Genomic DNA, 112,471 nt, shown 5'->3' on the forward strand with positions numbered 1-112,471 from the left:
CGACGAAGTACCGCAAGCGGCGCAATCCGGCGCCGAGCGGCTCCAGTTATGGGACTGAGAATGGCTGAACCTATTTCCACGTCGTCCGCGACGGTCGCGGCGCTCGGCGTCGCAACGCTGTCGCTGTTTCCCGGTGTCGACGCCAACGTCGTCATGGGCGCGTTCGCCGGCTCGCTGCTGTTCGTGATGACGGCCGCCGACCCGTCGATTCCGAAACGCATCGCGTTCTTCGTGATCTCGTTCGTCGCCGGGTGCCTCACGGCCGAGCTGTTCGCCGCCGCGCTCGACGCGGTGCTCCCGGCCCGCGTCGAGGTGCACGCCGGCATCGGCGCGCTGATCGCATCCGCGCTCGTCGTGAAACTGCTGCTGTGGCTGATCGCCCAGGCCGACGCGCCCGATCGGCTGCTGAACGTGTTCAAGGGGAGGGAAAAGTAATGCTCACGACCGTCTACGTGCTGCTGTGCGCGGCACTCGCGCTGCGCCTCGTGACCTTCCGCCGTGGCACGAGCGCCCACCGGCCGCTCGCGGCATGCCTGGCGTACACGATCGCGGTCGCCGCCGGCGCCGCGCCGATCCGCGCCGCGTTCGGCATGCTGCCGCCGGCGAATCTTGCCGACACGGTGCTGGTCGGCGTCCTGTGCCTCGCCGTGTACGGTGTTCGCGGCAACGTCGTCGAGCTGTTCCACCGTGGCAACCCGCGCGACTCCCTGATCGCGCGCGTGCTGCAATTCAAGGTATGGGGGCGCCATGTATAAGACCCTGCGCCTCGGCGACCGCGGCGCCGACGTCAGCTACCTGCAGCGCCAGCTCATCGCGGCCGGCGCGCGCCTCAACACCGACGCAATCTACGGCAGCGCAACCCGTAACGCCGTGGTGGCGTTCCAGGCCACGCACGGGCTGGTCGCAGACGGCATCGCCGGCCCGAAGACTTGGTCGACGCTCGCGGCCGGCCGGCGCGATCCGCGCCACCTCACCGACGCCGACCTGCAGCGCGCGGCTGATCGGCTGCAGGTCGATATCGCGGCCGTGCGTGCCGTCAATGAGGTGGAATCGAAAGGCGCCGGGTTCCTGCCTGACGGCCGGCCCGTGATCCTGTACGAGCGGCACATCATGTATCGCCAGCTCGCGGCGGCCGGCCTGGACGCGGACGCGCTGGCGGCGAAATATCCAGCCCTGGTCAACTCGAAGCCCGGCGGCTATGCCGGCGACGCGGCGGAACATGCGCGCCTGGCGAGCGCGTCGCAAATCTCGGCCGCATGCGCGCTCGAGGCGACGAGCTGGGGCGCGTTTCAAATCATGGGCTTCCACTGGAAGGCGCTCGGCTATCCAGACGTGTTCGCGTTCGTCGAGGCGATGAAGGTCAGCGAGGCCGAGCAGCTCGAGGCATTCGTCCGCTTCGTCCTGGCGGACAAGGTGATGCTCGCCGCATTGCGCGGTAAGAAGTGGGCGAAGTTCGCCGAGCTGTACAACGGCAAGGCTTACGCAGAGAACCTGTACGACGTGAAGCTCGAACGGGCCTTCGATCGCTACAGCCGGGCGGCCGCGTGACGACCGGCGCCCGTATCTTCGTCGCCGGCGCGATCGCGCTCGCCGTAGCTGCCGTCGTCATCGCGATCCAGCATGCGCGCCTGGTCGACTCCGGCCAGCGCGTCGACGGTCTCGCGCGCGACGTGCGCGATCGGACGGCCGAGCGCGACGCGGCACGCCGCGACGTGAAGGTCGTCACGCAGTACGTCGACCGTGTCCAGGTCGTCCGCGAGAAGGGCGACACCATCATCAAAGAGGTACCCGTTTATGTGGATCGCGAAGCTGATCGCGCCTGCGTTGTTCCTGTTGGGTTTGTGCGCGTGCACGACGGCGCCGCCGCCAACGTGCCAGTGGGCGATCCCGGAAGCGCTGATGCGGCCCCCTCGGGCGTTGCGCTCTCTGCCGTCGCCGCCACCGTCGCCGGCAACTACACCACCTGTCACGAAAACGCCGAGCAGTTGATCGCGCTGCAGGCGCGCGTGCGCGACCCTGAGGAACCGGCCCCATGAACAAGCCCGACAGCCTGCGCGCGGCGCTCACGGCGGCGCTACCCGAGTTCGCGCGCAATCCCGAACGGCTGCACATCTTCATCGAACACGGGTCGATCGCCGTCACCGCCGCGAAGTCGCTGTCGTTCGAGTACGCGTACACACTCGACATCGTTGTGACCAACTACACAGGCCATTCGGATCACCTGATGGTGCCGATCATCGCCTGGCTGAAGATCCACCAGCCCGAGCTACTGCTGAACCGCGACCTCTGCCGCGACGGGTTCAAGTTCCAGGCCGAGCTGCTCGACAACGACACGTCCGATGTCGAAATTCTGCTGAAGCTCACTGAGCGTGTCGGCGTAACCGAGAAGGCGGACGGTTACGAGATTCGCCACTTCGGCGAGCCGCCGATCGCGGGGACCTGATGGTCGACAGACTTTCCCGCGCCGAAGAATGGGCGTCCGGCCTGCTCGACCAGCTCACACCCGCGCAGCGCGCGGTCCTGGCAAAAGGGCTGGCCGTCGAGCTGCGCCGGCGCCATTCGCGGCGCATCGCCGAGGCCCGCAATCCGGACGGCAGCCGGTACGCGCCGCGCAAGCCGCAGGCTCGGCGCAAGAAGGGCCGCATCCGGCGCGCGATGTTCGCGAAGCTGCGCACCGCGCGCTTCCTCAAAACCGCATCGACCGCCGACGCGTCAGTGCTGCATTTCACGCGCCAGGTCGAACGCATCGCGCGCGTGCACCAGGAGGGTCTGCGCGATCGCGTCGAGCGCAACGGCCCGGTCGTCCAGTATCCGGTGCGCGAGCTGCTCGGCCTGGCCGATGCCGACGTCGACCGAATCGCAGACGTCGTTCTCGACTTCCTGTCGCGATAGCGCGACGCTCCGTCCGCTCGCCCTGGGTCACGGTTGTTAACCAGCCGTGTACAACCCTTTTCGCATGACCCTCTCCCGCGCGCGCGGCATCCTTGCCGCATGGATGATTTTGCTGACCTGAACCGCCGCATCGAGAGCCTGCTTCGCGAAGGCACCGTGATCGAAGTCGACCACGGCGGCCGCCGCGTACGTGTGGAATCCGGCGGCTTGCAAACCGACTGGATTCGCTGGCTCGCGCAGCGCACCGGCGACAGCATCGTGTGGGACCCGCCGTCGATCGGCGAGCCGGGGCTGCTCTTCTGCCCGTCCGGGGAACCGACGACGGCCCTCTTTCTGCCTGGCGTGTATTGCGACGGCCACGACTCGCCGAGTTCGAGCCCGACGCAACACGTGCGCGTCTACCGCGACGGCGCGCGCGTCGAGTACGACTTCGACGCGCACGCGCTCACCGCCACGCTTCCGGCCGGCGCCACTGTTCATGTCATCGCACCTGGCAGCGTCACGGTCGAAACCAAAACCGCAACCGTCAAGGCGAAATCCGTCACGCTCGACGCCGACGATACGACCGTAACGGGCTCGCTGCTCGTGAAGGGGCCGCTCACGTTCGAATCGGGCGCGACCGGTAAGAACGGCGGCGGCGCCGCCGGCAGCGGTGGCCGCGTGATTGAGATTCAGGGCAGCGCGCACTTCACCGGCACTGTGACCGCTGACGTCGATGTGAAGTCGCAGGGCGTCAGCCTCGTGGGTCATCCGCACCTGGCACAAGGCGAGTTCGCGCCGACCTCGAAACCGATCGCAGGTGGCGCATGAACGGCATGAACGCACGCACGGGCCGCGCGATCGCTGGCCAGGCCCACATCGAGCAGTCCGTAGCCGACATCCTGTTCACACCCCTCGGCACGCGCGCAATGCGCCGGGAGTACGGCTCGCTGCTGCCCGAGCTGATCGACGGCCCGGTCAATCCCCTGATGCGCATGCGCGTCATGGCGGCGTCCGTGATGGCGCTGGCCCGGTGGGAACCGCGTATCCAGGTCAACCAGGTGGATTTCGGCAGCACCGGCATTGACGGTGGCGCCGTGCTCGAGCTGCAAGGCGAGCGCACGGACGGCCCGCGCGCGGGCGCTGCCTTCTCCATGCGCCTGCCGGCGACGAACGGGCGAGGTGCTACATGAGAACGACGCCGATCGATCTGTCACAGCTCCCCGCACCGGACATCGTCGACGAACTCGACTACGAAACGATCCTGGCCGAGAAGAAAGCCCGCTTGGTCTCCCTGTACCCGAAGGACCAGCAGGACGAGATCGCGGCCACGCTCGAGCTCGAATCGGAGCCGATGGTGAAGCTGCTGCAGGAGGGCGCGTACGAAAAGATGCTGCTGCTCGCGCTCATGAACGAGAAGGCGCGTGGCATCCTGCTCGCGTACGCGAAGGGCAGCACGCTCGACCACATCGGCGCCCTCTTCGACGTCGACCGTCTGCTGATCTCGCCGGGCGATCCCGACCAGGGCATCGATCCTATCTACGAGGACGACGACAGCCTGCGCGAACGCATCCAGCTCGCGCCGCGCGGTTTCTCAGTCGCAGGCCCCGACGACGCGTACGTGTTCCATGCGCGTGCCGCAGACGGGCGCGTGAAGGCAGCGACCGCGTATAGCCCGTCGCCGTGCGTGATGATCGTCACGGTTCTGTCGCGCGAAGGCGACGGCACCGCGAGCCAGGAACTGATCGACATCGTCAGGAAGGCGCTCGAGAAGAAGCGGCCGCAGGCCGATGAAGTCATCGTGCAAAGCGCGAAGATCGTGCCGTACGCGATCCGCGCGACTCTGCGCTTCTTCAACGGCCCGGATCGCGCGGTCGCGCTCGCGGAAGCGCGGAAGAAAACGCAACTGTTCGCCGACTCGATGCACCGGCCGGGTTCCGAGGTCACGAAGGACGGCTTGTACGCGTCGATGCGCGTTGCCGGCGTCCAGAAGGTGCTGCTCGACACGCCGGCCGAAGGCGTGCCGATCGCCATCGACCAGGCGCCGTACTGCACGGGGATCGAGCTGACGGACGGTGGGGTGGCCGATGACTAAGCCAGCCGTCTCCCTGCTGCCGCCGAACGCGACCGTGCTCGAGCGGCGCCTGGCCGAAGCCAACGCGGACGTGCTGAACATCCCGGTCGAAATCGACACGCTGATGGACCCGGATCGAATCCCGCTGCGCTTCCTGCCGTGGCTCGCCTGGCACATGGGCGTCGATACCTGGCGCGATGAATGGCCCGAGCAGGTGAAGCGCGCACGCGTGAAATCCGCGATCCGGATCGCCCGCAAAAAGGGCACGGCCGACGCCGTGCGCGACGTGTGCGCGTCGTTCGGTGCGAACGTGGTGATGCGTGAGTGGTTCGAGAAAACGCCGCGAGGTGTGCCAGGCACGTTCGAGATCGTGATGACGGTAGGCGGGCGTGACGGCGTGCCCGCCACCGCGCAGTACGTCAACGACATCCGCGCCGAGGTCGATCGTGCGAAGCGCGGCACCGCCCACTACACCTTCACGCAGGGCTTCAGCATGCACGGCGCGATCGGCATTGCATGCGGCGTGCGCGCGGCCGTCTATCGCCGCCTCTCTCTCACGGACTAACGAACATGGCTGGAAACCTCATCTACATCACGGACGCCGGCCGCGCCGCACTGGTAGCGCCCGGCAACACCGGAACCACCGCACGCCAGGTCACGCAAATCGGCCTCGCCACGGCATCCTTCGCGTTCAAGCCGGACATGACCGCGATGCCGAGCGAATTGAAGCGCATCACCACCTTCGGCGGCGATACCGTTGCGAAGGACACGATTCACATCGTGATCCAGGACGACAGCGCGGACCAGTACAAGCTGTTCGGTTTCGGGCTGTACCTGGACAACGGCGTGCTGTTCGGCGTCTACGTGCAGAACGACCCGATCCTCGAAAAGGCGCCGGCCTCGATGCTGCTGTTGGCCGCGGATACCGTGTTCGCCTCGATCGACGTGACGAAGCTCGTGTTCGGCTCGACATCATTCCTCAATCCGCCGGCGACCACCGAGCGCCAGGGCGTTGTCGAGCTGGCGACGCAGGCCGAAGTCGACGCCGGTGCGGATAGCGTGCGCGCCGTGACGCCGAAGACCGCCGCCGCACGATATGCGCCGCTCGTACGCCCGCAGCTCACCGGCCCCGTCAGCATCACGTCGACGTCGACGGACCAAGACGCGCAACTCACCGTGGCGGCGGCCTCGGGCGCCCTCAATCGCGGGGCGAAGCTCCGTTTCCTCGGCACGTTCGCGGCCGGCACGGCGGACACCAATGCACGCTATGTCGCGTCGATCCGCGCAGGCTACGACGGCGGCACATGGGGCCGTGAGTACCTGGACTTCTGGATTAACCGCGCCGCGAACGATGCGAACAACGACACCAATCAGGTGCGCGCGTTGCGAATCACGTACGGCGGCCGTACCGTCGTCGGCAATCGCGAAGATGACGGAAAGACCGCGTTTCAGGTCGGCGGCGACGGCGCGTTCACGGGCGGCATTTCGTCGTCCGGGCTCGACGCCGGCGGCGCCAATATCCGGCTGCGGAATGGTCGCGATGTGCTGCTGCGCAATGACGGCTCGAACTTCTATGTGCTGCTGACCAACAACAGCGATGCTGGCGCATCGTGGAACGGGTATCGGCCGTTCACGATCAACGTCGTCACGGGCGCCGTAATGCTGGACGACACGGGGGCCGGGACGTACGTCGGCGGGCAATTGGCCGTCAAGGGCTTGCTCAACGTCAGCAATGGCCCGAATGAATCACGCATGCAGATCGGCCCGAGCGGCGGCTACTTCTTCGGGACCAGCAACGCTGCCGGGTTCTATCTCCCGTCCACGGGCGCGATGTTCGCATTCGATTTCGCGAAAAAGAATCTGACCGTCGTCGGCAACGAAGTGTGGAACGCGGGCAATTTGCCGAACCCGGCGCAAACGAGCGGCATCACGATGTCGGGGCAGATTCTGGCCGCCGAAGGCACCGTGACGCGACCCGGCTATTCATTCGTGAACGACGGCGCACCGGACACTGGCTTTTTCCACATCGCGGATGGCGTGTTTGCCGTTACGAACAACGGTCGGGAAACGATGCGCTTCCTCGCTAGCGAGCCGAACCGCGTCCTAGTTGGCACGACCGTCGATGACGGGCACATGTTCCAGATTGCCGGCAACGCGAGCACGCGCGGCCTGCATCGGTTCGGCGAGGGAAAGACGACCGCGTGGGCGAACAGCGGCAGTGAATGGGGCTTCTTCCGCTCGAACGGACACGTCTCGGTCGGTAGTGAAGGCCCGACCGGTACGCTGCAACTGTTCGCGGGAAATTCGGAGGCCGCGCGGTTTTATCCGGGTGGTCGGATGACGTTAGGCGGAACCGCCGACGACGGCTCGAACACGGCCCAGATAGCAGGGAGCGTGCGCGCCGGGAACTACTTCATCAACGATCAGAGCGTTGGCTCGTCGGGCCTTATCGGCATGTACAAGGGGGCCAACGGGCCGAACATCGGTTTCTACGGAAGCTCCACGATCGGCGCGGGCGCGCTCACGATCAGCGCGGGCGGGACGGAGCGAGCGCGGGTCACGGCAAACGGTAAGTTTGTCGTCGGCCAGACTGGCGACGACGGCAGCAGCGCATTGATTCAGTCGAACGGTCCGATCAAGGCGGCAAGTAGTGTTGGCGCATTGGTCGCATCCAATGGCAGCGGCGCAGGGCAAACGTCGATCATCCTGCGCCGCGAAGGCGGTGCAACGGACCAGAGGCAATGGGAGCTATTGCACGACGCCGGGGGCGGCTTTGGCATCCGCACTGTGAACGATGCTTACTCCGCTTCGCAGAACGTGCTCACCGTTTCGCGCAGTGCGGGCTACGCGGCGGGGAACATGTATCTGATGCCGAACGGCGGACGCGTGCTGATTGGTGGCGCGGCCGACGATGGTTCGATCCTCAACGCCGAAGGGCTCGTGCGCGGGCGTGGATACGCTGTGGACGGTGGGTCGTCGTGGGCGACCATCTATTTCAAGAACGGCACCAAGACGCGCTTCGCGATCGGCAAGACGGATACCGACGACTTCGCGATGACCGCGTGGGCCGACGACGGCACCACTCAGTCCAAGGTACTGGACATCGCTCGCGGCACCCAAGTTGTTTCGCTGGCAAAGCGCCCGAAATGGGCGGGCGGCCTGACCCCGTATGACACGGGCAACTTCGACCCGAACACGAAGGTCAACAAGTCGGGCGAAATGATGACCGGCGACCTCGGCATCAAACAGCCGAACAACACGGATGCACGCGGCCTTATCCTCGCACGCGCAGATGGCACCGGACAGGCTTGGCTTCACGGCACGATGAACGGCAACTATTCGGCATGGGCGACCATGAAACCGGATGGCAACTGGCAGTCGAATGTCATCGTTGTCTACAACGACGACAACCGCGTCCATTTCAACTCGAATATCCATGTCACGGCGCTTTCGCGCTTCTACAACCGCCCCACCCTGAACCGTGACGGTTGGCAGGCGGACATCGGCCTGCGCAATAACCGGCCCGGCTTCGACTCGTGGACGTACCTGCGCGCACGCGATAACGGCGGGATGGAAATCATCAACAGTGCATACAACGCAGTCACGTGGGCCGTCGACGACTGGGGAACGATGTTCATGCGCGGCCAGCAGATTCTCAATACAGATGGGAACCTATACCTCTCGTGGCGTGGCGTGTGGCTGTCCGATCAACTGGCCGCCATCGACAACGCACTCGGCAGTAAAGCCAACGCCGGCACCGGCGTCGTGCGCACGGATTTCTTCGAGATCGGGTACATCGACGTCAACACAGCAAACATCGAAGTCACCGCGCCCGACAACGCAGTTATCACGGGATTGGTTTCACAAGGCGGCACGCGGCGTATCTATGTCCGCTGCTCACGTTTGAGGATCTGAAAATGAATCGCTTTGAATGGACTCACGATTTGATGGTCCGCACGCTTGAAACGATGTATCCAGGCAAGAAACACGGACCCGACTTCATCGTCGGCGTGCCGGTCGGCCCGAATGGAAAGCAAGCGGGCAACCCGCTGATCATGCAATGGAAGGGCGCGGACCCCGAGCCGAAGTACGCCGACGTGTATGGCGCCTTCAAGGCACAGGAGCGGTCGATTCGAGAAGCGGATGCTCGTTCCTTGCGCGACGACATTTTGCGGAATACGGACCAGTTCGCGCATGCGCCCCCGGATGCACCCGACGCGGTCCGGGCGAAGGCGGAAGCCTGGATCGCGTATCGCGAAGCCCTGCGCGCACTCCCCGAACAGCCGGGATTCCCGTTCGATATCGACTGGCCGCAGTCCCCCGCTTAAACGACGTTACCAACCCCTTCTCCAAGGAAACTGAAATGGCAATCAAGAAAAGTGTTGTTCTCGCATCGACCGGCGCAACGGCCGGCTACCACGTAATCGGTAACGTCACGCTCGACGTGTTGGGCGGTACCACGGTTGCGTCGATCAACAGCTATGTGTCGGAAGAAACGTATAAGGCGGGCAAGCAGCCGCTGCAGCTGTCGTCGACCATTGCCGTCGAAGGCGTACCGGAAGAGAACGAGGGGGCGGTGCCGTACATTCACCGACGCCTCGTCGAAGCGAAACCGGATGACGAACAGCCGGCCGGCGATCGACCGACAACGACGTACAACGCGCTCGACCGCTACATGCTCGCGGGCGGCGAGATCGTCGCGTAAGGCGACATAGGAAGGAAAGGACGCGGCGACGTGCGCGATGCAGGAACATCGCGCACGCCCCGCACCAGCAGAGCAGACCTGCAGGATTGGCCAGGGCCGCGACACCTCTCGAGAGGCGCCGGCATCCTAGCACAGGCAGGAATCACCCCATGCAGGACATCCGATGCGGTAGCTGTAACCGCAAGCTCGGCGCCGGCGAATACGTCCGGCTCACCATCAAATGCCCGCGTTGCGGCGCAATGAATATTCTGAGGGCCGAGAGCCCCCTACCCGCAGGCCACCGAGCCTCCGATATAAGGGAATCGCCCCATGCAACACACCATTTCCGCTGATCTGATCAACCACGTGCACCAGGCCGACGCCTTGAGCATCATGCGTGCGCTGCCCGATGCCTGCGTCGACCTGGTCTTCACCGATCCGCCCTACTCGTCAGGCGGCACCACGAGCGCGTCGCGTAGCCAGGCGCCGTCGAGCAAATACATTCGAACGGACACAAAGACCGTCTACCCCGAGTTCCAGCACGACAGCAAAGACCAGCGCTCCTGGACGTTCTGGTGCATGACTTGGCTGGCGGAAGCCTACCGCGTCTGTCGCAACGAGGCGCACCTGGCTTGCTTTGTCGACTGGCGCCAGTTGCCGAGCCTGACCGATGCGATCCAGGCTGCCGGCTTCACCTGGCGCGGCGTCGCCGTGTGGGACAAGACTGGCGGGCGCACTCGACCGCGCGCTGGCGGGTTCTCGCAGCAGAGCGAGTTCCTGGTCTGGGCGACGAAGGGGGCCGTGCGCCGCGCCGACGTGTATCTGCCTGGCGTGTTCTCCGAACGCCTCGCGCATCCGAAGCGCCACATGACCGAGAAGCCCGCGCAGCTCGCGCGCGACGTCGTGCGTCTCGCGCCGGCGGGTGGCGTCGTCCTGGACCCGTTCGCCGGGTCCGGCACGTTCCTCGCCGCAGCGAAGGAGGCCCGCTTGAACTGGATCGGTTGCGAGCTCGAGCCGAGCTATCACCAGGTCGCGACCGCGCGCCTCGCCGAGCTGGACGTGCTGCCCGTCGCCGCGTAGCGACACCCTGCAGCGGCTTCGGTTGTGCCCTGCCGCTGTACAACCTCCCGCGCGTGATCTCCGCGCGCGCGGAAGGCAATCTTTCGGAAGGCTCACTTCCGGGAGAAAAGCTTGCCTTCTGATTACCACCACGGCGTACGCGTCATTGAAATCAATGACGGTACGCGCCCCATCCGCACGGTCAGCACAGCCGTGATCGGCCTGGTCAGTACCGGCGACGATGCCGACGCTGCCATGTTCCCCGAAAATCGCGCCGTCCTCATCACGGACGTGCGAGCCGCGATCGGCCGCGCTGGCACGAAGGGCACGCTCGCGCGTTCGCTCGACGCGATCGCTGCGCAGACCTCGCCGCTGATCGTCGCCGTGCGCGTGCCGACCGGCAAAGACGCGGATGCAACGACCAGCAACGTGATCGGCACGACGACTGCGGACGGCCAATACACCGGCATCAAGGCGCTGCTCGCGGCGCATACCCGGCTGGGCGTCAAACCGCGCGTGCTCGGCTGTCCGGGCCTCGACACTCTGCCCGTCGCGACCGAGCTGGCGACGGTCGCTCAACAGCTGCGCGGCTTCGCATACATCAACGCCTTCGGTGCGAAAACGAAAGAAGAGGCCGTCGCCTACCGCGCGAATTTCGGTCAGCGCGAGCTGATGACGATCTGGCCGGACTTCGTGAACTGGAACACCACGACCAACGCCGAGGACATCACCTGGGCGACGGCGCGGGCGCTCGGCATGCGCGCAAAGATCGACGAGGAGACGGGCTGGCACAAGACGATCTCCAACGTCGTCGTCAACGGCGTCACCGGCATCAGCCGCGACGTGTTCTGGGACCTGCAAGACCCGAACACCGACGCCGGCTACCTGAACAGCCACGACGTCACCACGATCGTAAACGCGAATGGTTACCGTCTGTGGGGATCGCGCACCTGTTCCGAGGACAAGCTGTGGGCGTTCGAGAACTACGTACGCAGCGCCCAGGTGATCGCCGACACGATGGCCGAAGCGCACCTGTGGGCGGTCGACCAGCCGATGAGCCGCACGCTGATCCGCGACATTGTCGACGGCGTGAATGCGAAGTTCCGCGCGTGGAAAACCGCCGGCTACCTGATCGACGGCGAGTGCTGGTTCGATCCGGCCGCCAACGAGAAGGATTCGCTCAAGGCCGGTCAGGGCTTCCTCGACTACGACTTCTGCCCGACCCCGCCGCTCGAGAACCTGACGTTCCGCCAGCGCATCACGGATCGCTACCTGCTCAAGTTCGCGGAAAGCATCGCCGTTTGACGGCCCGCCACTCACCATAGGAAAACGCAATGGCTCTGCCATCCAAACTCAAGAATTTCAACGTGTTCGAGGACGGCGTCTCGTTCGTCGGCGAAGTGCCCGAAGTCCAGTTGCCGAAGCTGTCGCGCAAGATGGAGGCGTATCGCGGGGGCGGCATGAACGCCGAGGTCGACATCGACCTCGGCATGGAGAAGCTCGAGCTGGGCCTCACGATGGGCGGCTTCATGAAGGAGATGTTCAAGACGTGGGGCACGTCGAAGATCGACGGCGTCTCCGTACGCTTCGCCGGCTCCTATCAACGCGACGACACCGAAGGAACCGACGCGGTCGAGGTGTACGTGCGCGGCCGCTACAAGGAAATCGACCCCGGTAAGGCCAAGGCCGGCGACAACGCCGACCAGACCGGCACCATGTCGCTGTCGTATTACCGCCTGGTCGTCAACGGCGAAACCCTGATCGAAATCGACATTCGCAACTTCGTCGAGATCGTCGGCGGCGTCGATCGACTCGCCCAGCAGCGCCGCGCGCTCGGCCTGTAACCGCCCTCCCCTTCACCTCTCTAAGGAATGACCATGTCCCTGAAACAAACCGACACGCTGCGCCTCGATACCCCGATCGCGCGCGGTGACCAAAAGATCGATGCTGTCACGCTGACCATGTCGGGTAGCGGCGCACTGCGCGGTGTCACGCTCACCGATGTCCTGCAGCTCGACGTCATCGCCCTGTCGAAGGTGCTCCCGCGCATCAGCAATCCGATGCTGACTGAGCAGGACGTGCTGCGCATGGACCCGGCCGACCTGGTCAAGCTCGGCACGGAGCTTGCCGGTTTTTTGGTACCGAACTCCGTGAAGCAGGACGCATCCCTCGATCCGTCGACGAAGTGATGGCCGACATCGCCCTCGTTTTCCACTGGACGCCTGACGTGATGAACGCCATGTCGCTGGAAGAACTGATGACCTGGCGCGAGCACGCGCGCGTCCGCTACGAACGGGGCGATGAATGAGTGACCGTTCCCTGCGCCTCGAGGTCGTCCTCAAGGCGCTCGACCAGGCGAGCCGGCCGATCCGCGAGATCGCCACCAAGAACCGCACGCTCGTGAAGGAGCTGCGGGACTCCCGCGCGCGGCTGAAGGAACTCAACGATACGCAGCGGCGCGTCGGCGAGTTCCGCGAGATGCGCACGGGGCTCGCCAACACCGCGACGAAGCTCGCGGACGCACAGAAGAAGGTCAAGGAACTCGCGACCTCGTTGCGAGCGTACGGGCCGCCGTCGCAACAGATGGTTGCCGAGCTGGCGAAGGCGCGGCAAGCCTCGTCGAAGCTCGGCGCCGCGTTCAAGAAGCAATCCGCCAGCATCGACGAGCTGCGCACGCGGCTGACTCGCGCCGGCGTCGACACGGGCAAGCTCTCCCAGCACGAGCGCACGCTGCGCACCGACATCGCCGCAACGACCGGCGCGATCGACGCCCAATCGCGCCGGCTCGACGCGCTGAACATCCGCCAGAAGCGCATCGCGGACGCGCGCGCCAAGATGGGCGCCGCGCGCAGCGCAGCGGCAGAAATGGCGATCGGCGGATATGCCGCGCGTGCGACGGGCTCGCACATCCTCAATGATCTGCGCGAGCCGCTCGCCGAGGCGAAGAAGGTGCAGAACGAGCGCGGCCGCATCCAAGGGCTCGGACTGGGCGACCATGCGACGCAGGATGCCGAGCGCTACGTGCGCGCGATGAAATCGCCGGGCGTGGCGATTGCCGAAAACATGACACTGATGCGCGACGCGATGTCCATCTTCGCGGACGAGCATCACGCGCAGATGGTGATGCCGACGCTTGCGAAGATGAAGTTCGCGAACGAGGCGATGTTCGGTGCCGGCCAGGGGCACGAGAACGAAGAAAAGTTCATGAACATGCTGAAGGTGATCGAGCTGCGCGGCGGCACGAAAAGCGAGGCAGCGTTCAAGGGCGAAGCGAACATGGTCCAGCAGGTGCTGACCGCCACGGGCGGCCGCGTCGGCGGCGACGAGTGGCGCAACTTCATCCAGACCGGCAAGGTCGCGGCGAAGCAGATGCGCCAGGACGCGTTCTACTACCAGATGGAACCGCTGATCCAGGAAATGGGCGGGCACGCGGCCGGCACTGGCGTGCAAGCCGCGTACAGCAACCTGATGCAGGGCAAGACGACGGTGCGTGCCGCGAAGCGCCTGGTCGAGCTGGGCCTGGTCGATAAGAAGTCGGTCGAATACAACACGATCGGCAACGTGAAGCGCATCAAGCCCGGCGCGTTGATCCAGGGCGACCTCTTCAACGCATCGCCGTTCGAGTGGTTGGAGAAAGTGCTGTTGCCGAAGCTGAAGGCCAAGGGCATCACGTCCGACGCGAAGATCCTGGAGGAATTCTCCACGATCATGACGAATGGCAACGGCGCGAACCTGTTCGCCACGATGTACATGCAGCGCGAGCAGATTCACAAGAATGAAAAGCTGAACCGTGGCGCGTACGGCATCGACAAGCTGCACGAGCTAGGGCAGAAGCAAACCGAAGGGAAGGAGCTGATCGCTCTCGAGAAGGTGCGCAACCTGCGCACCGTCATCGGCGAGCAGGTGCTGCCCGTGTACAACCGCGCGCTCGAGCTGACGACGAGCGTGCTCGAGCGGCTGCTCGGCTTCGCGAAGGAATACCCGAATTTCACTCGTGCGGTCGCGATCGGCGCGGCCGGCCTCGGCGTGCTGCTCGCCGTACTCGGCACGCTGACGATCGCGCTCGCGGGTATCCTCGGGCCACTGGCGATCGTGCGCTTCAGCATGTCGATGCTCGGCATCCAGGGCGGCGCCTTCGTCCGCGCGCTCGGCGCCAGCGCCGGCGCGCTGCGCGGCATTTCCCGCGCGGCGTCCGGCGCAGCCGCCAGTGTCACGTCCGCCGGCAAGGGCACGCAGTCTGCAGCCGGGCGCATCCGCACGGCACTGTCGAGCGCATGGCAGGCGTCGTCGCCTCGTGCTGCTGCGTCGTCGCTGCGCGCCTATATCGCGTCGCTCGCGCAGCGCGTGCCGGCCGCGTGCCGGGCCGCGATGGCGTCAATCAAGCAATGGGGCGTGTCGGCCGCGACCGCGATGAAGGATGGCGCCGGCGCCGCGCGGCAGTACACCGTCCAGGTGTGGCGCGCCGTCGCCGCGCAGGCGGCCGCGACACGCGCGGCTGCGGCGTCGCGCTGGACCGCAGCCCGGCAGTACGTCGGCCGGCGCGGTGCGGCCGGCGTTGCCGGCGACGCCGCGCGCGGCGGCTTCAACCTGGTCAAGGGCGGCACGATGGGCGCGATCAACGGCGTGCGCGCGGCGCTCGGCGGGCTCGCGCAGACGCTGCTGTTCGTCGGCCGCGCCGCGCTGATGAATCCGATCGGACTGGTGATCACCGGCATCGCGCTCGCCGCGCTCCTGGTCATCAAGTATTGGGAGCCGATCAAGGCGTTTTTCTCGGGTTTCTGGCAGGGGCTGACCGAGGGCCTGCGCCCGCTCGCCCCGATCTTCAGCAGCGTGCTCGCGACGCTCGGCGCGGCGTTCGCGCCTCTGAAGCCCGTGTTCGACTGGCTGGTCGGTGCCGTAAAGAGCGCGTGGGACTGGATCATGCGCCTGTTGGGGCCGGTCGACAGCAGCAAGAAGAGCCTCGACGCGGCGGCCAGCGCCGGCAAGGGGTTCGGCGCGTGGCTCGCGGATATCGTCGTTGTCGCGGCGCAGGCTGCTGCGCGCTTCGTCGACTTCGGCGCGAACCTGATGTCCGGCCTGGTCAATGGCATCAAAAGCGGCTTGGGCTCGGTGAAGGATGCGATCGAGTCGGCCGGTGGCAGCGTGATCGGGTGGTTCAAGGAAAAGCTCGGCATCCATTCGCCGAGCCGCGTGTTCGCCGCGCTCGGCGGCTTCACGATGGCGGGCCTCGAGCAGGGCCTGCGCGAGGGCCAGGACGGGCCGCTGTCGACCGTGCTCGAAGTCGGTAAGCGGATCGTTGCCGCCGGCGCTGGCATCGGCATCACGGGCGCGGCGATCGCCGGCGGCGCACCGCTCACGGTCGACAACCGCCCGCCGCTCACGGTCGCGTCGGCCGCTGCCCGCGCGCCTGTCGCGCCGGCGCCGATCACGATCCAGGTGTATGCGGCGCCCGGCATGGATGAACAGGCGCTCGCGCAAAAGGTGCTGCAGGTGATTCGCCAGGAACAGGCCACGCAGGCCGCGCGTGAGCGCTCGCGACTGCGCGATCGGGATTGAAGGAGAGGTTCGCATGATGATGGCGCTCGGGCTGTTCGTGTTCAGCCTGTCGACCCTGCCCTACCAGGAGCTGAAGCGCCGGCGCGGCTGGCGCTTCGCCAGCAACAACCGCGTCGGCAAAAAGCCCGCGCGGCAGTACGTCGGCGAGGACGACGAAACCATCAGCCTGTCCGGCGTGCTGCTGCCGGAGCTGACGGGCGGCGACATGTCACTCGCCGTCATTGAAGCGATGGCCGACCAGCACACCGCCTGGCCGCTGATCGAGGGCACCGGCCACATCTACGGCATGTTCACGATCGACAACATCGACACGACACGCACGCTGTTTTTCGACGACGGCACCGCGCGGCGCATCGAGTTCACCATTGCCCTGACGCGCAACGACGATCTCGACATGCTCGGCATCGTGACCGACGCCATCAAGGGGGCGATCTCGCTATGAACCTGTCGGACATCCCTGGCGCCGACCTGGTGCAGAAGGTCGTGATCGCCGACGATCGCGTACCGCGTGCGATCTACTCGATCACGCTCAACGGCAAGAACATCACGAAGAAGTTCGACGGCCGGCTGATCTCGCTGACGCTGCAGGACAACCGCGGCTTCGAAGCGGACCAGCTCGACATCAGCCTCGACGATTCTGACGGTGCCCTCGAGATCCCGAATCGCGGCGTCACGCTGAAGCTGGCGATCGGCTGGGCCGGCGCGGCGAACGGCCTGGTCGACAAGGGCGAATTCATGGTCGATGAGGTACGGCACACCGGCACGCCGGACGTGTTGACGATCCGCGCGCGCAGCGTCGATCTACGCGCGGGCCTGTCGATCAAGAAGGAGCGCTCCTGGCATCGGCAGACGGTCGGCGCAATCGTGCGCGCGATCGCCAGTCAGAACAAGGTCGAGGCGCGTATCAGCAAGGCGCTCGACGGGCAGCTCGTCGACCACATCGACCAGACGGCCGAGTCGGATGCCAATCTGCTGTCGCGCCTAGCGAAGATGTTTGACGCGATCGCCACCGTGAAGAACGGGCTGCTGCTCTTCATCAAGGCCGGCGAGGCAACCACGGCGAGCGGTAAGCCACTGCCGGCCGTCACGATCACGCGCGACGTCGGCGACCGTCACGAGTTCGGCGTCGCCGATCGGGACACGTATTCCGGCGTGCAGGCGTTCTACCTGAACACGCGCACCGCGAAGAAGCAGTCGACCACCGTGAAGCGGCGCCGGCGTCGCACGACGGCGAAGAAGAAGCCGATCGACAAGAGCGGCGACGTGTTGTTCGGCACGGCCGAGAACGTGAAGACGTTGCGGCACACGTACGCGAACAAGGCGAACGCGACGCGCGCGGCGAAAGCGGAATGGGAGAAGTTGCAGCGCGGCGTTGCAGAGTTCAGCATTGTGCTGGCGCTCGGCCGCCCCGAGCTGATGACCGAATTACCTGTAACCGTGCGCGGTTACAAACGTGTCATTGATGATTGCAACTGGATCATTGCGCGCGTTACACATTCGATTGATGGTAACGGCGGTTTTACATCGGACCTCGACCTAGAGGTCAAGGCGACCGAGGTGCCGGAGATCGACACCTCGGAAGGCGCTGACTAGAAGTCCGGTCCCTTACGCTGGCTCCGCTCCGAACCATGCCCCCATCTGCTCGCTTCGGGTGTGCCAGAGCTTCACATCGTTGAAGATCTTCGACGCAGACTTGCCGGATTTCTGATCGAAATCGCTCATCAGCGACCCAACGACCGGACCGACAGTCTTCGTCGTCCCGTTAGGGACCGCAGCCGTCAGGGCTCCTGTTGCCACGATGATAATGTTCGCGCCAGACTCCACCGTGCCGTCACCAGCGCCCATAAACACGATGCTGGTCAGCTTCCCTGAAGTCTTGCTGATAGAGCCGATCACATACAGGTTGTCGTTGAGTGCGGATTTGAATGTATCGGCGGACTCACCCTTTTCCACATGCGGCTTAATCCGGAACGGCTCCTTCAGTTTTGCCATGATGGCATTGAAGTTCTTCGCATACTGATCTGGCGTCATGTCCAGATTCTTTTCGGCAGCTTCCTCTTCTACAGGCGAGCCTTCGTTGTGTTCAGTCTTCGCCTCTACGGTCGAACTCTCCCTTTGCTCCGCAGCTTTTGGTGCTACCGCGCTTGCCGCGCTATCGGGTGATGGGCCTTTGTTGCTATTCTGGTCGGAGCAACCGGATATGCCAACCGCTAACATCAACGCGACCAGAGCCGCGCTTCCAAATCCCGCAATACTGAATACTTTCTTCATTGATCCCCCGGATGCATAGCAATTGATTGCCTGTTAGAAATTGTTTTAGCGCGCCATTCATTGTCGGCCGCTAGGCGCGCGCTCCCATCGCGCACCTCGCTCTCCGTCGGTAACGCACTGCTGACGTATACCCGCCTGCATCACTACGCCGCCGGGTGAATATCGGTTACCACCGTACTCGCAGTGTCGTGGCAGTTCGACTGCCTGAAGTTGAGCTGGCGCCTCACGGCGGGAGGCCACGACATAAAGCGAGGCGGCCACCGTCAACGCTGCGGCAATCGATACCGCAGTCCACGGCAATCCCTTTCTTTCTATTTGTACTGGTGCGAACGCTGTTGCTACTGCGGGCTCCGCCGCTCGAGCGGGTTCCAATGGCGTCGCAGCAGCGATCGGCGGAATTGGCCGTTCAGCGAGAGACTCATTTCGTACGATCGGCGATGCTGCAGTCCAAGCTGGCGTTGCGACCTCCGGCTGGGCGGGCGTGTCGGGCGTCTGGCCGAGAGTACCTCTGCGTATCCAGCCATCGAGATACTTGATCGCCCGCTCGTACACGTGGCGAGGCATCTCGTCCATTCTTTCGAAGTCGAACACCGACATGAGCCGGCGGTACACCATCAACTTATCGGTGCCCGTCTTTGCCTGTATCTCGAACGCTTTGCGCGCGATCGCGTTGCGCTGCTTGTCGCTGATGAATTTCGTCACAACGGGCGTGGATTCGCCGCCGTGGAAGTGCACATTGACGTTCGTCTGTGCGCTATTGTTTTTCACATCCCCGCCAGCAACTTGCCCGACATCACCACTGAACTTCTGATTCATTTACTTCTTCTTCTCCTACGGCTGGCCCTGCCGTGTAGTGCACTTTCGCTACAGTCAACTCTCTCGCTTCTTCTTCCGCCCTGCGCCGCCCATGTTGATTGAGAAGGGGCCCGTCACATCACCTGTGACGTGCTGCCCCACGCTGGCGCGTTGAAAATTCTGATGAACCGTCGTGCCCTTCTTGGCAGTCGGTGCGGTGGTGACGGGTTGCGTCATCCCTCCGATCATGCCCAGCACGCCGGCGCGCCCCTGCGCGTCGAGCGACCGGTATCCCGCCAACAAGGCATGTTCGTCCGCCGATAGCTCCGATGTGCTGTGTTGCCCTGTCAGGACAAAGAGCACGTCGACCCCAGCTTGGGCTATGGCAGACAAATACCCCCAATCAGGCGAACGATCGCCGCTCTCGTAGCGGCTCTGGGCGACATTGGTCGTCCCTGCTCGGTCGGCAAGCTCAGCCTGTTTGAGGCCGAGCCGCTTCCGTTCCGCTTTTAAACGCTCACCAAAAATTTCCATAAGGGCAAGTTTTCCATTGCAATTTGCCAAATTGGCAATTACACTTAGCTTGTGCAAGGTTAACGAAGGGAAAGTATACCGCCATGCTTCGCAAGAAAGCTCCCATCACACGCTCACCGCGCGGCGTGCTCTCCAGCAAGCCCGTCTACATGCGGCTTATGCCGGATGAACGTCGCGCGCTAGAAGAACTGTCCGCGTTTCTGAACCGGTCGACGTCGAGCGTCGCCCGCCTAATCTACCTCGAGGGCGTTGAACGGTACCGCGCCAAAGTTACCGGCTCCACGGCTCAACCGCACTCAACCTCTTTTGCCAGGCGTTGAGTCATGCAACCACCCGCCCTAATCGAACCTGCGTTGCGCCATGCGCTGCATGGTCCTAAACGTCACGAAGTACAAACGGCGCTCGGATGGGACGACTCCGAAGTCAGCCGTTTTTTGAGCGGCGGCAAGGGCATCGTCATCGACAAGATTGACACGCTAGTTGCTGCTGTGGGCTTCGTTTGTGTGACCCGCAAATATCTCGACGCTGTCGCGACCTTGGGTGAAGTCGGCATGTTCTGCCAATGCGCGCGCCAAGGTCGCGGCGAATGCAGTCGCCCGTAGGAGCATCCCGAATGAAATTGAAGTGCCATCACTGCGGCAGCCGCGCCGTCATCCGAACCAGCCGCACGCTGTCCGCTCTCGTTCGCGAAGCGTACTGTCAGTGCACCAACATCGAATGCGCGACGACCTACAAGATCCACGTCGCGACCGTCCATACGATCGCGCCGAGCCTCAACCCGAATCCGCACGTGTACGTGCCGATCGGCAAGGTTGATCGGCTTCCGACCGATTCGCGACAGCTCCCGCTGCTCGACGCCTAAGCCCTAACCCGCTGTTTCGCTGAACACCCAACGCGCCCGCTCTGCGGGCGTGAGGGACTCCTTTTGCCTGAAATTTCTTGGAGGCCGTATGCAAACGCTTATCCCCGCACCGATCGCCGCACTCGCTCAATCGCTGTCCTACGACGAGCGCGTCGCCTACCTCACGAAGATCTCCGCTTCCGACGTACGCGCCGATGTGTTCGTCGCGTCCGCCCGTGCCTTGGGCTTCGCCGTGTCTTGGGACCTGGCGCGCGGCACGCCGGTGCTCGACTGGATGCACTGACGCGATGCGCGCGCCCCTGACCGACCTCGACCTGCGTGCGATGTGGCGCCGCCTGCGCATGGTCGGGAATTTCGACGCCCTGTGCCCGGCCGCGCGCCACGCATTCGAATGCACGGCGAACGTATGGCGCGATCGAGAACTCGCCCCCGAGTTGCCGGCTATCGACGGGAAACGCCGCGCCGCGAACGACTTCAACTGACCCATCTGTGCCGGCCTCCGGCGCACCGATCTGGAACCACACCATGAAGCCCTACGTTTTCGGCATCAGCGTGCTGCTGATGCTTTCTCTCTCCCTCACTGGCATCTACTGCCTAGCCGCCGACGTGCTGCGCCTGTTCGACGTTCGAAACGCTCGTGCGATCGCTTTCGCGATCGGAGGCGTCGCGATGGTCGTCCTGATCGTGGCGCTGGCCTGGTCCGTACCGCCGCGGGGGTGATTCGATGTCGCACGAACCCACCATCCGCTACGAGCTGCTGACGCTGGCCGGCTTGCGCACTGTTGCCGGCGATCACGTCGTCATCCCGAACTGCGCCGGTGCGACGTTCGGCATCCATGCCGAGCCTCACCTACACGACGGCCATCCCGAAAAGTGGATCGTCACGCACCTGATATCGGGCATGCGCATCGGCCACGGCGCGACGCGCACTGCGGCGCTCGCGAACGCGACGTCGAACGTCGATCGCAATCGGCGCCGGCTGCGCGAAATCCTCGAGCAAGCGACGGTCTCGCGCTACGAGCTGCAGCACGCGGCCTATCGCCTGCAGCAGAACCACCACGACATCCTCGGAGGCGCCGCAGCATGACGCGCACGACTACCCCTCACGATGCCGCGCTCGCGGCTTCCATCGCAGCGGCCGCCGACGTCCTTCGCTTCGACCACGAGGCCGGCAGCCTGCAGCGCATCGCGGCGCTCGCGCTGTTCGTCAGCGTCCTTGGCGATCGCTTGGCGCTCGCCTTCCCCGCGTCGGCCGGCGCGCTACGCGCGCTCGTCGAAAGCCCCGCGACACCCGGCAACCCTGCCGCCCTCTCCCTGCATCAACAGCAATAACGATGGCCTCGATCGACGAACTGAAACAACGCATCGACCTGCACGACCTCGCCGACCGGCTCGGCATGAAGCGCGGCCGTGGCGGCGACAAGGCGCTCTACCACTCACCGCACCACGAAGACAAGAGCCCGTCCCTGTCGATCTACATGAACCACCCGAAGCATGGCACCGGCTGGCGCGACCATAGCGCCGACGTCGGCGGCTCGTGTATCGACCTGGTCATTCACGCGCGCGGCGGCACGGTCGCCGACGCGGTGCGATACCTGCACGACGCGTACGCCATCCCGCTCGATCGCCAGGCGCCGGCCGAGCGCCGCGAGAAAACGACCGTCGAATACATTGCCGATCGGTGCTTCGCCGAGCGCGACCAGGTGCGCGAATACCTTGTCGGCCGCGGCATTTCCGCAGCCGCGATCGACGCAGCGATCGCCGCGCGCTCGCTCGGCTTCAACACGTGGACCAGCTCGAAGGTCGCGGCCGGCGAAGTGGGTCACGCCGGCCCGGCGGCCGCGTTCATCGTGCGCGCGCCTGGCGACGGCCGCGTCGTTGCGGTCGACATGCGCTATGTCGATCCGGCGCTCAACGGCGGCGTCAAGACGCAGACCCAGGGCGACAAGGCCGGTTACGGCTGGACCGCCGATCCTCGCCGGCTCGACAAGGCGAAGCGCGTGTTCATCGTCGAAAGCGCGATCAACGCGCTGTCGATCGACACCTGCGCGATGCCTGGCGCGGCCGCGCTCGCGCTGCGCGGCCTGGCGAACGTCGACGGCATCGACTTCACGTTCCTGCGCGGCAAACAGGTCGTGATCTGCCTGGACAACGACGAGCCGTTCGCGGACGGCCACCCGCGCGCCGGCCGCCGGCCTGGGCCGGAAGCTGCCTGGGCGCTCTACGAACGGCTCACGGCGCTGAACATCAGCGCTGTGCTCGTCGACCAGGCGAATTGGTTCGCCGACCTCGCAGACGGCGAGAAGGCCGTCAAGCCGATCAACGACGTGAACGACTACCTGCAACTGCGCGGCCCGGCCGATCTGCAGCGCGCGCTCGACCAGCTTGAGCCCTGGCTCATTGCCGGCCTGGCCGGCGACGCCACGCGTCGCGGCCGGCCGCGCATCTTCCTGCCCTCGCACGACTTCGCGCAGTACTGGCGCTTCCGTGTCCGGCCGGACTTCACCAGCTACATCACGAAGATGGACCGTAACGAGGAATCGGGCGTTGAAACGCCGGTCGTAACGGATCTGTGCGGCTTCCGCATTGCCGGCATCAGCCGCGTGTCGGTTGCGAGTGCGACGTCGACGATGACAGGCGACGCCGACCAGGCGCCGACCGTCTACTTCGCCGTGTCGGTCCAGGCGCCCCGCCACGGCGCGCAGCTCGTGCGCCGCGTGATGCTCGACGACCAGCTCCACAACGTCGACCAGTGGGGCAAGTTCGGCCCGATCTGGTCGCCGGCGCCGTTCAAGCGAATGGTGAACATCCTGGAGCGCGGCGCCGACCTCGGCGCGCGCCAGGCGGCCAACTTCGTCGGGCTCGCCTGGCGCGACGGCCGCCTGATCGTCAACGAAGGCCCGGACTGCTACTTCACCGAAGCCGACAAGCAGTGCCCGTATCACAACCTGACCTTCCCGACCGGGCCGGCCAGCGACGCGCGCCGCGTCATCGCTGCGTACCAGGCGACGTTCAAACAGAACGCCGCGACGATCCCGCTCGTGTGGGCGCTCGGCGGCCACCTGAAGGCGCTGCTCGGGTTCTGGCCGCACATCACCATCCAGGCGAACAAGGGCGCCGGTAAGTCGACGCTCATCAAGCGGCTCGAGCGCTCGCTCGCGTTCACGATGTTTTCGGGGCAGTCACTGCAGACCGAGTTCCGGCTGCTGACCAGCATCAGCCATACCAGCCACCCGGTCGGATGGGAAGAGCTGTCCGCGCGCCGGCAGGACGTGATCGACAAGGCGGTCGGGCTGTTGCAGGAAAACTACCAGTACACCGTGACACGTCGCGGCACCGACATGACCGAATACCTGCTGTGCGCGCCCGTCATGCTGGCCGGCGAGGACGTACCGGTACGCAGCCTGCTCGGCAAGCTCGTCCGCACGACGCTGACCGGCAAGCGCGGCCCGCTCATGCCCGACGAGCTGCCTCGCTTCCCGGTTCGGCAGTGGCTTGAGTTCCTGGCCGGCCTGGACAAGCGCACCGTGTCCGACCAATACGCGACGCTGCGCGACAAGGCGCTGGCCAACTGCCGCGCCAGCGGCGAGGACGACGGCGCGAAGCGGATGGCCGGCAACTATGCGGCCGTCGCACTCGCCTGGCGCTACCTGTGCGAGTTCGCCGGCATGGACCCGAGCGAAGGCGACTTCCCGCGCGACCTGCTCGCCGAGATGAACGGCCACATCGCCGAGACCAGCGCCGATCGCGAGCCGTGGGTATGGATCATGGAAACCGCGCTGTCGGAAATGGACTGCGGCAACTACAAGCACCCGTACACCTTCGACACCGTGGACGGCGAGTTCTGCCTGCTCATCAACACCGGCCACGTGATGGACCACATCGCCCATACGAGCGCGCTACGCGACAAATGGAACGGCCTGCCCGTGAAATCCGACCGTGTGTTCAAGGCGCAGCTCAAGCACGCCGGCGTCATCGTCGGCGACAAGGAAGTCGAACGCCGCATCTACACGCGCCGCGTGCGCTACCTCACGCCGATCTCCCTCGAACGCCTGGCCGCGTTCGGCCTGCACGTGTCCATTCGCGAAGACCTGGCCACCGACGCATTGCAAGGGAGCGCAGCATGACGCCCTCTCAGCCGATGCGGCCGCCGTGCGGCCGTACTCCTTCCTTCAATCTTTCCGGCCGCGCGGGCGGATTTTTCCACGGGAACCGGGCAGGCAGCGCAGAAAACTCGGGGATTTGGGGTGCATCCGCTCGTAAGTCCTTGATTATTGAGAGGACACCTGCCCCACGTTGCCTCGCATTTGCCCCGAGTTGCATCGATTTTGCCCCTAGTCGGATTTTTGCGCCGGCCGCCGTCGCCCCTTTCTCTTCTCTCTCTAATTCATTGAAAAAGAAGAAGAAAGAATACGAAGAGAGGCAAGGAATCAACTCGAACGCTATGCCCCGAGTCATGCCCGTTTTGCCCCTAGTCGCGGACGCTGCCTATTTTTTAGGCCCCGAGTCAGAACGCCCTGCCCCGTGTATTTGAGGGCGAATAGGGGCAACCAATTTTCAACAAAATCAATTAGTTACGAACACATTTCGCGCAATCCCCCAATCCCTCAATTGCGCTGCGTGTGGTCCCTTTTTGTGACAAGGATTGCAATGCAGAATCTTGAGCTGGTGCCGTCGAGCCCGCGATACGAAGCAGCCAGCTTGCCGCCGCCGTTTCTCACGGACGTCGAAATGCGCCGGATCGCGGAACCGCTGCGACAGCCGGCCGCGATCATGCGCTGGTTCAAGCGGGCCGGCTTTGAAGTGAAACAGAAGCCGAACGGAATGCCGCTAGTCTCGCGCGGCCATTTCGACCAGGTCATGCGTGGTCGGGAATCAGCGCCCGTCGACAGTGGCGACGACGAGACGAGTTCACCGAACGCTGCCGCGCTGCTGCAGCGATTCGCTCGAAACAACAAGAACAAGGTGTGTTGAATGGGTCGAAAACGTAAGAACAACGATTTGGGGCTGCCTGATCGGGTCTATCCCAAGCATGGAGCGTTTTACTACGTGCATCGCGATGGACGATGGGAACGTCTCGGCACCGATCTGGCCGAAGCCAAACGCAAGGGCAATCTCTATAACGATCCCGACTCGACGTACGGCACCATGGCGTACTTCCTCGACGAGTTCGTCGTGCATTGTGAAAAACGGGTGTTGCTCGGCTATCTGAAGCCCCGTACGTACGAGGATTACAAACGGGACGCCGAACCGCTGAAGGTGTATTTCGGGCGCATGACGCCCGCGAGTATCGAGCCGAAGCACATCGGCGCGTACCTCGACCTATGCGCGGAAAACGGCCGGCCGGTGCGCGGCAATCGCGAAAAGGCATGCCTTTCCACTTGCTTTACATGGCTGATTCGTACTGGGAAAGCCAGCGTGAAGGTCAACCCGTGCCTCGGGGTGAAGCGGAACAAGGAAACAAAACGCGAGCGATACGTCGAACACGAGGAATATGACGCCGTACATCGTATCGCTGTCGCTCAGGTTCGCGGGCTTCTGGACCTGACGTATCGCACACTCCAGCGCCCGGAAGACATCATTCTCTGGGGGCCGTCAAACATAGTCCACAAACGCGAACCAGACGGCTCGGTACGTCGCGTGATCCGCAACGATCAAGGCAAGACTGGAACCGTCGTCGACATTGCAATTACGCCCGAAATCGACGCGATCCTCGCCGATCTAAAAGGCACTGGCCCGACGCCAGGCCCTGGTATGACGTGGATTCGAAAGCGCAACGGAGACACCTACGCGTACTCCGGGCTGACATCGATGCTCCATCGGTACATTACGAAGGTCAACCGTGCTCGAAAAGCGAAGGGGCTGCGACCGTTTGAAACTTTCGGGCCGTACGACATGAAAGCGAAGGGCGCGACCGACATGTGGCTCGCTGGGGTCCCGCTCGAGCGCATTCAGGTCCTATGTGGTCACGATTCCGTGACGACGACCGAGATCTACGTGAAGTGCCGCTGGCGGGGTACAGTCGAGCCCAATCGGCAGCAAACCATCGTCTAATAAAATGCGGGAAACCCCGCCAGAACTGGCGCGAAATCCTCCGATTCAGCAGGAAATATTAGACGACCGTCAAGCCGGAATCCTTGCCAGATAAGGCTTTTAGGCACATCAGAGGCCAGGAATCATAATCCGCAGGTCCGGGGTTCGAATCCCTGATTCGCCACCAAATGCGAAAAGCCGCTGTTTCGAAAGAAACAGCGGCTTTTTTCATTGCTGCGTGGCTCCGGCAGCAGCCCCCGCCGATAAACATCGCGTACGCCCGGTCCAGCGGGTTCCGCAATCGGGATCCGTCATGCGCTTAATGGCATCCGCCAGCATGGCCCGTTCCGGCGTGTCGCGACCGCCCACCGATCCCGTTTTTTCCCGACGTTCGTCGCTCCCGCGGCGAAATCACATCGCGTCGACCGCTCCGGTCTCCGCCAGCATCCGCTGGCTGTTGTAGGCAAGATCGCGAACCGGCCACGACGAAATCCGGTCGAGATCGGTGGCAGGCGCGGTGGCCGTGCTGGTTGGCATGCGCGTCGTTTCACCGCGAGACGACCTGGACATAAGCAAGATCGACGCAATCCTGAAGGCCGCGCTCGCGGACAAGAACACCGCTCCGACCGACGCCTGCGTCAGCCTGGCCGGCGCCGAACTTCCTGCGGACGTCAATGCGAAGGATTTGCCGAGGGTCGACGGCGTAGTGAGATCAGACGTGCGGGCATTGATCAACCGCGGACTGATTACCGTGAAATTCAATGCAGGCAAAGGACGACCGACCGTGAGAAATCCGGACTACGAATCACGCGACACCCATGTCCCGTTGAGCCACATCGCGCTCACCCCCGTCGGAAAGTCGTTCTACCGGTACGAGGAACTCGAGACGACCGACGGGTCGGTTCCCGGTGGACGGGCGCTGCTCATGGTGAACTTGTTCTGCGCGCACGTGACCTATGGTGGCGTCGAAAAATTCATGGACCCGTCCAAGAATCCGTTCGACGACAATCCGCACCTGGTCTCGTGGGTCAATTTCCTGTGGAAGCCGGGTCGGCCAGCCACGCCGTGGCTGGCCGACCCGGACCTGCTGCGCTCGCTGACGTTTTATCCCGAAGAGGACGGCTGGGCGCACAAGGGAATTCTCCTCGAACGGGACGACAACGGGCACTGGGCGCTCGGAGAAAATCCGTACGCGATCCGCTGGTAGGCCCGCCATAAGACGTGACGGTTCAGCTGCCCGACGATCGACGGATGAGGCATTCACGGCAAGTCTCGTCGCCTTACGCCGCTACCGCCCCTCTCTGCTGCTTCGCCGCCTGCGCCCCCACCCGCCCCCGCCAGTTCTCCCCGCCCTCCAGCGCCGGCGTCGACTCGAACACCTCCGCGATCCAGTCGGCGAACACCCGCACCTTCTGCGACAGATGCCGGTTGTGCGGATAAACGATCGAAATCGGCTTCGGCTTCGGATTGCAGTCCGGCAGCACCTCGACCAGCGAACCGTCGAGCAGGTTCGGCAGCACCATGAACAGCGTCGGCTGGATCATCCCGAACCCTTCGAGCCCGCACGTCACGTAGGCATCCGAATCGTTGACCGTCACGCTGCCGTTCATCCGCACCTCGAACGGCTTGCCGTCGATCATGAACACCCACGGAATCGCCCGCGCGCCGTGGCTCGAACGGAAATTCACCGCATGGTGCTCGGCGAGATCGGCGATCTCGTGCGGCTCGCCGTGACGCTCCAGATACGCCGGCGACGCACAGGTCACGCGTTTGAGCATGCCGATGCGCCGCGCGACCATCGACGAATCCTCGAGCGGCCCGACGCGGATCATGCAGTCGATGCCTTCCTCGACCGGATCCACATAGCGATCGGACAGCCCCAGCTCGAGCGTGATGTCCGGATAGCGCTGCCGGAAAATCGACAGCGACGGCAGCACGATGCGCCGCCCGAGCGAGCTCGGCATGTGAACGCGCAACACGCCGCTCGGCTTGCGGTTGCCGGCCTGGAAACTCGCGTCGGCTTCCGCGATCTCCGAGATGATCTTCGTGCAATGCTCGTAGTACGCGGCGCCCTCCGGCGTCAGCGACAGCCGGCGCGTCGTCCGGTGCATCAGGCGCACGCCGAGCAGCGCCTCGAGATTCTGGATGATGGTCGTCACCGACGCGCGCGGCATCGCGAGCGTATCGGCCGCGCGCGTGAAGCTGTTCGCGTCGACCACACGGGTAAAAACTTCCATTGCCTGGATTCGGTCCATCCTGCTTCCCCCTTCGAATCGCCAACAAAACAGAATAGAGCGCGCGACGGGCACGGCACAAGCCCCCGCCTATTATTCTCCGATCCTGAATAGTTTCGGCATTTCGGACTCGAAACCGACCGGTTTCCGTTCAGTTCCGGACAGCAGCCGCTCCGTCCTCGATCACGCCCCGCACGTCATCGCACGAAGCGTTCGCGATAGCCCTGCGGCGACACACCGAGCACGCGCACGAAACTGCGCCGCAGCGTCTCCTCCGAACCGAAGCCGCAGCGCGCGGCGATCCGCTTGACGGGCCACGCCGTTTCGCCGAGCAGGCGCTGCGCGGCCTCGACGCGGATCTGCTCGACCGCGCGTGCGGGCGTACGGCCCGTTCCCGCGCGATAGTGGCGTACGAAGCTGCGCTCGCTCATGCGTACGCGCTCGGCCAGCGCGGGCACCGACAGGTCGGCCGTCAGGTGCTCGGCCATCCATGCATGCAGTTCGCCGAACCGGTCGTCGGTGCGCTGCATCGACAGCATCGCGCTGAACTGCGCCTGCCCGCCCGGACGCTTCAGGAACACGACGAGTTCGCGTGCGACGTCGAGCGCGGTCGCGCGCCCGAGATCCTCCTCGACCAGCGCGAGCGCGAGATCGATGCCGGCCGTCACGCCGGCCGACGTCCACAGCGCGCCTTCGCGGATGAAGATCGGATCGGACTCGACGCGCACGTTCGGGTAGCGCGCCGCGAATTCGTCGCAGCGCGCCCAGTGCGTGACCGCGCGCCGCCCGTCGAGCAGCCCGGCCTCGGCGAGCAAGAATGCGCCGGTACAGACCGACGCCACACGCCGCGCGCGCCCGGCCTGCTGCCGCACCCAGCGCACCAGCCGCGCATCCTTCGACGCCGCATGCACGCCCTTGCCGCCGGCGACGATCAGCGTATCGGGAGGGCGGGCAGCCGAGCGCAGCGACTCGGCCATCACGACGAGCCCCGACGACGTCTCGACGGGCCCCGCGTCGACCGCCACGACGCGCGGCGCATACGGCGCCGGCTGCCCGCGCTCCAGCGCGAGCTCGTTGACGGAGGCGAACACCTGCAGCGGCCCCGACACGTCGAGCAGTTGCGCGCGCGGGAACGCGAGGACCAGGATCGAACGCGGAGCGGCAGGCATGGCGATTGGCTGAAAACGTGGGTGATATGGCAATTTCGCCAAACACTACGCGCCTAGAATCGATCTGTCCATCCCGTGCCGGCAACGGCGCGCTCCATGTCCACTCGGAGTCTTCGCATGACCCTGCATATCGGCCTTCTCGTATTTCCGGGCGTCCAGCAACTCGACCTCACCGGCCCGCACGACGTGCTCGCGTCGCTGCCCGACGCAGCCGTCCACCTGGTCTGGAAGTCGCGCGACGCCGTCGCGTCGAGCAGCGGCCTCGCCCTCACGCCGACCTGCACGTTCGACGACTGTCCGCCGCTCGACGTGATCTGTATCCCGGGCGGCATCGGGATCAACGAACTGCTGCTCGACGCCGAAACGATCGCGTTCGTGCAACAGCGCGCGGCCGCCGCACGCTATGTGACGTCGGTCTGTACGGGTGCGCTGCTGCTCGGCGTGGCCGGCCTGCTGCGCGGGCGGCGCGCGACGACGCACTGGGCGTTCCACGCGCTGCTCGAACCGCTGGGTGCGGTGCCCGTGCGCGAGCGCGTGGTGCGCGACGGCAACCTGATCACGGGCGGCGGCGTGACGGCCGGCATCGACTTCGCGCTGACGATCGCCGCCGAGCTGGTGGGCGACGAAGAAGCGCAGGCGATCCAGTTGCAGCTCGAATACGCGCCCGCGCCGCCGTTCGCTGCCGGCTCGCCCGACACCGCGCCGGCAGCGGTCGTGAAGCGCGTCACCGAACGGTCGGCCGCCGGCTTCGCGAAGCGCAAGGCGATCGTCGAGCAAGCGCTGCGCGCGACGTCGCGCTGAATGCGGATACCAATGAAATGACGGAAACACGACGCGCATTCGCGCCGGAGCACGCATCGATGAACATTGTCCGGAGTGCCGACTACACGGCGGACCGCGCATGGGGCGCGCTCGACATCGCCAAACTGAACGGCATCACGGTCCGGCTGCACTGGACCGACGCGCCCTATCGATGGCACGTGAACGACGGCGAGGAGGTGTTCGCGGTACTCGACGGCCGCGTCGAGATGCGCTATCGCGAAGCGGGCGTCGAGCATGCGGCGGTGCTGGAAACGGGCGATGTCTTCCACGCGACGGCCGGCATGGAGCATGTCGCGCACCCGCTCGGCGAAGCGCGCATCCTCGTGATCGAAACGGAAGGCAGCGTCTGACGGCGGCCTGCAGCCGCGCGACGACGACGTACGACGAAGGCGGGCTTCAGCCGGTGATCGTCCCCGTTGCCTGCGACGGAATCAGCTTCGGCTGCGGCGTGCACAGACACTGGCACAGGTCGTGTTCGAGCGCGACGACCTTGCCCATCACGGTCATCGTCCGCTCGCCGCCGTCCGACACGATCACGCCGGTGGTCTTGCACGCGGCGCAGAGCACCGGTGCGCCGAGATAGGCGAGTTCGCGTCCGTCGAACGACGAGTTGGCGATCCCTTCGAGCACCACGCCACCGTGGTCGGTCGTGTCGCCTTTCAGAATGAATTTGCGGCTCATGTGTCGGTTCTTCCCTCGGAAACGCCGCGCGGCGCGGCAACGCGGCCGCATGCGGGCAATCGGAATCCGCCCGTCGGTCGCGGGCGTTCCGCGAGCATATCACCGCGCGCGGCGGCCGCCTGCCGGTTGCCGCGCCCGCCCCCGTCAGAACTTGTGCCGGATGCCGATCCGCGCCTCGAACTGGCGGTCGTTCGCCGACGCGCCGGGGCCGTTAATCGCGGCGACCGCCGCGCGCCCCGTCGAGTCGGTGCCCGATGCGCGCTGATAAACGGCGGTCAGGTACACGTCGGTGCGCTTCGACAGGAAGTAGTCGAGCCCGGCCGCGACCTGGTGGTACGTCGCACCGTCGCGGCCGTTCACGCCACCGCCGCGCGTGTAGTCGTACGCGACGCCGCCGAACAGGTAAGGCGTGAACTGGTAGCGCACGCTGGCCTCGACGTTGTTGAACACCGCGTTGCCGGACACGCCGCCGGGGTTCGGCCCGGACGACAGGTCGCCGAGTCGACGGAACGACGTGTTCGTGTACATCGCGCCGAGCGTCACCGCGCCGATCGCGTAGGTGCCGCCCGCCGCCGCCACCTGCAGCGTGCGCGCCGACGCATAACCGGCATACACGGGCGACAGCATGTTGTTGCCCGGCACGCCGCCGACGACTGGCGCGGGGCTGCCGGTCGTGCCGAAGAACGACACGTTCGGATTGCGCGCATTCAGGTAACCGGCCGCGACCACGAGCGGCCCGCGCGCGTAGCCGGCCGTCATCGACCACACCTGGTTGCGCGTCGCCGCGCCCGCGATGCCGCCCACGCCGTACATGGCCGCGAAGCGGAATCCGCCGTAGTCGCGGCTCGTGAACTTGATCGCGTTGTTGGTCGAGTTCGCGTTGTTCACGTTGTCGAGATCGCCGGGGTGCGCAACCATGTAGCCGCCGAACAGCGCGGCGGCCTCGAGCGGCCCGAGGAAATCGACGTTGGTGTCGTACTGACGCCCGAGCGTGACGGTGCCGAACGGCCCCGACAGCCCGACGAACGCCTTCTTGCCGAAGATCAGCCCGCCCTGCCCGAGCTTGCCGGTGCTCGGGTCGAAACCGTTCTCGAGCGTGAAGACGGCCGCCAGCCCGCCGCCGAGATCCTCGACCCCGCGCAGCCCCCAGCGGCTCGCCTGCTGCACGCCACCGAGCATCCGCCACGCCGGCTTGCCGCTCACGGCACCGTTCGGGCCGGCGACCGCGAGGTTGCTCGTGTAGGTCAGCCCCTCGTCGATAATGCCGTACAGCGTCACGCTGCTCTGTGCGTGCGCCGCACCCGCGATCAGCGCGACGCCCGCGCCTGCCAACAGCCGTTTTTTCATCGGAAGGTCTCCATTGCGCGGGTCGAATGGCAAAACGCAGGCGTGCGCGTCCCCCGCAGGCGCGCGGCCTGCTCCGGTGCACACCGGAACGGTCAGCGGTGAATCGGGGAAGACGGCTAGCGCATCGCGTCGGCGACGACGGCGGGCGAAACCCGGCGGCGGCCGGCCGCGACTTCGTACGCGTGACCGAACTGCAGCACGCCCCAGTCGTCGCGGTAACGGCCGACGATCTGCATGCCGATCGGCAAACCGGTCGCGCCGAAGCCGCACGGCACCGACAGGATCGGCGCCTCGGTCGACGACAGGTACCAGCACACGCGCATCCAGTCGATGTACGACGTGCTCGCGACACCCTGCACGTGCGCAGGCGAGCGCAGGTCGACGTCGAACGGCATCATCTGCGTGGCCGGCAGCACGTAGAACGCGTAGCGCTGCATGAACGCGCGCATCCGCTCGAACAGCCGCGTCTTGCGCACGAACATGCGGCCGAGATCGGCGGCCGTCAGCGACCGATGCAGCCGGTATTCATCGTGAATCTCGGGCTTCAGCGCCGCACGCTGCGCTTCGTCGAATCCGTCGACCAGCGTGCCGATCATCCATGCGCGCTCGATGCGGAACACGTCCTCCGCATCGGACAGGTCGGGATCGTCGAATTCGACTTCGCAGCCAAGCGCCGCGAACACACGCGCCTGCGCATCGACCGCCCGACCGATCTCCGGATCGACCGGCACGCCAGGCAAGCCGCGCGACATCGCGATGCGAGTGCCGCGGAAGTCGCGTTCGAGCGGCTGCGCGAAGCGTACGCCCGGTTCCGCGAGTTCGGTCGCGGTCTCGCCGCTCGGCCCGGCGATCGCCGACAGCAGCAGCGCGGTATCGGCCACGTCGCGCGCCATCGGCCCGTCGACGCCGAGCGTCGCCCAGCCGTTCAGGTCCGGCGCGCGCGGCACGCGGCCCGGCGACGGCCGCAATCCGACCACGTTATTCCACGCGGCCGGATTGCGCAGCGACCCGCCCATGTCGCTGCCGCACGCGAGCGGATTCATCCCGCACGCGAGCGCGGCGGCCGCGCCGCCGCTGCTGCCGCCCGCCGAACGCGTCAGGTCCCACGGGTTGCGCGTCGCGCCGAACACGTCGTTGAACGTGTGCGACCCGGCGCCGAATTCGGGCGTGTTCGACTTGCCGATCATCAACGCGCCGGCGCTCGCGCAGCGGCGCGCGACGAGCGCGTCATGCTGCGGCACGTGATCGGCGAACAACGCCGAGCCGTACGTCGTGCGCACGCCGCGCGTCGCGGTGAGATCCTTCTGCGACACCGGCAGACCGTGCAGCGGCCCCTGCCATGCGCCGCGCATCCAGCCGGCGTCGATGTCGCGCGCACGAGCGCGCAGCAGGTCGGGATCGACGACGGTCACGAGCGCGTTCACGCGAGGGTTCACCGTCGCGATCCGGGCGAGATGCGCGTCGAGCAGGTCGCACGCGCTGATCTGCCGGGTCATCAGCAGGTCGAGCATCGTGCGGGCGGACAGGTCGCACAGTTCGCCGGCCGTGACGTCGGCGGGCGGTGAGGAAAGCGAAACGGTGGCGGTCATACGGTTCGGCGCGAGGAGGAAAGAAGGAGACGGCGGCAATCACGCATCGTGTTCGCTGCGATCCGACGCGAACGCGAGCGCGACGAGCGACAGCACGCCGCAGACGATCACGTACCACGCGGGCGCAGCCGGATTGCCGGTCGCGCCGATCATCCACGTGACGATGAACTGCGCGAAACCGCCGAAGATCGACACGCCGCCCGCATACGCGATCGACAGCGCGGTGGCGCGCGTGCTCTTCGGGAACAGCTCGGCGAGGATCACGCCGTTCGCGCCGGCGTTGATCGAGTGCAGTGCGGCGAGCAGCATCACGACCGCATACATCGTCGCGATCGACGGCACCGCGCGGATCAGCCAGAAGCCCGGCAGGATCAGCACGGTCAGCGCGACGCGCGACCACAGCGCGACGCGCTTGCTGCCGGTGCGGTCGGACAGCCGCCCGCCGATCGGCGCGGCGACGAACATCACCGCGCCGGAGAGGATCCCGCACCACAGCGCGGTATCCATCGGCAGGTGCAGCACCTTGATCGCGTACGTCGACATGTAATACAGCACGATGAAGTGCGCGGCCGTGCCGCCGACCACGAGGCCGAGCGCGGTCAGCACGGCACCGCCGTCGCGCCGCAGCACGGTGCCGAGCACCGCCGACGAACGCCGCGCGGCCGCGGCCGGCGCGTGCTGTTCGATCGCGCTGAAGCGTGCGCGCAGGTAGAGGCCGATCGGCGCGATCAGCACGCCCAGCAGGAACGGCACGCGCCAGCCCCACGTTTCGAGCGAGGCGGTATCGAGGAAATGCGACAGCAGGAAGCCGACGAACGAGCCGGCGAGCGCCGCGGCGCCCTGGCTCGCGAACTGCCAGCTCGTGTAGTAGCCGCGTTCGCCGGCCGGCGCGCGCTCGGCGAGCAGCGACGTCGACACGCCGACCTCGCCGCCGGCCGAAAAGCCCTGCAGCAGCCGCGCGACGACGACCAGCACGGGCGCCGCGAGGCCGATCTGCGCATGGGTCGGCAGCACACCGATCATCCCGGTGCCGATCGCCATCGTGACGAGCGTGAGGTTCATCGCGGGCACGCGGCCGAAGCGGTCGGCGACGAGCCCGATCACGACGCCGCCGACCGGCCGCGCGATGAAGCCGACGCCGAAGGTCGCGACCGACATCAGCAATTGCTGCTGCGCGGAGACCGCGGGAAAGAACAGTTTGCCGAGCAGCACCGCGAAGAAGCTGAACACGGTGAGATCGAAGAATTCGAGGCCGTTGCCGATCGTGATCGCGACAATCAGCTGACGATTGGACGGGGATGCGGCAACGTCGCCGACATGCCCGCCGAACATGCTGTCTGCTCGGGGCGCCTTCATGAAGGTATGTCTCCGTACTGGTTACGCGTGTCGTGTGCCCGGCCCGTTCGACGGCCTGCGCACGCAGTCTAGGCATTCAAAATACGCAGCCCGGAGCGACATTTTTCGATCGTGATAACGCACGGTTATCGCGTGCTTTCCCCGCCGCGACGCGGTGTAGGATACGAACGTCGCCACTGCCGCCGCGCCCCGCCTCGCCGTGAAACACCACCAGCTCCGGGCGCTTGCCGCCATCGCCGAACACGGCAGCCTGCGCGCGGCCGCGCGCGCGATCCATCTGTCTCAGCCCGCGCTGACGAAGGCGATTCGCGAACTCGAACTCGATCTCGGCGTGCCGCTCGTCACGCGCAATGCGCGCGGCGCGCAGCTCACGCGTTTCGGGCAGGCCGTCTACGCACGCGCGCGGCTGATCCTCGCGGAGATGCAGCACGCGCGCGACGACGTGATCCAGCTGTCGGGCGGCAAGGAAGGCGCGCTCGCATGCGCGCTGACGCCGCTGGTGTCGCTCGGCTTCCTGCCGGCCGCGCTCGACGCCTTCCGCCAGCGGATGCCGACGATCCGCCTCGACGTGCGGGAAGGGTTTCTCGACACCGCGCTGCCGCGGCTGCGCGACGGCTCGCTCGACTTCGTGATCGCGATCGTCGATGCAGCACGGCTGTCGCCGGAATTCACGTTCCGGCCGCTGCTCGAATCGGAACTGATCCTGATGACGCGCGCGAGCAATCCGCTGCGTCACTGCACGTCGCTCGCGCAGTTGCAGGACGCGCAATGGATCCTCAACACGTCGCCGGAAAGCATCGGCCGGCTGCTGCAGGACGTGTTCGTCGCGCACGGCTATCCGGCGCCGCGGCCGATCGTCGAATGCACGTCGTTCAGCGCGGCGTTTTCGCTGTCGGTCCACACCGACACCGTGTCGTGCGTGCCGAAGCGCTTCATGGAAGTCGACTGGATCCGCGAGCGGATGGTCGCGATCGACGTGGCGGAAACGATTCCGTCCGTGTCGGTCGGCGTGCTCACGCGCCGCGATGCGCTGAACACGCTGGCCTGCGACTACCTGATCCACTGCTTCGTCGAAGCCGTGCGCCGGCACGATCGCGCGGCGCTGCTGTGGCGGTAGCGGCGCCGCTCAGGCGAACAGCGCGATGCACGGCGCGGCTTCGCACGGATAGGTGCCGAGCGCGCCGGTGAACCGCACGGGATTCGGGTCGGCCATCGTCGGCCAGGCGAGCAATAAGACGACCAGCAGGCAGCGGCACACGGTTGCCGCGACGATCAGCGCGAGGATCACGCGCGACGGATCATGCGCGCCGACATGGAGAAACAGCACGGCGAGAAACGGCGCATATTCGGCTGTCTTGCCATGCGCGCGCGACCTTGTGGAGCCCGTTCGTCGGGTCGGGCGCATACCCGGCTCCGATGGTGTGCCGAAAGCGCGTGACGGACACGACGAGCCCGAGCCCGCCGAACGGCAGCCTCCCGGGGATGGCCGCGCACACGGGCGGACGGGATGGATCGTCATGGGACGCCGGGCGTAAGCGGAAATGCGCCGTACCTCCGGCGATCGTACTCGCCGCCGGCGCGCGCGGCTATCGCGGAAACCCGTAGCGTCGCCGGGCGACGGCGCGCGTTCCACACGCGGGTTCCGGCCCGAATTGCAGCGGCACCGCAACGCACGAAATCCGTGCATCGTCCGGCGGCCCGGCCACGCGGGCCTGCCCGCCGCCGCTTCCTGCCGCGCGGGCTGCGCCGCGCGCCACGCGCAAACGTTACGCCGCGGCGGCGCGCACCATCGCGGCGCGGCGCCCGTTCCCGCGCCTCACGGGCACGCGCGTTGCATCGGCGCATCTCGGTAGTCGACGCCCTTGGCGGCCCGCTGCGGAGGACTACACTAATCCTTAATGGGGTGCGGCCGGACAACCGCGCCCTCAGGGAGACGCCGCCATGAATCGGCCGCTGAATCGTATCCTGCCGCGCGTGACCGGTCCCGCATCGGTCTGGACGTGGGTCAAGTGGTCTTTGCTCGCCGCACTGCTGATCGCGGTGGCGATCGTTGCGCGGCTCGTGCAGACCGAGATCGAAACGTCCCGGATGCAGGCGCATTACCTGTCCGAACTCACCCGCGACGTCGGCTACACGATCGAAACGGGCCCGAGCGATCACATCCGCTTCCCCGCGAACGGCCCCTACGACCAGCGCCTCGGCTACGCGCTGCTTCCGGCATTCCAGCAGCGGCTGCTCGCGCGCGGTTTCGTCGTCGGCAAGCAGGCGCGCGATTCGCAGCGGATGCTGTCGCTCGGCGATCGCGGGTTGTTCCTCCCTTACGAAGAGAAGGACCAGGCCGGCCTGATGCTGTTCGATTCGACCGGCGCACCGCTGTTCGCGACCGTGTTCCCGCAGCGCGTGTACGCCGACTTCGACACGGTGCCGCGTGTGGTCGTCGATTCGCTGCTGTTCATCGAGGATCGCTATCTGCTCGACGCGAACGAGCCGAACCGCAACCCGGCGATCGACTGGGGCCGCTTCAGCCGCGCGCTCGCCGACCAGGCGCTGCACGTCGTCAACCGTCACCAGGCGCGCCCGGGCGGCAGCACGCTCGCGACGCAGATCGAGAAGTTCCGCCATTCGCCCGAAGGCCGCACCGCGACGCCGCCCGAAAAGCTGCGGCAGATCGCGTCCGCGTCGGTGCGCGCGTACCTGAACGGTCCGCAGACGATGCTCGCGCGCCGCACGATCGTCGTGCGCTACCTGAACTCGGTGCCGCTCGCCGCCCGGCCGCATGTCGGCGAAATCACCGGCATCGGCGACGGTCTCGCCGCGTGGTACGGCCGCGACTTCAACGACGTGAACCGGATCCTGTCCGCGCCGACGACCGGCGACAACATCGACGAACAGGGCAAGACGTTCCGCGAGGTGCTGTCGCTGATCATCGCGCAGCGCGCGCCGTCGTATTTCCTCAACCGCGGTTATCCGGCGCTGCAGAAGCTGACCGACAGCTATCTGCGGCTGCTGTCGAACGGCGGCGTGATTTCTCCCGCGCTGCGCGATGCCGCGCTCGCCGCGCAGATCGAGCGCAGCGCGCCGCCCGCCGCCGCGCACGTGCAGTCGTTCGTGTCGCGCAAGGCCGTGACGTCCGCGCGCGCATCGCTGCTGTCGGCGCTCGGCATCAGCGACCTGTACCAGCTCGACCAGCTCGACCTGCAGGCGACCAGCACGCTCGACAACGGCGTGCAGCAGGCCGTCGCCGAACGGCTCGCGCAGGCGTCGACGCGCGACGGCGCGCAGGCCGCCGGCCTGTACGGTTTCGAGATGCTCGCGCCGAAGGACGACCCGTCGCACCTCACGTACAGCTTCACGCTGTACGAACACCGCAACGGCGCGAACCTGCTGCGCGTGCAGACCGACAGCGTGAACCAGCCGTTCGACGTGAATCGCGGCGGCCGCATCAACCTCGGCTCGACCGCGAAGCTGCGCACGCTGATCACGTACCTGCAGATCGTGTCCGACCTGCATGCGCGTTACGCGAGCCTGTCGAACGCCGAGCTCGCGCGCGTGAAGCCCGACCCGATCGACCAGTTGTCGCGCTGGGCGCTCGACTACCTGTCGCATACGCGCGACCGCTCGCTGCAGGCGATGCTCGACGCGGCCGTCGAACGCAAGTACTCGGCGAGCCCCGACGTGTTCTACACGGGCGGCGGCGCGCAGGTGTTCTCGAACTTCGAAAAGTCGGACAACGGCCGCATCCTGACGCTGCACGCGGCGTTCGAGCACTCGGTCAACCTCGTGTTCGTGCGGCTGATGCGCGACATCGTCCACTACGAGATGCTGCAGGCGGCCGGCCCCTCGTCGTCGTGGCTCGGCGATCCCGACCAGCGCCGGCGTTACCTGCAGCAGTTCGTCGACGGCGAAAGCCAGGTCTACGTGAGGCGCTATTACACGCGCTACGCGGGCAAGGCACCCGACGATGCGCTCGCGCTGCTGCTGCGCGACGTGCGCAAGTCGCCGCCGAAGATCGCGACCGTGCTGCGCAGCGTCGCGCCGAACGAATCGCTCGCCTGGTTCGATGCGCAGATGCGCGCGCAGCTGAAGGGCACGGCGGCCGCGACGCTGTCCGACGACGATCTTGCCGCGCTCTACGCGAAGTACGCGATCGGCCGCTTCAACCTCAACGACCGCGGTTATATCGCAAGCGTGCATCCGCTCGCGCTGTGGACGCTCAACTACCTGCGCGCGCACCCGACGGCGTCGCTCGCCGAGGTCCAGCGCGACAGCCGCGATGCGCGTTTCTACACGTACTCGTGGCTGTACAAGACGCGCTACCACGCGACGCAGGACCGGCGCATCCGCCGCATGGTCGAGGTGCGCGCGTACGCGGAGATCACGAAGTCGTGGCGCGCGCTCGGCTACCCGTTCGCGGAAGTCACGCCGTCCTATGCGGCGGCGATCGGCGCGTCGGGCGACCAGCCCGACGCACTCGCGAAACTGATCGGCCTGATCGCGAACGGCGGCCAGAAGGCGCCGACCGAGACGATCACGCGGCTCGACTTCGCGAAGGGCACGCCGTACGAAACGCGCTTCGTGCGCGCGGCCGCGCAACCGCAGCCGATGCTGCCGCCGGAGGTCGTCAACGTGGCGCACACGCTGCTGCGCGACGTCGTGCTGAACGGCACCGCGCGCCGCCTCGCGGGCGGCCTCACGCTGCCCGACGGCAAGACGCTCCCGGTGTACGGCAAGACGGGGACGGGCGACCAGCGCTTCAACGTCTACGCGCGCGGCGCGCGGCTGATCGAGTCGCGCAAGGTCAACCGCAGCGGCACGTTCGTGTTCGTGATCGGCGACCGGTTCTTCGGGGTCCTGACGGCAACCGCGCACGAACCGTACGCGGCCCGCTACGACTTCACGAGCGCGATGGCCGTGCAGTTGCTGAAGTCGATGGCGCCGGCGCTCGCGCCGCTGATCGAGCGCCCGGCCGGCACCGGCACGCGGACGGCCGGCCCGGCGCCGCAAGCGGAAACGCCCGCGCCGGACGCCGCGTCGGCGCAACCGTCCTGATTCCCGATGACTGCACGACCGGTCGCGCCGCCGCGCGCCGCTCGGCGCGGGCGGCCATCGTCGTGCCCGGCGGGCGGCGCGTCGAGGTAGACATTCTCGAGACGGCAGACGTTGGCCGCCGCCGTACGACGGCGGTTTCCGCGATCCAGCACGTCCGTCTCCCGGAGCGGCGCGCGCCTCGCACGGCATCCGGGCGAACACCGTTGGCCAGGCCGATCCAAACGCGTACAGTAGCGCTCGCATGCGCCGCCCGCGACGTCGGGCGGCACGCGTCCCGCCCCTCGTCGACCCAGGAAAAACCATCATGCTCGAACTGCGTCCCGGCTGCGAATGCTGCGACAAGGACCTGCCGCCCGATTCGGCGGAGGCGCGCATCTGTACGTTCGAATGTACGTTCTGCGCGACCTGCGCCGACAACGTGCTGAAGGGTCGCTGCCCGAACTGCGGCGGCGACCTGGTCGCGCGCCCGCGCCGGCCGGCGAGCCTGCTCGCGAAATACCCGGCGTCGACGGAACGCGTCGTCAAGCCGGGCGGCTGCGCGAACGCCTGACGGCGCCACGCCGCCCGCCTCTTTCCGTCACGACATCTCGATCCGCGCGCGCGTCACCGCGAGCAGCGACGCCATCGCGCGGCGCGCACCGTCCTCGTCGCGCACGCGGATCGCGTCGCTGACGGCCAGGTGCTCGGCGAGCGACGCGTTGTAGACGTCGGCCCGGCGCGCATTCAGATGCAGTTGCGCCTCGAGCGTGCGGTCGATCAGCGTGCCGAGCGGCACCAGCAGTTCGTTGCCGCCGGCCTCGAGCACGCTCAGGTGAAAGCGCAGGTCGGCGCGCACCCATTCGTCGACGGTGCGTGCGGCGGCCATCGCGCGCGCCGCGCCGTCGATCGCGGCGAACGCTTCCGGCGTATGCGCGCGCGCGGCCAGCGCGGCCGCGTACGGCTCGATCATCTCGCGCATCTCCTGCAGCTTCAGCGCGAAGGCGAGCGGCGGCGCGACGCGCGCATACCAGTCGAGCAGGTCGGCATCGAGCAGGTTCCACGCACGGCGCGGCCGCACGCGCGTGCCGACCTTCGGCCGCGACTCGACGAGCCCCTTCGACGTCAGCGTGCGCAACGCCTCGCGCATCACCGTGCGGCTCACGCCGTACCTCTCCATCAGGTCGGGCTCCCTCGGCAGCAGCGATTCGGGCGGATGGTCGCCGCGCAGGATCGCCGTCGCCAGCTGGAAGGCCGTCTGTCCATGCAGGTCGCGTTGAATGGTCGTTCTCCGTTGATCCGGCAGGCCGGCTGCCCACTATCTGCATAATAATGCTATTAATACTATTTTTTATCGGGCTACGCTAGGATAACCGTGAAAGCACGCGACCGTGCGCCGCGCCCGAGCGGCCGCGCCGGTCAACCATGGAGACTCGCGTCATGAAAATCACCCGCCTCGAAACCTTTGTCGTCCCGCCGCGCTGGCTGTTCCTCAAGATCGAAACCGACGAGGGCATCGTCGGCTGGGGCGAGCCGGTCGTCGAAGGCCGCGCGCACACGGTCGAGGCCGCCGTGCAGGAGCTGGCCGACTACCTCGTCGGCCGCGACCCGCTGCTGATCGAAGACCACTGGCAGGTGATGTACCGCGCGGGCTTCTACCGCGGCGGCCCGATCACGATGAGCGCGATCGCCGGCGTCGACCAGGCGCTGTGGGACATCAAGGGCAAGCATCACGGCGTGCCGGTGCACGCGCTGCTGGGCGGCCAGGTGCGCGATCGCATCAAGGTGTATTCGTGGATCGGCGGCGACCGGCCGAGCGACGTCGCGAACAATGCGCGCGCGGTCGTCGAGCGCGGCTTCAAGGCCGTCAAGATGAACGGTTCCGAGGAACTGCAGATCGTCGATACCTACGACAAGGTCGAGCAGGTGATCGCGAACGTCTCGGCCGTGCGCGACGCGGTCGGCCCGCACGTCGGGATCGGCGTCGACTTCCACGGCCGCGTGCACAAGCCGATGGCGAAGGTGCTCGCGAAGGAGCTCGACCCGTACAAGCTGATGTTCATCGAGGAGCCGGTGCTGTCGGAGAACGCCGAGGCGCTGCGCGACATCGTCAACCAGACCAACACGCCGATCGCGCTCGGCGAACGGCTGTACTCGCGCTGGGACTTCAAGCACATCCTCGCGGGCGGCTACGTGGACATCATCCAGCCCGACGCATCGCACGCGGGCGGCATCACCGAGTGCCGCAAGATCGCGACGCTCGCGGAAAGCTACGACGTCGCGCTCGCGCTGCACTGCCCGCTCGGCCCGATCGCGCTCGCCGCGTGCCTGCAGCTCGACGCGGTCAGCTACAACGCGTTCATCCAGGAACAAAGCCTCGGCATCCACTACAACCAGGGCAACGACCTGCTCGACTACCTGCGCAACCCCGAGGTGTTCCGCTACGAGGACGGCTTCGTCGCGATCCCGCAGGGCCCGGGGCTCGGCATCGACGTGAACGAGGAGAAGGTGCGCGAGATGGCGAAGACCGGCCACCGCTGGCGCAATCCGGTGTGGCGCCATGCGGACGGCAGTGTCGCCGAGTGGTAAGCGCGACGCGCATCGCGCGCGGCCGAGGCCCGCGCGGTACGCCCCGATGCAGGCACGGCCGCCCGACGGGCGGCCGTGCCTGCATGCGCGGCACCGTTGCGTGGCGCCGCGCGCAACGGGCCGTCAGCCGAGCGCCGCGAAGCCCGGCACGCTGAACGACAGCACGGCTGCCGCGACGAACACGCCGATCATCGTCATCCCCTCGAGATGCAGGATATTGCGGAACGTGTGCGCGTCCTCGGTCGACGCGGTGCGGCGCAGGCGCGGCAGCGCCGAGAAGCGGTTCAGGCCGCCGAGCACGAGCGCGAGCGCGACGAGCAGCAGCTTCAGCAACAGCACGCGCCCCCACGTGCTGCCGTCGAGCGGCGCGAGCGAGCCGCCGAGCCCGCGGATCGCGTTGAGCGCGCCCGTGCCGAGCACGAACACGACCGCGGCGATCGACGTGCGCGACAGGTGCTGGCCGATGCGGATCAGCGCGCCGCGCGCGACCGACGAGCCGAGTGCCGGCAGCACCGCGAGCCCGCCCGCGAGCACGAGGCCGCCCCACACCGCCGTCGCGAGCAGGTGCAGCGTCTGTACGCCGACCGCCGCGGACAGTGCGCCCGTATCGGCCGCATGGCCGAGGGAAGCCTTGCCGGCCGCGATCACGATCACCGCGAACCACAGCACCGCGTGTGCGACGGGGCCGTCCGGCTTCGCGAGCGCGACGATCGCGAGCACCAGGGCGCCGGCGAACGCGACGCTCCACGCAAAGCCCGTATGCGTCTGCATCAGCATGACCGGGATCGCGGCGAACGCGCCGCCAAGCCCCGCGCCGCTCATCGTCGCGGCCTCGTAGACGAGCCAGCCGAGATCCGCGAGCACCAGCGCCAGCGCCGCCGCGACCAGCGAATGTTGCGCGCGCAGCCACGCCGGATGCGACGGCGAGATGACCGGCCGTGCGCCGTCCTTGCCGAGCCACGCCTTGAGCAGCGCCGAGCCGACCGCCATCGCGAACGCGGCGTCCATCAGCGCCGCGAGCGCGACCTGACCGATCCACAAGCTGTCGAACTTCATCGCGCGCACCCTCCCGAAAGCGACGGGCCGGCGAGGCGGCAACGGGACGGACGGCGTGAGGAAGGCAACGGCACGGTAGAAAACGTCATTGATGAATCCGGAAACGGGAGAAATGACTGGACCAGCGGCGGAGGCGGCGCCGCGCGACCCGCGAGTGTACGGTCTTCGATGGGGAAAACGCACGCCGGTTCACACAGCGGCGGCGCAATACGCGTCAAATTGTCGCAAGTCGCAAACAGACAGGAACCGATGTCCTTTTGCCAAATAGCCGTCATTACCCATCGATGATAGAATGCCGCGTCGCAGCAGCCCGGCTGTCCTGCCGTCCATGCGCCGAGCCGATCGTAGCCCGGACAAGGTCCCCGACGAATAATCATGGAGTCTCGTGTGTCTTCAAGACGCCTCTTCCGTCCGCTGCTCGCCGTTCTGATGATCGGCGGCGCGGGCCTTATGAGCGCTGCCCAAGCGCAGACCAAGCCCACGGAGCAAGCGCACGCCCAGCAGGCGCCGCTCAAGGCACCCGATACCATGGCCGAGCGTGTGCGCGGCTGTACTGCATGCCACGGCGTCCACGGCCAGGGCACCGACAACGACTATTTCCCGCGTCTTGCCGGCAAGCCGGCCGAGTACCTGTACAACCAGCTCGTCAACTTCCGTGACGGCCGGCGCAAGTACCCGCCGATGAACTACCTGCTGACGTACCTGAACGACGACTACCTGCGCGAAATCGCCGAGCACTTCTCGGCCGAACGTCCGCCGTATCCGACGCCGGCGAAGCCGACGCTGCCGGCTGCGACGCTCGCACGCGGCAAGCAGCTCGTCACGCAGGGCGATCCGTCCCGCAAGCTGCCGGCCTGCGTGGCCTGCCACGGCGCAGGGCTGACCGGCATGCAGCCGGCGATCCCGGGCCTCGTCGGCCTGCACGCCGATTACCTGAGCGCGCAGCTCGGCGCCTGGCGCTCGGGCAACCGTCACGCGAAGGCGCCGGATTGCATGCACGACATCGCGTCGAAGCTTTCCGACGAAGACGTGACGGCCGTGACCGCATGGCTCGCCGCGCAACCGGCGCCCGCCAACCCCGTGCCGGCCCCGGCGCGTTCGATGAAGACTCCGCTCGCCTGCGGCAGCGAACCGCAATAAGGCAAGGGAGACAGACACAATGAAACGCAAGTCCCTGTTTGCACTCTCGGCCGCCGCGATCGTCGCGGCCGCCGCCCTCGTGCCGGTCCTGTGGCCGGGCAACGACACGCTGCACGGCGCTTCCGCCGTCGCGGCCACGCCGGCCGACCAGGCCGCGCTGATCAAGAAGGGCGAATACCTCGCGCGCGTCGGCGACTGTATCGCGTGCCACACCGTGCGCGGCGGCAAGTCGTTCGCGGGCGGCCTGCCGATGGCGACGCCGTTCGGCACGATGTACACGCCGAACATCACGCCGGACGACCAGAACGGTATCGGCAAGTGGACGTCGGACGACTTCTACCGCGCGATGCACACGGGTCGCTCGAAGGACGGCAGCCTGCTCTACCCGGGCTTCCCGTTCGCGAGCTACACGAAGGTCACGCGCGCGGATTCGGACGCAATCTACGCGTACCTGCGCTCGGTCGCGCCGGTGTCGGTGCCGAGCCGGCCGCACGAACTGAAGTTCCCGTTCAACAACCGCAACCTGCTGATCGGCTGGCGCACGCTGTTCTTCAAGGAAGGCGAATACAAGCCGGATCCGACGAAGTCGGTCGAATGGAACCGCGGCGCGTACCTCGTCGAAGGCCTCGGCCACTGCTCGATGTGCCACACGTCGATCAACATGATGGGCGGCCCGGTGAGTTCGTCGGCGTTCGCCGGCGGCCTGATCCCGCTGCAGAACTGGTATGCGCCGTCGCTGACGAACGACAAGGAACTCGGCCTCGGCGACTGGCACGTGCAGGAGCTGTCCGACCTGCTGCAGGCCGGCGTGTCGCAGAAGGGCGCGGTGTTCGGCCCGATGGCGGACGTGGTCCACAACAGCCTGCAGTACATGACCGACGAAGATACGCGCGCGATGTCGACGTACCTGAAGTCGATCCCGCAGAAGGCTGAAGCGCCGAAGAACATGCAGTACGAGCCGTCGAAGCAATTCGGCAACGCGCTGTTCGACCAGGGCAAGAAGATCTACGCAGACAACTGCGCGACCTGCCACGCCGAAACCGGCGCGGGCAAGCCGCCTGCTTATCCGCCGCTCGCGGGCAACCACTCGATCATGATGGAATCGGCGGTCAACCCGATCCGCATGGTGCTGAATGGCGGCTATCCGCCGAGCACGTTCAAGAACCCGCGTCCGTACGGCATGCCGCCGTTCGCGCAGTCGCTGTCGAACCAGGAAGTCGCAGCTGTAGTAACGTACATCCGGATGTCGTGGGGCAACAACGGTACGCCGATCTCGCCGCAACAGGTGAGTGACCTGCGTTCCGCGCCCCTTTGCTTTTTGCGACGCCAGTCCCCGCGCGGGCCGCGCGAGGTGTCGCCGATCATAAAACTCAAGAGTGGTATCTATGTCTTTCGAATCTCTCGGCTTGGCCGAACCGCTGGTCAAGGCGGTCAACGAGCTCGGCTACACATCGCCGACCCCGATCCAGCAGCAGGCGATCCCTGCCGTCCTCGGCGGCGGCGACCTGCTCGCCGGCGCGCAAACGGGCACCGGCAAGACCGCCGGCTTCACGCTGCCGATCCTGCAACGCCTGCATACGTTCTACGCGGACAATCGCGGGGCGAAGCGCGCGGTGCGCGCGCTGATCCTCACGCCGACGCGCGAACTCGCCGCGCAGGTCGAGGAAAGCGTCCGTGCGTACAGCAAGTACCTGAAGCTGCGCTCGACCGTGATGTTCGGCGGCGTCAGCATCAATCCGCAGATCGATGCGCTCAAGCGCGGCGTCGACATCGTCGTCGCGACGCCGGGCCGCCTGCTCGACCACATGCAGCAGAAGACCATCGACCTGTCGGATCTCGACATCCTCGTGCTCGACGAAGCCGACCGGATGCTCGACATGGGCTTCATCCACGACATCAAGCGCGTGCTCGCGAAGCTGCCGCCGGAGCGCCAGAACCTGCTGTTCTCCGCTACCTTCTCCGACGAAATCAAGGCGCTCGCGGACAACCTGCTCGATTCGCCCGCGCTGATCGAGGTCGCACGCCGCAACACGACGGCCGAAAGCGTCGCGCAGAAGATCCACCCGGTCGACCGCGATCGCAAGCGCGAGCTGCTCACGCACCTGATCCGCGAACACAACTGGTTCCAGGTACTCGTGTTCACGCGCACCAAGCACGGCGCGAACCGGCTCGCCGAGCAGTTGACGAAGGACGGCATCAGCGCGATGGCGATCCACGGCAACAAGAGCCAGTCGGCCCGCACGCGCGCGCTGGCCGAGTTCAAGAACAGCACGCTGCAGGTGCTCGTCGCGACCGATATCGCCGCGCGCGGGATCGACATCGACCAGTTGCCGCACGTCGTCAACTTCGACCTGCCGAACGTGCCCGAGGATTACGTGCACCGGATCGGCCGCACGGGCCGCGCGGGCGCGACCGGCGAAGCCGTGTCGCTCGTGTGCGTCGACGAGAAGCAGTTGCTGCGCGACATCGAGCGGCTGATCAAGCGCGAGATTCCGCAGGAAGTGATCGCGGGCTTCGAACCCGATCCGAACGCGAAGCCGGAGCCGATCCAGCAGCGTCGCGGGCAACAGCCGCGCGGTGGTGGTAATGGCGGCGGCGGTGGCGGCGGCAATCGCCAGCCGCGGGCGGGCGGCTCAGGCCAGCCGGCCGCGAAACGCGACGGCAACGCGCAACCGAAAGCCTCGCAGCAGAAGGCCGCGAAGCCGCGCACGCAAGGCGGCGCCGGCGGTACCGGCGGACGTCCGGCGGGCGGCGGCAACAGCGCCCGCCCGGCGAACGGCAACGCCGCGCACCCGAACCGCAATCGTTCGTCGCGCAGCGGCCAGCGCGGTCACTGAAGCCGCGCGGCTGCGCGCCGCAGGTGCTCGACCTGGCGTTGCCAGCGTGCGAGCACCGCGGCGCGCTCTCCTTCCAGCGTGAACGTGACACCCGTCGCGAGTCGCGCATAGCCGACCCGCTGCGCCTCGCCCCGCGCGATCGTCGCGGCGAATCCGGCGAGGCCGCCGAAGTCTCCTTCGAGCGGCGTCATCTTCAATTGCGCCTGAAAGAACGCTCCGTCCGCGACGAGCGTCAACGCGGCCGTGCGCCGCTGCGCGATCGCGCGCGCGGCCCGCGACTGCGGCCAAAGCGCGATCAGCAGCGTACGCGCATCGTGCGCATAGATCTCGCCGACGCCGAGCAGCGTCGTACGCAACTGGCCGTCGTCGGTCGCGACGATCAGCGACGCGGCGAGGTCGGCATGACGCTCGAGCGCGGTGCCGTCGAACAGTGCCACGATGGCGGACGGCCACGCATCGAACGTCCATTGTTCGAGTGCGTGGCGATGGGTATCGGTCATGATGGCGTGGCCCTGGAGCGGATCGGACGAGGAGGCGCCAGCGTACGCGCGACGGGCCGTACCGCGTCGATCAGCGCAGGAAAACGTGCCGCGTGATCTTCGTGAGCGGATAGTGGACGCCCGGCTGGATCTTCGCGGGCAGGTCGAGCGGCTTGAGCAGCATCTTCACGCACATGTCGGCCGACAGGTTGCGACGCACGAGCGAATTGATGCGCGCGGCACGCTCGCGGTTGTACTGATTGTCGCCGACGCGATCGGGATAGCGGATCGCGAACACATGGCGCAGCGCGATCTCGGAATCCTCGTTCTTGATTTCCATCACGCGGCGCGCCAGCGCGCCGAGCACGGCGAGCCGGCCGTTGCCCTCGACCTGGTTGTACTTCTTGAAGAACTTGAAGAAGTGCTTGTAGTGACGCACTTCGTCGGTGCGGATGTTGTCGGTGATTTCCTTCAGCACCGGCTCGTCCGAGCACTCGTTGATCGCGCGATAAAGCGTGGCGGTACCCGTCTCGACGACGCAGCGCGCGACCATCTCGAGCGCGCGGGTCTTCTCGAACGCCTCGACCGAGCAGGTCTTCGAATACTCGGCGAAGAAATTCGCGAACGCGGTATCCCAGTCGAACTCGGGCCACACGTGCGCGATGTACGCCTTCAGCGCGCGGCCGTGCTGCAATTCTTCGTGCTCCCATGCATTGTTGAGCCATGCGGAGACTTCCGGATCGTCATTGAAGAAGGTGCTCAGATTGCTCGTGTAGAGATCCGAGCCGCTTTCGATGAACGACGACGCGCACAGCAGCAGCAGCAGATCCTCGTTCGCGGCGGCACGCTGACGATCGATCCGGTTCAGGTCGATGTCCTCGATACGCCACGGCATGACATGCGTCGTTTTCGTGTCCATGGTGGTGCGCTCCCAGTCGTCGCGCGGGGGCCGGCCCATGCCTTCGGCACAGGCGCCCGCCTTCCCGCAGGCGGCGTTTTACGTCGTTTATAGTGAATTGGTCCGGCCGAACCATGCTGGCATCTTAGCCGGACTTTGCGGTTCGTGCTCCAGAGCACTGACCATACCCGACAGGCGCAGTTCCGCGACGTCCGTTGCCGTTCGTTAGATGAGTCCTTCAAACCGCTTGCGCCCGGTCGACGGTACGGGGCCGCGCCAAACGAAACGGGCGGCCGTTCGGCCGCCCGTCGAGCACGCAAAACGGCGGCGATCCGTCAGAAACCGGCCGCCAGGCCGTCGCGCCGGCTGTCGCTCGCCGCCACGTAGCCGCGCTCGCGATCGTCGCGGTCGAGACGCCAGATGAACTGCCCCGAACCGAAATCCATGTAAGGATCGTCGATCGACTGGATCGTATGGCCGCGTGCGGCCAGGGCGTCGACGGTCGCGCGGTTCATCGTCGATTCGACGTCGAGCGTGAAGTCGCGGTTGACCTTCCAGCGCGGCGCATCGCACGCGGCCTGCGGCTGCTGCCCGTAGCCGAGCATCCGCACGACGGTCTGCAGATGGCCTTGCGGCTGCATGTCGCCGCCCATCACGCCGAAGCTCATCACGGCCTCGGTGCGGCCGTCGACTTCCTCCGTGACGAACGCCGGGATGATCGTGTGGAACGGCCGCTTGCCGCCCGCGACGACGTTCGGCGACGCCGGATCCATCGAGAAGCCGTGCCCGCGGTTCTGCAGCGCGATGCCGGTGCCCGGCACGACGAGCCCCGAACCGAAGCCCATGTAGTTCGACTGGATAAAGCTCACCATCATCCCGCGCTCGTCGGCGGCCGACAGGTAGATCGTGCCGCCCGAATGCGGCCGGCCGGCGCCGAAGTGCGTCGCGCGCGCGGGATCGATCAGCTTCGCGCGTTCGGCGAGATACGCGTCGTCGAGCATCTGCTCGGGCGTGACGTCCATCGCGCGCGGATCGGCGACGTAACGATAGACGTCCGCGAACGCGAGCTTCATCGCCTCGATCTGCAGATGCTGCGAGTCGACCGAATCGAGCGGCCATTCGGTCACGCCCGCCTGCTCGGCGATCCCGAGCGCGATCAGCGCGGCGATGCCCTGCCCGTTCGGCGGGATCTCGTGAATCGTGTGGCGGCCGAAGCGCTTGCCGATCGGCTCGACCCATTCCGGCCGGTACGCACGCAGGTCGGCTTCGGTCATCGCGCCGCCGCCTTCGCGCGCGAACGCGGCGATGCGCTCGGCGAGCGCGCCTTCGTAGAACGCCCGGGCGCCGTCCTTCGCCAGCGTGCGCAGCGTCTGCGCATGACCGGGCAGGCACACGCGTTCGCCGACGTGCGGCGCGCGGCCGTGCGGCATGAAAGTGTCCGCGAAGCCCGGCAGGCCCTGCAGTTCGGGCACGGCCGCGGCCCACTTGTGCGCGACGATCGGCGGCACCGCATAACCGCGCTCCGCGATCTCGATCGCCGGTTCGAGCAGGTCCGCGAACGGCAGCGAGCCGAATTTTGCGTGCAGCGCTTCCCAGCCCGCGATCACGCCCGGCACGGTCACGGTATCCCAGCCGCGCGTCGGCTTGTTCGCGAAGCCGTGCGCGTTCTCGCCGTGGCGCTTGCGGAAGTAGTCGACGTTCCATGCGGCCGGCGCGACGCCCGACGCATTCAGCCCGGACAGCCGCTCGCCGTCCCACACGAGCGCGAACGCGTCGCCGCCGAGGCCGCACGACACCGGTTCGACGACGGTGATCGCGGCCGCGGCGGCCAGCGCCGCGTCGACCGCATTGCCGCCCTTCCACAGCATCCGCAGGCCGGCCTGCGCGGCCAGCGGGTGCGACGTCGACACGACGTTGCGCGCGAATACCGGAATGCGGGTCGTCGGATACGGGTTGTGCCAGTTGAAGCCAGTCATCGATGCCACCTCGTGGAAAGCTGAGTGAACGCGCGCCCGCGTGCGCAGGCAATCCGCCATTGCAGCGCGATCAGCGCGATCGCACAAATTCATTTGTCACATGAATCCATGCTATTTCCGCATGAATTACGCGCCGCGACGCCCGCCGCGCCGGCCGAATGCCGTTGCCGCCCTTACAATACCCGCTCCGTCTCACGACACGACCATCGAGCCATGACCCGAGATCCCCGCCTCACCCTCAACGCGCGCCAGCAGGAATTGCTCGAATGGGTGCAGCGCGACGGCTTCGTGACCGTCGACGATCTCGCCGCGCACTTCGCCGTGACGCCGCAGACGATCCGCCGCGATGTGAACTGGCTCGCCGACCTGAACCTGCTGCGCCGCTACCACGGCGGCGCGAGCCTGCCGACCAGTTCGGAGAACGTGTCATACACCGCGCGCCAGCGGATGTTCCACGACGAGAAGCGGCGCATCGCGGCGCTCGCGGCGTCGCACATTCCCGACCAGGCGTCGTTGTTCATCAACCTCGGCACGACGACCGAGGAAGTCGCCCGCGCGCTGAATCGCCATCACGGGCTGCACGTGATCACGAACAACCTGAACGTCGCGTCGATGATGAGCGGCTATCCCGACTGCGAGGTACTGATCACGGGCGGCATCGTGCGGCCGTGGGACAAGGGCATCGTCGGCGAGCTCGCGATCGACTTCATCCGGCAGTTCAAGGTCGACTACGCGATCATCGGCACGTCGGCGATCGAGGCCGACGGCACGCTGCGCGACTTCGACACGCGCGAGGTGCGCGTGGCCGAGGCGATCATGCAGCATGCGCGCACGGTCTACCTCGTGACCGATCATTCGAAGGTCGGCCGCCCGGCGCTCGTGCGCCAGGGCCACCTGAGCCAGGTGCACGCGCTCTTCACCGACAAGCCGCTGCCGCCCGAGATGGCCGACACGGTGGCCGCGGCCGGCACCCAGGTGTACGTCGCGGAATGACGATCGCGATGCTGCACCGCACCTGAAACTTCAAGTGAAATCAAGAAGTTGGCGCCGCGCGCGAACCGCTTGCGGCCCCCGTTCCTGTCAAACGGAAAATTAACGGGGCACGATTTGTCGTTGCCCGCGCGCTCGACTAGACTCCAGTTCCCCGGCCCGTTCGCCTGATCCGCCTGTGCCAGGGCGGTGCGAACTGCAGGGCCGGCGAATGCAGCTTTTCCCCCCAAGCCATACCCCGCGGGGTATCGCGCGCTGGCGTTTGCGCCGGCTGCGCGGGCAGTCCGATTGCCATGGAGAGAACGATGCTGAGTCCGCATGAATTCGCCACGCTATTGCTTGTGAAGGACGCGCCTGATCAGCGCGATATGGATCGGGATGAACTGGACATCCTGCTCGAACAGCAGCTCGTTCGCCTGGAAGGGCTCGGCTCGGGACGCAAATACTGCGTGACCGAGACCGGCGACGCCGCGCTGCGATCCATCAAGTACCGCTATTCGTGACATTCCGCTGTTCCTGACCTGACCCGTCCGCGCGGCCGACTCCGGCCGCGCGGTCGTTTCCGCTTGCCCCGCCCGTTCGCCGCGGCCGGCTTCAACCGCCGCGCAGCGTCGGATCGACCGCCGCCCGCCAGCTGATGGCCTGCGCGCGCGCCCCGTTGAAATATGCGATCCAACCGGCGCGCGCCGCCGCGTCAGGCGCCACATAGTGGGTCGAAAGTTCGTTTACGAACGCACAATAGTTCGCCTCGGTCAGCCCGCGATACCGCTTCGCCACATACGCGTCGTACAGCGTCGAGTAGACCGGCTGCGCGTCCGCGCCCCAGTCGCGCGCCGGACCGCCGCACGACGTCTGCAGGTCGACGAACGACGGCGCCCGCCAGTTGCCGGCGAGCGGCGGCGTGCCGGCGCTGCAGCCCGCCAGAAGGACGGCGCACACGCCGGTCCACATCCCAATACGCATGATTCACCTCGCGAAACGGTCGATTCCGCCAGTATCGTCCGGGATCGCGCCACGCGCTACTGGCCCCGCTTTTTCGAACTTTACTTTTTCGATTTCGTTCGTTAAATTTCGAATTCGAACATTTTTGTGTTCACTCTATTTCAACAGACGATAAGGACAGCAGGTGATCCAACCGAATCGCTACGATCTGCTCGTCGTCGGCGGCGGCATCAACGGCGCGGGCATCGCGCGCGATGCGGCCGGCCGCGGCCTGTCGGTCCTGCTCTGCGAGCAGGACGACCTCGCGTCGCACACGTCGTCGTCCAGCACGAAGCTGATTCACGGCGGCCTGCGTTACCTCGAATACAACGAGTTCGGGCTGGTGCGCAAGGCGCTGCAGGAGCGCGAAACGCTGCTGCGCGCGGCGCCGCACATCATGTGGCCGCTGCGCTTCGTGATGCCGCACATGCCGAACCTGCGCCCGGCCTGGCTGATCCGCATCGGCCTGTTCCTCTACGATCACCTCGCGAAACGCGAACTGCTGCCCGGCTCGCGCGGCATCGACATGCGCCGCCACGCGGCCGGCGCGCCGCTGATCGACTCGATCAAGCGCGGTTTCGTCTATTCCGACGGCTGGGTCGACGATGCGCGTCTCGTCGTGCTGAACGCGATGGATGCGAAGGAGCGCGGCGCCGAGATCCTGACGCGCACCCGGCTCGTCTCCGCCGAACGCCGCGGCGACGAATGGGAAGCGCGGCTGCAGCACGCCGACGGCTCGATCCAGGTCGTGCATGCGCGCGCGATCGCGAACGCGGCCGGCCCGTGGGTCGGCGAAGTGCTGCACGGCGCGCTCGGCCGCGGCGCGCATCACAGCGTGCGGCTCGTGAAGGGCAGCCACATCATCACGCGCCGCCTGTTCGATCACGATCACGCATACATCTTCCAGAACCCGGACAAGCGGATCATCTTCGCGATTCCGTACGAGCACGACTTCACGCTGATCGGCACGACCGACGTCGAGTACACGAACGATCCCGCGAAGGTCGCGATCGATCGCGACGAGACGCAGTACCTGTGCGATTCGATCAACCGCTACTTCAAGCGCAAGATCTCGCCGGCCGACGTGCACTGGACCTACTCGGGCGTGCGCCCGCTACTCGAGGACGAGAACGCGGCGAACGCGTCGGCCGTCACGCGCGACTATCGCCTCGAGCTGGACGACGGCGCGGGCGCCCCGCTGCTGTCGGTGTTCGGCGGCAAGATCACGACGTTCCGCAAGCTCGCGGAAGAAGCCGGCGACATGCTGTGCCGCGCGCTCGGCCGCGACGCGAAAACCTGGACCGCCGGCGTCGCGCTGCCGGGCGGCGACATCGCGGACGCGAAGTTCGACGTATTCGCCGACGCGTTCGCAAAACGCCATCCGTGGCTGCCCGCCGCGCTCGCCCGCCGCTATGCGCGTGCGTACGGCACGCGCGCCGAGCGCGTGATCGACGGCGCGAAGTCGCTCGCCGACCTCGGCGCCGAAATCGCCCCGGGCATCCACGAAGCCGAACTGCGCTACCTGCGCGACGCCGAATGGGCGACCTGCGCGCAGGACGTGCTGTGGCGCCGCTCGAAGCTCGGCCTGCACGTGACGCCGGGCACGCTCGACGCGGTGACGGCCGCGGTCGACGCATGGTTCGCCGCCGCGCACGCGCCGCACGCGTGATCCGGATGCTGTTGCAGTTGCCGTACCGACGTTGATTCACCGACGCGCCGCCCCACATGCGGCGCGCATCACAACTACGCCAATCCACGGATGGAGATGAGAGACATGCAGGACCAGTACATCCTCGCGCTTGACCAGGGCACCACGAGTTCCCGCGCGATGCTGTTCGATCGCCAGGGCAATATCGTTTCGATCGCCCAGAAGGAATTCGAACAGATCTACCCGCAACCCGGCTGGGTCGAGCACGACCCGCAGGAAATCTGGTCGACGCAAGCCGGCGTCGCCGCGGAAGCCGTCACGCGCACGGGCCTGAACGGCACGTCGATCGCCGCGATCGGCATCACCAACCAGCGCGAGACGACCATCGTCTGGGATCGCGAGACGGGCCAGCCCGTCTACAACGCGATCGTCTGGCAGGACCGCCGCACGGCCGACTTCTGCGACTCGCTGAAGAAGCAGGGGCTCGAGGCGAAGGTGCGCGCGAAGACCGGCCTGCCGATCGACTCGTACTTCTCCGCGACGAAGATCCGCTGGATCCTCGACAACGTGCCGGGCGCACGCGAGAAGGCGCGCCAGGGCAAGCTCGCGTTCGGCACCGTCGACAGCTGGCTCGTGTGGAACTTCACGAAGCACGAACTGCACGTGACCGACGTGACGAACGCATCGCGCACGATGCTGTTCAACATCCACACGCGCGAGTGGGACAGCGAGCTGCTCGAGCTGCTCGACATCCCGCGCAGCATGCTGCCGGAAGTGAAGGCGTCGTCGGAAATCTACGGCCACACGAAGACCACCGTGTTCGCGTCGAAGATCCCGCTCGCGGGCATCGCCGGCGACCAGCACGCGGCGCTGTTCGGCCAGATGTGCACGACGTCGGGCATGGTGAAGAACACCTACGGCACCGGCTGCTTCCTGATGATGAACACCGGCAACAAGCCGATCGAGTCGAAGAACAACCTCGTCACGACGATCGCGTGGCAGATCGGCGACGACGTGCAGTACGCGCTCGAAGGCAGCATCTTCATCGCGGGCGCGGTCGTGCAGTGGCTGCGCGACGGCGTCGGCATCATCAAGACGGCCGCGGAAATCGAAGCGCTCGCCGCGAGCGTGCCGCATACCGACGGCGTCTACCTCGTACCCGCGTTCGCCGGCCTCGGCGCGCCGCACTGGAACGCACGGGCGCGCGGTTCGGTATTCGGCGTCACGCGCGGCACGACCTCCGCGCATCTCGCGCGCGCGGCGCTCGACGCGATCGCGTACCAGTCGCTCGACGTGCTGGCCGCGATGGAAGCCGATTCGGGCATCAGCATCGGCGAGCTGCGCGTCGACGGCGGCGCAAGCGCGAACAACCTGCTGATGCAGTTCCAGGCCGACCTGCTCGGCGTCGATGCGGTGCGCCCGCAGATCACCGAGACGACCGCGCTCGGCGCGGCCTACCTCGCGGGCCTCGCGATCGGCTACTGGAAGAACCTCGACGAAGTGCGCGACCAGTGGCAGCTCGATCGCCGCTTCTCGCCGTCGATGCCGAAGGAGCAGGTCGATCGCTGCATGTCCGGCTGGCAACGCGCGGTGCGCGCCGCGAAGGCATGGGCCGACGACGCCCAGTAATCCTCCGGTATCCCAACGAAATACAACAACACCGGCGGACCGCGCCACGCGCGAGTCCGCCGCGACATACGAGAGACAACATGTCACCTTATATTGCAGAATTCATCGGCACGGCGATCCTCGTGCTGCTCGGCAACGGCGCGGTCGCAAACGTGCTGCTTGCAAAGACCAAGGGCAAGGGCGCGGACCTGATCGTGATCGTGATGGGCTGGGCGATGGCCGTGTTCGTCGCCGTGTACGTGACCGCGTCGTTCAGCGGCGCGCACCTGAACCCGATCGTCACGATCAGCCTCGCGCTCGCGGGCAAGTTCGCGTGGTCGAAAGTCGGCGGTTACGTCCTCGCGCAGATGCTCGGCGGGATGGCCGGCGCGCTGCTCGTGTGGCTCGCGTATCGCCAGCACTTCGCGAAGGAAGCCGATGCGGACCTGAAGCTCGCGGTGTTCTGCACGGCGCCGGCGATCCGCAGCGTCACGCACAACGTACTGACCGAAGCGATCTGCACGTTCGTGCTGATCCTCGGCGTGCTGTACCTCGCGTCGCCGCAGGTCGGCCTCGGCGCACTCGACGCGCTGCCCGTCGGCCTGCTCGTGCTGGGCATCGGCATCTCGCTCGGCGGCCCGACCGGCTATGCGATGAGCCCGGCGCGCGACCTGTCGCCGCGCATCATGCACGCGCTGCTGCCGATCCCCGGCAAGCGCGACAGCGACTGGCGCTATGCGTGGGTGCCCGTCGTCGGCCCGCTGCTCGGCGGCGCCGCGGCAGCCGGCCTGTATCTGCACCTGCACGCCACGATCTGATCGCGGCCTGAAGAAGCACGTGGCGTTCGGCGCCGCGCGCTTCGTCCTTCTCTCGCCCCGCCCCCCCTTTTCGCTACCGGTCGCTCGCGGCCGTCACCCGCGATTTCCGCTTCACGTTCGTCTCCATGACGACGACCGGCGTCACGTCGATCACGCGCTCGACCGGCATTCTCTCCAGCCGCATTTCCCAGACGAATCCCGATGCACGCCCGAAGCCGCTTGCGGCGGCGAGCCGCGCGATGCGCATCGGATGGGAGTGGATTTCCGCGTCCTCGTCGAGCACGCGCCCGCCCGTCGGCACGCCCTTCGACAACGGCGGCCGCGCGCCTGACAGGCGGGCCTCCGCACCGATCGGCACGACCCGGCCGCATCGGGCAAATTTGCCGAAACGTCACGCGGCGCGCGCATGAAAGCACGTATGATGGCGAATTGATCGGCGTCGCCGATTGTCCGCTTGTTCACCATCATGCTCGATCACCTCATCTGCGACTGCGACGGCGTGCTCGTCGACAGCGAAGTCATTGCCGACCGCGTGCTGCTCGACACGCTGTCCGCCACGTTCCCGAACCTCGATTTCGAAGCCGCCGCGAAGTCGGCATTCGGCCAGCAGACGTCGCGCTTCCTCACCGGGATCGAATCCCGCTTCGGCATCGAGATGCCCGCGAACTTCATCGAGACCATCGAACACAACATCGAGGTCGCGCTCGCGCAATCGCTCGCACCGATCTCCGGCGTGCGCGATGCGCTGCTGAAGGTCACGCTGCCGGCGGCGGTGGTCTCGAACAGCCGGCTCGTGCGGGTGCGCAATTCGCTGAAGCGCGCGTCGCTCACCGAGATCTTCGGCGAGCGCGTGTTCAGCTCGGAACAGGTGGCACGACCGAAACCCTACCCCGACGTCTACCTGCACGCGGCGCAGACGCTCGGCGTCGCGCCGGCGCGCTGCATCGTCGTCGAGGACAGCGTATCGGGGTTGAATGCCGCGCGGGCGGCCGGGATGAAGACGATCGCGTTCGTCGGTGCGAGCCACATCCCCGACAATTACGCGGACGCGCTGCGCGCGATGGGCATCACACGGATCATGCGCAAGATGGACGAACTGCCCTCGCTTGTCGAGGCCGGCATGCGCGGCGAATTCGGCGACGTGCAGTCCTGAGATTCATGCAGGCCGGATCAGGTCGATCCGGCCCGCCGCGGATGCGCGAACGCACCCGCTTTCCCGTCACTCAGGCCGGCTCGCAGCAGCGCTCGCGCGCGGCCGCCAGCGCCTCGCGGAACTCGACGAGTTCCGCGATCGTCAGCATCGGCAGCCCGTGCCGTTGCGCGAAACGCTCGACGTCGTCGCCGCGCGTCATCGTGCCGTCCGGATTCATCAGCTCGCACAGCACGCCGGCCGGCTTCAGGCCCGCGAGGATCGACAGGTCGACCGTGCCTTCGGTGTGACCGCGGCGCGCGAGCACGCCGCCCGGTTGCGCACGCAACGGAAACACGTGGCCGGGGCGCACGATGTCGTGCGGCTTCGCGCCTTCCGCGATCGCCGCGCGGATCGTCGTCACGCGGTCGGCCGCCGACACACCGGTATGCACGCCTTCGCGCGCTTCGATCGACACCGTGAACGCGGTGCCGTTGCGGCTCTCGTTGGTCTGCACCATCGGCGGCAGCTCGAGCGCGCGCACCGTGTCGTCGGTCAGGCACAGGCACACGATGCCGCTGCACTCGCGGATCAGCAGCGCCATCGTCTCGGGCGTGATGCGCTCGGCGGCGACGATCAGGTCGGCTTCGTTCTCGCGGTCGTGGTCGTCCTGCAGCACGACCGCGCGGCCGGCGCGCATCGCGTCGAGCGCAGCGGCGATGCGCGGCGGCACCGGTTCGGAATCCAGCAACGGGAGATCGGCAAAGGCGTCGGCCGGTGCCGACGAACGGGACATCAAGGACATGTGAAACGCTCCTCGCAAATACGATTTGGGCGAAAAACGTTCCAGGGCATTGCAAACAGACAGAACGACAACCCGCTTCGCACGCATCGCGAAGCGGCCCTGACGGACATGACTATCTGCACATCTTCTCTCATCCGGACTATGACCGTCGGCTCTGGCATTCGACCAGATCTGCTGACCCCGCGCGGATGCGCGGGCGCTCGCGGGCTCGCCGGCTTACGCCAGCCTACCGCCGGTGGGGATTTTCGCCCCGCCCTGAAGACGCACTGATTGCCGGACGGGGGTTCCCCGTCAACGGCGGGCCAAGCATACAACAGCTGCGCACGAAGCGCAGCGCACCACACCTAAAACCTTACTGACGACTCCGTCTAACGGCATCGTCCGAACGGCCGACTCTCCGGCCGCACGCCCGCGACACAGCGCGACAGCGGCCGTTGCGTCGCGCCCGCGCGGTCAGTGGGCCGCATGCGCCGCATCGGGCACGAGCCAGCGCGGCGGCACCTCGGGGCTCACCGTCACGCGAAACGCGCGCGCTTCGCTGTCGCCGGGGTTGCGCAGGCTGTACGGCTGGTCGGCATCGAACACGATCGCGTCGCCGGTCGCCAGCAACTGACGGCGGTCATGCACGCTGACTTCGAGCGTGCCTTCGCTGACGACGAGGTTGATCGTCGTGCCGGGGGCACGGCGCGCGCCGGGCTCCGTATGCAGCGGCGCGATCCGCAGTTCGTGGAATTCGGCCGCGGCCGGCTCGCCTTCCGGATACAGCGCGCGTGCCGAGAAACGCCCGTTCGAACTGACGACGCGCGACGCGCGCTCCGCCGCCAGGTGCTCGAAGCCGTTTACCGCGTGGCGGCGCAGGAACGCGGCGACCGACACCTTCAGCGCCGCGGCGATCTTGCAAAGCACCTTGATCGACGGCACGCTGCGCGCCGACTCGATCTGCGCGAGCATCGCGCGGGATACGCCGGACAGCCGCGCGAGCGCATCGAGCGACAATTGCCGCTCGGCGCGCAAACGCGCGAGGTTCACGCCGACGACCTGCTCGAGGGCGTCGAGCGACGCGGACGCGTGCAGGTCGGCCGCGTTGCCGGACTCGAAGGAAGACACGTCGCGCACGAGCGCCAGGGATGAAGACATAGCATTGCCTCCGGGCCGCCGTGCGGCCCTGCGTAGGGGGTAAGCCGGGATCGGAATCGGGTTGCGCCAGCCATGGCGCGTATCGAGACGCTATCACCCGGCCTGGCACGGGCAAACGAAGTTATCTTCACACCGTTATCACCATTGCGGAGGAATGCGTTTCTCGCGAACCTTTTCCTGCCGCTATCGCGTCGCCGCCCGGCCCCGTGACGCGCTCACTGCGCTGCCGGCGCCGCGCCGCGTGCCGGGCCGCGCGCGTCGAGCCGCATCGCGAGCCACGTGACGACCAGCGCCGCGAACGTGACCGCGACGGCGACCCACGGCAGCGCGTCGAGCGCGAGGCCGTGCTCCAGCGCGAGGCCGCCGAGCCACGCGCCGCCGGCGTTGCCGACGTTGAACGCGCCGATGTTCAGCGTCGACGCGAGATGCGGCGCGCTCGCGGCCTTCTCGACCACGCGCGCCTGCAGCGGCGGCACCGTCGCGAACGCGGCGATCCCCCACACGAATACGGTGACGGCGGCCGCGACCGGCAGGTGGCTCGTCTTCGCGAACACGGCCATCACGGCCATCAGCGCGACGAGGATCGCGATCAGCGACGGCATCAGCGCGCGGTCGGCGAGCTTGCCGCCGAGCGTGTTGCCGATCGTCAGCCCGGCGCCGAACAGCACGAGGATCAGCGCGACCGAACGCGGCGCGTAGCCCGACACGGTTTCAAGAATCGGCGCGATGTACGTGAACACGACGAACACGCCGCCGAAGCCGAGCACCGTCATCAGCAGCGCGAGCCATACCTGCGGCTCCTTCAGCACGCGCACTTCGTGGCCGAGGCCGACCGGCCCGCTGTCGTGACGGTTCGGCACCAGCGCGGCCACGCCGCCGAGCGACAGCACGCCGAGCGCGGCGACGATCCAGAACGACGCGCGCCAGCCGAGCAGCTGGCCGACGAAGGTGCCGAACGGCACGCCGAGCACGTTCGACAGCGTGAGCCCCGTGAACATCAGCGCGATCGCGCTCGCGCGCTTGTCGGCCGGCACGAGCGACGCGGCGACCACCGCGCCGATCCCGAAGAACGAGCCGTGCGCGTACGACGTGACGACGCGCGCGACCATCAGCATCGCGTAGCCGGATGCGGTCGCGCACAGCACGTTGCCGACGATGAAGATCGCCATCAGCAGTTGCAGCGCGGCCTTGCGCGGCATGCGGCTCGTGAGCACCGCGAGCAGCGGCGCGCCGACCGCCACGCCGAGCGCGTAGCCCGTGACGAGCAGGCCGGCCGACGGCAGCGACACGGCGAGGTCGTGCGCGACTTCGGGCAGCAGGCCCATGATGATGAATTCGGTGGTGCCGATGGCGAAGGCGCTGATCGCGAGCGCCAGTAACGGGATGGGCATGACGTTCTCCGGAAGGCGGCGGCCGCGGCGCCCGATCGGTGCCGCACCGCACAAGAAGCGGGATGTGCGCGCATTGTCCCGAAGACGCCTATATTTGATAATTGGCGTGGCATTTGAACCATTTTCAAAAATTTCTGGAAAATCGCATGGACCGACTGGGCGATATCCGGCTGTTCGTCGAAGCCGCGGAGCTAGGCAGCCTGTCGGCCGCCGGGCGCAAGCTGAACCTCACGCCGGCCGCCGCGAGCGCGCGCCTCGCGAAGCTCGAGGCGAAGATCGCGACGCGGCTGTTCGAACGCTCGACGCGGCAGTTGCGGCTCACCGACGAGGGCAGGCTGTACCTGAACTGCTGCCGCCAGGCGCTGCAGGCGCTCGACGACGCGGACGCCATGCTGCAGGAAGGCCGCAACGTCGTCGGCGGCAAGGTGCGGCTGTCGTCGACGTCCGATTTCGGCCGCAACCAGCTGCTCGACTGGCTCGACGAATTCACGACGCTGCACCCCGACGTCACGTTCGCGCTGACGGCATCCGATTCGTCGTCGAACCTGTGGCAGGACGAGATCGACCTCGCGATCCGCTTCGCCGCGCCGCCGGACGGCGCGCTGATCGCCCGCCGGCTCGCCACCAACCGGCGCGTGCTGTGCGCGGCGCCGTCGTTCGTCGAGCGTCACGGCTCGCCGGCCGATCCGCACGATCTGGCCCGTTTTCCATGCAACGTGATCACGATCGCGTCCGGGCCGATGAACACCTGGCATTTCACGCGCGGCGACGAGGTGCAGATCCATACGGTGCCCGTATCGACCGCGTTCGAGACCAACGACGGCGGCCTCACGCGCGAATGGACGCTGCGCGGCCACGGCATTGCGCTGAAGTCGCTGTGGGACATCGCCGACGACGTCCGCGCGGGCCGCCTGCGCGTGCTGCTGCCCGACTGGCGGCACCAGGACGCGCCGCTGCACGCGATCTATCACAGCAAGCGCTACATGGCGCCGCGCGTGCGCGTGCTGCTCGACTTCCTCGCCGAACGCTTCGCGCGCGAGGAAACCGCGCTCGACGACCTGCTGAACGCGTGCCGCTGACGGCCGGTACCCGGCCTTTCAGGGGTCGGAACCTGACACCCGGCGTCGCGCGGCCGCAACCCGCCGCCCGTCCGGGGCGGCGCGAAAAGCTATAATGGAAGGCTTTTCCGACGGCCTTTCCTGCTCGCCGCGCGCATCCGCGTGCCGCGCACGGCCGTCCCGATTCACCCTTGACGACGCCCCCAGGTCAACCACTGCGAACGGCGAATCCCCATGACCAAGAAAGTTTACGTAAAGACCTTCGGCTGCCAGATGAACGAGTACGACTCGGACAAGATGGTGGACGTGCTCAACGCCGCCGAAGGCCTCGAGAAGACCGATACGCCCGAAGACGCGGACATCATCCTGTTCAATACCTGCTCGGTGCGTGAAAAGGCGCAGGAGAAGGTGTTCTCCGACCTCGGCCGCGTGCGCGAGCTGAAGGAAGCGAAGCCCGGCCTGCTGATCGGCGTCGGCGGCTGCGTCGCGAGCCAGGAAGGCGCGTCGATCGTGTCGCGCGCGCCGTACGTCGACCTCGTGTTCGGCCCGCAGACCCTGCACCGCCTGCCGCAGATGATCGACGCGCGCCGCGCGAGCGGCCGCGCGCAGGTCGACATCACGTTCCCGGAAATCGAGAAGTTCGACCACCTGCCGCCCGCGCGCGTCGAGGGGCCGAGCGCGTTCGTGTCGATCATGGAAGGGTGCTCGAAGTACTGCAGCTACTGCGTGGTGCCGTACACGCGCGGCGATGAAGTGTCGCGCCCGCTCGACGACGTGCTGACCGAAGTGGCCGGCCTCGCCGACCAGGGCGTGCGCGAAGTCACGCTGCTCGGCCAGAACGTGAACGCGTACCGCGGCGCGCTGGCGGCCGGCTCGTCCGACATCGCCGATTTCGCGACGCTGATCGAATACGTCGCCGACATCCCGGGCATCGAGCGGATCCGCTACACGACGTCGCACCCGAAGGAATTCACGCAGCGCCTGATCGACACCTACGCGAAGGTGCCGAAGCTCGTGAGCCACCTGCACCTGCCGGTCCAGCACGGCTCCGACCGCATCCTGATGGCGATGAAGCGCGGCTACACGGTGCTCGAATACAAGTCGGTGATCCGCAAGCTGCGCGCGATCCGCCCCGACCTGTCGCTGTCGACCGACATGATCGTCGGTTTCCCCGGCGAGACCGAGGACGATTTCGACAAGATGATGGCCCTGGTGCACGAGATGAGCTACGACACGAGCTTCTCGTTCATCTACAGCCCGCGCCCCGGCACGCCGGCCGCGAACCTGCACGACGACACGCCGCGCGACGTGAAGCTCAAACGCCTGCAACATCTGCAGGCGACCATCGAGGAGAACGTCGCACGCATCAGCCAGTCGATGGTCGGGAAGGTCGAGCGGATCCTCGTCGAGGGCCCGTCGCGCAAGGACCCGAACGAACTCGCGGGCCGCACCGAGAACAACCGGGTCGTGAATTTCCCGGCGCCGCTCGCCGCGCACCCGCGCCTGATCGGCCAGATGATCGACGTGCGGATCAACCATGCGTACCCGCATTCGCTGCGCGGCGAGCTCGTGCTCGTCAGCGGCGATGCGAGCGCGGCCACCCACTGATTGACGCTCAACAGGAGCCCGACGCTACTTTGAAGACCGTCCAAGCACTGGAATTCACTGCCCCGCGCGACGACAACGCGCGCCTCGCCAACCTCTGCGGCCCGCTCGACGAGAACCTGCGGCAGATCGAACAGGCGCTCGACGTCACGCTCGCGCGGCGCGGCCACCGGATCACGATCCGCGGGCGCGGCGCGAAGCTCGCGCTCGCCGCGCTCGAGAACTTCTACAACCGCGCGCGCGATCCGCTGTCGGTCGACGACATCCAGCTCGCGCTGGTCGAGGTGCGCCACACGACCGGCAACGGCCGCCAGGACACGCTCGACGTGCGCTTCCGCGGCGACCCCGACCATCCGTTCGACGAGCCCGTCGTGCAGCTCGACGCCAGCGAGCCGGACGAGGAACCCGCGCCGAAGCTGTACACGCGGCGCGCCGACCTGCGCGGCCGCACGCCCGCGCAGCGCGAGTACCTGAAGCAGATCCTGTCGCACGACGTGACGTTCGGCATCGGGCCGGCCGGCACCGGCAAGACCTACCTCGCGGTCGCGTGCGCGGTCGATGCGCTCGAGCGCGACCAGGTCAAGCGGATCGTGCTGACGCGCCCGGCCGTCGAGGCCGGCGAGCGGCTCGGCTTCCTGCCGGGCGATCTCGCGCAGAAGGTCGACCCGTACCTGCGCCCGCTGTACGACGCGCTGTACGACCTGCTCGGCTTCGACAAGACCGCGAAGATGTTCGAGCGCCAGATGATCGAGATCGCACCGCTCGCGTACATGCGCGGCCGCACGCTGAACCACGCGTTCATCATCCTCGACGAGGCGCAGAACACGACGCCCGAGCAGATGAAGATGTTCCTCACGCGGATCGGCTTCGGCTCGAAGGCCGTCGTGACCGGCGACACGAGCCAGGTCGACCTGCCGCGCGGCCACAAGAGCGGCCTCGTCGAGGCGCAGCAGGTGCTCGGCGGCGTGCGTGGCATCGCGCTCACGCGCTTCACGAGCGCGGACGTCGTGCGTCATCCGCTCGTCGCCCGCATCGTCGAGGCGTACGACGAGTTCCACGCACAGCATCAGGACGGCTGAGCGGCAGCCTGCCCTGCCCCCACCCTGCCGGCCCGGCCCGCCACACGGCGCGCCGGGCTTTTTTTGCCCGGTCGAATTCGGGTGGGATCGGCCGTTTGGTGTATCCTCGACGCGTCCCAATCGCCGTACGCGTCATGAAATCTTCCCGTTCCCGCAAGTCCGGTCGCGCCCAGTCCGCCGCGCCCGAATCCCCCCGTCTTTCGCTGTTCGACGCGAAGGGCAAGGCCCGCACCGTCAACGCACAGGGCCTGCGGATCGACTTCCCGGACGGCCGCAGCCTGATGTTCGACCTGTCGGGCAGCTCCGGCGACGCGGCCGTCGCGATCGTCGCGCAGCACAACGATCCGGCGATGCGCGCGAAGCTCGCGCTGCAGCCGGAGCACTACGACAGCGTAACGCTGCACGTGGGCGCCGAGCTCGCGCCGCGCGAGGACGACCACGACGACGCACCGCGCGCGCTGGAACTCGACCTGTCCGTACAGTATGGCGACGAAATCACGAGCGACGTGCGCAAGACGCTGCCCAAGCGCAAGCTGATCGCCGAATGGATCGAGCCGGCGCTGTTCGCGAGCGCGCAGCTCACCGTGCGCTTCGTCGGCGAAGGCGAAGGGCGCACGCTGAACGCCGGCTACCGCCACAAGGACTACCCGACCAACGTGCTGACCTTCGCGTACGACGCGGCGCCCGACGGCACCGTGATCGGCGACCTCGTGCTGTGCTGCCCGGTCGTCGAGAAGGAAGCGCACGAGCAGGGCAAGCCGCTCCTGGCCCACTACGCGCACCTGCTGGTGCACGGCGCGCTGCACGCGCAGGGCTACGACCACGAGACGAGCGACGAGGACGCGGCCGAAATGGAAGCGCTCGAAGTCGACATCCTCGCGAAGCTGGGCTTCCCGAACCCGTACCAGTAAGCCTTTCGCACGATGCGCAACGCCGCGATGCTCCCGCCCGCCTACCCGCCGTCGATCGGCGACGGGCGCCTGCTGACGGAAGACGAGCTCGCGGCCTCGCTCGCGCACACGATGCGCGACTGGGACGGCCGGCAGGATCTCTGGCTGTTCGGCTATGGCTCGCTGATCTGGAACCCCGGTCTCCCGACCGTCGCCGCCGTGCGCGGCAAGGTACACGGCTACCACCGCGGGCTCTACCTGTGGTCGCGCGTGAACCGCGGCACGCCCGAACGCCCGGGCCTCGTGCTCGCGCTCGATCGCGGCGGCTCGTGCTCGGGCATCGCGTTCCGGCTGTCGGGCCCGACCGCGCAGCCGCACCTCGAGACACTGTGGAAGCGCGAGATGCCGATGGGGTCGTACCGGCCCGCGTGGCTGCCCTGCACGCTCGAGGGCGGCGAACGCGTGAACGCGCTCGCGTTCGTGATGCGCCGCGACGTACCGACCTATACGGGCAAGCTGTCCGACACCGTCGTGAAGGAAGTGTTCAGCTGCGCGGCCGGCCGCTACGGCACGACGCTCGACTACGTGAGCCGCACGGTCGACGCGCTGCGCGCGAGCGGCATTCCCGATCGCGCGCTGGAAGGGTTGCTCGCGCGATGCAAGTGACGCGATCCCGCACCGCCCGCGCATTCGAACGAGGCGCCCACCGATGAAACCGTCACGCTGGTCGCGCTGCAAGGTCGCCGCGCTGCTCGTCGCCGCGAGCGTCGCCTTGTCCGGCTGCGGGATCCTGGGCTGCGGCGGCGCCGCGACCAACGGAGCGGCCGCCGGCGGCTGCTCGGCCGGCATGCGCTTCTGAGCCCCCCTTCCGCTTCCGAGCCCCCTTTCGCCCCCGTCTTCGACCGCGATCGCATGCGGCGGATTGCCGCCGATGCCAACCGGCCGGCCGGTCGTTTTCCCCGTTGCGCCGCCCCGTCCTGCCCGAACCTGTTTTTTGCGCTGCTGCGCCTTCGCCCTTTTCTGGGATAGGATGGACCCGAGGACGAGGTCGCGCCCGGCGCGGCCGTCCGCGAGCGGGGCCCGCGAGCCGCCCGCCCTGGCCGTGCGGCCGGGGTGACACGGTCGCGTCGTGCCCTTGGTGTATCCTTGCCTACTCCGTGACAGCGCGCCCCGGCATGACCCGGGCGCACCACCATGAACGATTCGTATCCCAGTCGTAAGCCAACCGACAAACCGCAAGAAAAGCGCTCGCTGCTCGAGCGCCTGACCGACTTCATCTCGCCCGAGCCCGAATCCCGCGGCGAGCTGCTGGAAATCCTCCAGGACGCCCACGAACGCAACCTGATCGACGCCGACTCGCTGTCGATGATCGAAGGCGTGTTCCAGGTCTCCGATCTGTGCGCCCGCGACATCATGGTGCCGCGCGCGCAGATGGACGCGATCAACATCGCCGACAAGCCCGAGGATTTCATCCCGTTCGTCCTCGAAAAGGCGCACTCGCGCTACCCCGTGTACGAGGAGAACCGCGACAACGTCATCGGCGTGCTGCTCGCGAAGGATCTGCTGCGCTTCTATGCCGAAGAAGAGTTCGACGTGCGCGGGATGCTGCGCCCGGCCGTGTTCATTCCGGAATCGAAGCGCCTGAACGTGCTGCTGCACGACTTCCGCGTGAACCGCAACCACCTCGCGATCGTCGTCGACGAATACGGCGGCGTGGCGGGCCTGATCACGATCGAGGACGTGCTCGAACAGATCGTCGGCGACATCGAGGACGAATACGACTTCGACGAGGAAGCCGGCAACATCATCTCGGGGCCGGACGGCCGCTTCCGCGTGCGTGCGCTCACCGAGATCGAACAGTTCAACGAGGCGTTCGGCACCGATTTCCCCGACGACGAAGTCGACACGATCGGCGGCCTGATCACCCATCATTTCGGACGCGTGCCGCATCGCGGCGAGAAGCTGCAGCTCGGCAACCTCGTGTTCGAGATCCAGCGCGGCGATGCACGCCAGGTGCATGTGCTGCTGGTGCGCCGCAACCCGCTCGCCAGCCGTCGCGCCGAAACCTCGCACGAAGACTGACCGTTCCGCGCCAGCCGCGTTTCCTTCAACCGCTCGCCCACTTCCGCTTCACATGGACGATCCGATCCCGTCCCGCCCGGCTGGCGGCCTCCTCGCGCCGGCGCCCGGCCGCGCGCTGCCGCGCTGGCACTACCCGGCCGCGCTGCTCGCGGGCGCGGCCAATACGCTCAGCTTCGCACCGACGCCGCACGGCGGCTGGCTGCAACTCGTCGTATTCGTCTGGTTTTTCGCGCAACTGACGCGCACGTCGAGCTGGCGCGGCGCCGCGCTCACCGGCGGCGCATTCGGCTTCGGCAACTTCATCAGCGGCATCTGGTGGCTCTACATCAGCATGCACGTGTACGGCGAGATGGCCGCGCCGCTCGCGGGCGGCGCGCTCGTGCTGTTCGCGCTGTACCTGTCGCTGTACCCGGCGTTCTCGGCCGGGCTGTGGTCGTTCTGCGCGGGCCATGCGTGGCATCGCCGTACCCCCGATCCACGTCCGTTCTCGCCGACCTGGCACGGCGCGTTCGCGTTCGCGAGCGCGTGGGCCTTCGGCGAATGGCTGCGCGGCACGCTGTTTACCGGCTTTCCGTGGCTCGCCAGCGGCTACCCGCAGGTCGACGGCCCGTTCGCGGGCTTCGCGCCGGTGGTCGGCGTATACGGGATCGCGTGGGTACTCGCGCTGTTCGCGGCGCTGGTCGTGCAGGCGCTCGTCGCCGCGCGCCCGGCGCCCGCGCGTGACAACGGCGCCGGGAGTGCAGGCGGCAACCCGCGTGTGCGCATCGCCGCGCCGGCCGGCGTGGCGGTCGCGCTCGTCGCGGCCGGCCTCGGGCTGTCGCAGGTCACGTGGACGGTGCCCGCGAATGCGCCGCTCACCGTGCGGCTGCTGCAGGGCAACGTGAAGCAGGACATCAAGTTCGAGCAGGAAGGCATCGACGCGGCGATCAAGATGTACCAGCGGATGATCATCGAGAAGCCGGCCGACCTGATCGTCACGCCGGAGACCGCAATCGCCGTGATGATCCAGGAACTGCCCGAGCCGTTCGCCGTCGCGATCCGCAAGTTCAGCGACACGACGGGCTCGGCCGTGCTGTTCGGCGCGGTCGGCGCGTCGGTGACCGAGGACGGCCACTACGTCGACTATACGAACAGCCTGTACGGCGTGACGCCGAACTCGCGCGACATCTATCACTACGACAAGCACCATCTCGTGCCCTTCGGCGAATTCATCCCGTGGGGTTTCCGATGGTTCGTCGACCTGATGAAGATGCCGCTCGGCGATTTCGCGCGCGGCGCGCCGGTGCAGAAGCCGTTCCTCGTGCACAACCAGCCCGTGATGGCCGACATCTGCTACGAGGACTTGTTCGGCGAGGAAATCGCCGCGACGATCCGCGACAACCCGCAGCCGCCCGGCGTGCTCGTCAACGTGACGAACCTCGCGTGGTTCGGCGACACGATCGCGCTCGACCAGCACCTGCAGATCGCGCGGATGCGCTCGCTCGAAACGGGCCGGCCGATGCTGCGCTCGACCAACACGGGGATGACCGCCGCGATCGACGCGCACGGGCGCGTGCTCGGCCAATTGAAGCCGTTCACGATCGGCTCGCTCGACGTGCGGATCGAAGGCACGAGCGGCTTCACGCCTTACGTGACGAGCGGCAACAACATCGTGCTCGCGGTGTCGTTCGTGCTGCTCGCGTTCGGCTTCACGTTCGGGCCGGGGCTGCGCCGGCGCAATGGCCGCAACAACGGCGGCGATCAACCCGAATGACGCAAGCGGCGGCCGGTGACCGCTTGCCGGCCGTTCAGGCCTGCCGGGCCGGCTGACCCGGTCGATCCGGCTGCGCGACGAGGCCGCGCAGGTCGCGACTCACCGCCTCCATCACCGGCTGCCACGCGTCGAACGCCGGCTGCCGGTACAACGTCACGCTCGGATACCACGGGCTGTCCGTGCGTTCGAGCATCCACGGCCAGTGCGGATTCACGTCGAGCAGCACCCACGTGCGCGCCCCGAGCGCGCCCGCCAGGTGCGCGACCGACGTGCACACGGTCATCACCAGATCCAGCGCGCCGATGAATGCGGCCGTATCGTCGAAGCTCGTCAGCTCCGCCGTGAAATCCTCGATCGCGAAACCGGCCGCGCGCGCCGCCGCGACATCCGCGTGCGCGCCCGGCTGCAGCGAATAAAACGCGACGCCGTCGATCCCGCGAAACGCGTCCGCATAGCGCTCGAGCCCGACGCGCCGAAACGGGTTGCGCTGGTGGCCCGCGCTGCCCGTCCACACGAGCCCGACCTTCAGCCGGCGCTCGCCCGCAAGCCGCGCGCGCCACGCATCGCGCGCGTGCGGATCGGCCCGCAGGTAAGGCACCGACGATCCGAGCGTCTCGTTCTCCATGCCGAGCATCAGCGGCAGGCCGATCAGCGGCACCTCGTAATCGAATGCCGGCAGCGCGTCGACGCCGCCGCCCGCACCGAATACGTCCACGTGCGCGCCAAGACTGCGCTGCATCAGCGTGCCGACCTGCGGGAACGTATTCCACGCGAGCCGGCCGCCTTCGCGATGCACGCGCTCGGCGAGCGGCGCGACGTAGCGGCAGAACTGCAGCACGTCGCCGAGCCCCTGTTCGCCCCATACCAGCAGCGTCTTGCCTGCCAGCGGCTCGCCCTGCCAGCGCGGACCCGGCAGCGCCGGCCGGCGGCCGCGCAGTTCGCCCGCGCCGTCCCAGCGCGCCTCGTGGCCGCGCCAGCCGGCCGCGTAGTTGCCGCGCACGAGCTGGATGATCGCGAGGTTGAAACGGAACGACGCGTCGTCGGGCGCCAGCTCGCATGCACGCGCCGCGTAACGCTCGGCATCGTCCCAGCGTTGCGCCTCCTTCATCGCCATCGCGACGTTGTTCATCGCAAGCGCGTTGCCGGGCGCGAGGTCGTCCAGCCGCGCGGCGCACGCGAGCGCGCCGTCGAGGTCGTGCGCCGCGATCCGCGCGACGACCAGATTGATCCACGCCTGCACGTCTTGCGGATCGTGCTTCACGGCCGCGTCGAGCAGCGCGATCTCCTCCGCGCGGTCGCCGCCCGACAACCGCAGCGCGATCGCGAGGTTGTTGCGCAACGACGGCCGGCCCGCATCGATCGCCAGCGCCGCGCGGTACGGCGCGACGGCATCCGCGTGGCGGTCGGCCATCTGCAGCGCGTAACCGTGATTGAAGTACGCGGTCGCGCCCGGCCGCACGCGCGCCGCGCATTCGGCGAGCGCGAGCGCATCGGCCGTGCGCTGCCGCGCGACGAGCGTCGTCGTGAGCTGCGCGAGCGCATCGGCGTCGACCGCGTGCAGATGGGCGGCAGCGGCGAGCCACAGATCGTGCGCGGCGCGCTCGCCGCGCGCCTGCGCGTCGGCGGCCTGGCCGAGCAGCGCGAGCAGCGGCGGAAGCAGCGGAATGAGGAGGTCGGTCGGGTCGTCCATGCGATCGGCGTCGGCAAGCGGTGACGCGGCACGCGTGGCGCGCGCCGCAATATGCGCATCTTAACGCCCGCGCGAAGCGGCACGGCATGCGCGTCGCGACAACCCCGCGGGCGGCCGCACGGACCGCGCCGCCCGCTCGTGCGCCCCTTCCGGAAGCGCGCCGGCGGCGGCCTCGCCCGCGTTCCGGCCGCATCCGCTCGCCGATCCGGTAAAATTACGCGTTTCAGCACACTAACAAGCCGCGCCGCCGCGCGAGCCGACCCTCCGGGCCCCGCCCGGAGCGCCGCCCGCAACGGAGCGCCAGCGCCACGAAGGCTCTTCATGCTTACGTTTCAGCAAATCATCCTGACGCTGCAGTCCTACTGGGACAAGCAGGGTTGCGCCCTGCTCCAGCCCATCGACATGGAAGTCGGCGCGGGCACGTCGCACGTCCACACGTTCCTGCGCGCGGTCGGCCCCGAGCCGTGGCGCGCCGCGTACGTGCAGCCGTCGCGCCGCCCGAAGGACGGCCGCTACGGCGAGAACCCGAACCGCCTGCAGCACTACTACCAGTACCAGGTCGTGCTCAAGCCGGCGCCGGAAAACATCCTCGACCTGTACCTCGGCTCGCTCGAAGCGCTCGGCTTCGACCTGAAGCAGAACGACGTGCGCTTCGTCGAGGACGACTGGGAAAACCCGACGCTCGGCGCGTGGGGGCTCGGCTGGGAAGTGTGGCTGAACGGGATGGAAGTCACGCAGTTCACGTATTTCCAGGAAGTCGGCGGCCTCGAATGCAAGCCGGTGCTCGGCGAGATCACGTACGGCCTCGAACGCCTCGCGATGTACCTGCAGAAGGTCGAGAACGTGTACGACCTCGTGTGGACCGAGTGGGAAGAGCAGGGCCCGAACGGCCCCGAGCTGCGCCGCCTGTCGTATGGCGACGTGTACCACCAGAACGAGGTCGAGCAGTCGACCTACAACTTCGAGCACGCGAACGTCGACCTGCTGTTCACGTTCTTCAACAGCTACGAAGCGGAAGCGAAGAAGATGATCGACGCGCAGCTCGCGCTGCCCGCGTACGAGCTCGTGCTGAAGGCCGGCCACACGTTCAACCTGCTCGACGCCCGCGGCGCGATCTCGGTCACCGAGCGCGCGGCGTACATCGGCCGCATCCGCGCACTGTCGCGTCTCGTCGCGCAGGCTTACTACGACTCGCGCGAGAAGCTCGGCTTCCCGATGCTCGGCAACCCGCCGGGCGTGCCGGGCCTCACCACCGACGCCCAGGACGCCGCGCAGCCGGCATGGGCGCCGCCGCTCAAGGTCGAACGCAAGATCGATCAGGACTGACGAGACGAGAATCATTCCAACCATGACGCACAATCATCCCGCCCCCCTGCTCGTCGAACTGCTGACCGAAGAGCTGCCGCCGAAGGCCCTCGCGCGCCTCGGCGACGCATTCGCGGAAGGTCTCGCGCAACGCCTCGCGGCGCGCGACCTCGTCGAAGGCGAACTCGTGTTCGAACGCTACGCCACGCCGCGCCGCCTCGCCGTCGTCGTGCAGAACGTGCGCGCCGTCGCGCCTGACAAGCAGGTCCGCGAAAAAGTCCTGCCGGTGTCGGTCGCACTCGACGCCGACGGCAAGCCGACGGCCCCGCTCGCGAAGAAGCTCGCGGCACTCGGCCACCCGAACCTGTCGATCGCCGATCTCGAGCGCGCGCAGGACGGCAAGGCCGAAGCGTTCTTCATCAACTACTCTGCGGCCGGCGCGACGCTCGCCGACGGCCTGCAGGCCGCGCTCGACGAAGCGCTCGCGAAGCTGCCGATCCCGAAGTTCATGACGTACCAGCGCCCGGACGGCTCCGACGTGAAGTTCGTGCGCCCGGTCCACCGCCTGACCGTGCTGCACGACGACCGCATCGTGCCCGTCACCGCGTTCGGCGTCGATGCCGGCGACACCACGCTCGGCCACCGCTTCCTGTCCGACGGCCTCGTCGCGATCCAGCATGCGCGCGCGTACGCCGACACGCTGCGCGACAAGGGCCGCGTGATCGCGCACTTCGCCGATCGCCGCGAAACGATCCGCACGCAACTGAACGAACACGCGAACGGCGATACCGTCGTGATGCCCGAATCGCTGCTCGACGAAGTGACGTCGCTGGTCGAATGGCCGGTCGTCTACCCGTGCCGCTTCGAGGACGAATTCCTGCAGGTTCCGCAGGAATGCCTGATCCTCACGATGCAGACGAACCAGAAGTATTTCGCGCTGACCGACGTCGCCGGCAAGCTGCGCTCGCGCTTCCTGATCGTGTCGAACATCGAGACGAAGACGCCGGGCGAGATCATCGAAGGCAACGAGCGCGTCGTGCGCCCGCGCCTCGCCGACGCGAAGTTCTTCTTCGAGCAGGACAAGAAGAAGCCGCTCGCCGACCGCGTGCCGCAACTCGCGAACGTCGTGTATCACAACAAGCTCGGCTCGGCGCTCGCGCGCGTCGAGCGCCTCGAGGCGCTGGCCGGCGAGATCGCGCCCGCGATCGGCGCCGACGCCGCGCACGCGAAGCGCGCCGCGCGCCTCGCGAAGGCCGACCTGCTGACCGACATGGTCGGCGAGTTCCCCGAACTGCAGGGCACGATGGGCACGTACTACGCGCGCCACGACGGCGAAGCCGACGACGTCGCGCTCGCGTGCGCCGAGCACTACCAGCCGCGCTTCTCCGGCGACGCGCTGCCGACCACGCCCGTGTCGACGGCCGTCGCGCTGGCCGACAAGCTCGAGACGATCGTCGGCATCTGGGGCATCGGCCTCGCGCCGACCGGCGAGAAGGACCCGTTCGCGCTGCGCCGCCACGCGCTCGGCGTGCTGCGCCTGCTGCTCGAGAAGCAGCTGCCGCTCGATCTCGTGTCGCTGCTGCGCACGGCCCACGCGCGCTTCGAAGGCGTGCCGGGCGTCGCCGAATCGACCGACGCGATCCTCGCGTTCTTCATGGATCGCCTGCGCGGCCTGCTGCGCGAGCGCGGTTATTCGGCCGGCGAAATCGACGCGGTGCTGAGCCTGAACCCGACGCGCGTCGACGATCTCGTCGCGCGCCTCGACGCGGTGCGCGAATTCACGCGCCTCGCGGAAGCCGAAGCGCTCGCGGCCGCGAACAAGCGGATCTCGAACATCCTGAAGAAGTCGGAAGGCGGCGCGAACGGCACGGTGCAGCCGGCGCTGCTCGTCGAGGCCGCCGAGAAGGCGCTGCACGAACAGCTCGCGGCCGTCACGCCGCACGTGCAGTCGCAGCTCGAGGCACGCGCGTACACGGGCGCGCTGTCGGCGCTCGCCGCGCTGCGCGCGCCGGTCGACACGTTCTTCAACGACGTGATGGTCAATGCGGAAGATCCGGCACTGCGAGCCAACCGTCTCGCGCTGCTGTCCGCGCTGCACCAGCAGATGAACTGCGTCGCCGACATCTCGAAGCTCGCCGCATAAGGGCCGCACGATGCCGATCAGCCCCAACCGAAAGCTCGTCGTCCTCGACCGCGACGGCGTGATCAACGTCGATTCGGATGCGTTCATCAAGACGCCCGACGAATGGATCGCGCTGCCCGGCAGCCTCGAGGCGATCGCCCGGCTCAACCACGCGGGGTATCGCGTGGTCGTCGCGACCAACCAGTCCGGCATCGGTCGCGGGCTGTTCGACATGGCCGCGCTCAACGAGATGCACCTGAAGATGCATCGCGCGGCGGCCGCGGTCGGCGCGCGCATCGACGCGGTGTTCTTCTGCCCGCACACGGCCGAGGATCACTGCGACTGCCGCAAGCCGAAACCCGGCATGATGCAGATGGTCGCCGAGCGCTTCGAGATCGATCCCGGCCACACGCCGGTGGTCGGCGATTCGCTGCGCGACCTGCAGGCCGGCGTCGCGGTCGGCTTCCAGCCGCACCTCGTGCTGACCGGCAAGGGCAAGAAGACGCTCGCCGCGGGCAACCTGCCGCCCGGCACGAAGGTCCACGACGACCTGCGCGCGTTCGCGCTCGACTTCCTTTCACACGAACACGAGTGATGCGGCAGCCGCGCGCATCCTCCCTCACACCAGACTCACGCCGATGCGCTTCGTCCGCTCCCTGCTGCTGCTGATCTACTTCATCCTGTACACGGTGCCGTACGCCACCGCGTGCTTCATCGCGTTCCCGTTCATGCGCCCCGACGCGCGCTACTGGATGGCCGCCGGCTGGTGCAAGTCGACCCTGTGGGTCGTGCGCTGGCTGAACGGCATCCGCTACCGGATCGAGGGGATGGAAAACCTGCCCGACGGCCCGGCCGTGCTGCTGTCGAAGCATCAGTCGGCGTGGGAGACGCTCGCGTTTCCGGCGCTGATGCCGAAGCCGCTCTGCTACGTGTTCAAGCGCGAGCTGCTGTACGTGCCGTTCTTCGGCTGGGCGCTCGGCATGTTGCACATGGTCAACATCAACCGCAAGGAAGGCAAGAACGCGTTCGCGTCGGTGATCCGCCAGGGCAAGAAGCGCCTGTCGGAAGGCGCCTGGATGATCATGTTCCCCGAAGGCACGCGCACGCCGGTCGGCAAGCAGGGCAAGTACAAGACGGGCGGCGCACGCTTCGCGATCGAAACCGGCACGCCGGTCGTGCCGATCGCGCACAATGCAGGTCGGGTCTGGCCGCGCAACTCGTTCACGAAATTTCCGGGTATCGTCACCGTGTCGATCGGCAAGCCGATCCCCAGCGACGGGTTGACGCCCGATGCATTGAACTCGCAGGTCGAAGCATGGATCGAAGCGGAAATGCGCCGCATCGATCCCGATTCCTATCGCCAGGCGGGCAATGCCGGCACGCGCGATGCCGCGCGTGCCTGAAGCCCCCGGATTGCAGCCGTTGCGTACGACAAAAAGAAGCGAACTGATGAAACAGCGTCCGCGGCCACGGCCTGCCGTCGTGGCCCTCGATCATCGCCAGATGGATCTGCCGCTCTTCGACGGGCCGGCCGCCGCACCGTCGGCGCCCGCCACGCCGCCGGCGCCGCCTGAAGCCGCTCCCACCGCCCCGCCCGCTCCGGGCGCGGCACCCGACCGCTCGCGCGTGCGCACGTTCGCGCTCGACAGCCGCGTGCTCGAATACCGGCTGAAGCGGTCGGCACGCCGTACGATCGGCTTCACGATCGACGGCAGCGGGCTGTCGATCACCGCGCCGCGCTGGGTCACGCTCGCCGACATCGAAGCGGCGATCTCGGAGAAGCAGCGCTGGATCTTCGCGAAGCTCGCGGAGTGGAAGACGCGCACCGAACAGCGCGCGCTGCCGCAGATCGACTGGCGCGATGGCGCGCAGCTGCCGTATCTCGGCAAGACGGTGACGATCGCGCTCGGCGCGGGCGCCGTCGCATTCGACGCCGATGCGCTGCGGCTGTCGCTGCCACTGCCCGTGCAGGCCGACATGCAGCAGATCAAGGATCGCGTGCAGGGCTGGCTGCAGGGCGAGGCGAAACGCATCTTCGGCGAACGCCTGCCGGTCTACGCGGAAAAACTCGGCGTCACGTATTCGATGTACGCGCTGTCGTCGGCCGCGACGCGCTGGGGCAGCTGCTCGAGCGACGGCAAGATCCGCCTGAACTGGCGGCTGATCCATTTCCCGATGTCGATCATCGACTATGTCGTCGCACACGAGCTGTCGCACCTGCGCGAGATGAACCACAGCCCGGCGTTCTGGCAGACCGTCGAATCGATCTTCCCCGAGTTCCGCGAAGCGCGGCACACGCTCAAGCACCACCCGCCCGAGCTGCTGCCGTCGCTTTGACATGACGCGCGCAGCAGCGCCGTCGATGCAAAAGGGCGATGCGGGTCACCCCGCATCGCCCTTTTTGCCGCCATGCGCATCGCACGCGGCGGCCCGTTCGTCCGGCGCTTACTTCTTCTGGATGAACTCGATCTTGTAGCCGTCCGGATCCTCGACGAACGCGATCACGGTCGTGCCGTGCTTCATCGGGCCTGCTTCGCGCGTGACCTTGCCGCCTTGCGCCTTGATCTTCTCGCACGCGGCGTACGCATCCTCGACCGCCACGGCCAGGTGGCCGAAGCCGTTGCCGAGATCGTAGGACGGCGTATCCCAGTTGTGGGTCAGCTCGATCACGGTGCCGGTGCGTTCGTCTTCGTAGCCGACGAACGCAAGCGTGAACTTGCCTTCCGGATAATCCTCGCGACGCAGCAGCTTCATGCCGAGCAATTCGGTGTAGAACTTGATCGAGCGGTCGAGATCGCCAACTCGCAGCATCGTATGCAGCAAACGCATGTCTTGTACTCCTGTGGGGACTTTCCAGAACCGGAAACTCTACCAGAGTCGGGTGAAACTCGCCGGGGGCGCCTAGCCGGGGGCGCCTAGACCGGGCGGCCGATACCGCGCATCGGGGCACGCGCGCAATGGCGGAAAACGGCACGGTCCGGCTCGCCCCGTCGATCGTGCCGATCGGGTAACATCCCTCCACTTCGCACCAAAAGCGGGCATGCCACGCACCACCCGAACGCGACCACCCACCCTTCCCTGACGCCACACCGCCGTGCGAAACCGCCAATTCGAGCGCGCCCGACGCGCCGCCCGCCCAGCCTCGCTGCCGCCGTCCCGATCGAGCGAGGCGCGCCGATGACCCCACTCGCCGCCGCCCCCGTGCGCCGCGCGCTCGACCTGCGCGCCGCCGGCCTGATGTTGCTGCTGTGCGCGATCTGGGGTTTCCAGCAGGTCGCGATCAAGTACACGAACGCCGCGATCGCGCCGATGTTCCAGGCCGGGCTGCGCTCGGTGATCGCCGCCGCGCTGCTGTGGGGCTGGGCCCGCGCGCGCGGCACACCGCTGTTCCGGGCCGACGGCACGTTCGGCGCGGGCCTCGCGGCCGGTGCGCTGTTCGCCGGCGAATTCATCTGCGTGTTCTTCGGGCTCACGCTGACGAGCGCATCGCACATGGCGATCTTCCTGTACACGGCGCCGTGCTTCACCGCGCTCGGCCTGCACCTGTTCGCACCGGGCGAGCGGCTGCAGCGCACGCAATGGGCCGGCGTCGGCCTCGCGTTCGCCGGCATCGCGCTCGCGTTCGCGGACGGCTTCCTGACGCCGCGCGCGCCCGGCGCTTCGGTGCTGGCCGGGCTGGCCGGCGACGCGCTCGGGATTCTCGGCGGCGCGATGTGGGCCGCGACGACGGTCGTCGTGCGCTCGACGGCGCTCGCGCGGGCGAGCGCGAGCAAGACGCTGTTCTACCAGCTCGCGGTGTCGGCGGTCGTGCTGGTCGCGCTCGCCGCGCTGTTCGGCCAGGTGTCGTTCGCGCACGTGACGCCGATCGCGGTGGCGAGCCTCGCGTACCAGTCGGTGATCGTCGCGTTCGTCAGCTACCTGTCGTGGTTCTGGCTGCTGACGCGCTACAGTGCGTCGCGGCTGTCCGTCTTCACGTTCCTGTCGCCGCTGTTCGGCGTCGCGTTCGGCGTGCTGCTGCTCGGCGAGTCGGTCGGCTGGCGCTTCATGTCCGCGGCCGCGCTCGTGCTGGCCGGCATCGCGCTCGTCAACGCGCCGCCGCACAGGCGGGCGTAGGCGACCGGCCACATACACGCGTGCAATGAAAAGGGCTGCCCGTCGGGCAGCCCTTTCGTCACCTGCGGTCCGGCTTCGCGCGCCGCGCGTCAGCCGGCCTTGCGCACTGCCGCGAGCGCCTGCGCGACGCCGACGTATTCGGCCACGCTCACGTCCTCGGCACGACGCGCGAGATCGAAACCGAGCGCATCGAAATCGATCGTCTGGCGATAGTCGCCGAGCGTGTTGCGCAGCATCTTGCGGCGCTGCGAGAACGCGGCGGTGACGATTTCGCCGAGCAGCACGGGATCGACGTCCGGCAGTTCGTGCGGCTCGTACGGAATCATCCGGACGATCGCCGAATCGACCTTCGGCGGCGGCTGGAACGATTCCGGCGGCACGTCGAGCATCTTTTCCATCACGTAGCGGTACTGCAGCATCACCGACAGGCGCGAGAACGCCTTCGTGCCGGGCTCCGCGACCATCCGTTCGACGACTTCGTTCTGCAGCATGAAATGCTGGTCGATGACCGCATCGGCGAACGTCATCAGGTGGAACAGCAGCGGGCTGGAAATGTTGTACGGCAGGTTGCCGACGATGCGCAGCGACGGCTGGTCGCCGGGCGCCGCCAGCGAACGGAAGTCGAACGCGAGCGCGTCGCCCGCATGCAGCTCGAGCAGCGCGCCGAAGCGCTGCTGCAGGCGGCCGATCAGGTCGCGGTCGAGCTCGACCGCGTGCAGCGGCGACTCGGGCGTCGCGAGGCGCTCGATCAGCGGCTCGGTCAGCGCGCCGAGCCCGGGGCCGATCTCGACCATGCGCTGGCCGCGCGCGGGGCCGATCGTCGCCACGATCGAATCGATCACGCCGTGATCGACGAGGAAGTTCTGCCCGAAGCGCTTGCGCGCGAAATGGCCTTGGTGCTGTCTGCTGTTCGACATCGACTGAGTAAGACGAAAAATACGACGAAAGAGGTGAGGCCGCGTCAGGCCGCGCGGCGATGGCGCGCCATCGTGACGGCCGTATCGAGCGCGGCGATCATGCTGCCCGGATCGGCGCGACCCGTGCCGGCCAGATCGAGCGCGGTACCGTGATCGACCGACGTACGGATGATCGGCAGCCCGAGCGTCACGTTGATGCCCTCGCCGAAGGTCGCATACTTCAGCACGGGCAGGCCCTGGTCATGGAACATCGCGAGCACGCAATCGGCATCGGCCAGATGGCGCGGCTGGAACAGCGTGTCGGCCGGATACGGGCCGCGCGCGTCGATGCGCAGCGCGTTCGCACGGGCCAGCGCCGGCGCGATCACGTCGATCTCCTCGCGGCCGAGATAACCGTTCTCGCCCGCGTGCGGGTTCAGGCCCGTCACGAGGATGCGCGGCGCGGCGAGGCCGAAGTCGCGCCGCAGGTCGCGGTCGATGATCGCGAGCGTCTCGACGAGACCGTCGATCGTCAGCGCGGCGGACACATCCTTCAGCGGCAGGTGCGTCGTCGCGAGCGCGACGCGCAGCGGCTTGTCGCCGGTGCCCGCCAGCATCATCACGACGCGCGGCGTATGCGTGCGCTCCGCCAGGTATTCGGTATGGCCGGTAAACGGCACGCCCGCATCGTTGATCGTGCTCTTCTGCAGCGGCGCGGTCACGATCGCGTCGTACCGGCCGGCCAGCGCGCCGTCGATCGCCGCGTCGAGCAGCCCGAGCACGTACCGGCCGTTCGCCGCGTCCAGCGTACCTGCCTGCGCGGGCACGGCCAGCGCGTGGTGCGCGACCGATACCGGTGCGCCGCCGGCCAGCACGGTGCGCTCGGCGCCGACTGCCGCCGCACGCGCGTCGAGCAGCGCCGCATCGCCGAGCACGGTGAAATGCGCGTCGGGCCAGCGCTGCGCGGCGTCACGCAGCGCCTGCACGGTCAGCTCCGGGCCGACCCCCGCGGGTTCGCCGGTCGTGATCGCGATCTGCAGCGCGGGCGTGGTCATCCGAAGCTCGCTCAGTTCGCCGGGGCGACGCCGCCGATCTTGTACTGAACGTACGACGAATCGCGCAGTTCGCGCAGCCAGTCGGCGTAGGCCTGCTCGGCCTTGCGCTGGCCGATCGCCTGGCGGGCGATGTCCATCTGCTGCTGCACCGACCCTTCCGCTTCGCGGCGGTTCAGCACCTGGATCAGGTGGTAACCGTACTCGGTGCGGATCGGCTGGCTGACCTGGCCGTCCTGCAGGCTGTTCATCGCCCGCTCGAATTCCGGCACGGTCTCGCCCGGGCTGATCCAGCCGAGATCGCCGCCCTGCGACGCCGAACCGTCCTGCGAGTAGGTGCGCGCGAACTTCGCGAAATCGCCGCCGGCCTCGATCTGGTTGCGGATGTCGACCAGTTGCTGGCGCGCCTGGCCTTCCGACTTGCCTTCACCGACTCGCAGCAGGATGTGGCGCACGTGCGTCTGGACGATCTTCGGCGCGGCGGCGGTCGCACCCTGGCTCTGGCGGCGGTCGACGAGACGCACGATCTCGAAGCCGTCCGGCACGCGGATCAGCGTCGGGTTGACCTGGCCCGGGCGCAGCTTCGAGGCGGCGTCGACGACGTCGGCCGGCAGCGCGCTCGGCGCCTTGAAACCGAGGTCGCCGCCCTTCTTCGCGTCGTTCGCTTCCGAGTTGTTCTTCGCGAGGCGCTCGAAGTCGGCGCCCGACTTCGCCTGCTGCAGCAGCGCCTCGGCCTTCTTCTGCGCGGCCTCGATGTCGGCCTGCGGCGCGTTGGTCGGCGCCTTGATGAAGATGTGCTGGAAGCGCAGATCCTGCTGCTGCGACGCGTTCGGCCCGCGCTGGCTCGCGATGTAGTTCGCGACTTCGGCGTCCGACACGGTGATCTTGCCGTCGACCTCGCGCTCGCGCAGCTTCGACAGCATCAGCTCGGTGCGTGCATCGCTCGTGAAGATGCTCCAGGGCACGCCTTGCGCCTCGAGACGCGCACGGTACTGCTCGAGCGTCATCCCGTTCGCCTGCGCGAGACGCTGCAGCGTGGACTGCACGGTCGCGTCGTCGATGCGGATGCCGTCGTCCTTCGCCTTCTGCACCTGGATACGCTCGAGCACCATCTGGTTCAGCACCTGCGCGCGCAGCTGGTCGGTCGGCGGCACGGGCGCATTCTGCTGCTGCAGCCGGCGGGCGATCAGGCCGGCACGCTGGTCGAGTTCGCGGCCCGTGATCACGTCGTTGTTGACGACCGCGACGACTTCGTCGGCGAGCTGCGCACCTTGCGAACCGAGCGCCTGCGCCGCGGCCGGCGCGGCGGCGAGCAGCGCGGCGGACGCGGCGAGGCTGGACACGACTGCCGCGAAACGAAGGTTTTTCTTCATTGCCACTGAAACTCCATTGAAATCGTGCTGACCGGTGCAGACAAGCCGGCGTTACTCGTAGTTGCTGAAGCGGGACATCGGCGGCGGCGGCGGCGGCAGCGGCGTGTAGCCCGGTACCCCGGCGCGGAATGCCGACACGAGGCCGTTGTCGACGGTCGACAGGCCCTTGAGCGTCAGCTGCATCATGAATCGCGTCGACGAGTTCTGCTGTCCCGACGAATTGATGCCGTTCGCCGCCCGTTGCACCCCGACCCCGAGCGCCCAGCAATCCGCGTCGTATTGTAAGCCGACCAGACCGTCGACCACGCGATCGCCGGCCAGATCGTAGTTGAAGCGGCCGATCGCATACAGGCGGCGCGTGAGCGGCCATTGCGCGGACACCAGGAACTGGTTGATCGGCTGGTTGTCGAGCGTGGTGTTCGTGCGCGTGTAGCGATAGCCGACGTTGATCACGCGGCGCTCGCCCGGGCTGTAGCCGAAACCGACGCTCGACTTCACGAGCTGGTTGTTGTTCTGGTTGTACTGGAACGCCGTCTCCGACATGAAGCCCGAGCCGAGCTTCAGCGCGGCGCCGACGATCAGGTCCGAATGGCGCGCCAGCACGGCGCTCTGCCCGGGGTTCAGCGTGACGCGCTGATCGGCGAAGTAGTACTGCTGCGCGATCACGAAACGCGCGCGCTCGTCGCCGGTGCGCGGATCGATGAAGCGCGACGTCAGGCCGGCCGTGATCCGGTTCGCGTCGGCGATCCGGTCGTTGCCGACGAACGTGTTCGGCTGGTAGATCTCCGCGAGGCCGAAATCCGATTCCGCGGTGTCGAACAGCGGCGCGTTCGACTGGTTGCGATACGGCGTGTACACGTAGTACAGGCGCGGCTCGAGGGTCTGGATGAAGTCCTGGCCGAACAGGCGCACCGAACGATCGAAGATCAGGCCCGAATCGAAGGTCACGGTCGGGATCGACTCGGTGAAGCGCTTCGGGTTGTTCGGCGTGGTCGACGACAGGTAGTTCAGGTCGTACGACGCGAAGTGGTACTGGACCTTCGGCACGACGAAGTAGCCGGGGCCGTACACGCCGTACGCGATATACGGGTTGAAGACGATGCGATCGCCTTCGGTCGCGTCGGCCGTCGTGATGCGGAACCGAGAATAATCGGCTTCCGCGCCGAAGTCGAAGCCGCCGACGTTGTACTTCGTGTACTTCACGTTCAACTGCGGCTCGCGGCTGTACGGCGCGATCGACGGCGGCAGCGTCTGCCAGTGCTGGTAACGCGCGAGCACCGACCACGGACCGTTGTTGTACGTGAGGCCCGCCTCCTGCTGGTACAACGTCTGCGTCCCGTTGATGAACTGGTTCATCGAACCCAGTTGTTCGGGATACGTGTTGTCCGAGACCTTGTTGTAGTAGACGTAGCCGCCGAAACCGCCGCCGAAGTTCTGCTGGTGCTGCCAGTAGATCGCGTAGCGGTTGCGGTGCTCGAGCCGGTCGTCCGGCAGGTAGTTGGCCGTGAAGGTGCCCGAATACGACGGCGACAGGTAGCGGAACGTCGCCTCGGTCATCACGCCGCGCCGCGAGATGATGCGCGGCGTGAGCGTCAGGTCGCGGTTCGGCGCGATGTTGAAGTAGTACGGCAGCGTCAGCTCGAAGCCGTTGCTCGAGTTCACCGAGAACGTCGGCGGCAGCAGGCCGCTGCGCCGCTCGCCCGACAGCGGGAACGTCATCCACGGGCTCGCGAAGATCGGCACGCCCTGGAAGAACAGCACGCCGTTGCGCGCGGTGCCTTCGTCGGCGCCCGTATCGAAGTCGAAGCGGCTGCCCTTGATGTACCACGCGGGGTTCGTCGAGCACTGGCACGCGGTGTAGGTGCCGTTGACGAACACCGAGCGCTCGTTGTCGACCATGTCGACGCGCTCGGCGCTACCCGAGCCGCCCGTCATGTTGAAGTGGTACTTCGGCGCCGTCATGAAGCCCTGGTTCGCCTCGATCTTCAGGTGCGCCTCGGGGCCCGCGAACGACGTACCGCCATTGATCACCTTGACCTGGCCGTACGCATCGGCCATGTCGGTATCCTGATCGTAGTGGAGCGCGTCGGCCTTCACGACGGCGTCGCCGCGCCGCAGCTCGGCGGAGCCCTTGGCGGCGAGGTCCTGCTCGGCGGTGCCGCTCGTGTGGTCGGCGATCACGAAGGCGGCCGGCTTCGCGCCGTCCTTCAGCGGATGATCCTCGAGCTGGGGCGCGAGGCGCAGATCCCACGGCGAGTCGAGCGGCTGCGGCTGCGCGGCCGCACCCGACAGCTGCGCGTACGACACGGCCGGCACGAGGCCGGGCACGGCCAGGAGCGCGAGCGCGAGCCGCCGTTTGCGCGGCGCCCCGTCACCGGGGAAAACATTCGGGAATAGCGGTTTGGGCGGCATCTATCGTTTGGCGAATCGCCCCTTGTCAACCGCGCCTTCACGGCACATGCGCGCACGGCGGGCCGCGCCGTCGCACCGCGACTGCGGCTGAGCGCAAACCGGGGAGGCGATCGGGCGGGCGGCGCGACAGGCAGCGGGCCTGCACGGCGGAAGCTGACGCGGGGCGCGTCAAAAAAGTCGTGGGGTATTATATGGCAAGACGTTCCCCCCTCCGCCGAGTTTCATGACGCCCCCATCCGCCGCATCCCAGCCCGACGCCCGCCTCGACGCCCTGACCGCGTGGCTGCAACCGCTCGCCGAGCGCTATGCCCTCGACCTGTCGACCCTCGCGCCCGCGTCGTCGGACGCCAGTTTCCGCCGCTATTTCCGTGTCGCCTCGGCCGCGAGCCCCGGCGGCACGCTGATCGCCGTCGACGCGCCGCCGCCCGAGAAGTGCCGGGAATTCGTCCAGGTCGCGCAGCTGCTCGCCGCGGCCGGCGACCACGTACCGGACGTGCTGGCCCACGGTTTCGACGCGGGCTTCATGCTCGTGACGGACCTCGGCCGCACGTCGTACATCTCGGTGCTCGACCCGGCCGACCCGGTCGCCGCGCGGCCGCTGATGCGCGACGCGCTCGACGCGCTGATCCGCTTCCAGCTCACGTCGAAACCCGACGTGCTGCCGCCGTTCGACGAAGCGTTCCTGCGCCGCGAAATGGAGCTGCTGCCCGAATGGTTCGTCGGCCGTCATCTCGGCAAGCCCGTCACCGACGCGATGCGCGGCACGCTCGACCGCACGTTCGCGCTGCTGGTCGCGAGCGCCCATGCGCAGCCGCAGGGTTTCATGCTGCGCGATTTCATGCCGCGCAACCTGATGGTCTGCGAGCCGAATCCGGGGGTGCTCGACTTCCAGGACGCCGTCTACGGGCCGCTGACGTACGACGTCGTGTCGCTGCTGCGCGACGCGTTCGTCAGCTGGGACGAGGAGTTCGAGCTCGACTGCTTCGCGTACTACTGGGAAAAGGCGAAAAAGGCCGGCCTGCCGGTCGATCCCGATTTCGGCGAGTTCTACCGCCAGCTCGAATGGATGGGGCTGCAGCGCCACATCAAGGTTCTCGGCCTGTTCGCGCGCATCAACTACCGCGACGGCAAGCCGCACTACCTGAACGACCTGCCGCGCTTCCTGACCTATGCGCGCAAGGTCGCGCTGCGCTATCGCCCGCTCGTGCCGTTCGCGAAGCTGCTCGACGAGCTCGAGGGCAACGCGCCGGCCGACGTCGGCTATACGTTCTGACCGTCCTCACGCCCAGTCGAACATGAGTACTACCCTGACCACGGCGATGATCTTCGCCGCCGGGCGCGGCGAACGGATGCGCCCGCTGACCGACACCCGCCCGAAACCGCTGCTCGAAGCCGGCGGCAAGCCGCTGATCGTGTGGCAGATCGAGGCGCTCGCACGCGCGGGCATCGAGACGATCGTGATCAACCACGCGTGGCTCGGCGAGCAGATCGAAGCCGCGCTCGGCGACGGTTCGCGCTGGGGCGTGCGGCTCGCGTATTCCGCCGAGGGCGACGCGCTGGAAACGGCCGGCGGCATCGCGCAGGCGCTGCCGCTCATCGAGCGCGACGGGCAGCCGGCCGTGTTCGCGGCGGTCGCGGGCGACGTGTTCTGCGCATTCGACTACCGGACGCTCGCGCCCCGCGCGGCATACATGGCCGCGCTGGCCACGCCGACGATGCACCTCGTCATGGTGCCGAACCCGCCGTTCCATCCGGCCGGCGATTTCGTGCTCCGCGACGACGGCCGGCTGTCGCTCGCTGGCACGCCGCGCGTGACGTTCGGCAGCATCGGCGTGTACGACACGCGGATGTTCCGCGACATCGTGCCCGGCACGCACCGAGCGCTGGCGCCTTACTTCAAGACGACGATCGAGGCCGGACTTGCGACCGGCGAATTGTACGAAGGTATCTGGGAGAACGTCGGCACGCCCGCGCAGCTCGGCGAGCTCGACGCGCGGCTGCGCGCCGCGGGCTGACCGGACGGCGGGCCGCCCCGCACGACAGCGCGTCGTGCAGCGCCGCCCGTTGTTACACGGCCTCGGCCTCCTCGCCGCCGGCCGCCGCGCGCTGCTGCTGCAGCGCCCACATCTGCGCATACAACCCGTCCGCGCGCACCAGTTCGTCGTGCGTGCCGCGCTCGACGATCCGGCCGTGATCCATCACGAGGATCTGCTGCGCGTGCACGACCGTCGACAGCCGGTGCGCGATCACGAGCGTCGTGCGATGCCGCGCGATCTGGTCGAGTTCGTGCTGGATCGCGCGCTCCGAGCGCGAATCGAGCGCCGACGTCGCCTCGTCGAACAGCAGCACCGGCGGATCCTTCAGCAGCGTGCGCGCGATCGCGACGCGCTGCTTCTCGCCGCCCGACAGCTTCAGCCCGCGCTCGCCGACCGGCGTGTCATAGCCCTTCGGCAGGCTTTCGATGAAATCGTGGATGTGCGCGGCGCGCGCCGCCGCGACCACCTCGTCGCGCGTCGCGGTCGGCCGGCCGTACGCGATGTTGTAGTAGATCGAGTCGTTGAACAGCACGGTGTCCTGCGGCACGATCCCGATCGACGCGCGCAGCGAATCCTGCGTGACGTCGCGGATGTCCTGGCCGTCGATCCGGATCGCGCCGCCCGCCTGGCGGTCGAGATCGTAGAAACGGAACAGCAGGCGCGACAGCGTTGATTTCCCCGAACCGCTGTGGCCGACCACCGCGGTCGTCGTGCCCGCATCGATCGTGAACGTCACGTCGTGCAGGATCGGCCGCGCCGGCTCGTACGCGAAGTTCACGTGTTCGAAGCGCACCTGCGCGCCGGCCACCGCGAGCGGCCGCGCCTCGGGCCGGTCGGCCACTTCCTTCGCGGCCGACAACAGCCCGAACATCCGGTCCATGTCGGTGAGGCTCTGCTTCAGCTCGCGATACACGACCCCAAGGAAGTTCAGCGGAATGTACAGCTGCAGCATGAACGTGTTGATCAGCACGAGATCGCCGAGCGTCAGCTTGCCCGCGAGCACGCCCTGCGTCGCGCGCCACAGGATGAACACCAGCCCGGTGCCGATGATCGCCTGCTGGCCGAAGTTCAGCACCGACAGCGAGTTCTGCGAGCGGATCGCGGCCTTGCGGTAGCGCTTGAGATTCTCGTCGTAGCGCTGCGCCTCCCACTCCTCGTTGCCGAAGTACTTCACCGTCTCGTAGTTGATCAGCGAATCGATCGCCCGCGAGTTCGCGCGCGAATCGAGTTCGTTCATCGTGCGGCGGAAATGGGTGCGCCAGTTGGTGACCTTCACGGTAAATACGATGTACGTGACCAGCGCCGCGAACGTCACGTACGCGTAATAGGCCTCGTACTTGACCACGAAGAAGCCGAGTACGAGCCCGACCTCGACGAGCGTCGGGAGGATGCTGTACAGCGAATACGAAATGAGTTGCTGGATGCCGCGCGTGCCGCGTTCGATGTCGCGCGACATGCCGCCCGTCTGGCGTTCGAGATGGAACCGCAGCGACAGCCCGTGCAGGTGCCGGAACACCTGCAGTGCGAGCTGGCGCACCGCGCTTTCGGTGACCTTCGAAAACAGGATCTCGCGCAGTTCGGTGAACAGCGACGTCGACAGCCGCACGAGTGCATACGCGACGACCAGCAGCCCGACGCCACCCGCGAGCACGATGCCGGCCGACTGCTCGGCGCGCCCGAGCGCGGTGATCTGCTGCACGTAGGACAGGTGGTCGACGATGCGCTTCATCACGATCGGCACGCCGAGGTTCGCGACCTTCGCGCCGATCAGGCAGCCGAGCGCGAGCGCGACGCGCCATTTGTAGGTGGCCAGGTACGGCAGCAGCGACCGGATGGTCTGCCAGTCGTTGCGAGGCCCGGTCGAAGCCGGCACGGGCTCGCCGGAAGCAGGAAATCGGCGCATGGGGGAGTCTCTGTGGCGAGGCACGGCACGTGGTTCGACGGCCGGCTCGCGCGCTTTCTCGTACAATTTGCGAACGTTGTATTGTCGCAGAAGCCGCTTCGCGCCGCTGCCGGCGGCCTCGCCGGCCCGCCTGCGCGCGGCGGCCCATTTATTACAGGATGAAAGCCCCCGCCATGACCGATTCGACCCTCGAACTCCCGCAGAAGCAGCCCGCGCTGCGCGTCGTCCCGCAGCCGCACGACGCGAACGTCCACGGCGACGTGTTCGGCGGATGGATCATGTCGCAGGTCGACATCGCCGGCTCGATCCCCGCGAGCCAGCGCGCGAACGGCCGCGTCGCGACGGTCGCGGTCAACTCGTTCGTGTTCAAGCAGCCGGTGTTCGTCGGCGACCTGCTGAGCTTCTACGCCACCATCATGCGCACCGGCAACACGTCGATCACGGTCGACGTCGAGGTGTACGCGCAGCGCATGCGCCTGATGGGCGAAGTCGTGAAGGTTACCGAAGCGACGCTCACGTACGTCGCGACCGGCACGGACCGCAAGCCGCGGCAACTGCCGCCGCTCTGACCGGCGCGCGCCGCGGCCGCGCGGCGCACGGCCGCGTCAGTGCGTGGCCGTCAGCCCGAACTCCCGCATCGCGGGCAGGAAATCGTGATTCAGCTTCGGCTTGCGCGACAGCTTCACCAGCACGTAGCGCTGGAACGGCGCGAGCCGCTGCCACTGCGCGAGCGCGGGCGCCGTCAGCCCGGCCAGCGCGCTCTGCTGCACGAGCGATTCCGGCACCGCGTCGACGGTGCGCCAGGCCGGCTGCTCGTCCGGCTGGAACCATGACGGTTCCAGATCCGCATGCGTGCGCAGCATTTCGAACAGCGCATGATCGAAGTTGGGCTCGATCGCGGTGTCGTCGTCGGCCGGGAAGCGCGCGAGCAGCTTGCGGTCCTCGAGCGGCAACAATTGCCACTGTTCGAGCGAAATCCGCAGACCGAAGCGGTCGAGATTGAAACGCACGATCATCGGGATGTACGTGAAGTTTTCCGACGAATCGTGTTCGAAGTTGAAGAGCAACGGAGCGTCGCTGAGTCCCATGGTCGTTACCTGACGTGGCGGATGCCGGCGCGGCCGGCCTGCCTGGGGTATTTTAGAACCTCTGCGCGCGGGCGGCGGCACGATTGTCGCCGGCCGTGCCTCGAATCAACGGGAGTGCTCGTGAATCCGACCAAGATCGATCAACCGCGCGACGCGCTGCGCGACGAACCGCGCGGCGCGATCGAACTGCCCGTGCGCCGCACGCGCGGCGGCACCGTGGAAACCGCGCACGACCACGTGGGCCAGGAATGGCCGGTCGCGCTCGTGTTCAACGGTATTTCGCACGCGGTGATGATGTGTACGCCGTGCGACCTCGAGGCGTTCGCGGTCGGCTTCGCGATCTCGGAAGGGATCGTCGCGCGCGGCAGCGACATCAAGGACATCGAGGTAATCCTGCACGCCGATGCACCGCTGCCGCATGCGGAAGTGCATCTGGAGGTCGTCCAGCAGGCATTCGCCGCGCTGAAGGACCGGCGCCGCGCGCTCGCCGGGCGCACCGGCTGCGGCGTATGCGGGATCGAAAGCATCGACCTGCTCGACCTCGCGCCGGAGCGCGTGCCCGACACCGGCTTTCTGGCACGCCTCGCGCCCGACGCGCTCGCGCGCGCGGCGCACGGGCTGCCGTCGCACCAGGCGCTCACGAAACTGACCGGCGGCCTGCACGCGGCCGCGTGGTGCGATGCAACAGGCGCGATCCGGATGGCATTCGAGGATGTCGGCCGCCACAACGCGCTCGACAAGCTGATCGGCTCGCTCGTGCTGTCGCGCGCCGACGCCACCGACGGTTTCGTGTTCCTGTCGAGCCGCGCGAGCTACGAGCTGGTGCGCAAGGCCGCGCGAGTAGGCATCCCGCTGGTCGCGACGATCTCCGCGCCGTCGTCGCTCGCGATCGAGATCGCGAAGGCGGCCGGCCTGCGGCTCGTCAGCTTCTGCCGCGAAACCGGCTACGTCGACTACGGCACGGCGTGACCGCAAGCGCGGGCGCGGGCCGGCGATCCGCCGCCGGCACGGCCTGCTCCGTCAGTCGAACTGACGAAAATCCGGCTTGCGCTTCTCGAAGAATGCCGTCATCGCCTCGCGCGCTTCCGGCGCGCGCAGCATCGCGGCGAAGTGGCCCGCTTCCTCGGCCATCCGCGCCGACGTCGCCACGCCGCCCGTCTCCTTCAGCAGCGCCTTCGTCACCCGCAGCGACGACGCCGGCAGCGCCGCGAGCTTGGCCGCCTGCTTCGCCGCGAACGCGTCGAGCTCGGCCGCCGGCAGCACGCGGTTGACGATGCCGATCCGGTGCGCTTCCAGCGCGTCGAACGCCTCGCCGAGCAGCAGCTTCTCGGCGGCGATCTGATGGCCGGCCAGGCGCGGCAGCAGCACGCTCGACGCGGCTTCCGGGCACAGCCCGAGCTGCGCGAACGGCAGCGAGAACGTCGCGGTGTCGGCCGCGTAGACCAGATCGCAGTGCAGCAGCATCGTCACGCCGACGCCGATCGCGAGGCCCGGCACCGCGGCCACGATCGGCTTGCTCGCGCTGCTGATCCGCGCGAGAAACTGGAACACCGATGCGGTGTCGTCCTTCGGCGGCGACTTCAGGAAATCCTCGAGATCGTTCCCCGCGCTGAAATTGCCGTCGCTGCCGCGCAGCAGGATCACGCGGATCGCCTTGTCTTCCTGCGCGTCGGCGAGCGCATCGGCCATCGTCTGGTACATCGCCGCCGTCAGCGCGTTCTTCTTCGCCGGGCGCGCGATCGTGATCGTCATCACGCCTTCGGCGCGTTCCACTTGAATTTCGGCCACAACCGTCTCCTTGACTTTCCTCTATCGGAATGAAAAAACGGTGCGCGAGCTCGTGGCCCGCGCACCGTCGTCGCCTTTCGTCGCGTCCCGCTTACAGGCGTTCGATGATGCCCGCGGCGCCCATGCCGGTGCCGACGCACATCGTGACCATCCCGTACTTCAGGTTGCGGCGGCGCAGGCCGTGCACGACGGTCGCCGCGCGGATCGCGCCGGTCGCGCCGAGCGGGTGGCCGAGCGCGATCGCGCCGCCCATCGGGTTGACCTTCGACGGGTCGAGACCGAGATCGCGCATCACCGCCAGCGACTGCGCGGCGAATGCCTCGTTCAGCTCGATCCAGTCGAGATCGTCCTGCTTCAGGCCGGCGGCCTTCAGCGCGGCCGGAATCGCTTCCTTCGGGCCGATCCCCATGATTTCCGGCGGCACGCCGCGCACCGCGAAGCTCACGAAGCGCGCGAGCGGCGTCAGGTTGAATTCCTTCAGCACCTTCTCCGACACGACGAGCAGCGCGCCCGCGCCGTCCGACGTCTGCGAGCTGTTGCCGGCCGTGACCGAGCCCTTGTTCGCGAACACCGTGCGCAGCTTCGCGAGGCCTTCGAGCGACGTGTCCGCGCGCGGACCTTCGTCGAGCTTGATCTCGCGCGTCTTCACGTCGACTTCGCCGGTCGCGAGGTTCGGGAAACGCTCGCTGATCGTGTACGCGGCGATCTCGTCGTTGAACTCGCCGGCCTGCTGCGCGGCCAGTGCCTTGCGGTGCGACTCGACCGAGAACGCGTCCTGGTCGTCGCGGCTCACCTTCCACTGCTCGGCGACGCGCTCGGCCGTCAGGCCCATCCCGTACGCGATGCCGAAGTCTTCGCTGCGATCGAAGATGTGCGGCGACATCGACGGCTTGTTGCCCATCATCGGCACCATGCTCATCGATTCGCAGCCGCCCGCGAGCAGCGCGTCCGATTCGCCGACGCGGATGCGGTCGGCCGCCATCGCGAGCGCGGTGATGCCCGACGCGCAGAAGCGGTTGACCGTCACGCCGCCGACCGTCTGCGGCAGGCCCGCGAGCAGCGCGCCCATGCGCGCGACGTTCAGGCCCTGCTCGGCTTCGGGAATCGCGCAGCCGATGATCGCGTCCTCGATCACCTTCGTGTCGAGACCCGGCACCTGCGCGACCGCCGACCTGATCGCGTGAACCAGCAGCTCGTCGGGGCGCGTGTTCTTGAAGACACCGCGCGGAGCCTTGCCGATCGGGGTGCGGCTGGCGGCGACGATGTATGCGTCTTGCAGTTGTTTGCTCATTTCAGACTCCTTGTCTGCTCGCTCAGTTACGCACCGGCTTGCCGGTCTGCAACATGCCCATGATCCGTTCCTGCGTCTTCTGCGTGCCGAGCAGCTCGACGAACGCGCGGCGCTCCAGCGCGAGCAGCCACTGCTCGTCGACGAGGCTGCCGGCTTCGACGTCGCCGCCGCACACGGCTTCGGCGATGCGGCTCGCGATCAGGTAGTCGTGGTCGCTGATGAAGCGGCCGTCACGCATGTTGACGAGCGATGCCTTGATCGTCGCGATCGCCGAGCGGCCCGCCACCGGCACGTCCTTCGCGCGCAGCGGTGCGCGGTAGCCGGTGGCGGCCAGCGCGCGCGCTTCCTTCTTCGCGGTGTCGAGCAGTTCGAACACGTTGAAGACGATCGTGTCGGACGGCTTCACGTAGCCCATCGCGCGTGCGTCGTGCGCGGACGCCGAGACCTTCGCCATCGCCGCGTTCTCGAACGACTTCGTGACGAACTTCAGGATGTCGGTGGTCGCGTTGGCGGCCGTCGCGGCATCCGCCGCGCGCAGCGCCGCTTCCTTCAGGCCGCCGCCCGCCGGCACCAGGCCGACGCCCACTTCGACGAGACCGATGTAGCTCTCGACGTGCACGACGCGCTTCGCGCTGTGCAGCATCAGCTCGCACCCGCCGCCGAGCGCGATGCCCGATACGGCCGCGACGACCGGCACGTTCGCGTACTTCACGCGCAGCATGCCTTCCTGGAACTTCTTCACGAACGGCTCGATACCCTTCGCGCCGCCCATCATGAACGCCGGCATCGCCTCCTCGAGGTTCGCGCCGGCCGAGAACGGGCCGCCCGGCGTGCCGAGCTTCAGCGACGTCGGCTGCCAGATCACCACGCCCTTGTAGTCCTTCTCCGCGAGCTCGATCGCCTGCACGAGGCCGTCGATCACGCTCGGTCCGATCGTGTTCATCTTCGACTTGAACGACACGATCACGACGTCGTCCTCACCCGCACGGTCGTCGACCCATGCGCGCACGGCATCGGTCTCGAACAGGGTCTTGCCGTAGGTCTTCGGATCGGCGCCGGCTTCGCCGATGAGCGGCGCGCGGAACACCTGCTTGTCATAGACCGCGAGATCCGAACGCGGCACGAAGCGCTTCGCGGCGGGCGCCCACGAGCCTTCGGCCGTGTGCACGCCGCCCTTCTCGGCGACCGGGCCTTCGAGCACCCACGACGGCAGCGGCACGTTTGCCAGCGCCTTGCCGGCCGCGATGTCTTCCTGCACCCACTCGGCGACCTGCTTCCAGCCGGCGGCCTGCCAGCCTTCGAACGGGCCTTCGTTCCAGCCGAAGCCCCAGCGGATCGCGAGGTCGACGTCGCGCGCGTTGTCGGCGATCGATTCGAGATGCACGCCGATGTAGTGGAACACGTCGCGGAAGATCGACCACAGGAACTGCGCATGCGGATGATCCGTTTCGCGCAGCAGCTTCAGGCGTTCCGCCGGCGGACGCTTCAGGATGCGGCCGACGGTTTCGTCCGCCTTCGCGCCCGAGTCGACGTAGGTGCCAGTCTTCGCGTCGAGCACCTTGATCGCCTTGCCTTCCTTCTTGTAGAAGCCGCCGCCCGTCTTCTGGCCGAGCGCGCCCTGCTTCACCAGTTCGGCGAGCACGGCGGGCGTCCGGTAGACCGGGAAGAACGGATCGTCGGCGAGGTTGTCCTGCATCGTCTTGATCACGTGCGCCATCGTGTCGAGGCCGACCACGTCCGCGGTGCGGAACGTCGCCGACTTCGCGCGGCCGAGGCGGCTGCCCGTCAGGTCGTCGACTTCGTCGAAGCGCAGGCCGAACTTCGCGGCCTCGGTGATCACCGCGAGGATCGAGAAGATGCCGACGCGGTTCGCGATGAAGTTCGGCGTGTCCTTCGCGCGCACGACGCCCTTGCCGACGACGCTCGTCAGGAACGTCTCGAGCTGGTCGAGGATCTCCGGGCGCGTGTGCGCGGTCGGGATCAGTTCGACGAGGTGCATGTAGCGCGGCGGGTTGAAGAAGTGCACGCCGCAGAAGCGCGACTTCAGCTCGTCCGAGAACCCTTCGGACAGCTTCGTGATCGACAGGCCCGACGTGTTGGTCGCGAAGATCGCGTTCGGCGCGATGTGCGGCGCGACCTTCTTGTACAGGTCGTGCTTCCAGTCCATCCGCTCGGCGATCGCCTCGATCACGACGTCGCATTCGGCCAGCTTCGCGATGTCGTCCTCGTAGTTCGCCGCTTCGAGGTATTTCGCGTCGTCCTTCACGCCGAACGGCGCGGGCGACAGCTTCTTCAGGTTCTCGATCGCCTTCAGCGCGATCGCGTTTTTCGGGCCTTCCTTGGCCGGCAGGTCGAACAGCAGCACCGGCACGCGCGCGTTGACGAGGTGCGCGGCGATCTGCGCGCCCATCACGCCGGCGCCCAGCACGGCGACCTTGCGAATCAGGAAATTGCTCACGGGATGTCTCCGGATAGTGTCGTGCAGCGCGGGATGTGAGGGCTGCACGACGAAGTGAGTACCAGGAACCGTTGCGTTCGGGCGGCGCGCGGCGCGCCCCGCCCGGACTCGCGTCAGAACAGCGATTCGTCGACTTCCATCAGCGTCTTCGAGCCGGCGCGCGCCGCGCGGATCGTCGACGCCGTCTCGGGCAGCAGGCGCGCGAAGTAGAAGCGGGCCGTCGCGAGCTTCGACTTGTAGAACGGGTCGCCCGACGCTTCGTTGTCGAGCGCGAGGCGTGCCATGCGCGCCCAGAAGTACGAGAACACCAGGTGGCCGACGGTACGCAGGTACGGCACGGCGGCGGCACCGACTTCGTCGGGGTTCTGCATCGCCTTCATGCCGATTTCCATCGTCAGCTTCTGCACCTTGTCGCCGATGTCGGCGAGCGGGTTGATGAACTCGGCCATTTCCGGCTTCACGCCTTCGGCTTCCGCGAATTCCGTCACGAGCTTGCCGAACTTCTTCAGCTTCGCGCCCATGTCGCCGAGCACCTTGCGGCCCAGCAGGTCGAGCGACTGGATCGAGTTCGTGCCTTCGTAGATCATGTTGATCCGCGCGTCGCGCACGTACTGCTCCATGCCCCACTCGGAGATGAAGCCGTGGCCGCCGTAGATCTGCATCGCGTGGTTGGTCGACTCGAACGCGTTGTCGGTCAGGAACGCCTTGATGATCGGCGTGAGCAGCGCGACGAGGTCGGCCGCTTCCTTGCGCACCGCTTCGTCGGCGTGCGACAGTTCCTTGTCGATCTGCAGCGCGGACCAGTACGTGAACGCGCGCGCGCCTTCCGCGTAGGCTTTCTGCGTGAGCAGCATGCGGCGCACGTCCGGGTGCACGATGATCGGGTCGGCCGGCTTGTCCGGTGCCTTCGGGCCCGTCAGCGAACGCATCTGCAGGCGTTCCTTCGCGTACGTGAGCGAGTTCTGGTACGCGACTTCCGTAAGGCCGAGGCCCTGCATGCCGACGCCGAGGCGCGCGGCATTCATCATCACGAACATCGCGTTCAAGCCCTTGTTCGGCTCGCCGACCATCCAGCCCTTCGCGCCGTCGAGGTTCATCACGCACGTCGAGTTGCCGTGGATGCCCATCTTGTGCTCGATCGAGCCGCACTTGATGCCGTTGCGCTCGCCCGGCTCGCCCGCCGCGTCGGGGATGAACTTCGGCACGATGAACAGCGAGATCCCCTTCGTGCCTTGCGGCGCGTCCGGCAGGCGCGCGAGCACGAGGTGGACGATGTTCTTCGACATGTCGTGCTCGCCGCTCGAGATGAAGATCTTCGTGCCACTGATCGAGTACGAGCCGTCGCCGTTCGGTTCGGCCTTGGTGCGCAGGATGCCGAGGTCGGTGCCGCAGTGCGGCTCGGTCAGGCACATCGTGCCCGTCCATTCGCCCGACACGAGCTTCGGCAGGTATTGCTTCTGGAGTTCCGGCGCGCCGTGCGCGTGCAGGCATTCGTACGCGCCGTGCGACAGGCCCGGATACATCGTCCATGCCTGGTTCGCCGAGTTCAGCATTTCGTAGAGCGCGTTGTTCACGAACGCGGGCAGGCCCTGGCCGCCGTAGTCCGGATCGCAGCCGAGCGCCGGCCAGCCGGCCTCGACGTATTGCTGGTAGGCCTCCTTGAAGCCGGTCGGCGTCTTCACGACGCCGTCGCCTTCATACGTGCAGCCTTCGCGGTCGCCGACCTGGTTCAGCGGGAACAGTACCTCGGAGCAGAACTTGCCCGCTTCCTCGAGGACCTGGTTGATCGTGTCGGCGTCGAGGTCCGCATGCTTGGGCATTTGCTTGACTTCGGCTTCGACGTTCAGAAGCTCGTGCAACACGAATTGCATGTCGCGCAGCGGCGCGGCGTACTGTCCCATGACTCTCTCCAAAGGTGGGCAAAACGGCTCGAGCTCCTGGCGGGCGGGTCACGCGCCGCTAACGGCTCTCGCTCTGATACGAAACAATCGTCTTTTCCAGCGCGGCCCACGTGAGGCGCACGGCGTCCGGCGAATGCAGGAAGCGCGCGTCGTGATGCAGGCCGAGCGTGAAGCTGTACAACTCGAAGAGCATCAGGTCCGGATCGGTATCCGCACGCAGATGGCCTTCTTCCTTCGCCTGCGAAATGGCACGCAGCATCGCGGCACGCCAGGCCGTCACGCTCGCGATCAACTGCTCGCGCACGGGGCTGTCAGGCCGGTCGTCGTACTCGACGGCACCGCTGATGTAGATGCATCCCGTCGTCACCTCCTGGATGCGCTTCTCCGTCCAGCGGGCCAGCATCGCCCGAAGGCGCGGCAAGCCTCGCGGCTCGCGCAGGCTCGGAAAGAACACCTCGTTTTCGAAACGATGGTGATACTCGCGGACGACCTCGACCTGCAGGTCCTCGCGCGATCCGAAGTGCGCGAACACACCGCTCTTGCTCATCTGCATGCGCTCGGCCAGCAGGCCGATCGTCAGCCCCTCCAGCCCGTCACGGCTGGCGAGGTCCAAAGCAGCTTCAAGTATCGCGGCACGCGTCTGTTCGCCTTTTCGCATAGCTATTTCTGTAACCGTTCGGGGGTTCGAATAAAATCGAACGGCCGTACTATTATTGAGTGCGGCCGCTCGCGAAACAAGGAAATTATTAGAAACCGGTGTCTAACCGAGCCGCTATTTTGCGCGATTCCGGCGGGACCGGAGCGGCTTTTCCGCACGAACGTGCGGACAGATATTTTGAAGCGAATGCTTAGTCTGCGTCAGTCGTAACCGCCGACCGTCAGCGCCTTCATCACGAGACGATACGCGGTGTACGCGAGCCAGTTCAGCAGACGCTCGAGGCGCGGGCGCGCCGCGAAACGCGCGGCGTCGATTTCCCGGCCATCGGCGAACGCGGCGGCGATCGCGTCGCGCAATTCGTTCGTGACTGCATCGTAGCGCACCAGCACGACGTTCGCTTCATTGTTCAGCATCAGGCTCAGCGCGTCCAGGTTCGACGAGCCGACCGTCGCCCAGTTGTCGTCGATCACGGCGACCTTGCCGTGCAGCATCGTCTTGTCGTATTCGGCCACCCGCACGCCCGCGCGCAGCAGCGCGTGATAGAGGAACGGCACGGCCGTGTCGAGCGCCGCGAACTCCTTGCGGCCGATCAGGATCCGCACGTCGACGCCACGCCGCGCCGCGCCCGTCAGCGCGCGGCGCAGCTTGCGGCCCGGCATGAAGTACGGATTCGCGAGCAGGATCCGCTGGCGCGCCTGGCCGATCGCCGCGAGATACGCCTTTTCGATCGCGCGGCGGTTCACGACGTTGTCGCGCGCGACGAACGCGACGCTCGGCTCCGTCACGACCCTGAGCGCGCCGGCCTTGATCCACCGGTGGCTGCGCATCCAGCGCCGGAACATGTCGGGAAACGCCTCGCCGCCGTGCAGGCCGGCCGCGTACTGCGCATACGGCTTGTGGCCGAACTGGATCCGGTGCCACTGCAGCTCGAACGCGGCGCGCACGTCGGACACCGCCGGCCCGGCCATCTCGACCGCGAAATCCCAGCGCGGAAACGGCAGCGTCGCGCTGCCCTGCGTGTAGTCGTCGACGATGTTGATGCCGCCGCAGAACGCGGCCGCATGATCGATCACCGCGAGCTTGCGGTGCGTGCGCGAGAAGCCGAAACGGCCGAACAGGAAGCGGTTGTAGATGCAGTGCTCGACACCGGCCTCGGCCCACGTGTCGAACAGCGGCAGGCGCGCGGTGCCGACGCCGTCGGTGATCACGCGCACACGTACGCCTCGCTGCGCCGCGCGGATCAGCGCGTCCGACACCGGCCGGCCGGCCGCGTCGTCGCAGAAGATGTAGGTTTCGAGCATCACCTGCTCGCGCGCCGCATCGATCCGCTCGATCAGCGCGTGGAAGAATTCGCCGCCGGTTTCGCACAGCCGCACGGTATTGCCGGTCGTGAACGCGAGCCGCGATGCGGAGCCGCGTTCCTGCAGGAACATCTGCCGCAATTGCGCGAAGCGCTTGCGGGCCTCCGCCGTCATGCGGACGAGCCGTGCGGCGCGCGCGACAGGGCCACGCGCGCGGGCAGCTGCAGGATCGCCTCGGCGTTCGACGGCGAGAAACAGCGCGCGGCCGCCTCGCGGAACGGCAACCACGCATGGTCGACATGCTCGCGCGGCGACAGCGTGACGTCGATGCGCCCCGGCACGCACAGGCCGAACCAGTGCTCGACGTTGCGCGTGACGCCCGGTGCATAGCGGTGCAGGTATTGCGGATAGATCGCGTATTCGATCCGGTGACGCCAGTCGACGAGCGCGGCGGCCGGCACGTCGGGCGTGCCGACGGCGATGCCGGTTTCCTCGGCCACTTCGCGCGCGGCCGTCACCGCGAGCGGTTCGTCGAGTGCGTCCTTCGAGCCGGTGACCGATTGCCAGAAATCGGGCTGGTCGGCACGCTTGATCACGAGCACATCGAGGTCGGGCGTGTAGATCACGACAAGAACGGATTCGGGGATTTTCGGCGGCTTCGTCATCGTTGTTTCATGCGGCACGGGGCCGTGCGACGGCCATGTGCTCCGAACGTACGGCAAGTGCTGCGACTGTACCGCAAAAAACGAAAAAGGCGCATCGCTGCGCCTTTTTCATCTGCGTCGTGTGTGCATGACCGCACACGCGACCGGGTGCCGAATGCGTTATGCCTTCGGCTGCTCCGGCTGGCGCAGGCGGATATGCAGTTCGCGCAGCTGACGCTCGTCGACCGGGCTCGGCGCTTGCGTGAGCAGATCCTGCGCACGCTGCGTCTTCGGGAACGCGATCACGTCGCGGATCGAATCGGCGCCGGCCATCATCGTGACGATGCGGTCGAGACCGAACGCGATACCGCCGTGCGGCGGCGCGCCGTACTGCAGCGCGTCGAGCAGGAAGCCGAACTTCAGTTGCGCTTCTTCCGCGCCGATCTTCAGCGCGCGGAACACCTTGCTCTGCACTTCCTCCTGGTAGATACGCACCGAGCCGCCGCCGATTTCCCAGCCGTTCAGCACCATGTCGTACGCCTTCGCGAGGCAGCGGCCCGGGTCGGTCTCGAGGTACTCGAGGTGCTCGTCCTTCGGGCTGGTGAACGGGTGATGCGCGGCGACGTAGCGGGCGTCTTCGTCGTCGTATTCGAACATCGGGAAGTCGACGACCCACAGCGGCTTCCAGCCGGCCTGGACGAGGCCGTTCGCCTTGCCGAACTCCGAGTGGCCGATCTTCAGGCGCAGCGCGCCGAGGCTGTCGTTGACGACCTTCGCGCGGTCGGCCGCGAAGAAGATGATGTCGCCGTCTTCAGCGCCGGTGCGCTCGAGGATCGCCGCGATCGATGCGTCGTGCAGGTTCTTGACGATCGGGCTTTGCAGGCCGTCGCGGCCCTTCGCCTTCTCGTTGACCTTGATCCAGGCGAGGCCCTTCGCGCCGTAGATGCGCACGAATTCCGTGTAGCCGTCGATGTCGCCGCGCGACAGCTCGCCGCCCTTCGGCACGCGCAGCGCCGCGACACGGCCGTCCTTCGCGTTGGCCGGCGTGCTGAACACCTTGAAATCGACGTCCTTCATCGCGTCGGTCAGCTCGGTGAACTCGAGCTGCACGCGCAGGTCCGGCTTGTCCGAACCGAAACGCGCCATCGCTTCCGAATACGGCATCACCGGGAATTTCGCGTCGAGCTCGACGTCGATCGTCGTCTTGAAGATATGACGGATCATGTCTTCGAACAGGTCGCGGATTTCCTGCTCGCCGAGGAACGACGTTTCGCAGTCGATCTGCGTGAATTCCGGCTGACGGTCGGCGCGGAGGTCTTCGTCGCGGAAGCACTTGGTGATCTGGTAGTAACGGTCGAAGTTCGCGACCATCAGCAGCTGCTTGAACAGCTGCGGCGACTGCGGCAGCGCGAAGAACTGGCCCGCGTTCACGCGCGACGGCACGAGGTAGTCGCGTGCGCCTTCCGGCGTGCTCTTCGTCAGCATCGGCGTTTCGATGTCGATGAAGCCCTGCTCGTCGAGGTACTTGCGCGCCTCGATCGCGACGCGGTAGCGCAGGCGCAGGTTGTGCTGCATCTGCGGACGGCGCAGGTCGAGCACGCGGTGCGTGAGGCGGGTCGTTTCCGACAGGTTGTCGTCGTCGAGCTGGAACGGCGGCGTGACCGACGCGTTCAGCACGTTGAGTTCGTGGCACAGCACTTCGATCTTGCCGCTCTTCAGGCCGGCGTTGACCGTGCCTTCCGGACGATTGCGCACGAGGCCCTTGATCTGCACGCAGAACTCGTTGCGCACGCCTTCGGCGGTCGCGAACATCTCGGCGCGATCCGGGTCGCACACCACCTGCACGAGGCCTTCACGATCGCGCAGGTCGATGAAGATCACACCGCCGTGATCGCGGCGGCGCTGCACCCAGCCGCACAGCGACACGGTTTGGCCCAGCAGGTGTTCGGTCACGAGACCGCAGTATTCAGTACGCATCGACATGATGTTTGCTTTCGTTCGGTTTGATCAACGGGCGCCGCAACGCGCGGCCCGGGCGATGATTCTTTACTTACAGCGGCGGCTCGACGGGGCGGCGGGCGGGCGCCGGTACCGGCGCCGGAGGCGCCACGACGCCCATCGAGACGATGTACTTGAGCGCGGCATCGACCGACATGTCGAGTTCGACGACTTCGCTCTTCGGCAGCATCAGGAAGAAGCCCGACGTCGGGTTCGGCGTCGTGGGCACGTACACGCTCACGTACTCTTCCGTCAGATGGTTGACCACGTCGCCGCCGGGTGTACCGGTCAGAAACGCGATCGTATACGAGCCGCGGCGCGGGTATTCGATCAGCAGCGCCTTGCGGAACGCGTTGCCGCTGCTCGACAGCAGCGTGTCCGACACCTGCTTGACGCTCGTGTAGATCGGCCCGACGACCGGGATGTGACGCACGACCGCGTTCCACCACGTGACGAGCTTCTGGCCGATGAAATTCTGCGTGGCCAGCCCGACGACGAAGATGAACGCGATCGTCAGCACCGCGCCGATTCCCGGCAGATGGAAGCCGAGCATCCGCTCGGGCTGCCACGATTCGGGCAGCAGGAGCAGCGTCTGGTCCATCGTGCCGATGATGAGGCCGAGCACCCACAGCGTGATCGCGAGCGGGACGAGGACCAGCAGGCCGGTCAGAAACACCGTTTTCAGGGTCGTCTTTTTCATCATCTGCCGTCAATGAACCGCGCCAGCGGCGCGGGTTGGTCGCGACCCGGCCGGGCCGCGACGGTCAACTGCTGGCGGCGGGCGCTGCAGCCGGTGCCGGCGCCGCGCTCGTCGTCGTACTGGCGGAAGGGCTTGCCGCAGCCGGTGCGGCGGCGGCCGGCGCGGCTTCCGCCGGTGCTGCCGGCGCCGCGTCGCCCGACGCCGTCGCCGGTGCGCTGGTGCCGCCCGAGCCGCCGCGGAAATCGGTGACATACCACCCCGAGCCCTTCAGCTGGAACCCGGCGGCGGTCACCTGCTTGCGAAAAGCATCCTTCCCGCATTCAGGGCATTGCGACAGCGGCGCGTCGCTCATCTTCTGGAGCACGTCCTTCGCGAAACCGCACGCTTCGCATCGATAGGCGTAGATCGGCATGATATTTTTCCCGCAGAAACTGGAAACGGCTTGCAAAACCTTGAATTATAGCTGAAACCCCGGCGCGCTCCGGCAATCGCAGCGACGCCCGCGCATCAGCGGCGGCGCCACGTGAGCCAGCGCTCGTGTCCTTCGAACACGGCCAGCGAATCGGTCACGGGCAAATCCTCGATCAGCTCGAAGTACGGCGTGAGCAACGCGTCGAGTTCCGCGCGCTCGATCCCGAACGGCGGCCCCTTCGGCTTCGCCGTCACGAAGAAATAGCCGGCCAGCAAGCCGTCCGCGGGCAGCAGCTCGGCCATGCGTGCCGCATAGTCGGCGCGCATGGCCGGCGGCAACGCGCACAGGAACGCGCGCTCGTACACCCACTGCACGTCGAACGGCGGCCGGTACGTAAAGAAATCGGCCTGCTCGACGACGTCCGCATGCGCGCCGAGCTGCGCCTTCGCGGCGGCCACCGCCTGCGCGGCGAAATCGATCGCGCGCACCGGCCAGCCGGCCTGCGCGAGCCACCCCGCCTCCTGCGCGCTGCCGCAGCCGGGAATCAGCACCGTGCACGGCTCGAGCCGGTGCGCGAACGCGCGAAAGCCGCCGGGCACGCCGCCGAATTCCCACGGCGTCACGCCGCGCTCGAAGCGCTCGTCCCAGAACGACGCGTGGCCGGGGTCGCGCGTCGCGAACTCGGCGGCGGTCGGGACGGGCGGTTGCTTCGGATCGGACATCGCGGTGCTCCTTTCGGTCAGGCGCCGTATGCGAGCGCGAACAGCACCCGCGCGACCAGCGCCCCGACACCGACCGACAGGCCGAAGATCAGCAGCGCCTGCAGCAGCCGGTTGGTCCGTTTCTGCTCGACGAGGATCTGGCGCATCAGTTCCTCGCTGGCGGCGCGGGGTGCGTCGTGACGCGCCGCCATCGCGTGATGGATCAGCCGCGGCAGTTGCGGCAGCGTCTTGCTCCACTGCGGCGCCTCGACCTTGAAACGCTCATACCAGCCGCGCAGGCCGATCTGCTCGGTCATCCAGCGCTCGAGGTACGGTTTCGCGGTCTTCCACAGGTCGAGTTCCGGGTCGAGCGAGCGGCCGAGCCCTTCGACGTTCAGCATCGTCTTCTGCAGCAGCACGAGCTGAGGCTGGATCTCGACGTTGAAGCGGCGCGACGTCGAGAACAGGCGCATCAGCACCTGGCCGAGCGAGATGTCCTTCAGCGCACGGTCGAAATACGGCTCGCACACCGCGCGGATCGCGCTTTCGAGCTCCTCGACACGCGTCTCGGGCGGCACCCAGCCCGATTCGAGGTGCAGCGTCGCGACGCGGTGGTAGTCGCGCTTGAAGAACGCGAGGAAGTTCTGCGCGAGGTAGTTCTTGTCGAAATCGGACAGCGCGCCGACGATCCCGAAATCGAGCGCGATATAGCGGCCGAACGTGTTCGGGTCGAGGCTCACCTGGATGTTGCCGGGGTGCATGTCCGCATGGAAGAAGCCGTCGCGGAACACCTGCGTGAAGAAGATCTCGACGCCTTCGCGCGCGAGCTTCTTGATGTCGACGCCGGCCGAGCGCAGCGTCTCGACCTGGCTGATCGGCACGCCGGTCATGCGCTCCATCACGAGCACCTGCGACGTCGAGAAATCCCAGAACATCTCGGGCACGAGCAGCAGGTCGAGGCCCGCGAAGTTGCGGCGCAGCTGGCTGCCGTTCGCGGCCTCGCGCATCAGGTCGAGCTCGTCGTGCAGGTACTTGTCGAATTCGGCGACGACCTCGCGCGGCTTCAGGCGGCGGCCGTCGGCCCACATGCGCTCGGTCCATGTCGCGATGTCGCGCATCAGCGCGAGGTCGGAATCGATCACCGGCAGCATGTTCGGGCGCAGCACCTTCACGGCGACGGCCTTGCCCGCGTGCACGCCCTGCTTCAGCTTCGCGAAATGCACCTGCGCGATCGACGCGCTCGCGATCGGCTCGCGCTCGAATTCGTCGAACAGCTCGTCGACCGGCGCCCCGAGCGACTTCTCGATGATCGCGATCGCGACGGCCGAATCGAACGGCGGTACCTGGTCCTGCAGCTTCGCGAGTTCGTTCGCGAAATCGACCGACAGCAGGTCGCGGCGCGTCGACAGCACCTGGCCGAACTTCACGAAGATCGGGCCGAGGCTCTCGAGCGCGTGACGCAGCCGCACGGCGGGCGGATCGGAATAGCGGCGGCCGATCGTCGTGATCCGCAGCAGCAGCTTCACGCGCCGGTCGTCGATCCGGGACAGCATCACTTCGTCGAGGCCAAAGCGGATGACGGTGTAGACAATCTTGATGAAACGGAAAATGCGCATGCCCTGCGGCCCTCAGTGCGCGCCGCGCGGGCCTGGGCCCGTGCGCGCGCCGATTTTTTGTTCGAGTCGCTCGACCCGCTTTTCGACCCGCGCGAGCGCATCGCGTGCGCGCGCCAGATCGGCGTCGAAGCCGCCGAGCGACGCGCGCCGGACGACTTGCGGGTTTTCGTCGAGCCAGTATTCGGCGACGGATTCGAGCACGTTGCGGCCGGTGCGTCGCGCGCGGGCGCCGGCATCGCGCACGACCGTCGCGATCCGGTATGCCGCCGCGTCGCCGACCAGCTTCGCGAGATCTTCTTCAGGTTCCCAGCGCAGGTGCTCGGCCAGCTTCGCGATCTGCGTCGCGAACTCCGCGTCGCCCTCGATCTTCACGTGCTTCATCACGGCCGCCTGGCCGCCCTGCAGGAACGCGGCGACGGTGTCGCCCGCGAGCGCGATCGACACGTCGACCTGTTGCGCATCGTGCGCGTCGACGGCCGACAGATAACCGTCGGGCTGCACCAGCAGCGTGAGCGTGACGGGAGGCACGTCGATCCGGGCAGTCTTGCCCGCATAGGGAATCAGGCGATCGCGCGCCCATGATTCGCGCGCGAGCAGGTGATTGACGGCAGCAGCAAAAGGCTTGGCGGCAAAGGTCATCGGGCTGGGAAAGAAAAAACCCGCGCAGGCCGGGCGCCCACGCGGGTTTCTATTGTAACGTCGGATCGTCGGCAGACCGTGCCCGACCGTACACCCGGGCGGCAAGCGGTCGCAGTGCGGCGGCCGTCGCCCGGGTGCCCGGCGGCGCGGGCCGCCGGTCACGCTCAGTGCGTGTTGATCTGCTGGATACCCGCGAGCAGCCAGCCCTGGCTGCCCGACTTCGACAGGTTCCACACCTCGTCGAACGGGGCGGCCGACGCGCTCGCCGATTCGCGGATCAGGCCGTGGAAGCGCACGCTCGCCGACTGCTCGATGCCGCGATCCTCGATCGCGACCAGCTCCGCGTCGAGCTGCACGACGTCGGTCTGGTTCGCCTCGTTACCGCGCGAATCGAGGTCGATCTTGATCTCCGCGAACATTTCGGGCGTCGTGAACTCGCGGATGTCGGCCAGGTTGCCCTGGTCCCACGCCGCCTGCAGGCGTACGAAGTAGACCTTCGCGCTGCGCAGGAACGCTTCGGTATCGAAACCGGCCGGCACCTGGAGCGGCGCCGCCGCAGCCGCTGCCGCGCCGGCGGCCGCCGCGCCGCCGCCGAACACGCCCTGCGCTTCGTTCGCATAGCTGCTGCCGCTGCCCGCGTAGCTGCCGCCGGCATTGCCCTGCTGGAACGACGGGCTTTGCGAGTAGCCGCCCGACGACGACGCCGAACCGCCGACCGAGTACGCCGGCTCCTGCGGGCGACGGCGGTTCATGAACTTGCGGATCAGCCAGATGCCGATCGCCGCGAGCAGCGCGATCACGATGACGTTCGCCATCATGCTCGCGAACGCGCCGCCGAGGCCGAAGTGCGACAGCAGCGCCGCGATGCCGAGACCGGCCGCGAGGCCGGCGATCGGCCCGAGCCAGCGCGAGCGGTTGGGCTGCGCGGCCGGCGTGGGCGCGGCCGGGTTCGCACGCTGCGCCTGCGACGGCGCGGCCTGCTGCATCGGCTGCTGCGCGGGCGGCGTGGCCTGGCGCTGCGTGACGGTGGAGTTCTGGCGGCCGATGCTGCGCCCGCCGCCCATGCGCTTGGCTTCAGCGTCGAGCGATGCGAACGTGCCGGCCGTGAGCAGGCCGACCATCAGCAGCGTGCCGACCCGTCGAGCCCACGGCTTCGACGGCTTGCTACGGTTGAACAACGGACGCGTTTCGGACATCAGCTTCTCCAGATGTAAGGCGAATGTATGGAAAGAACCCCTTAGTACTTGGTTCCTAGGTGTAAAGCTACCACGCCACCTGACAAATTGTAATATTTGACGGCATCGAGGCCCGCTTGTTCCATCATCGTCTTCAGCGTGTCCTGATCGGGGTGCATCCGGATAGATTCAGCAAGATACCGATAACTTTCAGCATCTTTCGCGAACTTGTCGCCAAGCCACGGTAATACTTTGAAAGAATACAGATCGTACGCTTTTTTCAGCGGATCCCAGACTTTCGAGAATTCCAGCACCATCACGCGGCCGCCGGGCTTCGTCACGCGACGCATCTCGGCCAGCGCGACGTCCTTGTGCGTCATGTTGCGCAGCCCGAATGCAACCGTGACCACATCGAAGTAGTTGTCCGGAAAGGGGATTTTCTCCGCGTCGCACAGCAGCGACGGCGTCACGATCCCCTTGTCGAGCAGCCGGTCGCGGCCGACGCGCAGCATCGATTCGTTGATGTCCGTATGCCACACCTCGCCCGTCGGGCCGGCCGCCTTCTTGAACGACTTCGTCAGGTCGCCGGTGCCGGCCGCGATGTCGAGCACCTTGAAACCGGGGCGCACGTTCGCCTGCGCGATCGTGAACGCCTTCCACGCGCGGTGCATGCCCGCCGACATCAGGTCGTTCATCAGATCGTAGTTGCTCGCGACCGAATGGAACACGCCCGCCACTTTCTTCGCTTTTTCGTTTTCCTCGACGCTTTCGAAGCCGAAGTGGGTTTTGCTCATCGCGTTGATCCTCAGTAAATGGCAGGACGGCGCCGAGCGGGCGCCGTCGATTTCAGTGGCAGTGGCCGTGCGACGCGGAGGCCGCCTGCATCGGGGCGTCGCGCTCGACGCCTGCCGCCTTCAGTTTGTCGAAATAGTCGCGCCACAGCGCGTCCTGCTGCGTCGCCAGCTCGTACAGCAGGTCCCACGAGTAGATGCCGGTCGAATGGCCGTCGGAGAACGTCGGCTGCAGCGCGTAGTTGCCGACGCCCTCGAGCGCCGTGATCGTCACCTCGCGCTTGCCGGTCTGCAGCGTCTCCTGGCCGGGCCCGTGGCCGCGCACCTCGGCCGACGGCGAATAGACGCGCATCAGCTCGAACGGAATCCGGTAGCTGTCGCCGTTCGGGTACTGCAATTCGAGCACGCGCGATACCGCGTGCACGACGACGCCGGACGGAATCGGCGTCGTGGAAGTCAAACCGCTCATGGCTGCCTCGAATCGGTCATGCGTTGAATTTCCTCGCGCACCGCATTGTGCAGCAGCGAGGCCTGCGCGGCGCGCGTGCGCAACAGCGCCTCGGACACGCTGCGCTGGCGCGGCGCCCAGACGGGCTGCGGGAAATGGGCGTCGTTGGAAAAGCGCGGGATCACGTGCCAGTGCACGTGCGGCACCATGTTGCCGAGGCTCGCGAGATTCACCTTGTTCGGCTGCATCACGCGGCGCACGGCCCGTTCGACCGCGTAGACCACGCGCATCAGATGTGCCCGCTCGGGCTCGCCGAGATCGGAGAACTCGGCCACGTGCGTGCCCCAGATCACCCGGCAGAAGCCCGGATAGTCGTGCTCGCCCGTCGCGAGGACGACGCGCAGCACGTCGTCCTGCCAGAGCACCTCGCCGCCGTCTTCACGGCAAAACACGCATTCCATCGTCGCTCCCATGTGGACAGGCGCCGGCATGACTGCGCCGGCGCCCGCTCATTTCCGGCCCGGTCGGGCGGTCGTCATGCCCGCATTAGACCAGCACGCGCTCGATCCCGCCATTGTTCGCACGTGCGACATAATCGGCCATCCAGTTCTCGCCGAGCACCTGGCGCGCGATTTCGACCACGATGTAGTCGGCCTCGAGATTCGCGTCCTCGCTGTAGCGCGACAGGCCCTGCAGGCACGACGGGCAGCTCGTCAGGATCTTCACGTCCGGCCCGTTCGTGGCCGCGGCGGCGGCGGCCGGCGCCGGCGCAGCGCCGGCCACCACGGGAATCGCACGCAGCTTCGCGGCGCCCTTGCGGATCTCCTCTTCCTTGCGGAAGCGCACCTGCGTCGACACGTCCGGGCGCGTGACCGCGAGCGTGCCCGATTCGCCGCAGCAACGGTCGTTCTTCTCGATCCTGTAGCCGTCCTTCTCCGAGCCCATCAGCTCGTTGACGAGCTTCACCGGGTCCATCGTCTTGATCGGCGTGTGGCACGGGTCGTGATACATGTAACGCGTACCCGACACGCCGTCGAGCTTCATCCCCTTCTCGAGCAGGAACTCGTGGATGTCGATGATCCGGCAGCCCGGGAAGATCTTGTCGAATTCATACCCGGCAAGCTGGTCGTAGCAGGTGCCGCACGACACGACGACCGTCTTGATGTCGAGGTAGTTCAGCGTGTTCGCGACCCGGTGGAACAGCACGCGGTTGTCGGTGACGATCTTCTCGGCCTTGTCGTACTGGCCCGAGCCGCGCTGCGGATAACCGCAGCACAGGTAGCCCGGCGGCAGCACCGTCTGCACGCCCGCTTCCCACAGCATCGCCTGCGTCGCGAGGCCGACCTGCGAGAACAGGCGCTCGGAGCCGCAGCCCGGGAAGTAGAACACCGCCTCCGAATCGACGGTCGTCGACTTCGGGTTGCGGATGATCGGCACGATCTTGTTGTCCTCGATGTCGAGCAGCGCGCGTGCCGTCTTCTTCGGCAGGTTGCCCGGCATCTTCTTGTTGACGAAGTGGATCACCTGCTCGACCACGGGCGGCTTGCCGGTCGTCGCGGGCGGGTGCTGCGTCTGCTTCGTCACGACCTTCTTCAGCATGTCGTTCGCGAAGCGCTGCACCTTGTAGCCGACGCCCATCATCACGGTGCGCGCGGCGTTGATCGTCTGCGGATTGGTCGCGTTCAGGAAGAACATGCCCGCCGCGTTGCCGGCGTTGAACTTCTTCTTGCCCATCTTGCGCAACAGGTTGCGCATGTTCATCGTGACGTCGCCGAAGTCGATCTTCACCGGGCACGGCGTCGCGCACTTGTGGCACACCGTGCAATGGTCGGCCACGTCGTTGAACTCGTCCCAGTGCTTGATCGACACGCCGCGGCGCGTCTGCTCCTCGTACAGGAATGCCTCGACCAGCAGCGACGTCGCGAGAATCTTGTTGCGCGGGCTGTACAGCAGGTTCGCGCGCGGCACGTGGGTCGCGCACACCGGCTTGCACTTGCCGCAGCGCAGGCAGTCCTTCACCGAATCGGCGATCGCGCCGATGTCGGACTGCTGCATGATCAGCGATTCGTAGCCCATCAGCCCGAAGCTGGGCGTGTATGCGTTGCGCAGGTCGGCGCCGTCGAGCAGCTTGCCCTTGTTGAAGCGGCCGTTCGGGTCGACGCGCTGCTTGTATGCGCGGAATTCGGCGATCTCGTCGTCGGTCAGGAACTCGAGCTTCGTGATGCCGATCCCGTGCTCGCCGGAGATCACGCCGTCGAGCGAGCGCGCGAGCTTCATGATGCGCGCGACCGCCGCGTGCGCGTCCTGCAGCATCTCGTAGTTGTCGGAGTTGACCGGGAGGTTCGTGTGGACGTTGCCGTCGCCCGCGTGCATGTGCAGCGCGACGAACACGCGGCCGCGCAGCACGCGCTTGTGGATCGCCTGCGCCTCGTCGAGGATCTGCTTGAACGCGCCGCCGTTGAAGATCGCGCGCAGTTCCGCGCGGATCTCCTGCTTCCACGAGATGCGGACCGTGCGGTCCTGCGTGACGTGGAATACGGTCGCGCCCGGCTGTTCGTCCGCGCGATCCGCGAACTTCTCGGCAAGCGCCTCGTAGCCGAGCTGCACGAGGTAGTGCTGCGCCTCGCGCAGCGGCTGGTCGAGCCGGTCGCGCACGAATTCCCAGCGCGAGCGCACGCGCTTGAGCAGCTCCAGCGCCTGCTGCACGCGGTCTTCCAGCAGCTCCGCGCTCGGGATCTCGTTCGCGTCGTCGGTCTTGCCGAGCGGCAGGTTGCCGCCGCGGAAGAACGTCTCGAGCGCGTCGACGAGCTGCAGCTTGTTCTTCAGCGACAGCTCGATGTTGATCCGCTCGATGCCGTCGGTGTACTCGCCCATCCGGTTCAGCGGGATCACGACGTCTTCGTTGATCTTGAACGCGTTGGTGTGCTTCGCGATCGCGGCCGTGCGGCTGCGGTCGAGCCAGAAGCGCTTGCGCGCCTCCGCGCTGATCGCGACGAAGCCTTCGCCGCTCTTGCCGTTCGCCATCCGGATCACTTCGGACGTCGCGTGC

General features: G+C 67.2%; 112 protein-coding genes, 2 pseudogenes and 1 riboswitch (1 of these 115 cut by a window edge). Of the genes and pseudogenes, 67 read left to right on the top strand and 47 right to left on the bottom strand.

All coding sequences use genetic code 11. The features are described from left to right. Positions 1-60: 60 nt before the first annotated feature. From AC0KUR_RS31685 to AC0KUR_RS31790, 22 genes are all read left to right on the top strand, one after another. Positions 61-435, top strand: coding sequence for a putative holin (locus AC0KUR_RS31685; protein ID WP_012327676.1), 375 nt, complete (start codon positions 61-63; stop codon positions 433-435). Further along, positions 435-755: a phage holin family protein gene (locus AC0KUR_RS31690; RefSeq protein ID WP_027809292.1), complete on the top strand. Its 321-nt coding sequence runs from the start codon at positions 435-437 to the stop codon at positions 753-755. Before AC0KUR_RS31685 ends, AC0KUR_RS31690 begins: the two co-directional genes overlap by 1 nt. Continuing rightward, the gene (locus tag AC0KUR_RS31695) at positions 748-1,548 is read left to right on the top strand and encodes an N-acetylmuramidase domain-containing protein (RefSeq protein ID WP_069245902.1); all 801 of its coding nucleotides are present in this window, start codon (positions 748-750) and stop codon (positions 1,546-1,548) included. Before AC0KUR_RS31690 ends, AC0KUR_RS31695 begins: the two co-directional genes overlap by 8 nt. Continuing rightward, positions 1,545-2,036, top strand: a complete 492-nt coding sequence (locus AC0KUR_RS31700) for a hypothetical protein (RefSeq protein ID WP_473376860.1) — start codon at positions 1,545-1,547, stop codon at positions 2,034-2,036. The genes AC0KUR_RS31695 and AC0KUR_RS31700 overlap by 4 nt, the downstream gene beginning before the upstream one ends. Then, a complete protein-coding gene (locus AC0KUR_RS31705; RefSeq protein ID WP_473376861.1) occupies positions 2,033-2,443 on the top strand; it encodes a phage tail protein in 411 nt (136 codons plus the stop codon). The genes AC0KUR_RS31700 and AC0KUR_RS31705 overlap by 4 nt, the downstream gene beginning before the upstream one ends. Next, positions 2,443-2,892, top strand: coding sequence for a phage virion morphogenesis protein (locus AC0KUR_RS31710; protein ID WP_473376862.1), 450 nt, complete (start codon positions 2,443-2,445; stop codon positions 2,890-2,892). The genes AC0KUR_RS31705 and AC0KUR_RS31710 overlap by 1 nt, the downstream gene beginning before the upstream one ends. Positions 2,893-2,991: 99 nt before the next feature. Continuing rightward, the gene (locus AC0KUR_RS31715) at positions 2,992-3,702 is read left to right on the top strand and encodes a phage baseplate assembly protein V (protein ID WP_473376899.1); all 711 of its coding nucleotides are present in this window, start codon (positions 2,992-2,994) and stop codon (positions 3,700-3,702) included. Then, positions 3,699-4,064, top strand: coding sequence for a GPW/gp25 family protein (locus AC0KUR_RS31720; protein ID WP_473376863.1), 366 nt, complete (start codon positions 3,699-3,701; stop codon positions 4,062-4,064). The genes AC0KUR_RS31715 and AC0KUR_RS31720 overlap by 4 nt, the downstream gene beginning before the upstream one ends. Next, on the top strand, positions 4,061-4,966 hold the full coding sequence (locus AC0KUR_RS31725) for a baseplate J/gp47 family protein (RefSeq protein WP_473376864.1): 906 nt from the start codon (positions 4,061-4,063) through the stop codon (positions 4,964-4,966). Before AC0KUR_RS31720 ends, AC0KUR_RS31725 begins: the two co-directional genes overlap by 4 nt. Next, positions 4,959-5,510 carry a phage tail protein I gene (locus tag AC0KUR_RS31730; RefSeq protein WP_473376865.1) on the top strand — a complete coding sequence of 184 codons (552 nt, stop codon included), beginning with the start codon at positions 4,959-4,961 and terminating at the stop codon, positions 5,508-5,510. The genes AC0KUR_RS31725 and AC0KUR_RS31730 overlap by 8 nt, the downstream gene beginning before the upstream one ends. Positions 5,511-5,515: 5 nt before the next feature. Continuing rightward, the gene (locus AC0KUR_RS31735) at positions 5,516-8,860 is read left to right on the top strand and encodes a phage tail fiber protein (RefSeq protein ID WP_473376866.1); all 3,345 of its coding nucleotides are present in this window, start codon (positions 5,516-5,518) and stop codon (positions 8,858-8,860) included. A gap of 2 nt (positions 8,861-8,862) precedes the next feature. Then, positions 8,863-9,273, top strand: a complete 411-nt coding sequence (locus AC0KUR_RS31740; RefSeq protein WP_473376867.1) for a phage tail assembly chaperone — start codon at positions 8,863-8,865, stop codon at positions 9,271-9,273. Between the two features lie 35 nt (positions 9,274-9,308). After that, complete coding sequence (locus tag AC0KUR_RS31745; RefSeq protein WP_473376868.1) at positions 9,309-9,650, top strand: hypothetical protein; 342 nt, start codon at positions 9,309-9,311, stop codon at positions 9,648-9,650. Positions 9,651-9,799: 149 nt separating this feature from the next. Beyond that, the gene (locus AC0KUR_RS31750; protein WP_473376869.1) at positions 9,800-9,982 is read left to right on the top strand and encodes a Com family DNA-binding transcriptional regulator; all 183 of its coding nucleotides are present in this window, start codon (positions 9,800-9,802) and stop codon (positions 9,980-9,982) included. Further along, positions 9,960-10,709 (top strand): DNA-methyltransferase, encoded by a 750-nt coding sequence (locus AC0KUR_RS31755; protein ID WP_473376870.1) that lies wholly within the window; start codon positions 9,960-9,962, stop codon positions 10,707-10,709. The genes AC0KUR_RS31750 and AC0KUR_RS31755 overlap by 23 nt, the downstream gene beginning before the upstream one ends. A gap of 111 nt (positions 10,710-10,820) precedes the next feature. Continuing rightward, positions 10,821-11,993, top strand: a complete 1,173-nt coding sequence (locus AC0KUR_RS31760; RefSeq protein WP_473376871.1) for a phage tail sheath protein — start codon at positions 10,821-10,823, stop codon at positions 11,991-11,993. 29 nt (positions 11,994-12,022) lie between these two features. Next, positions 12,023-12,532, top strand: coding sequence for a phage major tail tube protein (locus AC0KUR_RS31765; protein ID WP_473376872.1), 510 nt, complete (start codon positions 12,023-12,025; stop codon positions 12,530-12,532). Between the two features lie 33 nt (positions 12,533-12,565). Beyond that, a complete protein-coding gene (locus AC0KUR_RS31770) occupies positions 12,566-12,877 on the top strand; it encodes a phage tail assembly protein (protein WP_226158280.1) in 312 nt (103 codons plus the stop codon). Then, positions 12,877-12,996: a GpE family phage tail protein gene (locus AC0KUR_RS31775; RefSeq protein ID WP_473376873.1), complete on the top strand. Its 120-nt coding sequence runs from the start codon at positions 12,877-12,879 to the stop codon at positions 12,994-12,996. Before AC0KUR_RS31770 ends, AC0KUR_RS31775 begins: the two co-directional genes overlap by 1 nt. Continuing rightward, positions 12,993-16,244 carry a phage tail tape measure protein gene (locus tag AC0KUR_RS31780; protein WP_473376874.1) on the top strand — a complete coding sequence of 1,084 codons (3,252 nt, stop codon included), beginning with the start codon at positions 12,993-12,995 and terminating at the stop codon, positions 16,242-16,244. The genes AC0KUR_RS31775 and AC0KUR_RS31780 overlap by 4 nt, the downstream gene beginning before the upstream one ends. A gap of 13 nt (positions 16,245-16,257) precedes the next feature. Next, positions 16,258-16,686, top strand: a complete 429-nt coding sequence (locus AC0KUR_RS31785; RefSeq protein ID WP_027809278.1) for a phage tail protein — start codon at positions 16,258-16,260, stop codon at positions 16,684-16,686. After that, positions 16,683-17,837, top strand: a complete 1,155-nt coding sequence (locus AC0KUR_RS31790; RefSeq protein ID WP_473376875.1) for a phage late control D family protein — start codon at positions 16,683-16,685, stop codon at positions 17,835-17,837. The genes AC0KUR_RS31785 and AC0KUR_RS31790 overlap by 4 nt, the downstream gene beginning before the upstream one ends. Positions 17,838-17,849: 12 nt before the next feature. Here AC0KUR_RS31790 and AC0KUR_RS31795 read toward each other — a convergent pair whose 3' ends face one another. From AC0KUR_RS31795 to AC0KUR_RS31805, 3 genes are read right to left on the bottom strand one after another with little or no spacing between them, the layout of a single operon-like run. Further along, positions 17,850-18,515 (bottom strand): hypothetical protein, encoded by a 666-nt coding sequence (locus AC0KUR_RS31795; protein WP_473376876.1) that lies wholly within the window; start codon positions 18,513-18,515, stop codon positions 17,850-17,852. 57 nt (positions 18,516-18,572) lie between these two features. Further along, a complete protein-coding gene (locus AC0KUR_RS31800) occupies positions 18,573-19,331 on the bottom strand; it encodes an alpha/beta hydrolase (RefSeq protein WP_473376877.1) in 759 nt (252 codons plus the stop codon). Positions 19,332-19,385: 54 nt separating this feature from the next. After that, positions 19,386-19,844 (bottom strand): helix-turn-helix domain-containing protein, encoded by a 459-nt coding sequence (locus AC0KUR_RS31805; protein ID WP_473376878.1) that lies wholly within the window; start codon positions 19,842-19,844, stop codon positions 19,386-19,388. Between the two features lie 83 nt (positions 19,845-19,927). On the opposite strand from AC0KUR_RS31805, the gene AC0KUR_RS31810 reads away from it, so the two are divergent. The 11 genes from AC0KUR_RS31810 (at position 19,928) to AC0KUR_RS31860 (ending at position 26,760) form a co-directional block, all read left to right on the top strand. After that, entirely contained in the window at positions 19,928-20,164 is a 237-nt protein-coding gene (locus tag AC0KUR_RS31810) for a hypothetical protein (RefSeq protein ID WP_473376879.1), read from the top strand. A gap of 3 nt (positions 20,165-20,167) precedes the next feature. Continuing rightward, positions 20,168-20,446, top strand: a complete 279-nt coding sequence (locus AC0KUR_RS31815; protein ID WP_006757082.1) for a hypothetical protein — start codon at positions 20,168-20,170, stop codon at positions 20,444-20,446. Positions 20,447-20,457: 11 nt separating this feature from the next. Further along, positions 20,458-20,706 carry an Ogr/Delta-like zinc finger protein gene (locus tag AC0KUR_RS31820; RefSeq protein ID WP_006757081.1) on the top strand — a complete coding sequence of 83 codons (249 nt, stop codon included), beginning with the start codon at positions 20,458-20,460 and terminating at the stop codon, positions 20,704-20,706. A gap of 88 nt (positions 20,707-20,794) precedes the next feature. Beyond that, positions 20,795-20,989: a hypothetical protein gene (locus AC0KUR_RS31825; protein ID WP_473376880.1), complete on the top strand. Its 195-nt coding sequence runs from the start codon at positions 20,795-20,797 to the stop codon at positions 20,987-20,989. Positions 20,990-20,993: 4 nt separating this feature from the next. Further along, positions 20,994-21,188 carry a hypothetical protein gene (locus tag AC0KUR_RS31830; RefSeq protein WP_473376881.1) on the top strand — a complete coding sequence of 65 codons (195 nt, stop codon included), beginning with the start codon at positions 20,994-20,996 and terminating at the stop codon, positions 21,186-21,188. Positions 21,189-21,231: 43 nt separating this feature from the next. Next, positions 21,232-21,426 carry a hypothetical protein gene (locus tag AC0KUR_RS31835; protein ID WP_473376882.1) on the top strand — a complete coding sequence of 65 codons (195 nt, stop codon included), beginning with the start codon at positions 21,232-21,234 and terminating at the stop codon, positions 21,424-21,426. A gap of 4 nt (positions 21,427-21,430) precedes the next feature. Then, positions 21,431-21,793: a hypothetical protein gene (locus AC0KUR_RS31840; protein ID WP_473376883.1), complete on the top strand. Its 363-nt coding sequence runs from the start codon at positions 21,431-21,433 to the stop codon at positions 21,791-21,793. Then, positions 21,790-22,038 carry a hypothetical protein gene (locus AC0KUR_RS31845; RefSeq protein ID WP_473376884.1) on the top strand — a complete coding sequence of 83 codons (249 nt, stop codon included), beginning with the start codon at positions 21,790-21,792 and terminating at the stop codon, positions 22,036-22,038. Before AC0KUR_RS31840 ends, AC0KUR_RS31845 begins: the two co-directional genes overlap by 4 nt. Before the next feature lie 2 nt (positions 22,039-22,040). After that, on the top strand, positions 22,041-24,833 hold the full coding sequence (locus tag AC0KUR_RS31850) for a toprim domain-containing protein (RefSeq protein WP_473376885.1): 2,793 nt from the start codon (positions 22,041-22,043) through the stop codon (positions 24,831-24,833). Between the two features lie 523 nt (positions 24,834-25,356). After that, positions 25,357-25,680, top strand: coding sequence for a hypothetical protein (locus AC0KUR_RS31855; RefSeq protein WP_473376886.1), 324 nt, complete (start codon positions 25,357-25,359; stop codon positions 25,678-25,680). Then, on the top strand, positions 25,681-26,760 hold the full coding sequence (locus AC0KUR_RS31860) for a tyrosine-type recombinase/integrase (RefSeq protein ID WP_473376887.1): 1,080 nt from the start codon (positions 25,681-25,683) through the stop codon (positions 26,758-26,760). Between the two features lie 390 nt (positions 26,761-27,150). Here AC0KUR_RS31860 and AC0KUR_RS31865 read toward each other — a convergent pair whose 3' ends face one another. Further along, positions 27,151-27,276, bottom strand: a complete 126-nt coding sequence (locus AC0KUR_RS31865; RefSeq protein ID WP_473376888.1) for a hypothetical protein — start codon at positions 27,274-27,276, stop codon at positions 27,151-27,153. Here AC0KUR_RS31865 and AC0KUR_RS31870 point away from each other — a divergent pair. Continuing rightward, positions 27,257-27,946 carry a hypothetical protein gene (locus AC0KUR_RS31870; protein WP_473376889.1) on the top strand — a complete coding sequence of 230 codons (690 nt, stop codon included), beginning with the start codon at positions 27,257-27,259 and terminating at the stop codon, positions 27,944-27,946. The two genes, AC0KUR_RS31865 and AC0KUR_RS31870, sit on opposite strands and share 20 nt — an antisense overlap. A gap of 73 nt (positions 27,947-28,019) precedes the next feature. Here AC0KUR_RS31870 and AC0KUR_RS31875 read toward each other — a convergent pair whose 3' ends face one another. Together AC0KUR_RS31875 and AC0KUR_RS31880 are read right to left on the bottom strand one after the other, a co-directional pair. Further along, positions 28,020-28,994, bottom strand: a complete 975-nt coding sequence (locus AC0KUR_RS31875; protein ID WP_473376890.1) for a LysR family transcriptional regulator — start codon at positions 28,992-28,994, stop codon at positions 28,020-28,022. 176 nt (positions 28,995-29,170) lie between these two features. After that, positions 29,171-30,142 carry a GlxA family transcriptional regulator gene (locus AC0KUR_RS31880; protein ID WP_049034671.1) on the bottom strand — a complete coding sequence of 324 codons (972 nt, stop codon included), beginning with the start codon at positions 30,140-30,142 and terminating at the stop codon, positions 29,171-29,173. Between the two features lie 117 nt (positions 30,143-30,259). Here AC0KUR_RS31880 and AC0KUR_RS31885 point away from each other — a divergent pair, with 117 nt between their 5' ends. Then, positions 30,260-30,943, top strand: coding sequence for a DJ-1/PfpI family protein (locus AC0KUR_RS31885; RefSeq protein WP_069706282.1), 684 nt, complete (start codon positions 30,260-30,262; stop codon positions 30,941-30,943). A gap of 59 nt (positions 30,944-31,002) precedes the next feature. After that, a complete protein-coding gene (locus tag AC0KUR_RS31890) occupies positions 31,003-31,314 on the top strand; it encodes a cupin domain-containing protein (protein ID WP_034189052.1) in 312 nt (103 codons plus the stop codon). Between the two features lie 46 nt (positions 31,315-31,360). Here the strand turns inward: AC0KUR_RS31890 and AC0KUR_RS31895 are convergent, their stop codons facing one another. The 4 genes from AC0KUR_RS31895 to AC0KUR_RS31910 form a co-directional block, all read right to left on the bottom strand. Continuing rightward, positions 31,361-31,645, bottom strand: coding sequence for a PAAR domain-containing protein (locus AC0KUR_RS31895; RefSeq protein WP_034189051.1), 285 nt, complete (start codon positions 31,643-31,645; stop codon positions 31,361-31,363). Between the two features lie 144 nt (positions 31,646-31,789). Further along, positions 31,790-32,992: a porin gene (locus AC0KUR_RS31900; protein WP_034189050.1), complete on the bottom strand. Its 1,203-nt coding sequence runs from the start codon at positions 32,990-32,992 to the stop codon at positions 31,790-31,792. A gap of 116 nt (positions 32,993-33,108) precedes the next feature. Then, positions 33,109-34,581 (bottom strand): amidase, encoded by a 1,473-nt coding sequence (locus tag AC0KUR_RS31905; protein ID WP_367189916.1) that lies wholly within the window; start codon positions 34,579-34,581, stop codon positions 33,109-33,111. A gap of 39 nt (positions 34,582-34,620) precedes the next feature. Then, positions 34,621-35,937 (bottom strand): MFS transporter, encoded by a 1,317-nt coding sequence (locus AC0KUR_RS31910; protein WP_051701003.1) that lies wholly within the window; start codon positions 35,935-35,937, stop codon positions 34,621-34,623. A gap of 199 nt (positions 35,938-36,136) precedes the next feature. Here AC0KUR_RS31910 and AC0KUR_RS31915 point away from each other — a divergent pair, with 199 nt between their 5' ends. Further along, the gene (locus tag AC0KUR_RS31915) at positions 36,137-37,054 is read left to right on the top strand and encodes a LysR substrate-binding domain-containing protein (RefSeq protein WP_049029828.1); all 918 of its coding nucleotides are present in this window, start codon (positions 36,137-36,139) and stop codon (positions 37,052-37,054) included. 9 nt (positions 37,055-37,063) lie between these two features. On the opposite strand, the pseudogene AC0KUR_RS31920 reads toward AC0KUR_RS31915, so the two are convergent. Beyond that, a pseudogene (locus AC0KUR_RS31920) lies at positions 37,064-37,456 on the bottom strand (MAPEG family protein). Between the two features lie 422 nt (positions 37,457-37,878). Here AC0KUR_RS31920 and AC0KUR_RS31925 point away from each other — a divergent pair. Both AC0KUR_RS31925 and AC0KUR_RS31930 read left to right on the top strand, forming a co-directional pair. Next, positions 37,879-40,986: a biosynthetic peptidoglycan transglycosylase gene (locus AC0KUR_RS31925; protein ID WP_124609669.1), complete on the top strand. Its 3,108-nt coding sequence runs from the start codon at positions 37,879-37,881 to the stop codon at positions 40,984-40,986. Between the two features lie 304 nt (positions 40,987-41,290). Next, positions 41,291-41,536 (top strand): DUF1272 domain-containing protein, encoded by a 246-nt coding sequence (locus AC0KUR_RS31930; RefSeq protein ID WP_473376891.1) that lies wholly within the window; start codon positions 41,291-41,293, stop codon positions 41,534-41,536. A 27-nt stretch (positions 41,537-41,563) separates the two neighbouring features. Here the strand turns inward: AC0KUR_RS31930 and AC0KUR_RS31935 are convergent, their stop codons facing one another. Next, positions 41,564-42,268 carry a FadR/GntR family transcriptional regulator gene (locus AC0KUR_RS31935; RefSeq protein ID WP_034189045.1) on the bottom strand — a complete coding sequence of 235 codons (705 nt, stop codon included), beginning with the start codon at positions 42,266-42,268 and terminating at the stop codon, positions 41,564-41,566. A 134-nt stretch (positions 42,269-42,402) separates the two neighbouring features. On the opposite strand from AC0KUR_RS31935, the gene dgoD reads away from it, so the two are divergent. Further along, positions 42,403-43,551, top strand: a complete 1,149-nt coding sequence (gene dgoD / locus AC0KUR_RS31940) for a galactonate dehydratase (protein ID WP_034189044.1) — start codon at positions 42,403-42,405, stop codon at positions 43,549-43,551. Between the two features lie 123 nt (positions 43,552-43,674). Here dgoD and AC0KUR_RS31945 read toward each other — a convergent pair whose 3' ends face one another. Next, positions 43,675-44,607: a CopD family protein gene (locus AC0KUR_RS31945; protein ID WP_034189043.1), complete on the bottom strand. Its 933-nt coding sequence runs from the start codon at positions 44,605-44,607 to the stop codon at positions 43,675-43,677. 375 nt (positions 44,608-44,982) lie between these two features. On the opposite strand from AC0KUR_RS31945, the gene AC0KUR_RS31950 reads away from it, so the two are divergent. From AC0KUR_RS31950 to AC0KUR_RS31960, 3 genes and pseudogenes are all read left to right on the top strand, one after another. Continuing rightward, positions 44,983-45,747: a c-type cytochrome gene (locus AC0KUR_RS31950; protein ID WP_034189042.1), complete on the top strand. Its 765-nt coding sequence runs from the start codon at positions 44,983-44,985 to the stop codon at positions 45,745-45,747. A gap of 19 nt (positions 45,748-45,766) precedes the next feature. Continuing rightward, a pseudogene (locus AC0KUR_RS31955) lies at positions 45,767-47,059 on the top strand (c-type cytochrome); the annotation flags it as partial. A 73-nt stretch (positions 47,060-47,132) separates the two neighbouring features. After that, positions 47,133-48,584, top strand: coding sequence for a DEAD/DEAH box helicase (locus tag AC0KUR_RS31960; protein ID WP_034189040.1), 1,452 nt, complete (start codon positions 47,133-47,135; stop codon positions 48,582-48,584). Here the strand turns inward: AC0KUR_RS31960 and AC0KUR_RS31965 are convergent. From AC0KUR_RS31965 to AC0KUR_RS31975, 3 genes are all read right to left on the bottom strand, one after another. After that, complete coding sequence (locus tag AC0KUR_RS31965; RefSeq protein ID WP_069706277.1) at positions 48,578-49,084, bottom strand: hypothetical protein; 507 nt, start codon at positions 49,082-49,084, stop codon at positions 48,578-48,580. The genes AC0KUR_RS31960 and AC0KUR_RS31965 overlap by 7 nt on opposite strands. 70 nt (positions 49,085-49,154) lie before the next feature. Further along, positions 49,155-49,982 (bottom strand): ferritin-like domain-containing protein, encoded by an 828-nt coding sequence (locus tag AC0KUR_RS31970; RefSeq protein WP_034189104.1) that lies wholly within the window; start codon positions 49,980-49,982, stop codon positions 49,155-49,157. A 314-nt stretch (positions 49,983-50,296) separates the two neighbouring features. After that, positions 50,297-51,937, bottom strand: a complete 1,641-nt coding sequence (locus AC0KUR_RS31975; RefSeq protein WP_034189038.1) for a gamma-glutamyltransferase family protein — start codon at positions 51,935-51,937, stop codon at positions 50,297-50,299. Positions 51,938-52,150: 213 nt separating this feature from the next. Here AC0KUR_RS31975 and AC0KUR_RS31980 point away from each other — a divergent pair, with 213 nt between their 5' ends. Beyond that, complete coding sequence (locus tag AC0KUR_RS31980) at positions 52,151-52,930, top strand: DeoR/GlpR family DNA-binding transcription regulator (protein ID WP_006493999.1); 780 nt, start codon at positions 52,151-52,153, stop codon at positions 52,928-52,930. 302 nt (positions 52,931-53,232) lie between these two features. After that, a complete protein-coding gene (locus tag AC0KUR_RS31985) occupies positions 53,233-53,430 on the top strand; it encodes a hypothetical protein (protein WP_006477892.1) in 198 nt (65 codons plus the stop codon). 91 nt (positions 53,431-53,521) lie between these two features. Here AC0KUR_RS31985 and AC0KUR_RS31990 read toward each other — a convergent pair whose 3' ends face one another. After that, on the bottom strand, positions 53,522-53,890 hold the full coding sequence (locus AC0KUR_RS31990) for a hypothetical protein (RefSeq protein ID WP_034189037.1): 369 nt from the start codon (positions 53,888-53,890) through the stop codon (positions 53,522-53,524). A gap of 163 nt (positions 53,891-54,053) precedes the next feature. Here AC0KUR_RS31990 and glpD point away from each other — a divergent pair, with 163 nt between their 5' ends. The 3 genes from glpD to AC0KUR_RS32005 all read left to right on the top strand — a co-directional run bounded on the left by glpD (position 54,054) and on the right by AC0KUR_RS32005 (position 57,982). Next, complete coding sequence (gene glpD, locus AC0KUR_RS31995; RefSeq protein WP_034189036.1) at positions 54,054-55,577, top strand: glycerol-3-phosphate dehydrogenase; 1,524 nt, start codon at positions 54,054-54,056, stop codon at positions 55,575-55,577. Between the two features lie 105 nt (positions 55,578-55,682). Continuing rightward, on the top strand, positions 55,683-57,185 hold the full coding sequence (gene glpK, locus AC0KUR_RS32000) for a glycerol kinase GlpK (RefSeq protein WP_034189035.1): 1,503 nt from the start codon (positions 55,683-55,685) through the stop codon (positions 57,183-57,185). 80 nt (positions 57,186-57,265) lie between these two features. Further along, complete coding sequence (locus tag AC0KUR_RS32005) at positions 57,266-57,982, top strand: MIP/aquaporin family protein (protein ID WP_027785355.1); 717 nt, start codon at positions 57,266-57,268, stop codon at positions 57,980-57,982. 73 nt (positions 57,983-58,055) lie between these two features. Here AC0KUR_RS32005 and AC0KUR_RS32010 read toward each other — a convergent pair whose 3' ends face one another. Then, positions 58,056-58,340, bottom strand: a complete 285-nt coding sequence (locus tag AC0KUR_RS32010) for a hypothetical protein (protein WP_200089098.1) — start codon at positions 58,338-58,340, stop codon at positions 58,056-58,058. Positions 58,341-58,448: 108 nt separating this feature from the next. Between AC0KUR_RS32010 and AC0KUR_RS32015 the strand changes: the two genes are divergently transcribed. Further along, the gene (locus tag AC0KUR_RS32015; protein ID WP_034189103.1) at positions 58,449-59,135 is read left to right on the top strand and encodes an HAD family hydrolase; all 687 of its coding nucleotides are present in this window, start codon (positions 58,449-58,451) and stop codon (positions 59,133-59,135) included. 70 nt (positions 59,136-59,205) lie between these two features. Here AC0KUR_RS32015 and ribB read toward each other — a convergent pair whose 3' ends face one another. From ribB to AC0KUR_RS32030, 3 genes are all read right to left on the bottom strand, one after another. Beyond that, positions 59,206-59,916, bottom strand: coding sequence for a 3,4-dihydroxy-2-butanone-4-phosphate synthase (gene ribB, locus AC0KUR_RS32020; RefSeq protein ID WP_034189033.1), 711 nt, complete (start codon positions 59,914-59,916; stop codon positions 59,206-59,208). Between the two features lie 118 nt (positions 59,917-60,034). Beyond that, positions 60,035-60,183: riboswitch (FMN riboswitch) on the bottom strand. 186 nt (positions 60,184-60,369) lie between these two features. Then, positions 60,370-61,053, bottom strand: coding sequence for a helix-turn-helix domain-containing protein (locus AC0KUR_RS32025; protein WP_049031911.1), 684 nt, complete (start codon positions 61,051-61,053; stop codon positions 60,370-60,372). Between the two features lie 215 nt (positions 61,054-61,268). Further along, positions 61,269-62,444, bottom strand: a complete 1,176-nt coding sequence (locus tag AC0KUR_RS32030) for an MFS transporter (RefSeq protein WP_473376892.1) — start codon at positions 62,442-62,444, stop codon at positions 61,269-61,271. A gap of 146 nt (positions 62,445-62,590) precedes the next feature. Here AC0KUR_RS32030 and AC0KUR_RS32035 point away from each other — a divergent pair, with 146 nt between their 5' ends. From AC0KUR_RS32035 to lnt, 8 genes are all read left to right on the top strand, one after another. Continuing rightward, entirely contained in the window at positions 62,591-63,523 is a 933-nt protein-coding gene (locus tag AC0KUR_RS32035) for a LysR family transcriptional regulator (protein ID WP_034189031.1), read from the top strand. A gap of 213 nt (positions 63,524-63,736) precedes the next feature. Continuing rightward, entirely contained in the window at positions 63,737-65,110 is a 1,374-nt protein-coding gene (miaB, locus tag AC0KUR_RS32040; RefSeq protein WP_034189030.1) for a tRNA (N6-isopentenyl adenosine(37)-C2)-methylthiotransferase MiaB, read from the top strand. A gap of 29 nt (positions 65,111-65,139) precedes the next feature. Beyond that, on the top strand, positions 65,140-66,186 hold the full coding sequence (locus AC0KUR_RS32045) for a PhoH family protein (RefSeq protein WP_034189029.1): 1,047 nt from the start codon (positions 65,140-65,142) through the stop codon (positions 66,184-66,186). Positions 66,187-66,320: 134 nt separating this feature from the next. Beyond that, positions 66,321-67,097, top strand: coding sequence for an rRNA maturation RNase YbeY (gene ybeY / locus AC0KUR_RS32050; RefSeq protein WP_034189028.1), 777 nt, complete (start codon positions 66,321-66,323; stop codon positions 67,095-67,097). A gap of 12 nt (positions 67,098-67,109) precedes the next feature. Further along, a complete protein-coding gene (locus tag AC0KUR_RS32055; protein ID WP_473376893.1) occupies positions 67,110-67,742 on the top strand; it encodes a gamma-glutamylcyclotransferase in 633 nt (210 codons plus the stop codon). Positions 67,743-67,785: 43 nt separating this feature from the next. After that, a complete protein-coding gene (locus AC0KUR_RS32060) occupies positions 67,786-67,935 on the top strand; it encodes a hypothetical protein (RefSeq protein WP_167361875.1) in 150 nt (49 codons plus the stop codon). Positions 67,936-68,270: 335 nt separating this feature from the next. Continuing rightward, on the top strand, positions 68,271-69,158 hold the full coding sequence (locus AC0KUR_RS32065) for an HlyC/CorC family transporter (RefSeq protein WP_034189026.1): 888 nt from the start codon (positions 68,271-68,273) through the stop codon (positions 69,156-69,158). Positions 69,159-69,210: 52 nt separating this feature from the next. Further along, positions 69,211-70,911, top strand: a complete 1,701-nt coding sequence (gene lnt, locus AC0KUR_RS32070; RefSeq protein WP_034189025.1) for an apolipoprotein N-acyltransferase — start codon at positions 69,211-69,213, stop codon at positions 70,909-70,911. Positions 70,912-70,945: 34 nt separating this feature from the next. Here the strand turns inward: lnt and AC0KUR_RS32075 are convergent, their stop codons facing one another. After that, complete coding sequence (locus AC0KUR_RS32075) at positions 70,946-72,601, bottom strand: hypothetical protein (protein ID WP_473376894.1); 1,656 nt, start codon at positions 72,599-72,601, stop codon at positions 70,946-70,948. Between the two features lie 321 nt (positions 72,602-72,922). Here AC0KUR_RS32075 and glyQ point away from each other — a divergent pair, with 321 nt between their 5' ends. Genes glyQ through AC0KUR_RS32100 form a run of 5 tightly spaced genes read left to right on the top strand, consistent with a single transcriptional unit; the run spans position 72,923 to position 78,365 of the window. Next, on the top strand, positions 72,923-73,927 hold the full coding sequence (gene glyQ, locus AC0KUR_RS32080) for a glycine--tRNA ligase subunit alpha (RefSeq protein ID WP_006477868.1): 1,005 nt from the start codon (positions 72,923-72,925) through the stop codon (positions 73,925-73,927). Positions 73,928-73,949: 22 nt separating this feature from the next. Further along, a complete protein-coding gene (gene glyS / locus AC0KUR_RS32085) occupies positions 73,950-76,049 on the top strand; it encodes a glycine--tRNA ligase subunit beta (RefSeq protein WP_034189023.1) in 2,100 nt (699 codons plus the stop codon). A gap of 10 nt (positions 76,050-76,059) precedes the next feature. Further along, complete coding sequence (gene gmhB / locus AC0KUR_RS32090) at positions 76,060-76,623, top strand: D-glycero-beta-D-manno-heptose 1,7-bisphosphate 7-phosphatase (protein ID WP_034189022.1); 564 nt, start codon at positions 76,060-76,062, stop codon at positions 76,621-76,623. Positions 76,624-76,666: 43 nt separating this feature from the next. Next, entirely contained in the window at positions 76,667-77,431 is a 765-nt protein-coding gene (locus tag AC0KUR_RS32095) for a lysophospholipid acyltransferase family protein (protein WP_034189021.1), read from the top strand. Between the two features lie 46 nt (positions 77,432-77,477). Continuing rightward, a complete protein-coding gene (locus AC0KUR_RS32100; RefSeq protein ID WP_034189020.1) occupies positions 77,478-78,365 on the top strand; it encodes a M48 family metallopeptidase in 888 nt (295 codons plus the stop codon). A 108-nt stretch (positions 78,366-78,473) separates the two neighbouring features. Here AC0KUR_RS32100 and gloA read toward each other — a convergent pair whose 3' ends face one another. Then, positions 78,474-78,857 carry a lactoylglutathione lyase gene (gene gloA / locus AC0KUR_RS32105; protein ID WP_034189019.1) on the bottom strand — a complete coding sequence of 128 codons (384 nt, stop codon included), beginning with the start codon at positions 78,855-78,857 and terminating at the stop codon, positions 78,474-78,476. A gap of 348 nt (positions 78,858-79,205) precedes the next feature. Here gloA and AC0KUR_RS32110 point away from each other — a divergent pair, with 348 nt between their 5' ends. Next, the gene (locus AC0KUR_RS32110; protein WP_473376895.1) at positions 79,206-80,141 is read left to right on the top strand and encodes a DMT family transporter; all 936 of its coding nucleotides are present in this window, start codon (positions 79,206-79,208) and stop codon (positions 80,139-80,141) included. Between the two features lie 89 nt (positions 80,142-80,230). On the opposite strand, the gene rsmA is transcribed toward AC0KUR_RS32110, so the two are convergent. Genes rsmA through AC0KUR_RS32130 form a run of 4 tightly spaced genes read right to left on the bottom strand, consistent with a single transcriptional unit; the run spans position 80,231 to position 85,874 of the window. Further along, complete coding sequence (rsmA, locus tag AC0KUR_RS32115) at positions 80,231-81,058, bottom strand: 16S rRNA (adenine(1518)-N(6)/adenine(1519)-N(6))-dimethyltransferase RsmA (RefSeq protein WP_034189018.1); 828 nt, start codon at positions 81,056-81,058, stop codon at positions 80,231-80,233. A gap of 44 nt (positions 81,059-81,102) precedes the next feature. Beyond that, positions 81,103-82,092 (bottom strand): 4-hydroxythreonine-4-phosphate dehydrogenase PdxA, encoded by a 990-nt coding sequence (gene pdxA, locus AC0KUR_RS32120; RefSeq protein ID WP_124609662.1) that lies wholly within the window; start codon positions 82,090-82,092, stop codon positions 81,103-81,105. A gap of 11 nt (positions 82,093-82,103) precedes the next feature. Beyond that, entirely contained in the window at positions 82,104-83,462 is a 1,359-nt protein-coding gene (locus AC0KUR_RS32125; RefSeq protein ID WP_034189016.1) for a peptidylprolyl isomerase, read from the bottom strand. Positions 83,463-83,513: 51 nt separating this feature from the next. Beyond that, positions 83,514-85,874, bottom strand: a complete 2,361-nt coding sequence (locus AC0KUR_RS32130; protein ID WP_034189015.1) for an LPS-assembly protein LptD — start codon at positions 85,872-85,874, stop codon at positions 83,514-83,516. A gap of 223 nt (positions 85,875-86,097) precedes the next feature. Between AC0KUR_RS32130 and AC0KUR_RS32135 the strand changes: the two genes are divergently transcribed. Then, entirely contained in the window at positions 86,098-87,147 is a 1,050-nt protein-coding gene (locus AC0KUR_RS32135) for an aminoglycoside phosphotransferase family protein (protein ID WP_473376896.1), read from the top strand. A gap of 22 nt (positions 87,148-87,169) precedes the next feature. Then, a complete protein-coding gene (gene murU, locus AC0KUR_RS32140; protein WP_069706268.1) occupies positions 87,170-87,889 on the top strand; it encodes an N-acetylmuramate alpha-1-phosphate uridylyltransferase MurU in 720 nt (239 codons plus the stop codon). Positions 87,890-87,941: 52 nt separating this feature from the next. Here murU and AC0KUR_RS32145 read toward each other — a convergent pair whose 3' ends face one another. After that, positions 87,942-89,813, bottom strand: a complete 1,872-nt coding sequence (locus AC0KUR_RS32145) for an ABCB family ABC transporter ATP-binding protein/permease (RefSeq protein ID WP_473376897.1) — start codon at positions 89,811-89,813, stop codon at positions 87,942-87,944. Positions 89,814-89,986: 173 nt separating this feature from the next. On the opposite strand from AC0KUR_RS32145, the gene AC0KUR_RS32150 reads away from it, so the two are divergent. Next, complete coding sequence (locus AC0KUR_RS32150) at positions 89,987-90,382, top strand: acyl-CoA thioesterase (protein ID WP_034189011.1); 396 nt, start codon at positions 89,987-89,989, stop codon at positions 90,380-90,382. Positions 90,383-90,418: 36 nt separating this feature from the next. Here the strand turns inward: AC0KUR_RS32150 and AC0KUR_RS32155 are convergent, their stop codons facing one another. After that, positions 90,419-90,901 carry a nitrate reductase associated protein gene (locus AC0KUR_RS32155; RefSeq protein ID WP_034189010.1) on the bottom strand — a complete coding sequence of 161 codons (483 nt, stop codon included), beginning with the start codon at positions 90,899-90,901 and terminating at the stop codon, positions 90,419-90,421. Between the two features lie 114 nt (positions 90,902-91,015). Here AC0KUR_RS32155 and fdhD point away from each other — a divergent pair, with 114 nt between their 5' ends. Beyond that, positions 91,016-91,870: a formate dehydrogenase accessory sulfurtransferase FdhD gene (gene fdhD / locus AC0KUR_RS32160; RefSeq protein ID WP_059560508.1), complete on the top strand. Its 855-nt coding sequence runs from the start codon at positions 91,016-91,018 to the stop codon at positions 91,868-91,870. Positions 91,871-91,921: 51 nt separating this feature from the next. Here fdhD and AC0KUR_RS32165 read toward each other — a convergent pair whose 3' ends face one another. From AC0KUR_RS32165 to AC0KUR_RS32250, 18 genes are all read right to left on the bottom strand, one after another. Continuing rightward, complete coding sequence (locus AC0KUR_RS32165) at positions 91,922-92,689, bottom strand: enoyl-CoA hydratase (RefSeq protein WP_034189009.1); 768 nt, start codon at positions 92,687-92,689, stop codon at positions 91,922-91,924. A 91-nt stretch (positions 92,690-92,780) separates the two neighbouring features. Further along, positions 92,781-93,980: an acetyl-CoA C-acyltransferase gene (locus AC0KUR_RS32170; protein WP_034189008.1), complete on the bottom strand. Its 1,200-nt coding sequence runs from the start codon at positions 93,978-93,980 to the stop codon at positions 92,781-92,783. Between the two features lie 22 nt (positions 93,981-94,002). Next, a complete protein-coding gene (locus AC0KUR_RS32175; protein ID WP_059560513.1) occupies positions 94,003-96,438 on the bottom strand; it encodes a 3-hydroxyacyl-CoA dehydrogenase/enoyl-CoA hydratase family protein in 2,436 nt (811 codons plus the stop codon). A 113-nt stretch (positions 96,439-96,551) separates the two neighbouring features. Further along, entirely contained in the window at positions 96,552-98,339 is a 1,788-nt protein-coding gene (locus AC0KUR_RS32180) for an acyl-CoA dehydrogenase C-terminal domain-containing protein (RefSeq protein WP_034189006.1), read from the bottom strand. A gap of 58 nt (positions 98,340-98,397) precedes the next feature. Beyond that, the gene (locus tag AC0KUR_RS32185; RefSeq protein ID WP_006751498.1) at positions 98,398-98,997 is read right to left on the bottom strand and encodes a TetR/AcrR family transcriptional regulator; all 600 of its coding nucleotides are present in this window, start codon (positions 98,995-98,997) and stop codon (positions 98,398-98,400) included. Between the two features lie 200 nt (positions 98,998-99,197). After that, on the bottom strand, positions 99,198-100,472 hold the full coding sequence (gene clsB, locus AC0KUR_RS32190) for a cardiolipin synthase ClsB (RefSeq protein ID WP_034189005.1): 1,275 nt from the start codon (positions 100,470-100,472) through the stop codon (positions 99,198-99,200). After that, positions 100,469-100,963 carry a dihydroneopterin triphosphate diphosphatase gene (gene nudB, locus AC0KUR_RS32195; RefSeq protein WP_059560515.1) on the bottom strand — a complete coding sequence of 165 codons (495 nt, stop codon included), beginning with the start codon at positions 100,961-100,963 and terminating at the stop codon, positions 100,469-100,471. Before nudB ends, clsB begins: the two co-directional genes overlap by 4 nt. Before the next feature lie 159 nt (positions 100,964-101,122). Continuing rightward, positions 101,123-102,925 (bottom strand): aspartate--tRNA ligase, encoded by a 1,803-nt coding sequence (gene aspS, locus AC0KUR_RS32200; RefSeq protein ID WP_034189003.1) that lies wholly within the window; start codon positions 102,923-102,925, stop codon positions 101,123-101,125. 67 nt (positions 102,926-102,992) lie between these two features. Then, positions 102,993-103,643, bottom strand: coding sequence for a DUF502 domain-containing protein (locus AC0KUR_RS32205; protein WP_034189002.1), 651 nt, complete (start codon positions 103,641-103,643; stop codon positions 102,993-102,995). A 61-nt stretch (positions 103,644-103,704) separates the two neighbouring features. Then, a complete protein-coding gene (locus AC0KUR_RS32210; RefSeq protein ID WP_034189001.1) occupies positions 103,705-104,052 on the bottom strand; it encodes an FmdB family zinc ribbon protein in 348 nt (115 codons plus the stop codon). Between the two features lie 95 nt (positions 104,053-104,147). Then, positions 104,148-104,774: a class I SAM-dependent methyltransferase gene (locus AC0KUR_RS32215; RefSeq protein WP_069706264.1), complete on the bottom strand. Its 627-nt coding sequence runs from the start codon at positions 104,772-104,774 to the stop codon at positions 104,148-104,150. A gap of 17 nt (positions 104,775-104,791) precedes the next feature. Next, positions 104,792-106,369, bottom strand: a complete 1,578-nt coding sequence (gene ubiB, locus AC0KUR_RS32220; RefSeq protein WP_034188999.1) for a ubiquinone biosynthesis regulatory protein kinase UbiB — start codon at positions 106,367-106,369, stop codon at positions 104,792-104,794. 12 nt (positions 106,370-106,381) lie between these two features. Then, on the bottom strand, positions 106,382-107,008 hold the full coding sequence (locus AC0KUR_RS32225) for a ubiquinone biosynthesis accessory factor UbiJ (protein WP_059560521.1): 627 nt from the start codon (positions 107,006-107,008) through the stop codon (positions 106,382-106,384). A 164-nt stretch (positions 107,009-107,172) separates the two neighbouring features. After that, positions 107,173-108,204 (bottom strand): Tim44 domain-containing protein, encoded by a 1,032-nt coding sequence (locus AC0KUR_RS32230; protein ID WP_069706263.1) that lies wholly within the window; start codon positions 108,202-108,204, stop codon positions 107,173-107,175. A 41-nt stretch (positions 108,205-108,245) separates the two neighbouring features. Beyond that, positions 108,246-108,977: a bifunctional demethylmenaquinone methyltransferase/2-methoxy-6-polyprenyl-1,4-benzoquinol methylase UbiE gene (gene ubiE, locus AC0KUR_RS32235; protein ID WP_049030826.1), complete on the bottom strand. Its 732-nt coding sequence runs from the start codon at positions 108,975-108,977 to the stop codon at positions 108,246-108,248. Positions 108,978-109,029: 52 nt separating this feature from the next. Next, positions 109,030-109,443, bottom strand: a complete 414-nt coding sequence (locus AC0KUR_RS32240; RefSeq protein WP_034188995.1) for a gamma-butyrobetaine hydroxylase family protein — start codon at positions 109,441-109,443, stop codon at positions 109,030-109,032. After that, positions 109,440-109,883, bottom strand: a complete 444-nt coding sequence (locus AC0KUR_RS32245; protein ID WP_049030829.1) for an HIT family protein — start codon at positions 109,881-109,883, stop codon at positions 109,440-109,442. The genes AC0KUR_RS32240 and AC0KUR_RS32245 overlap by 4 nt, the downstream gene beginning before the upstream one ends. Positions 109,884-109,968: 85 nt before the next feature. Beyond that, on the bottom strand, positions 109,969-112,471 hold the 3' portion of the coding sequence (locus tag AC0KUR_RS32250; RefSeq protein WP_473376898.1) for a DUF3683 domain-containing protein. 1,529 nt of this gene lie beyond the right edge of the window; 2,503 of the gene's 4,032 nt are visible here — the last part of the coding sequence; its start codon lies beyond the right edge, outside the window — the gene reads right to left on this strand; the stop codon is at positions 109,969-109,971.

The sequence above is a fragment of the Burkholderia sp. YHN3-13 genome (assembly GCF_055810675.1).

Bases quoted from the DNA above. Each gene is read 5' to 3' on its own strand.
- AC0KUR_RS31800 (WP_473376877.1), bottom strand. From the start codon at position 19,331: ATGAATCAGAAGTTCAGTGGTGATGTCGGGCAAGTTGCTGGCGGGGAT.
- rsmA (WP_034189018.1), bottom strand. From the start codon at position 81,058: ATGTCGAACAGCAGACAGCACCAAGGCCATTTCGCGCGCAAGCGCTTC.
- AC0KUR_RS31745 (WP_473376868.1), top strand. From the start codon at position 9,309: ATGGCAATCAAGAAAAGTGTTGTTCTCGCATCGACCGGCGCAACGGCC.
- AC0KUR_RS31750 (WP_473376869.1), top strand. From the start codon at position 9,800: ATGCAGGACATCCGATGCGGTAGCTGTAACCGCAAGCTCGGCGCCGGC.
- AC0KUR_RS31825 (WP_473376880.1), top strand. From the start codon at position 20,795: ATGCAAACGCTTATCCCCGCACCGATCGCCGCACTCGCTCAATCGCTG.
- AC0KUR_RS31695 (WP_069245902.1), top strand. From the start codon at position 748: ATGTATAAGACCCTGCGCCTCGGCGACCGCGGCGCCGACGTCAGCTAC.
- AC0KUR_RS31775 (WP_473376873.1), top strand. From the start codon at position 12,877: ATGGCCGACATCGCCCTCGTTTTCCACTGGACGCCTGACGTGATGAAC.
- AC0KUR_RS32225 (WP_059560521.1), bottom strand. From the start codon at position 107,008: ATGACCTTTGCCGCCAAGCCTTTTGCTGCTGCCGTCAATCACCTGCTC.
- AC0KUR_RS32100 (WP_034189020.1), top strand. From the start codon at position 77,478: ATGAAACAGCGTCCGCGGCCACGGCCTGCCGTCGTGGCCCTCGATCAT.
- AC0KUR_RS31905 (WP_367189916.1), bottom strand. From the start codon at position 34,581: ATGACCGCCACCGTTTCGCTTTCCTCACCGCCCGCCGACGTCACGGCC.
- AC0KUR_RS31805 (WP_473376878.1), bottom strand. From the start codon at position 19,844: ATGGAAATTTTTGGTGAGCGTTTAAAAGCGGAACGGAAGCGGCTCGGC.
- AC0KUR_RS31735 (WP_473376866.1), top strand. From the start codon at position 5,516: ATGGCTGGAAACCTCATCTACATCACGGACGCCGGCCGCGCCGCACTG.
- AC0KUR_RS32030 (WP_473376892.1), bottom strand. From the start codon at position 62,444: ATGCCCATCCCGTTACTGGCGCTCGCGATCAGCGCCTTCGCCATCGGC.
- AC0KUR_RS31985 (WP_006477892.1), top strand. From the start codon at position 53,233: ATGCTGAGTCCGCATGAATTCGCCACGCTATTGCTTGTGAAGGACGCG.
- AC0KUR_RS31790 (WP_473376875.1), top strand. From the start codon at position 16,683: ATGAACCTGTCGGACATCCCTGGCGCCGACCTGGTGCAGAAGGTCGTG.
- ybeY (WP_034189028.1), top strand. From the start codon at position 66,321: ATGAAATCTTCCCGTTCCCGCAAGTCCGGTCGCGCCCAGTCCGCCGCG.
- AC0KUR_RS31865 (WP_473376888.1), bottom strand. From the start codon at position 27,276: ATGCCAACCAGCACGGCCACCGCGCCTGCCACCGATCTCGACCGGATT.
- AC0KUR_RS31835 (WP_473376882.1), top strand. From the start codon at position 21,232: ATGAAGCCCTACGTTTTCGGCATCAGCGTGCTGCTGATGCTTTCTCTC.
- AC0KUR_RS32005 (WP_027785355.1), top strand. From the start codon at position 57,266: ATGTCACCTTATATTGCAGAATTCATCGGCACGGCGATCCTCGTGCTG.
- AC0KUR_RS31720 (WP_473376863.1), top strand. From the start codon at position 3,699: ATGAACGGCATGAACGCACGCACGGGCCGCGCGATCGCTGGCCAGGCC.
- gmhB (WP_034189022.1), top strand. From the start codon at position 76,060: ATGCCGATCAGCCCCAACCGAAAGCTCGTCGTCCTCGACCGCGACGGC.
- AC0KUR_RS31780 (WP_473376874.1), top strand. From the start codon at position 12,993: ATGAGTGACCGTTCCCTGCGCCTCGAGGTCGTCCTCAAGGCGCTCGAC.
- aspS (WP_034189003.1), bottom strand. From the start codon at position 102,925: ATGTCGATGCGTACTGAATACTGCGGTCTCGTGACCGAACACCTGCTG.
- AC0KUR_RS32025 (WP_049031911.1), bottom strand. From the start codon at position 61,053: ATGTCTTCATCCCTGGCGCTCGTGCGCGACGTGTCTTCCTTCGAGTCC.
- AC0KUR_RS32205 (WP_034189002.1), bottom strand. From the start codon at position 103,643: ATGATGAAAAAGACGACCCTGAAAACGGTGTTTCTGACCGGCCTGCTG.
- ubiB (WP_034188999.1), bottom strand. From the start codon at position 106,369: ATGCGCATTTTCCGTTTCATCAAGATTGTCTACACCGTCATCCGCTTT.
- AC0KUR_RS32150 (WP_034189011.1), top strand. From the start codon at position 89,987: ATGACCGATTCGACCCTCGAACTCCCGCAGAAGCAGCCCGCGCTGCGC.
- AC0KUR_RS32095 (WP_034189021.1), top strand. From the start codon at position 76,667: ATGCGCTTCGTCCGCTCCCTGCTGCTGCTGATCTACTTCATCCTGTAC.
- AC0KUR_RS31970 (WP_034189104.1), bottom strand. From the start codon at position 49,982: ATGGACACGAAAACGACGCATGTCATGCCGTGGCGTATCGAGGACATC.
- miaB (WP_034189030.1), top strand. From the start codon at position 63,737: ATGACCAAGAAAGTTTACGTAAAGACCTTCGGCTGCCAGATGAACGAG.
- AC0KUR_RS32125 (WP_034189016.1), bottom strand. From the start codon at position 83,462: ATGAAGAAAAACCTTCGTTTCGCGGCAGTCGTGTCCAGCCTCGCCGCG.
- AC0KUR_RS31925 (WP_124609669.1), top strand. From the start codon at position 37,879: ATGAATCGGCCGCTGAATCGTATCCTGCCGCGCGTGACCGGTCCCGCA.
- AC0KUR_RS31830 (WP_473376881.1), top strand. From the start codon at position 20,994: ATGCGCGCGCCCCTGACCGACCTCGACCTGCGTGCGATGTGGCGCCGC.
- AC0KUR_RS31975 (WP_034189038.1), bottom strand. From the start codon at position 51,937: ATGACTGGCTTCAACTGGCACAACCCGTATCCGACGACCCGCATTCCG.
- murU (WP_069706268.1), top strand. From the start codon at position 87,170: ATGAGTACTACCCTGACCACGGCGATGATCTTCGCCGCCGGGCGCGGC.
- AC0KUR_RS31755 (WP_473376870.1), top strand. From the start codon at position 9,960: ATGCAACACACCATTTCCGCTGATCTGATCAACCACGTGCACCAGGCC.
- AC0KUR_RS32075 (WP_473376894.1), bottom strand. From the start codon at position 72,601: ATGGACGACCCGACCGACCTCCTCATTCCGCTGCTTCCGCCGCTGCTC.
- AC0KUR_RS31860 (WP_473376887.1), top strand. From the start codon at position 25,681: ATGGGTCGAAAACGTAAGAACAACGATTTGGGGCTGCCTGATCGGGTC.
- AC0KUR_RS32110 (WP_473376895.1), top strand. From the start codon at position 79,206: ATGACCCCACTCGCCGCCGCCCCCGTGCGCCGCGCGCTCGACCTGCGC.
- gloA (WP_034189019.1), bottom strand. From the start codon at position 78,857: ATGCGTTTGCTGCATACGATGCTGCGAGTTGGCGATCTCGACCGCTCG.
- AC0KUR_RS32135 (WP_473376896.1), top strand. From the start codon at position 86,098: ATGACGCCCCCATCCGCCGCATCCCAGCCCGACGCCCGCCTCGACGCC.
- AC0KUR_RS32035 (WP_034189031.1), top strand. From the start codon at position 62,591: ATGGACCGACTGGGCGATATCCGGCTGTTCGTCGAAGCCGCGGAGCTA.
- AC0KUR_RS32065 (WP_034189026.1), top strand. From the start codon at position 68,271: ATGAACGATTCGTATCCCAGTCGTAAGCCAACCGACAAACCGCAAGAA.
- AC0KUR_RS32155 (WP_034189010.1), bottom strand. From the start codon at position 90,901: ATGGGACTCAGCGACGCTCCGTTGCTCTTCAACTTCGAACACGATTCG.
- AC0KUR_RS31725 (WP_473376864.1), top strand. From the start codon at position 4,061: ATGAGAACGACGCCGATCGATCTGTCACAGCTCCCCGCACCGGACATC.
- AC0KUR_RS31890 (WP_034189052.1), top strand. From the start codon at position 31,003: ATGAACATTGTCCGGAGTGCCGACTACACGGCGGACCGCGCATGGGGC.
- AC0KUR_RS31895 (WP_034189051.1), bottom strand. From the start codon at position 31,645: ATGAGCCGCAAATTCATTCTGAAAGGCGACACGACCGACCACGGTGGC.
- glyQ (WP_006477868.1), top strand. From the start codon at position 72,923: ATGCTTACGTTTCAGCAAATCATCCTGACGCTGCAGTCCTACTGGGAC.
- AC0KUR_RS32145 (WP_473376897.1), bottom strand. From the start codon at position 89,813: ATGCGCCGATTTCCTGCTTCCGGCGAGCCCGTGCCGGCTTCGACCGGG.
- AC0KUR_RS31990 (WP_034189037.1), bottom strand. From the start codon at position 53,890: ATGCGTATTGGGATGTGGACCGGCGTGTGCGCCGTCCTTCTGGCGGGC.
- AC0KUR_RS31875 (WP_473376890.1), bottom strand. From the start codon at position 28,994: ATGGACCGAATCCAGGCAATGGAAGTTTTTACCCGTGTGGTCGACGCG.
- glpK (WP_034189035.1), top strand. From the start codon at position 55,683: ATGCAGGACCAGTACATCCTCGCGCTTGACCAGGGCACCACGAGTTCC.
- AC0KUR_RS32170 (WP_034189008.1), bottom strand. From the start codon at position 93,980: ATGAGCAAACAACTGCAAGACGCATACATCGTCGCCGCCAGCCGCACC.
- AC0KUR_RS32180 (WP_034189006.1), bottom strand. From the start codon at position 98,339: ATGGGACAGTACGCCGCGCCGCTGCGCGACATGCAATTCGTGTTGCAC.
- AC0KUR_RS32055 (WP_473376893.1), top strand. From the start codon at position 67,110: ATGCGCAACGCCGCGATGCTCCCGCCCGCCTACCCGCCGTCGATCGGC.
- AC0KUR_RS31810 (WP_473376879.1), top strand. From the start codon at position 19,928: ATGCTTCGCAAGAAAGCTCCCATCACACGCTCACCGCGCGGCGTGCTC.
- AC0KUR_RS32185 (WP_006751498.1), bottom strand. From the start codon at position 98,997: ATGCGAAAAGGCGAACAGACGCGTGCCGCGATACTTGAAGCTGCTTTG.
- AC0KUR_RS31900 (WP_034189050.1), bottom strand. From the start codon at position 32,992: ATGAAAAAACGGCTGTTGGCAGGCGCGGGCGTCGCGCTGATCGCGGGT.
- AC0KUR_RS31855 (WP_473376886.1), top strand. From the start codon at position 25,357: ATGCAGAATCTTGAGCTGGTGCCGTCGAGCCCGCGATACGAAGCAGCC.
- AC0KUR_RS31910 (WP_051701003.1), bottom strand. From the start codon at position 35,937: ATGAAGGCGCCCCGAGCAGACAGCATGTTCGGCGGGCATGTCGGCGAC.
- AC0KUR_RS31730 (WP_473376865.1), top strand. From the start codon at position 4,959: ATGACTAAGCCAGCCGTCTCCCTGCTGCCGCCGAACGCGACCGTGCTC.
- AC0KUR_RS31885 (WP_069706282.1), top strand. From the start codon at position 30,260: ATGACCCTGCATATCGGCCTTCTCGTATTTCCGGGCGTCCAGCAACTC.
- AC0KUR_RS32015 (WP_034189103.1), top strand. From the start codon at position 58,449: ATGCTCGATCACCTCATCTGCGACTGCGACGGCGTGCTCGTCGACAGC.
- AC0KUR_RS31945 (WP_034189043.1), bottom strand. From the start codon at position 44,607: ATGAAGTTCGACAGCTTGTGGATCGGTCAGGTCGCGCTCGCGGCGCTG.
- AC0KUR_RS32245 (WP_049030829.1), bottom strand. From the start codon at position 109,883: ATGGAATGCGTGTTTTGCCGTGAAGACGGCGGCGAGGTGCTCTGGCAG.
- AC0KUR_RS31740 (WP_473376867.1), top strand. From the start codon at position 8,863: ATGAATCGCTTTGAATGGACTCACGATTTGATGGTCCGCACGCTTGAA.
- pdxA (WP_124609662.1), bottom strand. From the start codon at position 82,092: ATGACCACGCCCGCGCTGCAGATCGCGATCACGACCGGCGAACCCGCG.
- lnt (WP_034189025.1), top strand. From the start codon at position 69,211: ATGGACGATCCGATCCCGTCCCGCCCGGCTGGCGGCCTCCTCGCGCCG.
- AC0KUR_RS31685 (WP_012327676.1), top strand. From the start codon at position 61: ATGGCTGAACCTATTTCCACGTCGTCCGCGACGGTCGCGGCGCTCGGC.
- AC0KUR_RS32215 (WP_069706264.1), bottom strand. From the start codon at position 104,774: ATGTCCGATCCGAAGCAACCGCCCGTCCCGACCGCCGCCGAGTTCGCG.
- AC0KUR_RS31690 (WP_027809292.1), top strand. From the start codon at position 435: ATGCTCACGACCGTCTACGTGCTGCTGTGCGCGGCACTCGCGCTGCGC.
- AC0KUR_RS32130 (WP_034189015.1), bottom strand. From the start codon at position 85,874: ATGCCGCCCAAACCGCTATTCCCGAATGTTTTCCCCGGTGACGGGGCG.
- AC0KUR_RS31785 (WP_027809278.1), top strand. From the start codon at position 16,258: ATGATGATGGCGCTCGGGCTGTTCGTGTTCAGCCTGTCGACCCTGCCC.
- nudB (WP_059560515.1), bottom strand. From the start codon at position 100,963: ATGACGAAGCCGCCGAAAATCCCCGAATCCGTTCTTGTCGTGATCTAC.
- AC0KUR_RS31960 (WP_034189040.1), top strand. From the start codon at position 47,133: ATGTCTTTCGAATCTCTCGGCTTGGCCGAACCGCTGGTCAAGGCGGTC.
- AC0KUR_RS31795 (WP_473376876.1), bottom strand. From the start codon at position 18,515: ATGAAGAAAGTATTCAGTATTGCGGGATTTGGAAGCGCGGCTCTGGTC.
- clsB (WP_034189005.1), bottom strand. From the start codon at position 100,472: ATGACGGCGGAGGCCCGCAAGCGCTTCGCGCAATTGCGGCAGATGTTC.
- dgoD (WP_034189044.1), top strand. From the start codon at position 42,403: ATGAAAATCACCCGCCTCGAAACCTTTGTCGTCCCGCCGCGCTGGCTG.
- AC0KUR_RS31930 (WP_473376891.1), top strand. From the start codon at position 41,291: ATGCTCGAACTGCGTCCCGGCTGCGAATGCTGCGACAAGGACCTGCCG.
- AC0KUR_RS31950 (WP_034189042.1), top strand. From the start codon at position 44,983: ATGGAGTCTCGTGTGTCTTCAAGACGCCTCTTCCGTCCGCTGCTCGCC.
- AC0KUR_RS32060 (WP_167361875.1), top strand. From the start codon at position 67,786: ATGAAACCGTCACGCTGGTCGCGCTGCAAGGTCGCCGCGCTGCTCGTC.
- AC0KUR_RS31765 (WP_473376872.1), top strand. From the start codon at position 12,023: ATGGCTCTGCCATCCAAACTCAAGAATTTCAACGTGTTCGAGGACGGC.
- AC0KUR_RS31715 (WP_473376899.1), top strand. From the start codon at position 2,992: ATGGATGATTTTGCTGACCTGAACCGCCGCATCGAGAGCCTGCTTCGC.
- AC0KUR_RS31820 (WP_006757081.1), top strand. From the start codon at position 20,458: ATGAAATTGAAGTGCCATCACTGCGGCAGCCGCGCCGTCATCCGAACC.
- AC0KUR_RS31845 (WP_473376884.1), top strand. From the start codon at position 21,790: ATGACGCGCACGACTACCCCTCACGATGCCGCGCTCGCGGCTTCCATC.
- AC0KUR_RS31880 (WP_049034671.1), bottom strand. From the start codon at position 30,142: ATGCCTGCCGCTCCGCGTTCGATCCTGGTCCTCGCGTTCCCGCGCGCG.
- AC0KUR_RS31840 (WP_473376883.1), top strand. From the start codon at position 21,431: ATGTCGCACGAACCCACCATCCGCTACGAGCTGCTGACGCTGGCCGGC.
- AC0KUR_RS32230 (WP_069706263.1), bottom strand. From the start codon at position 108,204: ATGTCCGAAACGCGTCCGTTGTTCAACCGTAGCAAGCCGTCGAAGCCG.
- AC0KUR_RS31815 (WP_006757082.1), top strand. From the start codon at position 20,168: ATGCAACCACCCGCCCTAATCGAACCTGCGTTGCGCCATGCGCTGCAT.
- AC0KUR_RS32240 (WP_034188995.1), bottom strand. From the start codon at position 109,443: ATGAGCGGTTTGACTTCCACGACGCCGATTCCGTCCGGCGTCGTCGTG.
- ubiE (WP_049030826.1), bottom strand. From the start codon at position 108,977: ATGAGCAAAACCCACTTCGGCTTCGAAAGCGTCGAGGAAAACGAAAAA.
- AC0KUR_RS31705 (WP_473376861.1), top strand. From the start codon at position 2,033: ATGAACAAGCCCGACAGCCTGCGCGCGGCGCTCACGGCGGCGCTACCC.
- glyS (WP_034189023.1), top strand. From the start codon at position 73,950: ATGACGCACAATCATCCCGCCCCCCTGCTCGTCGAACTGCTGACCGAA.
- AC0KUR_RS31770 (WP_226158280.1), top strand. From the start codon at position 12,566: ATGTCCCTGAAACAAACCGACACGCTGCGCCTCGATACCCCGATCGCG.
- AC0KUR_RS31850 (WP_473376885.1), top strand. From the start codon at position 22,041: ATGGCCTCGATCGACGAACTGAAACAACGCATCGACCTGCACGACCTC.
- AC0KUR_RS31965 (WP_069706277.1), bottom strand. From the start codon at position 49,084: ATGACCGATACCCATCGCCACGCACTCGAACAATGGACGTTCGATGCG.
- AC0KUR_RS31710 (WP_473376862.1), top strand. From the start codon at position 2,443: ATGGTCGACAGACTTTCCCGCGCCGAAGAATGGGCGTCCGGCCTGCTC.
- AC0KUR_RS31980 (WP_006493999.1), top strand. From the start codon at position 52,151: ATGACCCGAGATCCCCGCCTCACCCTCAACGCGCGCCAGCAGGAATTG.
- ribB (WP_034189033.1), bottom strand. From the start codon at position 59,916: ATGTCCTTGATGTCCCGTTCGTCGGCACCGGCCGACGCCTTTGCCGAT.
- AC0KUR_RS32210 (WP_034189001.1), bottom strand. From the start codon at position 104,052: ATGCCGATCTACGCCTATCGATGCGAAGCGTGCGGTTTCGCGAAGGAC.